The organism is Flagellimonas sp. HMM57 (assembly GCF_021390175.1).
Lineage (GTDB): Bacteria > Bacteroidota > Bacteroidia > Flavobacteriales > Flavobacteriaceae > Flagellimonas.
In genome coordinates this window covers 2825064-2940406 of record NZ_CP090004.1, presented here as the reverse complement: position 1 = coordinate 2940406, position 115343 = coordinate 2825064, and the positions used below count along the sequence as shown (strand labels likewise).

Genomic DNA, 115343 nt, shown 5'->3' with positions numbered 1-115343 from the left:
TCATATAAATCTGTTTTACAGCTATTTATTCAAAATTTGAAGAACGTTTCTTTGCAAAGACATGGCAAAATTAAGTTCTATTTTCAGAAAAACTTTACACAAAAATTTGATTTAACCCATGCTTAAATTCAATAACACTTACCTAATATTGGAGCTTTTTTAAGCTAAGAACCGTGTGCTAAGAATCTTTCATGGAAAGCTTCAAAAAGTAGAAAAACCCTCTATGCATCTTAGAAGAATACTGAAGATTTACGAAACCTTAACGCAAACTTTTAGCGATACAAAAAAAGGGCAACGTTAATTAAACGTTGCCCTAAGTATCATTAAGGATTGTTAGGTATCCTAACTAACCCAACACTTCTTTGACTTTATCAGCCGCTTCTTGAAATTGTACTGCCGAATGTACGGCCAATCCAGAATTATCGATAATTTCTTTGGCCAATTCTGCATTGGTACCCTGTAATCTAACTATGATAGGCACTTTTATGGCATCTCCCATATTTTTATAGGCATCCACTACCCCTTGCGCAACTCTATCACAACGAACGATACCACCAAAAATATTGATAAGTATAGCTTTTACATTGGGGTCTTTCAAAATGATTCGGAAAGCTTCCTCTACCCTCTTGGCATCCGCAGTACCACCTACATCCAAAAAGTTGGCCGGTTCACCACCTGCCATCTTGATTAAATCCATGGTCGCCATGGCAAGTCCGGCACCGTTCACCATACAGCCAACGTTACCATCCAAATCCACGTAATTCAATCCTACTTCACGTGCCTCGACTTCAATTGGGTTTTCTTCTCGCAAATCCCTCATTTCTGCGTAAGCCTTTCTTCGGTACAAAGAATTATCATCGATAGAAACCTTGGCATCCACGGCCATTATCTTATCGTCGGATGTCTTTAAGACCGGATTTATCTCGAACATACTGGAATCACTTTCCACATATGCCTTGTAAAGTGATGAAACAAACTTTGTCATTTCTTTGAAAGCAGTTCCTGAAAGTCCAAGATTAAAGGCAATCTTTCTTGCCTGAAATGGAAGTAATCCCGTAGCCGGGTCAATTTCCTCCGTAAATATCAAATGTGGCGTCTTTTCGGCCACTTCTTCAATATCCATACCTCCTTCGGTGGAGTACATTACCATGTTCCTGCCAGTTCCCCTGTTCAATAGAACGGACATATAAAATTCACTGGTCTCACTATCACCCGGGTAGTAAACGTCTTCAGCAATAAGGACTTGGTGCACTTTCTTTCCTTCCGCAGAGGTTTGCGGTGTAATAAGGTTCATACCTATGATGTTTCCCGCAATCTCTTCTACTTCTTTCAAGTTTTTTGCCAACTTAACACCACCGCCTTTACCACGGCCCCCTGCATGAACTTGGGCTTTTATGACATGCCATCCCGTTCCTGTTTCCTGTGTAAGCTGCTTGGCAGCATCTACTGCTTGTTTAGCGTTACGTGCTACTATTCCGCGTTGGATTCTGACTCCAAAACTGGCTAAAATTTCTTTCCCTTGGTATTCGTGAAGATTCATCTATACATTAACTTTTGTTCGACAACAAAAATAGAAAACGACATTGACAAATTGAAGCTAAAAAAGAATAATTGATAGGGAATTTTAGGATATAAAAGTTTTGACCTTCTTAGCGATTATAAGCAGGGTGGCCCGTGGTCGATTAAATCTTAAAATCCGTAAAATCCAAGGGGTCAAAGTTTTTAAAATGCCCATTCATTTCTATAATTCCTTTAGTGCGTTTTACCTCATTCAACACCGAAGTTGTATTCTCTAAATGGGTCTTGATAAAATAAAGCCTATCAGTTTCATTCGAAATCTGCAATAGCTCATATTCCTGTTCAAAAGAAAGTCCCATTTTGTGCGCTAACGAATAACTATTAAACTGTTTTGGGGAGGTTCTGGTAAACGGCACATCCATTAAGTCGTACAATTCCTCCACATGGTCCAATACTTCTTTTCTAAGCTTGTCGCTGGCATCATTTTTCATATCCAAAAATTGTACATCCCCTCCGGCATAGGGCTTGCCTTCCATTTGATTTTCAAACGAAAGTACCTTAAACACTTGCCTGGCAATGCAAACTACATCCATTTCACCATTCTCATAGGTCGTAACCACTTCTACCAATTGTACCTCTGTACCATACGAAATGGTATTATTGATAAAAACGGGAATTCCAAAAGTTACCGCTTCTTGCCTACAATCAAGAATCAATTGCTTGTACCTTTCTTCAAAAATGTGTAGAGGAACGGTTTCACCTGGAAAAAAAACTGATTGTAGTGGGAATAGGGGTAATTTCATCCTAGTAATTTGCCTTAAATTTACAATGACAAGTTTAAAGCGGCAAGCACCACCATACAATAATTGTTATTTTTAAAACAAATTGTTATAAATTTACATTTTCTTAAAATATTCTTGCGCAACTAGTTCGCAACCTTTAGATTTGTCACAAATAATGTTAGCTTATGAACTCCCACGATTTACTTAATATTACAGCGGAATTTGGAGCCCCCATCTATGTTTATGATGCCGAAAAAATAGATTCTCAATTTCAACGTTTGACAAATGCTTTTAAGGGTGTTGGAAGTCTTAGGCTCAATTATGCCGCAAAAGCACTTTCCAATATTTCCATTCTCCGTTTAATGAATCATTTGGGGAGTGGTCTGGACACCGTTTCCATACAAGAGGTAAAACTAGGCTTAATGGCTGGGTTTCAACCTGAATCGATCATTTACACGCCAAACGGCGTTTCCCTGGAAGAAATTGAGGAAGCTGCTGCACTTGGAGTTCAAATCAACATAGATAACTTATCTGTACTGGAACAATTTGGGAGCAAACATCCAAACATACCGGTATGCATCCGTATAAATCCACATGTGATGGCCGGGGGCAACTCCAATATTTCTGTGGGGCATATCGATTCTAAATTCGGAATCAGCATTCATCAGATTCCACATCTATTGCGTATTGTGGACCTAACCCAAATGAACATTAACGGTATCCACATGCATACTGGTAGCGATATTCTGGATATCGATGTTTTTCTCTACGCTTCTGAGATTTTGTTCGAAACGGCCAAAAACTTCAAGGATTTGGATTTTATCGATTTTGGCAGTGGGTTTAAGGTACCGTACAAAACTGGAGATATAGAGACCAATGTTGAGGAATTGGGAAAAAAACTCACCCGCCGCTTCAACAAGTTCTGTAAGGAGTATGGCAAGGAATTGACCCTGGCTTTTGAACCCGGGAAATTCCTGGTAAGCGAAGCAGGATACTTTTTGGCAAAGGTGAATGTGGTCAAACAAACCACTTCAACTGTTTTTGCAAGTATTGATTCTGGATTTAATCATCTTATTCGACCAATGCTCTACGGGTCTGCGCATGAGATTACCAATATATCGAACACCAACGGAAGGGAACGCTACTACTCCGTGGTAGGCTATATTTGCGAAACGGATACTTTTGGCAGCAATCGCAGGATCAACGAAATCTCTGAAGGCGACATTTTGTGTTTTAAGAATGCCGGTGCCTACTGTTTTACCATGGCGAGCAATTACAATTCCAGATTTAGGCCTGCGGAGGTACTTTGGCATAACGGAAAAGCGCATTTGATCAGAAAACAGGAAACATTTGATGATATCCTGAGAAACCAGGTGGACGTAAAGGAGCTGTTCACTTCTCCTGAAAAGGCAATAGCTGAATAAATACGAATATTCGCTTACATACTTTAAAAAAATCCATCTAGGCTATGGAGCTAGCTAATCATCAAAAGGGCTTGCAACGTTCAATAACGAAGGTTGGGAAACTTGGGTATAAACCATAGTTGTCTTAATGGAACTGTGGCCCAAAAGCTTTTGGATAACCCGTATATCGGTACCTTTTTCCAAGAGATGGGTTGCATAACTGTGCCGTAGGGTGTGCGCCGTAATATGTTTGTTGATCTTTGCCCTTTTAGTTGCTTCCCTCAATAGCTTATTAAAACTGGAAGAGGAATATTTTCCGCCTTTTTGCCCTTCAAACAAATAATTGCTTGGTGCATATTCTTTATAATACTCGCGAAGCATATGCAGGACCCTTTCAGATAGCGGAACTATCCGATCCTTACCTCCCTTACCAAGCTTGATATGCAAGACCATCCTGGAGGAGTCTATGTCGTTAATTTTTAGGGCAATAAGCTCACCAACCCTTAAACCCGAACTATAGGCCAGTGCAATCATACTTTTATGCTTGATGTTGTTTGCCTTTTCTATAATCTTTATAACATCTTTTTTGGCGATTATTACCGGAAGCTTACTAGGTTTTCTGCCAGAAATCAATAACTCCAAATTAATTTGCCGCCCAAACAGTTCCCTGTAGTAAAGCTTTAAGGCCATAGCAATCTGTTTTTGATAGGAATGGGATACTTTTTTTGTATGCACCATGTGATAAAAATACCTGTGTAATTCTGTTTCATTTACCTTGTTCAAAGGTGTTTTAAAGAAATGCTCAGCCATTTTTATTACAGATGCATAGCTATCAATGGTATTATTACTATACCTTTTAACTTCCATTATTTTCACAAAATCGAGAACTGGTGCCATACTACGAATATATAGATTTATAGTAAAAAAGTATTACATTTAACCATAAATGGAAGGTTATGCGGTATGTTCCGTATATCTACATAGTTGTACAGCATTTGACGAATGATAACAAATAAAGAAATACAAGCTGATTACAAGATTCGAATTAATCGAGTTTTTGAATTCATTGACCAAAACTTGGAATCTGATTTATCGTTGAATAAAGTGTCTGAAATTGCTTTTTTCTCACCATTTCATTTTCATCGAGTATTTAAATTCATAACAGGCGAAACTCTGAACGGATATGTAACACGAAGAAGAATTGAAAGGTCCGCATCCGACTTATTGCATAAAAATATTACAGCAACGGAAATAGCCCACAAATATGGCTTTAGCGATAATTCGTCTTATTCAAGAACTTTCAAAAAGTATTTTGGAGTAAGCCCAACAGAATTTAAAAAGCAAAACCCAAACAGACATAGTAAGATTCGTCAACTTGAAAGCAAGAACGGACAAGAATATCCTGACTATGAAAAATATATTTGCGTCATTAATAATCTAAAAAATTGGATAAAAATGAATGCAAACATTGAAATTAAAGAAATGCCGAAAATGGACTTGGCTTATGTTTCGAGTATTGGACCTCAAAATCTTGAGACGGCTTACGGAAAACTAATACAGTGGGCAACACCGAAAGGCTTGATGAACAACCAAACTAAAATGATTACGATTTATCACGACAGTTTTAAAGTAACAGAAGCAGGTAAAGTAAGAATGAGTGCTTCACTCTTATTGAATGAATCAATCGAAACAGAAGGAGAAATTGGACTGACAACAATCGAAACTGGAAAATTTATAGTTGGTGGTTTTGAAATTGGGCTAAACGAATTTGAAAAATCGTGGACTGGACTATTCGTCTGGATGAACGAAAATGGATACAAAAAAGCTGACAGAGAACCTTTTGAGATTTACCACAATAATTTCAATGAGCATCCTGAAAGGAAAGCAATTGTTGATTTTTGTATTCCGATAGAATAAAAACGCTGTACAACAATGTATAAACGTAATGCGGGAAAATAGTGCAAAATTGAATGAATAGAATGTTAACAAACATATTACTAAATTGAAAGTAAAGTGCTTTTAAACCCGCACTACGCTTATACGAGACCGTTGTGAGCAATTAGAAGAAAAATATGCTAAAATTAACAGACATCAAAGAAATCTATAAAAGTAGAGATAAGGAAATTAATGGCTATTTTATAGAATTCAACGATGGAAAAAGAATTCATATTACAAAAAGGAGAACGATTATAGCTCTTTTAGTTTTAATAAAAAACGGAGAAGGTTCTGAATCTGATATAGCCCAAGGAAATACAACAATTAATGAAATAAGAGGAATTCTTGGAGAAAAGCTACCTACAAGTTATGTACAAGATTATTATGGAGATGCGAATAAACCATATAGTGAATTATGGAATGAAGAAGGATTTACTTTTATTGATAATTTGAAAGGTGGAAGAATAGGTTCCAGTCAAAAATATACTCTCAGAAAAGAAGACCATCATAAGTTATTTACAGTAGCAAAGAAAGCTTATAGAAAAGCACCAAATGCTGAACAAAAAGCAGAAATTAGAAAAAGGCAAAATGGCAAATGCAACTTTTGTGGTTCTAATATTGTGACTAAAGACAAGTTACTAAAAACCACATATGCCAAAGACAGAAGAAGAGAAGTTTTTGACCATAGGATTCCCGTAGAAAAAGGAGGAGATAGTGAATTAGAAAACTACCAAGGATTATGCTTTTATTGTAATAAGTCTAAATGGCAGATTTGTAATATATGTGCAATCCCAAATTGCGATACAAATTGTGCTCTCTGCTACCCTGAAAAAAGTAAAATTATTAGTCCAACAAAAGAGAATATTGAAGACTTATTAGCCAATCGCTCTGACTTCAAGGACTGAATTAAACTCTACTTGCTTTAAAATATCATTACCAATTGATTCTATGACAGGCGGACAAACGGCATTAGCCAATTGTTTTATTGCATTAGTTCGAGAAACGGGAAACTTAAAATCATCTGGAAAGCCCATTAATCTTCTCATTTCAATTAAATTCAAATGTCTTCTTTCCCCTGTATAAACAGGTATCATTGCACCACCACCACTTACACTAACTGCAAATGTTGGTAATGGCTTGTCAATTGACAGCGCCCTAATTCCACTTGAACGAATTTGTAATACACAATCAAATAAATCTGCTTGATTATCTGCCCTTTCAAGTCTTTTTCTTGTCTTTGGGACTTCAAAATCAATTTCTTCTTCTTTAATTTTTCCTGTATAAAGGTCAATATATGTTTGCCATTTATCAGAAATTGGAATTGAAAAATCACCCTTCTCAATAATAGTTTTGAAACCAATTTTTGCAGATGTTTTTCGAGTAAATAAAAATGGAGTACTTCCTAAATCTTTTCTTTTCCCAATAATATAAACTCTCTTCCTAGCTTGTGCTACACCAAAGTCAGAACTGTCTAAAATACCAAACGAAACATTATATCCTATCTCATCTAAAATTGACAGAATATCTCGCATTACTCTTCCTTTTTCTATCTTAACTAGATTAACTACGTTTTCTAGAAAAACAACTTTAGGTTGGCTAATTTGAATGAGTTCCGCTAGTTTAAAGAAAATTTCACCTCTAGAGTCATTAAAGCCCTTTCTATTCCCTGCAATCGAAAAAGGTTGACAAGGAAATCCTGCACAAAAGACATCAACATAAGGGAATGTTTGTGCGTCTATTTTAGTTACATCCTTAAAGTCAAAACTGTGACCATAATTTGCAAAATATGTCTTTTCACAGTCATCATTGAATTCAGCAGAGTAAACACATTCGCCACCAATAGACTCTAAACCAAGCCTAAAACCGCCAATACCAGCACACAAATCTGAAAAAGTGAAAAGATTATTCATTTTATTGTTTAACAACACAAATATATATTGTTTTTTGATATAATCAAATATTTAAAGAATTTTTTATTAACATATTGTTTATTAATACATTTGTATATTAAAAAACGCAATTAAATTATAGTGAATAAAATTAAAGAGATTTTAGAATCACAAGGTAGAACACAAACTTGGTTAGCTAAACAGATTGATAAAAGTTATGTTGTGGTAACAAACTATTGTAACAACAATAAACAACCAAGTATTCCTCTACTCTACAAAATTGCGGAAATTCTTGATGTTGATATCCGTGAATTATTGGAAAAAAGTAAAAAATAACTGCTCACAACAATGTGTCCTATGAAAAGCACCAAGGGAGTGTCCCAAAGATAGCGAATATGTTCTTTTTGTCTTAAACCACCTTTTTTCTTTTATAAATAACTTGCTCGGCATCCTATATGTGATACGCCTATCTTCAGGTGTTCACCGGCATCTGTGTGATCGTAAGTCATTAAGTCCGGCCACTTGCTATAAATATGTGATCCACGCCCTTGGCGTGGCCACCCACATTGTTTTGTAGTCCGGGTTTTGTTCGTATTTGAGCTTTGTTATCATGATTTTTACTGAACGACCCCTATCTGATACGGGGTCTCCGTTTTGATTACCGCCAAGGCCCTTGAAAGCAGCTTCCGCGCCACTTTTATGATGATCTTCTTGGTGTCCTTGCCCAAGTGTTTACGGTAATAGGCCTGCATGACCGGATCCGCACGGATGGCCTGCCAAGCAGCCTCTACAAAATAGGAGCGGATCAATCGATGGGCCCGCATGCTCATTCCCATGGCCTTGTGGGTGTCCCCGCTCTGGTATACCCCTGGGGCCAGCCCCACATAGCCGGCCAAATGTTTCACATTGTTAAACCGTCTAAGGTCGCCCAATTCACAGAGAATACCACAGGCCACGATACCACCGATGCCCGGAACGCTCCGAAGCAGATAATAATCCTTCTTGTACCGTTTTCTGCAATAGGCCCGCAAAGCATTGGAAACATCCCGAAGCTCCCGGTCCAAAAACCGAAAGGAACGCATCCGGCTCTCCAGGGTCGCCTTGGCTGTCGGGTATTCGAACACCAGAGCGTCCAACCACTGACGAAAGGCATGGCTCCAATGGTCGTTGTCAAACTCCTCGGGAACCTTGATGCCAAAATACAATAGTTGCATCTTCAGATATGACTTTATACGTCTATAGTCCTTCACCAGGTCGTTACGCCTTCTGAAGAGGCTGCGGAGCTGCTCCCGCTCCTTACAAGGTACGGTGATACTTTCCAATCGGCCATCTTTTAACTCTCGGCTTATCAACTGGGCATCTATACGGTCCGTCTTGGTATGGCGCTCTTTTCCCTTGCGGTGGATATCCGCCGGATTCACTACCAGAGACCTCCAACCATAGGACCTAAAACATCGGTGGGGAAAGTAGCCACAGCAACCAGCCTCATAGGCGACGCTTACCCGGTGGCCCGGGAAATGTCTCCCCACATAGTTCCGTAATTGTTCGGGTTCCGGGGCCATACTGAAGGACTTGCCCGAGAACAGATCTGTGGAGCAATGTACCTTCCAGCTACGTTTGTGAATGTCGATGCCAATGTATAACTTCGGAACAGCAGTAATTTGAGTTTTCATATCTTAAGTTTTTTGTCAACCTTTAAGATACTCGACTTACTGCTTTTTCATAGATGCTATAAGTAATAGCGGTTTAAGTGATAAAACGAAAGTGTGAACCAAAAACAAAGGTCAGTCCAAAACTGAAAAATTAGCGAGTAGAAATCCGCTACTACTCATACACATGACCGTTATCTGCAAGCTGAAAAGACCACTCGAATACGAATTGAATAATGAAAAATATAATTGGAATTTGTGGAAGTGCTAGTCGAAATTCTGCAAATCTTTCAATTCTCAAGTGGATATCGGAATGGGATAAATCTGATTTCAATATGGAAATTATAGATGATTTAAGCGAATTACCACATTTTAAAACGGAACTGACTGACAAAAATGTACCTGAACAAATTGTGCACTTTCGGGATAAAATTGAAAATGCAGACGGAATTATAATTTGTACACCTGAATATGTTTTCAGTATTCCGAGTGGTTTAAAAAATATGATTGAATGGTGCGTATCGACAACTGTTTTCTCTGACAAACCAATTGGACTTATAACTGCTTCGGCAAGTGGAGAAAAGGGACACGAGGAACTGAAATTGATTATGGAAACTATCCAAGCGAAATTTACGGACGAAACAACTCTTTTAATACAAGGAGTAAAAGGAAAAGTCGAGAAAGACGGAAAAATATCGGATAAGAACACAGAAACTGAATTAACAAGATTTGTTCAGAATTTAAACAAGTGGACGGAAAAGCCAGCAGATAACAAAACCTAAACGTAATGCAGACTTTAGGGCTAAATCTAAAGGTCTGTGTATATTTACTAAGTCGCAATCCCGATAGCTATCGGGAATGGATTTAGCTTTGGACAAAAAAAGAAAAAGCAAAACAATAAGCTTTAGCTTCGTGCTAAGACGGAAACGAAAAGTTTCCTTACTTCCGAACTACGCTTAGCCAAACCGTTACCTGCAAGCTGAATAAAAAAACCCAAAACGACAATTTATGAATGCTGAAAAATTTGCTCAAGAATGGATAAAATCTTGGAATTCACACAATCTTCAAGATATATTAAGTCATTATTCCGAAGATATAGAAATAACGACACCAATGATAAAATTGGCTGGAGGAATTGATAGTGGAACTTTGAAAGGAAAAGATGCAGTAGGTGATTATTGGAAAAAAGCATTAACCAAAATTCCTGACTTAAAATTTGAATTAATTGACGTTACAGAAAGCGTAAACTCAATAGCTCTTTACTATAAATCCGTAATGGATAAAAAAGCGATTGAAGTAATGTATTTTAATGAAAATGGGAAAGTAAACAAAATGATTGCCCACTACACAAATTAAAAACGGATACAATATGATCTATGTAACACAGTTAATTTACATCATAGATGGACAAGAAGATGTTTTTGACCAATTTGAAGATATTGCGATTCCTACTATTTTAAAATATAATGGTCGTCTAACTTTAAGAATTCGACCAGAAGAAAATTCTATAATTGAAAGGAACATTGAAAAGCCGTATGAAATTCATTTGGCAGAATTTGGGACTCAACAAGATTTTGATAATTTCAAAAATGATGAAGAGCGAAAAAAATTCTTGCTCTTAAAAAAACAGTCTATCAAATCAGCAATTTTAATTCAAGGAGTGAAATTGTAACTAAAAAAAGCCAGCAGGTAACAATGCTATAAAAAATAGGCGAATTAGTAGTAGAATCAAGGCTTTTGGCTCATATTAAACCTTGAGCTTAACTGAAAGTTTGGTGCACTAAGCCGCCTAATTTTCATATACTAACCGTTGTGCAACATTATAACCAACCAAGAGATTATGGCACTAAAAAAACATATACTTCATCTTCTTTATTTCATTTTTATGTTTTCCTATGGACAAGAGACGGAATCAGACGAATATTTTTCAAAAATTGAAATGAATAAAAGATTCGTAGAGCTACTATATTGTGGAAATAAGAGTCACTTCACTGTTAGAATTGATGGCAAGAAAATCGAAGAAGTAGAAATAGAGGGAGACACTGATATTGAGAATAATAAGCATTTTATAGCTGTAGATAATACGATAATACAATCAATGATTATTCCAATCCCCAACTATCTAAAGAAATTTAATTCAACAGATGAAGAAAAAGTTCTAGACGGGTATTTAACCTATGAATTGAAATTTATAAAAAATGAATTGAACGCGAACATTTCGGATGCCCTAATGATGCCCGGGAATTTTCAATCAAGAAAATATATTTTATGGAAATATAAGCTTACCGACAATATTAATATTAACGACGGAGAAACTGTAAAAGGACAAATTCATATTTCTACAGTTTGTTTTGACCAAATATTGACACTAAGCATTCCTATTATGGATTTGTCAATGGAAAATAAATACAAAAGGAAACTTGTAAAAATCGCACGTCAGATAACAATGAATGAAAAGCGGTGCGAAAAATAACGTTGCACAACAAAACCTATAAACAATACGGGCTTAGCGCTTAATCGCAGGGTTTGTGTATTTTTATGAAGTCCGCAAAATCTTTGGGATTTTGCTTTTAAGTTGGACAAAGAAAAAACAAAACAAAAAGATTTCGCTATGTGCGTGGCGGAAAGCAAACGCTAGTTTACTCCCGTACTGTTCATAGCTCAACCGTTAGCAACAAGCTGAATCACTCAGATGGAAATAAAAACTGAATTTACTATTGAACCTTGTGAAAAGGAAAATATAAAGAAAATCGTCGACGGAATTAACAAATACAATTTGAGTAAAGTTCCTGCACTTGCTGACATCTGGACTCGCTTAGAGTTTGTGGCCAAAGATGAAAACGGAATCGAAATTGGCGGAATATTAGCTGGACTTGGATATTGGAATGGTCTTGAAATTAAAATTCTGTGGGTGAAAGAAGAATACAGAAAAAAAGGTGTTGGAACTAGAATTTTAAAACACGTCGAAAAAATAGCTATTGAAAAAGGAGCGGAAATTTCTATGGTTGACACATTTGACTTTCAAGCGGAGGGATTTTACTTGAAAAATAAATATAAACCAATTGGAGAAATGAAAGGTTTTCCAAAAGGACATAGACGGATATATTTCTCGAAACAGTTAACTGAATAAATAAAAGCCAGTTGCTAACAATGTATAACCGCAATTACGGCGGATTCGACTACGTCCGAATCCACTCGGAATTGCTAAAGTCAGTGCCAAACCAAAAATTAGCGAATATTAATCCGTAACTGACGGTTATACGAGACCGTTGGCAATAATTTAAATAACACTAATTGAAAGGATATAAACAATTGAATTACTTCACAGCGTTATGGGTTTTCATAATTCTCTTGCTCAATTCTTGTGTAGAAGAACAATACGATAAAACAAAGGCACTTGAACAAGCTCATACCTCGCTAAATATTGGATATGAAACTTATTTAGCCTCCGAAGATATTAATTCACTATTGTATAAAGTCCGCGACCTCAATTTTGAAATGGAGGACATCGAAGGGATTTATAGCTTATCGCAACAGTTGGTTAAGAGAACGGAAGAAAATATCGATTTACTATCAGCTGAAAAAAAAGACCATAATGTGACATCATTATTTGAATCGACTATTACTTATCTAGAATCGGTTAGATTATTGGAAGAAAACATTCCTGCTTTCGTTGAAAGTATTGTTGACTCAACGCTAGTTGATAAACCGGAATTGAATCAAAGGATTGCAGAGTTAGCGATGGATGTTCAGAAAAAAGGACAGGATTGGCAAAATTCTAAAACTGAATTTTACACCGCTCAAAATATTGGTCAAAAAGCAATTGACTCGATTGAAAAATTGATAACAAAAAAGTAAAAACTACAGCTAACATTGCCTATAGCAAATAGGGCATAAAGTGTTATATTTAAAGGCTTGGGCTTGTTTACTTAGTCCGCCAAATCTTTTGGATTTGGCAATTAAAAAAGAAAAGATAATTACAAAACAAAAAGCTCTGGCTCGCAGACCAGACGGAAACGAAAAGTTTCCTTGCCTGCCCTACTTGCCATAGCCGAACCGTTATCGGCAATTAAACTCAATGTGAAACCAAGCGAACTTTTAAAAGAGAAAATAGATGAAGAATCTAAAACCCTCAAAGACAATTTTGGAGGTCCAAGTTATTGGGCCATACAAAATATAGTTCGCAGAATTGACTTCATATTTCCTTTGTTCCATAGAAGAGATGGATGGACCGAACAACAAGTTGATGAGTTTCGAGAGTTCTTTAATTATGGTTGGGCTCCAATTCTTAAACAGTACTATGATGACATAAACTTAGATGTTCACCAACCATTTCCTTTAATGAATGATGAACTAATTTCTTGGACAGATTCTAATATTTCATTTAGTGGAAGAATAGAGTTTTGCAAACAACTTCTGTCGTACGAAAAGGCGGGTTTAATTAAAATTACCTCTCCAAAAGAAAATGAATTCACATTTTCATACTTACATGACGTCACGGGAATTGAACAGTATGACCAAATGAGTCTGGATTTCTTTAAGGAACAAATAGTCGAAAGAATAATTGAACGAAAGAAAAAAGAAAAACCTTTTGACGAAGAAAAAATAAAGAACGAATTAAGGAAAATCATCAAGAATCCTGACGGAAAGATGATCCGTTATGATACAACTCCTGAAATTGATGAGTACTACAACCAAAGAGGACACTATCATGTTTTACGCCTTCAAGGATATGATGACTTTGATACGATTGACAAATTTGGCGGAATAGAATATTGGAAGTATGTAGATATGATCGAGTTAATAACGGGTGTTGCGATTATGCATATGGAAGCTTGTTTAGAACTTGTCAAAATGAACCCAAAAGTTGATTTGTTAAACATATTATCATACACCTATTTTAAGGACAAAACGATAAAGTTGTATTCAAACTACCTTGGAGTGGATGAAGAGGAAATTGAGCAAATTTTCTCTTGTATGACATTGTCAAAAGAAAATTTCGATTACTATTTAGAGTATCCTGCTACTCCACCTCCGATGTATTTTCAAGTATCTGACAATCTAACTATAAGATCCATAGCAGGATGTTTGAGTAATCCATTTTCATTGCTAAACCGAGAACTTAAAAGAAAATACAGGAGTGATTACGATAAAGCTGTCAACAAAAGAGAAGACAGATTCAGAAAGGAATTATTCATGTTCTTTCCTGATGATCGCATTATCAAAATACCAAGAGGAGTGAATATCTCTTGTAACGGTATAAAAACAGATATAGATGCTGTTGCCTTTGACAGTAAGACAGGTACTTTAGGAATATTTCAATTGAAATGGCAAGACCCATTTGCAAAAGATATGACTGAGAGATACAGTAGAATGAGCAATCTATTTCCGAAAGCAAATGAGTGGGTTGATAAAATGAAAAAATGGGCTACAAATAATACCAGTAAAACAATTATTAACTCCCTTCAAATCAATAAGTATTTAAAAGAAAAACAAGAAGTTAAAGAAATATGCTGTTTCGTAATTTCTAGAAATCAAATGAACTTCACAGGAATGGAAATTACCGATGAAACAGTTGCTTGGAGTTCTTGGCATCAATTAATTGAATCACAAGCAAGATTTAAAACCGATATTGATGATCCAATTAGGGAAATGTTTGTAAAGATTAAGTCCTTTAGCCCAGAAAGAAGAATTAACATGGAGGAACTACCTCAACCCGAAGACATTGAAGTCCAGATTGGAAAAATTAAAGTGTATTATAAAAACCAGAAAGAGGAAAATTAGAGATTACTCTTTAGATGGGACAAACAACTCTCTCACTTCTACATCCAAAATCTTAGCAATTTCATAAAACGTTTCAATTGGTGGTTGCATATCGTTTGTACACCATCGAGAAACTGTGGATTTATCTTTGCCTAACTGATCTGCTAACCACTTGGCAGATTGCTCTTTTTCAGCAAGAACTATTTTAATTCTATTGTACCGTTGTTTTGACATTTAGCCAATTAGATTTCGTCTCACGCAAATATAATTGAACCAAAATCAACTCAATTTCAAAATAGTTTTTTATATTCGCCTATATGTTTTCGTTATACGAAACTTTAATTTCCTGAATCGAAAATAATCGAGTGATTTATAAAAAATGAAAAAAATTAAAATCCAGCCTAAACACCGTAGGAGAACCTATGATGAAATATGGATTCCTGAAATCAAGATGGAGGGGAAATGGTTGGAAAAGTTGGGTTTTAAGCAAGGGGAGCATGTGAAGGTGGAATGGAAGCGAAAGAAACTAATAATTACTCTGATTGAAGATGAAGAAAAAGTCGATAACAAAAGCTATACGTAATGCGGGGTATAGTAGTACAGGAAAGGCAGGTGTTTCATAGCCCGCCAAAGCTCTGCTTTGCCTTTCTTTCAGTAAATTTAAAGCCAAAGACACAGCTTTGGCTACCGTTTGTGCAACTCGAAAGGTTATTGCCTTGAAATCCCGCACTACGCATAGCCAAACCGTTGTAAATATTTTGACTGAAATGAATAAACTTACGTTTACGATATTATTCTATTTTTTTAGTATCATTATTTCTTGTTGTTCTGGTGACGGTACTATAATAAGGTCGAATCAGCAAACGCATTACTTTTTCCTTTGATGAAAATGAAATTCTTTGACAATTGAAAAAGTCTATCCCAGTGATGACCCAAACGAAGTGATTTACACGAACACGTTTGATGCTCTTAATATCTTTACAAAATTAAGAAGCTAATGCTGAGATTTCTCAATCGATTTTTCAAACAGTACTCCTCCTTTGTACATACTTTTTAAGACGGGATAGATTTCTTTGCTAAGTTCTGTCAGACTATATTCAACCCGTGGAGGAACTTCGGGAAAAACTGTTCGATGTATTAGGCCATCAGATTCTAGCTCTTTGAGTTGTTTGGTGAGCATCCTTTCACTGATATCGGTCAACAGTTTAACCAATTCGCTATATCTCTTTTTTCCCTGAAAAAGGTGGAGAATGATGGTTCCTTTTCGTTTCCCTTTGACTGCATTTATAAAAGTATCTATCGGACAATAACTTTTTTTCATTTTTTTCTCTTCTCCAAAGTATTGAAAATAGTAAAAACAGAAATAAATGTTCGTATGAATACAAATTGTACGCTCTTGATAAGCAAATCATTTATCCTGATTTTTGAGTAAAAATAAGCAAAATAAAGTACAGCATATGAATACAAACAACGTTACATTCAAGGCTTTTCGGGTTGAAGAGCAAGATGGCAATTATACAAGCTCCATTAAAAAAATGGAGCTTGGCAGGTTAAGTGAAAATGAAGTCTTGGTGAAGGTTCATTACAGCTCATTGAACTATAAAGATGCATTATCCGCTTCTGGCAATAAGGGTGTAACCAGAAATTACCCTCACACACCAGGTATTGATGCAGTAGGAAAAATCAAAGAATCGAACAGTGATTTATTTAAAACTGGAGAAGAGGTTATTGTAACCAGTTATGACCTAGGAATGAATACCGATGGTGGATTTGCGGAATACATTAAAGTTCCCGCTAGTTGGGTCGTGAAATTGCCCAACAATATGACCATGAAAGAGGCAATGATATTTGGAACTGCGGGATTAACAGCGGGAATGTCCGTTTTAAGACTTACGGAACATATTAAGCCCACGGATGGAAAAATAGCAGTTTCTGGTGCAACAGGTGGAGTTGGTGCGCTAAGTGTTTCCATATTAAATAAACTAGGTTACTCGGTAGTTGCAATAACAGGTAAAGAAAAAGAACGGGACTATTTATTTACGCTTGGGGCAAAAGAAGTGCTATTGCGCAATGAGATCGAAAGTTTTGATAAAAAACCATTGCTAAAACCATTATATGCAGGGGCAATTGATACTGTGGGAGGTGTGATTCTTGAAAACATCATTAAAACAACCTATTCGATGGGTACCGTAACATGTTGTGGCAATGTTGCATCTCCCAAAATTGATTTAACGGTTTTTCCATTTATCTTGAGAGGTGTGTCATTAATTGGAATAGATTCGCAAAACTACCCAATGAAATACAGGGAAATAGTTTGGAATAAATTAGCCCAAGAATGGAAACCAACACAATTGGACTATACTTGTAATGAAATTGGGCTAGAAGAGGTTCAACATCATATTGAGTTAATGCTACGAGGAAAATTAAAAGGAAGAACTATTTTAACTTTGGTTAAATAAATACACAACTCTTCAGAATTAGCCAAGCCTTGGAGGTTCCTTTGACTGAAATTTGCAATCTGGGCAAATAAAAAAACGTTTGCCAACACGGTGCATAATTCATTGGTAGCGATTTCTCAAAAGGAAATCCTTGTAATCAATTATCTTTACGTTGGGGTGGATATTTTCCTTTAAAAATATCCGCAACTAATCATACACGATACCGTTAGGCACAAGCAAAAACAGCACAAACTGAAATGACACCGAAAGAACTGATAGAGAAATGGGTTAAACTATTCAATGAAGGAAACGCTGAAAAAATAACCGAATTATATCATCCAGACGCAATAAATCATCAGGTAGCAAATGAACCTGTTGAAGGGAAAAGCTCAATTGGAAAAATGTTTGCGGATGAATTTAATACCGCAGATATGACTTGTATTCCTGAAAATATATTTGAGGATGGTGAATGGGCTATTTTGGAATGGAAAGACCCTTTGGGGTTAAGAGGTTGTGGATTTTTTAAAGTCACTAATGGAAAAATTAAATTTCAGCGCGGATATTGGGATAAATTATCATTTTTAAAAATGCATAATCTACCCATACCGACTGAATAAAAATACGAACGCAAAACCAAAGGCTATAAGTAATCGCTTGTTCTCACCCACTTCTGAAAATCACCTCGCATATTCAATTTAGTGTCTACTTGCAAAATTAATTGCTAAACCACACAACTACTCATAGCCGCGACCGTTGTAGCCAATTATGGCTCAGAATGTCGGTGAACTTATAAAATTCTAAACGCGAGCAACCATTAGTATACTATTTACGTCTTATAGAAAGACAACAAGACCAATGCTAAAAATAGTATTCATAATTACCCCTTTGATTTCCATAAGTTTAAACTATGGTCAATCGCCCAAAGAACAGTTAAGGCTTATAAATTCTGTAACAGGCTTAGGATATAATCGTCCTCGGTTAAAGAACCAAAGAAGATGATCAATGAAAAAATTACTAGCTATTCTACATGCTACAATTTTATTTTCTTGTCAGGACAATAAAGAACAACTGAATCTTACGGAAGGTGTATACATATCGAATGTTACCATAATCTCAACAGAAGATGGCACTTACAGCCCTTATATAGGCCATTTAGTGGTTGAAAAAGATGGAATCGTTTATGTGGGCAAAAACAAGCCAAGTATAAGCGGAACATTTGAACAGATCGATGGAACTGGAAAATTCGTAATTCCAGGGTTGATCGATAGTCATGTTCATATTCCAGGAGTACAAGGAATGCTTCCTCATCACATAGAAAAATATCCTGAACTAGCCAATGCTTTTTATGACCAAATGCCTAGAAGCTATTTGTATTATGGTTTTACCTCAATCATTGATCTTGGGGGCATATCCGAAGATCTCATCACTTCTTTTAACATGCACGAAGTAAAACCCGATCTATTACATGTTGGATATTCAGGAGCTACGGTCGCAAATGGCTACCCAATGAATTTTACACCTAAAGAATATCGATTTGATGCTGTGCCAAATTTCATATACATGGAAAGTGAGGCAGAAAATATACCAGATAAATATGATCCTACCGATCATACTCCCAAAGCAGTTGTCAAGCGCATTAAAAATTCTGGCGCCATTGCTGTAAAATCATATTATGAATCAGGTTTTGGGCGCATTATGGGGTTACCTGTTCCAACTAAGGGCATTATGGAAAATTTGCTTACAGAAGCACATTCAAATGGGCTTGTCCTGACTGTTCACGCCAATTCATTGGAAGCACATTCGTTTTTGGTGAACATAGGAGTGGACATTATAGCTCATGGAATATGGAACTGGGGAAAGTACAAAGATGTACCAAGGGACTCCCTTCCATCAGAAATAAAAAACATATTGGATATACAAATTCAAAAACAAATAGGCTATACCCCCACCTTAACGGTTATTGAAGGTGAGGAAGCATTGGCCGATAATGAATTTCTTGATCAGCCAGGCATAAAAAAGATAGTCCCCAAAAATTTAATCGAATGGTATAAAACAGAGGAAGCACAATGGTTCGCCAAAGAAATTTTTGATGAACTCAGTGTAGAAGAGATCCATACCATCTATGACAAGGTACAGGCTCATGCAATGCTGGTCTTAAAATACCTTTCTGACAATAATGGTCTAATTCTATTTGGCTCAGATACGCCATCTGGCCCAATTTATAGCAACCAACCTGGTCATAATGGAAATTGGGAGCTTAAATTAATGAAGGAAGCTGGAGTTCCTTTAGATAAAATATTGGCCTCTGCTACATTTAATAATGCCAAATCTTTTCATTTAGATTCTTTATCTGGTTCATTGGCTGTTGGGAAAAAAGCTAACATACTTATGACGACTAAAAACCCTTTACTGGATATTGAAGCATATGATGCTATAGAGAAAGTTGTTATTGGAGGTAAAGTTATCGAAAGAGAAGATTTAGAGGTCAAAGAATAACTGGCTATAACATTGTTATTAACAATTGCTTGTTATCGTCTATTTCTAAAAATCCTCTCTAATTCTCAGTCTGGTGCGTACTTGCCAAATTTCGTGCTAATGCGGGCTGCCACCACCGGTCATAAGCTACAACTCTGAAAATCAATAAAAATCTTAGTAAAATCGAAATTTATTAATTTAGTCAAGACCATATAGATTGTGACTATAATCACAGAAATCAAAGTTAAAATTGAATAGTATTACAGCGAACCAAAGCGGAAAGGAATTGTACTCAGCGAATGAAACCATACTTCGAAAAACATTGGACAAATTTAATGTCCTAAACGATACGGAGTTTTCAGATTTTTTGAATGTCTGCGAGTACAAGGAGTTTGCTAAAAAACAATACCTCTTAAAATCTGGCAATTACAATAACGGGATTTACTTTCTAATTTCAGGGGCGGTTGGACTTTTCGAGCCAATTGAAGGGAAGGAGATGTATCAAAATTTCTTTTTGGAAAGGGAATTTGCCCATGAACTAAAAAGCCTGACAACCCAAACGCCTTCTACAAAAAATCTTATTGCATTAAGTGACACTACCTTATTCCATTTAAGCAGAAAGAAACTTCTCGAACTCTATGAAAAATCTATTTCATTTGAGCGATTAGGTCGCAAACTTTTGGAACATTTATTGAACGGTCAAAATGAAATATCATATGTTCTTCAATCTTTAAAGCCCGAAGAACGGTACGCATATTTAGAGAACAAAAGACCAAATCTCTTACATACCATACCCCTGACCTATTTGGCATCCTATTTAGGTCTGGCAAGAGAAACACTAAGCCGAATAAGGGCAAAAAGATAACTTTTTCAACCGATTGTGATTTTGGTCACAGAGTTTCCTCATATCTAAAGATAACTTTGGTTCATAATTTAAACTCAAAAGAATATGAAAAGATTATCAATGGTACTTCTTACAATGATTTGCTTTAGCTCAACAAGTTGTAAATCCCAAATACAAAACAATTCAATAAAAATGGAAAAAGAGATAAAAAGCGTGATAGAAACTTTTGTCAAAGCTGGCGAAGAGCGAAATGTGGCGATGTACAACGATATTTTGCACGAAAATTTTCGAGTGATTGCCAACAAATATCCAACGTCCGATAAAATATCGATAATTCCGGCGGAAGGCTACAAAGCCCTAATTACCAAAGAAGTCATTGGTGGAACTAAATACGAGGTAGTTTTTAAGAGTATTGATATTGCAGAACATTCCGCCACGGTCATAGCGGAACTGAAAGCGGAAAAAGGTGGGCAGTCAGTTACATTTCTCTTGGTGCAAAACACGGAAAACGAATGGCAAATCATTACCGATATGGCTACGCAGAAGAAATGATTATTGCAATGTTCAACAGTGGAAAAGGACAGTAGATAACAATGGCTATAAGCAATACGGGGATTTAGTGCTTGCCGAAAAGTAGCTGCATAGATCGAAGACCGCAAAGCTTTATTTTTTGTTTTAAAATTTAACGATAAAAACTCAATATAAGGCTTTGCTATGCGGCAGACGAAAAGTCCGTGCTTAAAATTCCCCGTACTACTCTTAGCACACTTCCACCCAACAAAGATATTCCATATCTTGTTGCTGGAAAGTGGACCATAGCCTTCCGCATCATGAGCATCAATAAAAATGGGAATTGAATTAGAAATATTCTATTTGTATAAAATCATATCTGATGAGAATAAAGAGACAAATGTTCTTATTAGATGCACTCGTAATGAATTCCCTAATTATAACCAGACTAAGGAAGACCAAGCCAATAAAGATGTTGAATCCAAGAAGGAGGTTTTGTTAGAGAGCTTCATAATTCAAAATTTAGGGACTAATAAAGAAAATACAAAAGTGGAATTTTTGGGTGAAATGCAAGTAAACACATTTGGAGACGAACTATATGAAATTGAAAATAAAGAATTGGTCATATATGTTGCCGATACAGAGTATGGATTTCCTTGGATTGCAATTGGGCAAGCAGACTCAAAAATGGATTTCATCAAAAAAATGAAAGATGATGAAATCTATGATTTCGAAATAGGGATATTAAGCCTTAATCCCAAAGTTGAAACAATTAGAAAGCTGAAAGTAGAATTAATAACAGATGCTAACACTGTGTAGAAATACACTAAAACGCGTTTTGCTCAAACTGTTCGAGTTAATGCTCCGCCGCACTGCGCATCAATTCGAATAACACGGGCGGCCAACGCCACAAGTTGGATGAATAAACTAATTGAAAAACCACATCTGATTTTTTTACTTGCTATTCCAATAATACTATTGACTGGAATTTTGAGTGGAGATGCTATATTGGACATCAATGTTCACGATACTTATTATGTAATTACTTATTTGCATTTTGCAATATTGATTTCCACATTCTTCGGAATAATCGGAATTGGATATTGGATTATACAAAAAGTGGGAAGAAAATTATCAAAGTGGTTAAATTGGATTCACATTGGACTGACTTTTGGCGGAACTATAGTTGTCTGGATTTTAGCCAAGTTTTATCGGACTGAAATTATGGAATATGAATTCAATAATAATCTGACTTTAATTATCACTTCGATTGTTTTGCTAATGACCGTAGGGCAATTGATTTTCCCGATTAACATTATTTATGGACTGACAAAAAAGAAGAATGAATGACTGAATTTTACCCCGTTCCTAAAAACAGGGAAGGCTGCAAAAAAAGGTAAGGGGCCTCACAAAAAACCACTTAAAGCCAAAATTATTGTTAAACACATAAAATTGGCAAAATAAAATTACAATTTGCGAACATTTATTTTTGAAAAAAGAAAGTACGGATTCGAATTACTGATGGATCTTCACAGATTTGAAGGAAACCCAAACGTTTTTTTCGATCCTGAACCTCACACAACCAATTTTTTTGAGATCATGGTTTTCGAAAAGGCCAGTGGAACAATTGAATTGAACGGACATTTATTGGAGGTTGCAGAAAACAGCTTTTTTTTCATCTGCCCCTTCCAAAAGAAAAGCTGTAAAATTTCGCTTTCTGGAGTTAAAGGTTTTCATCTTGTTTTTCAAAATGACTTTTTATCTGATTTTTTTGATGACAAACTGTTCGCTTATCGGTTGCAGTATTTTTATAATTACCAATACCCTCAATACTTGCAATTGGTTAGTGAAGATTACAATGTTATACGATTTGCTTTAGATGAAATCATTGCGGAGATAAAAAATTATCAAAATGATAGCTCTCATATATTACGCTCACTTTTATATTTCTCCTTGTCAAAGTTAAATCGGCTGTATTCAAAATGTTACAATATTTCACCCAACATCCAATCAAATTCAATAATTTATAAGTTTAAAGAACTGCTCGAACTGAATATTCGCACATTACATTCTGTTGCAGATTATTGTAATCTATTACATATAACACGCCATCAAATGAATGCCATGGTAAAAGAACATACCGGGCATACATCAAAAGAAATAATCAATAACAGACTATTGCAAGAGGTAAAAACAGAACTTCGATACTCCGATAAAACAATTGCCGAAATAGCACATTCCTTAAAATTTAGCGAACCCAACAATTTGACACGGTTTTTTAGAAAGATGGAAGGTGTTAGTCCTTCCACATACAAGGATAATTACCAAAATGATAGAAATTAGCAATCAACTGATAAGGTAAGTGAAGATAAACAAACAGAATTTTGTAAAAAAAAGTCATGCAAAAATTTCTTTGCCCATTAATCACATTATTGAGTTTTCAACTGGCCATCGCCCAAAATTCCACCACAAAAATTGATATGGTCGCTTCTAACTGGGACATTCCAAAAGAAGCTTCATTTGAAAGATTTGACAACAGGGAATCACTAATTTTAAATGGTGGAAGAGCCACCGTTAAAAATAAAACCTTCACAAACGGAACTATTGAAGTAGATGTGTACGCCAACTCGATCAGAAGTTTTGCAGGCATCACCTTTAGGAAGCAAGACGACACTATGGAAGAAGTATATATGAGAATGCACAAATCCAATCAGGTAGATGCTGTTCAGTATACGCCCATCTTTAATAATGAGTCCAATTGGCAGCTATATAGAGAATACCAAGCTCAGGTTACCTTCAAGAACACAGGTTGGAATAACTTGCGCATTGAGGTCAATAATCAAAGTGCAGAGGTTTTCGTAAACGACAAAAAAGTAATGACAGTAGATAACCTTAGAACAGACCAAAATAGTGGGGAAATTGGGCTTTTTGCATTGTTCACGAATAGGTTTTCCAACTTTAGGGTCACTCACAAGGATGCCATAGCGAAAACTGAAACAGGAAGCACTCCACCTATTGATTCATCAATCGTTACAAAATGGGAAATCACTAAAGCAAAAACCTATAAAAAAGCAGAATTGGATTTTGAGAAATTTTCAAAAGAGAAATACATTACAGTTGAAACGGAATCGTCAGGACTTTTACCAATTTCCAAATACATAAAAAAAACCTCTTCTGGTAATTTTGAACAAAATGTAGAGGACTACATCGTGGCATCTACAACCGTACGTGCTGAAAATGACGAAACAAAACTGCTTTCGTTTGATTATAGTGACAAAATAATCGTGTATTTAAATGGCGAGATTCTTTTTGAGGGCAATAACGCTTTTAGAGCCAAAGGGATACAATACATGGGACATATGGACATTGACACCAACACATTATACTTACCACTTAAAAAAGGGAGCAATAAAATACATTGCGTTGTCATAGATAAAGCCAACGGTTGGGGATTAATGGCTAAACTGGAGTAATACGCACAACAATATAGGGGTTAACAGTTTGAGCGATAATACAACAAGCAGTACATGATGATAGTAAAAATTAAAATTATTCTTTTGGTAGTTGTATTCCTCCCAACAGTTTGCATTGCTCAACTACTATTTGAAGACGATTTTGAAGGAAATCTTTCAGGTTGGGAAATAAACAATGTTACCTCGGTAGAAATAATTGATTCTCAAGATTCTAAACAAGGAAAGGTTCTTACATTGAAGCCTAATGGTAATGTTTCGGCTTTAATCAAGGATTCCGATCAATGGGGTTCAGTAAAAGTGGAAGGGCAACTATTATTTCCTAAAAATGAGCATAATTATTTGGGCTTTATCTATAATTATAAAAAAACGACCAAAAGGGAGGACTTTGGTCTTTTGTACGTTAAAGGCAATGGGAGTTACATAAGGGCAAACCCATGGAGAGATGGCAATGTTTCCCGACTTTTATACGAAGAGTATAAAACAAATCTAGAAGGAGATCAGGCCATTAAAATTGGACAATGGCATACGTTTAAAATGGAAGTCATCAACGAAACCTGCCATTTGTATATTAATGATATGAAAAGGCCTAAAATAACCTTTGGGCTCTTTGAACTAAAATCAGGAAAAATAGGATTTCAACCCAGAGTTACTGGTGGAGATGTATGGATTGACAACATTAAAGTGACCTCTATCGAACAATTTAATTACAAGGGAGAAAATATTCCACCCCTAACGTACGAACCAGATTCGTTGTTAACTAAATGGGAAGTATTTGGCCCTGTAACAAAACCCAATTTAGCCATTGAACAAGTTGTAGGTTATGATGACACCCCAATAGATACAAATAAGGAAGGCCCTACTTGGGAAAATTTTAAAACAGATGCAAGAGGTGCTTTAATTACGGGCAGGATAACTGAATATGAAGGAGAAAACACTGTTGCATATTTTCGTACATCGTTGGTTGCCAAAAAAGATAAAACTGCGACATTGCACTTTACGACCACAGATGAACTGACACTCTATTTGAACGGAAAAGATGTTGGAAGAGTTTACAGGGATGGCTATATTTCGAAAGACAATGATTGGAATGCTTGGTACGATTTCTGGAAAAATCCCCAACATAAAGGCAGGAAAAAGAAAATTTCTCTTAAAAAAGGGAAGAATCAATTGGTAATAAAGGTTAGAAATGGCCAATTTGCCTCTGGGGGTTTCTTCGCTTATATGGAGAAGTAAAGGTTTTTTTTTAGAATTACCTATCTCTAAATAGTAAAGGCCAGAAAGAAAAGAAAATAGTTAGAGCTTAACCATTGGGGTATGAAAAAGATATACTACCTATTTTCAGTTGTCATTGTGTTCATGTAACGGTTGAGAATATAATTATCTATTCGATACCGGTAAGCTACTGAAGCATATGAACCCATCATATTTTTGTTGAAAACCTCATAAATTTTCTGCCTAAATGAAGGATAGTCCACTTTAATATCAACCTAACATGCTTGTGAGCATTACATGCTCTAAATACTATTTTGGCACAATTTTCGTTAGTTTTGTACTGGTCGATGGACTAAACCTCAAAAAATAAAGAACTATGCGCTCAATTTTTACCTACTTTACCCAAATTGGCTTACTTTTTTTTCTTTTAACAGGATTCCAATCCCAAGCACAAGACGTACAATGGGTATCTTGGGATGAGGCCGTAGCACTTACCAAAAACGAAGGAAATACCAAAAAGATTTTTATAGATGTTTACACGGATTGGTGCGGATGGTGCAAAAAAATGGATAAAGATACTTTTCAAAATCCAGAAGTAGCTGCCTACATGCAGGACAATTTTTATATGGTCAAGCTTGATGCAGAAGGCAAAGACCCAATTGAATATGAGGGTAAGACCTTTAAATATGTACCTTCTGGAAGAAGGGGCTATCATGAATTCGCCGCTGCACTTCTACAAGGCAAAATGAGTTATCCCACGGTTGTATTCTTGGACGAAAATCTAAAAATGCTTTCCCCTGTACCAGGCTATCAAAAAGTCAAGCCCTTTTTACAGATTGCCCGTTACTTTGGGGATAATATCTACAAGGACCAAGATTGGCAAACATATGCCGGAAAATAGAATACTGAAATTCTATAAGACTAATACCACCATAAATCCTAAGTAAGTCCCTAGGGCATTTCCCAACGTACCTACCAATATTGCAGGTAAGACAAGTTCTTTACGATTAAAGCTTTCAGCCAAAGCAATAGCAGAGGTACTTCCTCCCACATTAGCCTGACTCGCTATTGCAATCATATCCCAATCCTTAAATACCATAAATCCAAAAAGGATAATGAACAATCCATGAACTACCACAGCCAATAAGGTAAATCCGAATAGGGTAAGCCCGATTTCCTTGAGTGCTATGACCGCTCCAATTTCACAGTAAGCGCCAATAACCGCCAGAAATAAATAAACCAAATATAAACCCAGGGTTCGACTCCCCTTAAGCTTAGTAATGAATGAAAACTGTGCCAGAATAATTCCTATTGTGGAAATGGTGATAATTGATGGTATCTTAGGAAATACATGGGCTATAAGTTCAGATACCAGGAATGCCGTTAAACCTAAGACCAAAAGAATTCCCAAAGAATATAAATCCAGCGTATCCGAAGCAGTTTCATCTTTAGCGGAAGTAGGGGCTCCAATTTTTTTGTCCTTAAAAAAACGTCGAAACACTACGGGTATGGCTATTGTCACTACCACCCAAATAGCAGTAACCACATTATCTACGGCAATAGTACCCGCATATAAACTCCCTTTTTCCTGAAAATTATACGCCAAAGCAACTGCATTAAAATTTATGCTACCCCCGGTATACGTTCCAGTAAGCATTCCCGCCAATACTTTTGCATCATCGCCTAAAATATCTTGTGGCGAAACTAAATACCAAGAACAAACAATTCCAAGCACTGTGGCCAATGAGCCAATCAAAAACAGAACTATCATCGGTGCCCCTGCTTTCTTTATGGCTGTTAAATTAGCTCCAAGCAGCAAAAAAAATATCGAGATCGGAGCCAAATAACCAAATATGGCGTCATATAACGGAATGGAATTCGAGGCGGAGGGTATTAGCTTCAGGTTAGCAACAATGGCTGTAAAAACAATAACCAACAGTGCCGCACCCATGGGTTTACCCCATTTGGTCCTGCCAGCATAAAATGATAAAATCACCATGAGGCATAAAACGGTCAATACATAAACTGGGTTGGCTAAACTCATCTTTAATCCCTAAAAGATAAGCAAAGTGAATTGATTTGTCCAGCTATAAAACCAACATTTATAAATAGTCAATTATTAGTTGCTATCTACTGTAATTAGGACTCTCTTTGGTAATGGTTACATCATGTGGGTGGCTTTCGTTAATACCACTAAATGTTATTTTCACAAAACGCCCTGAATCTTTAAGCGTTTCAATATCCTTGGCACCGCAATAACCCATACCGGCACGCAGGCCACCGATAAATTGGTGCATACTTTCGTACAGATCTCCTTTATAGGGTACACGGCCAACGATACCTTCGGGAACCAACTTTTTGATATCATCTTCAACATCTTGAAAATAGCGGTCCTTACTCCCTTCTTTCATAGCCTCAACAGAGCCCATTCCACGATACGATTTAAACTTACGTCCTTCGTAGATTATCGTTTCGCCCGGAGATTCTTTTGTACCTGCCAATAGTGATCCCAACATAACCGTATCCGCACCCGCAGCAATGGCTTTTGGAATATCCCCCGTATAGCGTATACCACCATCTGCAATTACAGGAACACCGGAACCTTTTATGGCAGCTGCAACTTCCAATACCGCAGAAAACTGTGGAAATCCTACGCCGGCTACAACCCTAGTAGTACAAATAGAACCAGGACCAATACCAACTTTGACTGCGTCTGCTCCTGCTTCTACAAGATATTTAGCAGCTTCACCTGTAGCTATATTTCCTACGATTACTTCCAATTCAGGAAAAGATTTTTTTACCTCTTTTAGAATATTTACCACTCCTTTGGTATGACCGTGTGCGGTATCAATAACTATAGCGTCAACACCGGCATTCACCAATGCCCCTGCCCTATCAACGGCATCTGGCGTAACTCCAATGGCAGCAGCTACACGCAAGCGGCCGTATTGGTCTTTGTTTGCCATAGGTTTTTGGGTCAATTTGGTAATATCCCTAAACGTAATGAGTCCTACCAGCACGTACTTATCATTAACAACCGGGAGTTTCTCGATTTTATTTTCTTGTAAAATTACTTCAGCATCAGAAAGTGAAGTACCCTCACCAACAGTTACCAGATTTTCTGAAGTCATCACTTCGGCAATGGGCCTATCATCATTCTTTTCAAATCGTAAATCCCTGTTGGTCACAATACCGATCAACTTTTTGTCTTCATCAACTATAGGGATTCCGCCAATGCTATGTTCTTTCATATTGGCCTTTGCATCACGAACAACAGAATCTAGCGGAAGTGTAACAGGGTCGATGATCATACCGCTTTCGGCCCTTTTTACCTTTCTGACCTTAATTGCCTGATGTTCAATGGTCATATTTTTATGCAAGACGCCAATACCTCCTTCTTGAGCCATGGCAATTGCCATTTGCGACTCGGTCACCGTATCCATTGCAGCAGAAACAATAGGCACATTTATGGTAATGTTACGAGTGAATTTTGTTTGAATGTTGACTTCTCTTGGCAGTACTTCAGAATATCCAGGTACAAGCAGTACATCGTCGTACGTTAGACCTTCGCCAATAATCTTTTTTAGGTGGGCTTCCATTGCAATTACGAATTAATTGCGTGCAAAGATACCATATTTTAATACAAATAAGATGTTTAGGAAATCACATTGGTTTTTAATGTCATTTTATTTAGATTCATTATAAATAATAATTATATTTATGACATAATACTCCCATTATGTATCAATCTTTAGAAGTTTTAAGCCAAACTAAGAACGGATTATTTACTTTTTGTAATCACAGTAAACTTTTCCAGTTGGTCTTCAATAATTTATGTTTTGAATTTTATGAATGGGAACTTGAAAATTTTAAAAAATACATTTTCCAGTTAGATGTAACATATTGGGAAAAAAATTACATTCAATCCCTGAATCAACGAAAAATACCAATTTCGGTAGGAAACAAGTTTTTCACGATATTGGTAAACAAACAAGAACTGGACGAAATTAAGAACTTGTTGCATATTGAGTTTTCACCCATCAAGTTATTAAAGCACAAAGACATAAACTATCAATTCATAGAAAACTAATTCCTAAGTGTTCTCAGGAGTTAGTAGGTTTGGAAAGCGGCTATTGGATTCAGCCGCTTTCTTTTTTACTATAGTTTAATCTGAAGTGTTGTATAGAACGTTCTTGGATCTGCCGGAATAATTCCCGGACCCGGGTATCCTGTAGCTCTTCGCGTAAAATAGGATTCGTCAAGAAGGTTGTTAATACCTGTTTCTAACCTGAACTGTTTATAGGAATAAGAAAAAGATAGATCCATAATGCCATAAGCCGGTAATTCACCAATAATACCGGCACTTGGCGCAGTTGATTCAGTGAGCGGTGGTGAATTTTGCGGATCATTGAATTGTTTCGATAAATATGTGTACTGTAAAGAACCAAGAAAATTTTTATACCCAAATCGTACTCCAGAACGAAAATTTATCTCTGGTATATGTTCAACCTTTTTCCCTTCCACATTATTGATTCCCTCTGCTTGTTCTATATACTCTGAAGAAGTCAAGGCCAGGTTACCAAAAAGGTTCAATTGTATATCTGGCGAAACATCCAACAGTGTTTCTTTTACGTTCCAATCACCAAGTAGTTCCAAACCATAGATAACGGCTGTACCAGCATTATCCGTGAGGTTCCTAACTCTATTTTGGTCGTCCACCAATGGAATGGTTCTAGAAATACGATTATCATAATACAACAAAAAACTACTAATATCATAAGACAAGAATTCCTTAAACCTACCTCTTGCTCCAATATCGGCTGTAAAGCCCTCTTCATCTTCTAAATCTTCACTAATCACCTGCGATGGATTTATCACCCTTAAATCATTAAAGGTCACTGAACGATAATTTTGGGATATGTTACCGTAAAACTCAACACTCTTATTTAATTTATAGGAGGCACCTAGACCCAATAAGACAAAAGAACGTTCTAAGTCACGATCTTCTTCGGTTACGCGAGTTTCTAGAACATTATCGGCCAAATCGGTAAATATTGTAGTAAAATTGCCAATGGCAGACGTCTTTATGTATTCAAAACGAAAACCGGGAGTAATAGAAAAACGGTCGCTTAAATTAATGATATTCTCCCCAAAAACGGCCAAGTTCAAATTAGGGAAACTATAGGTGGATCTTCTTGGGAAGGCAGGGAACTCTTCATCCACAAAATTGAAATCCGGGCCTGTAGTTGCAGGGCCAGCTCCTTGACGTTGTTTGTTAAACGCCTGATAATACTTTGACCCTATCAAAAAAATAGCATCTTTTTGACCAATTTTATAACGTGAAAGTAAACGGGCCTCAGCACCCCAATTCTGAAAATCATCTACCAACAATTCTCGTACACCCCCATCATCAATAATATCTACCCTATTTTCACGAAATCCCAAGGCTTTCCGCGAAGCATCCAATGCAAATAGATTAAGGCTAAAATCTGTTGCAGGTGAGAAGCTGTGGTCTAAACGCAAAGAACCTAACTTCCAATCAATATCGAACCAATTGCGTTCCCGGTTGCTAAAAGTAGGGTCTTCTTCAAATTGCATGTCGGTCAATCCTCCTGGTTGTTGCGCCAAATAGTCCAAGATTGTAGCCTCAAATGTAAGCTTCGTTCTCTCAGATATTTGATACCCAAAATGACCGTGGTAGTTTCTAGCATTAAAATTAGAATTAGGTCGAAAACCATCACCTTGCTTGTAATTAAAATAGTTATAATAGCTAAACTTCCCCGAAGTACCGCTCAAACTATTAAAACTGGTGAACAAACCATTTGAACCAATAGTTTGTCTAGATATGAGCTCTACTTTTTTATTTGGATTGGGTTGCTTAAACTTAAAGTTGATCAACCCCCCAAATTGTGTTCCATACTGTAAAGATGCTGCTCCACGTACTACCTGTATTTCGCTTAAAGCTTCTACGGGTGGTGTATAATAACTTTCGGGATACCCAAGTACATCGGCACTGATATCATAACCATTTTGACGCACATTAAAATTTGCGGTTCGGTTGGGGTCCAAACCCCTCCCACCAATATTTAATTGGAGACCTGCATCACCATTGTCATAAATATTAAGACCTACGACTTGACCATAAATCTGACGTGCATTGTTTGCTGCTAAATTGCCTGTGATCAGATCAATTGCCACTACTTCTGTTTTCTTACCTGCGTAAATGGCGGTACCTTCAACTTTTCTAAGGTTTCGTAATGCAAATACTTTTTCCCGTTCTCTGGTCAAGATCACTTCGGATAGTTTTTCCCCTATCGATTCAAGAGAAATGACCAAATCTTGATTTGATGTATTTATAGTTTGTTCATAAACCTTGAAACCATAGGCAAAGACAACCAAGCTATAGCTACCTTCAGAAATGTTATCGAAATAAAAATTTCCCGTTGCCGATGTGGTCGTTAACAATTCCAGTTCCTTCAAATAAACTTCCGCTTCAGATATAGGCTGATTGTTCGCATCCATTACCAAACCAGAAAAACTCGTTTGGGCCTGTACCAAAACAGAAAACAGCAATAAAAAAACCGTACTCTTAAATACCTTTGATCTCATCCTTAAATGGAAGTATCCATGTTTTATGTTTAAATGAATCATGTTGTTTGGTCAAATCTGTTTCCGGGTCTATGAATGGCTGGCTCAACCTGCCGTTAAGTGCCACATAACTCTCCACATAAACTCCAATATTTTTATGTCCTTGTGCTTCAAAATGATTTTTTAAGTAGTGGGCATATTCAACAATAAAGTCTGGTTGAAAAGCCATTTGTTTTTCTTGAAAAGGGGTTAAGAAGTCAGTATTATCAACATAAAACCATTTCCCGTTTTCCTGGTCAACTATCTTAAACTGGGCATAGCCCGATTTCTCCATCAACATTACCCGCCATGAAAAACGATATCCTTCTTCCGTCCAAAACAATTCTCCGGGATATAGAAGATACCTCCAGGGAAAAGCAAGTTGGATTACAAAAAACATACTTATTACCATATACCGTAGCTGGTTTGAAAGACTGGTAGCGTATACTAAGGCTTTATTATTATCAAACTGGTTCTTAGCAATTTTCAACAATCGCGAAATATAGTTCAATACGTTAGTATGAAACTTGCTATCAAAAAAAATGAGTGCGGAAACAATCATGATATAAGGGAACATTCCAATGGGGAACAGTACCCGCGTTAATACGTGAAATACGACCACCAAGAAGAAAGCAAAATACCGTGTCTTGGAATACAGAAGAAGAAAGGGAATAACAAGATCATATGCGGCACCGCCCCAACTAAAGGCATAATGCACCCACTCTTTACCCATAAGTTCCCCGATCAACGGAACATCAAATTTAGAGGGAAGCCAAATTTTTAACGGCATTGCTTTTACCAACCAATCAGAATTCAGTTTTGCCAATCCTGCATAAAAGTAAACGATACCCAATACCAACTTTAAAGCATCCACAGTCCACTTGGGTATATACTGAAAAGCGTTTTTAGGATTTTTTTTTGCATCCAGGGCATAATACACGTTTGCCGGCAAAAAAATCATTAGAAAAGATAGTGCACTAATGAAGTAATAATGATTGAGATACGTGGTCTTATCCATTAACTCGATATACGTAAAAGATAAGAAGAAAGTCAAAATGGACAGTCGATACTTATATCCCAACGCTACTCCGATTGATGCAAGAGCGCAAATAACAAAAATCAAATACGTTAAATTGCCTATTGGCTTTACCCACTCAAAACCATAATAGGAAAAGTGAAATTTAGGTTCCAAGTACAATTTTTCAATCCAGCCATTAGCCCAAAAACGAATGATGCTAATCAGCATCATAACACCAAAAAAAATACGAAAGACCGCCAAAGGGGCGGCCTCTACATTTATTTGTCTGTATTTGGAAAAGGAAATGGACATCTAATCGCCATCAGCATCAACAAAATCTATACTGATACTCATAGCCGATACCATATCTACCTTTAATAACGGAACAGCCCTTTGGACCTCATCGTAAGCCATATTCATATTGGTAGGAATATCGTTGTTCTCAATTTCATTTCTAAAAGTATCCAAACCTGAAACGGCGGTACGCGCAGTATTCAATTGATTATTGATAAGTTCCGATAAATCATCGCCATCTTTTATAGAATTTAAGTCTTCAAGATACGAGGCCAGACTTTCACCAGTTGCCGATGAATTAAAATGCTTTCCATTAAAGAAATCCTGCACCGCTGATAAACCCTCTAAAAAAAGTGTATTGCTTATATCAGCTTTGTAGAAGGCTTCTATGGTATTAGGAGCGGTTTCTCCTGTGAAAACCCCCAACGGAATTCCCATTTTTCCAGCTCTGAGAAATTTTTCGTAGTAAAAGATATAATCGTTCACAAAACGATCTACAGATGCAGTTGATGAAGAGCCATCATTTTCTACAAAAGTATCGCGGTAATCACCTTCCCATTGTCCGACAACATCATCTGTTAGGGATTTCATATCTGAAATCACATCATCCATGTACGACAAGGTACCATCTGCTTCTGTACCACTGGCCAATCTGTTGACCAGAGCAACATCATCAGTTTCCAATCCATTTAAAAGATAATCCAGAGCGGGAAAACCTTTTGCATCTCTATTTGATGGCAAGGAAAGGTCATAAGCACCATTAGCGATATGAGATTCTATCAAATCGGCATCCGCAGGATAAGTATTCATATTCAAACGATATCCAACAGATTCTGCAGGACCAGTTTCAAATAAAGAGACTTGTTGCCATGCAGTGTAAGCATCCAACCATGCTTCCCTAAAAGCGGTTAAGTTATCAACACTTCTATCTGAAACGAAACTATCGTACGATTCTTCCAGAACAATGAGTTTGGCAGAAAAAGATTGGTATGCCGGCACAATAATATTATCGGCCCAATTTACCAACATAGCACTTCTATCGAATGTAACGGGGACCTCATCGTCCACTGCAGTACCGTCATCATTATTGGAATCTGAAGAACATGCCCAAATAAGAAATGGAACTGCAAAAAGAAAATACCAATACTTTTTCATTTTTTGTTTTTATTTATTCTAAGTAAAAGGTTTCAAAAGTAGTAAAAGGAATGGATTTTACCTTTGTAAAACCCATTCCTTTTACTTAAAAAAGTAAGATTACTACTTAAAAACAAATCTTACTCTGCTGCTTGTTCCAATGTGAAGTCAAATTCTGATGCAATAGCTTCAGAAATTTCGTCTAGAGTCGTAGTGGATACATCCCATAAACCATTGACTCCGTCGTCTAACAAATCAACAAGAAATGCATCTACTTCAGCTTTGGTAAAATAAGGTCCGTCAGTATTTGGTTTTCTTGTAAACTGCAGGCTATAGATAAACCCGTATCCTTCGGATAAATCGTGAAAAGCACTACCAAAATCAGGGTTTTCTTGATCAAGTAGATTTTTTGCTTGTTGCAAATAGTAAACCGCTCTGATCCCAATAACTTCTGAAATCAATCCTTTAATAATTTCGGCTTGCTCATCACGGGTTGTGTAATCTTTCGCAACAATAGCCGCCCTACCCAGTTTAAATGCCTGGTAAATATCGTCTGCAATTCCGGCAAAATCTGGGTCTCCTTCCACTCTACCAATATACTTGTTCAAGAAATCATCTGCTCCCAGATCATCGTTTGGATTGGCTGGGTCAGCATTCAATCCATAAGCATAACCATAAGCTTCATCCCATTTGTGCTCCATGGTCGTATAGTTTTCTCCTTCTGCAACAGTACCTGCGTCATTTTGGGCAATATTCTCACCAGCATCTAAAACTCCTTTCCCTAAATAATTGTTCAATGCTTGATCAACCATAAGAGCGCCTATCAGGCCTTTGTTGACCAATTGATTATACTCCAATCCTTTGGCACTGACATACCGTGTTGATGAGCCATCGGCAATTTGGCCTGCCTCACCTTCGGCAGCGGCATCGTTCCATCTGGGGAAAACATCATCGACTTGTTTTTTGATCCAATCTTCAAAATCAGCCCTGATTAACCCCTGATCTGCCGTGTTATCCGAAAAGAAATCGTTTGAAGCTGCCGTTTTACTACGAATGCTTTTATCAGATGCGTTTAAATCTGGGTCTGAAAAATTATTTTCCCCTTCTTCATGAGCAAACATGGCATCCAACATAGCTTCGGTAGTGTTCTCATCTTTAAGCTTATCGTTAAGCTCTTCACCCATTTTAATTCTAGTGGTTTGACCTCCAAAACTGACCGTGGATTCACCGTTTCTTGTAAACACATATGTTGCAGGGTTATCAATTGTGATTTCATCTGGATTCGAATCATCTGAATCATCATCAGAACATGAAACAAGCAATAGGCCGGTAAAAGAAAAAAAGAAAAATCTTTTTAGAAACATTGTATCGTTTATTTAGATTACTTAAAAATAATTTCGATGACAAATATATTCTTAGAAAACCAATACAACAAATTTATTTAGACTTGATTTAAATAAATTTACTGTTGCTTTCTTTGAAGATAAGAAAGGACAAAATTAGTTTTAATGATAAGCGGAGAACAACTTCGTAGCCTTGTTATAGGCAGCTTCAAAAACCATCCAGTTTACACCAGAGTCTACTTTTTCCGTAGTAAAATAGGACAACATTTTTTCGGTTGGCATATTCCCAGTGAGTTCATCTTTTGCCATAGGACATCCCCCAAAGCCTTGGATTGCACCATCAAAACGCCTACAGCCGGCCTTATACGCCGCATCTACCTTTTCGTGCCATTTTGTAGGTGTTGTGTGCAGATGTGCCCCAAATTCAATATGCGGATATTTTGGAATTAGATTGGAAAACAAATATTGAATGACTTCTGGAGTAGAGCTTCCTATAGTATCGGAAAGTGATAAAATCTTTACACCCATGTCCGCTAACTTCTCTGTCCACTCCCCTACAATCTCAACATTCCAGGGATCACCATACGGGTTTCCAAAACCCATAGAGATGTATGTTACCACTTGTTTGTTATGAGTATGGGCCAACTCTAGAATGCCTTTTAAAGTTTCTACGGACTGTGCTATGGTCTTATGCGTGTTACGCATCTGAAAGTTTTCCGAAATTGAAAAAGGGTAGCCTAAATAATCAATTTGGGGATGTTGGCATGCGTCACTTGCCCCCCTTACATTGGCAACAATGGCCAAAAGTTTACTTTTTGTTTTGGTAAGGTCTAATTTCTCAAGTACTCCCGCAGTATCAACCATCTGGGGGATTGCCTTTGGCGAAACAAAACTTCCAAAATCCAACGTATCAAAACCACAGCCCAATAAGGATTGAATGTACGTTACTTTTTCATTGGTAGGAATGAAAGTTTTTATGCCCTGCATGGCATCTCTTGGACATTCTATAAGTTTGATTTTCGACATATATTGAATGTAAAATTACCATTATTTATCCGATAGGAATATGAAAATGGCAATTCCCACAAAGACAGCAATCTGCAACCATCTTAAGTAAACTCCCGCTCTAGGGCTTTTTGAAAGATAGGTTGCTATTGTTCCCCCTAAAACAGCGATAGTACTAAAAACAATAAATGCTGAAAGCATAAATAGTAATCCGAGCACGTAGAACTGAATCACGGTATGCATATTCTCACTGAATAGAAAACCTGGAAAAAATGCCAAAAAAAAGATGGTCACCTTTGGATTGAGGACATTCATTGTAAAACCTTTCTTGAATAACTTGAACAAGTCTGTTTTTGGAGTCCCCTTTTTGTTCAACAAAATAGATGAATCACTTTTATAAACGCTAACAGCTAAATACAATAGGTATATAGCTCCAAATAGCTTTATACCAAAAAAAAGTGCATCACTTCTTTTAATTATTTCGGAAACACCAAATGCCAGCAAGGTGGTATGTACCAAACACCCACTCACTAGCCCTGCAACCGTAACCAGTCCAGATTTTACACCATTTGATACACTTTGGGTCAGCACAAATATGTTATCCGGTCCCGGCGAAATGGCCAAAGCAAAAGATGCGGTCGTGAAAAGTATCAGCGTATCAAAACTCAAACGTACAGGGTTTATCCTAGAAAAATACAAAATAATGATAGTGCAAAAGAAGAAAACTACTATTCAAAAATCACATATTCCCTTAGCTTACCAAGTGTATTCGGGTGGTTTTATGTGATTCATTCGCAGGTAAAGGTTGGCTTTGGACCTATGGTTGGTCAAATGGTCTTGCACATAAAAAAATGCAAATGCCCTGCTTACCGTATTACCACTATGATACATGACACAAGTCTCATCCAATTTAGATTGTTCAATGTTGTAAATGACTTCAGTGGTATATGAAAATCCTTTTTCCAACAGGCCTATAATTTCTTTCTTGCTCATTACAGTAGCATCTGGGGCATTTGGCTTTACTTCCATGCCTTGAACGTATCGTTTGGTCAATAGCTCGATGGTATAACCAATATGTACCATTTGCTCCGCAAAAGATTTGCTCTGTTCGGTTGGCCGGTAACCGTAAAGTTCATCGGGCATAGCTTTTGCAACTTCGAGACAGTGTTCTTTCGCCTCTAACCATACCGGAAGATACATTTTGGTAAAGTTGGTTTTAGGTGTCTTATCGTTTTGTGCGAACACTATGGCTGTCACCAATAAAAGAAGGAACATACTAAAAATTTTTCTGCTCATTGGACAACTAAGATTTTAAGTTCTTGCCAAAAGGGCTTGATTAATTTTTTTGACAATTGCAGGGCCTTCATAAATGAACCCTGTATACAACTGAATCAAATCTGCACCCGCATCCAGTTTTTCCAGAGCGTCTTCAGGAGAGTGAATCCCCCCTACTCCAATTATGGGAAATGCTTTGTTACTTTTTTCTGCTAAGAATCGAATCACTTCAGTGCTTCTTTTGGCCAAAGGTTTTCCACTTAGCCCCCCTTTTTCTTCAACAATGGTCAAATGCGATTTAAGATTTTTCCTAGAAATAGTTGTATTGGTGGCTATAACCCCATCAATAGCGGTATCCTTCATTATACCAACAATATCCAGCAATTGCTCATCGGTCAAGTCAGGTGCGATTTTTAATAAAATCGGTTTTTCCTTCACACTGTTTTTCTTGGCAAGTTTAGCGTTTTGTCGCTTTAATTTCTTGAGCAGCTCCGTGAGGGGCTTTCTGTCTTGCAACTCCCTTAGGCCAGGGGTATTTGGAGAACTTACGTTCACCACAAAATAATCTACATGTTCAAAAAGTGCGTCAAAACAAATGAGATAATCCTTAATGGCACTTGCATTAGGTGTTACTTTGTTTTTCCCAATATTTCCACCAATAATAACCCTGTGCTTCTTTTTTAGCTGCTCAACAGCCTCGAACACCCCTTTATTATTAAATCCCATTCGGTTGATAATCGCCTCATCATCCAACAAGCGAAAAAGGCGTTTTTTTGGGTTCCCATCTTGTGGTTTAGGCGTTAAAGTGCCTATTTCTATGAAACCAAAACCCAAATCGGACAGTTCATTATACAATTTGGCATCTTTGTCAAAGCCAGCTGCGAGACCGACCGGGTTTTTAAATTTTAACCCAAAAACCTCTCGTTCCAGTTTAGCATCATTAATGACATAAGATTTTCTGAACAAATGCCCCAATCCCAACCTTGAGAAAAACTTTATGGCTCCAAAAGAAAAATGATGTACAGCTTCAGCATCGAACAAAAAAAGTATAGGGCGGATGAGGATTTTGTACATCTTACATATTTTAGACAAAAATATAAACTCTATATGCAGAATATGCTGAATTTATCATTTTTCGTTAATCGGTATCGGTGTATAGAACAAGTCTAACGTATGTACACCTTTTTATCAAAATGGTACGGTAACCGTAACGAAGAATTTGTTATGGGCATATTGCTTTTTCAAATCTTTGGAAGTTACCGTTTCACCAACTTTTTTTCATAAAATCACGATTGAATAAACGTTATTTTTGATGAAACGCACATTATGGAAAAATTACTACCCCGATTTCTAGAATATGTGTCCATCGACACACAAAGCGACCCCTACTCTCAAACCACACCGAGTACGGAAAAACAATGGGATTTGGCTAAAAAACTAGTGGTAGAGCTTCATCAAATAGGAATGCAAGAAGTCTCTATAGATGAGAATGCCTATATCATGGCCACACTGCCCAGTAATATCGAAAAAAAGGTACCCACTATTGGTTTTATCTCACATTTTGATACTACCCCAGATTTCACGGGGAAAAATGTACAACCCCAGCTGATAAGGGATTATGATGGAAAAGATATTGTACTCAATTCAGTTAAAAATATTGTGCTGTCACCTGAATATTTTGAAGACCTACTGCTGTACCAAGGACAGACCTTAATAACGACCGACGGCACAACATTACTAGGCGCAGATGATAAAGCTGGCATAGCCGAGATTATTACCGCTATGGAATATTTGGTTAAAAATCCAGATATAAAACACGGAGAAATTAGGATAGCTTTTACGCCCGATGAGGAAATAGGTAGGGGAGCACACAAGTTCGATGTGGAAAAGTTTGGTGCAGCTTGGGCCTATACTATGGACGGAAGCCAGGTTGGCGAACTTGAATTTGAAAACTTTAATGCGGCAAGTGCAAAAATTAAGATTGAAGGTAAAAGCATACACCCTGGTTATGCCAAAAACAAAATGGTAAATGCCATTGGAATTGCCAATGAGTTCTTAAGTCTTCTCCCACCTCATGAAGTCCCGGAACACACTACGGGCCATGAAGGTTTTTTTCATGTGCACAAGATTAAGGGCGAGATTGAAAAAGTAGAAATAGAACTTATCATAAGAGATCATGATGATGAACACTTTGAGGCAAGAAAAGAATTATTGAACGATATCTCCCAAAAACTGACAAAGAAATATGGAGACTTTATTTCACTTAAAATAGAAGACCAATACAAAAACATGCGTGAAAAAGTGGAGCCTGTATTCCATATCGTAGAAATTGCAAAAGATGCAATGGAATCGTTGGGAATAGAACCCATTATTAAACCAATACGTGGGGGTACCGATGGTTCGCAACTAAGTTTTATGGGATTACCGTGTCCCAATATTTTTGCGGGTGGGCATAATTTTCATGGAAAATACGAATATGTACCTTTGGAAAGCATGGAAAAAGCAACACAGGTAATCGTGAAGATTTGTGAGCTTACTGCCGTTCAAATAAAGTAATCATGGAAAAAACCGATAAGCTCAATGCATATTATAACCAAGAACACCCATTCAAAGATGGTATTGCCAAACTTAGAAAACTGGCTTTACAAACAGACTGTACTGAAGATTTTAAATGGAGTATTCCAGTTTATACTGTAAATGGCAAAAATATCTTTGGAATATGTAGGTTTAAACATCATTTTGGAATATGGTTTTTCAATGGAGTTTTTCTAAGTGACCCAAAAAAGATGCTACGCAATGCCCAAGAAGGAAAAACAAAGGGAATGCGCCATTGGAACTTTCACTCCGCTAATGAAATAGATTCAGAAAGTGTACTGCTTTATATGATTGAATCTATTGAAAATCAAAAACAAGGAAAAGAAATTACAATTGAAAAGACCAAAAAAGAAATAAAAGTTCCTGAACTATTGGCCAATAGATTATCGCAAAGTGATTCGCTAAAATCCTCCTTTGAAAAATTGTCCCTTTCTAAACAAAGGGAGTTCTGCGTCTATATTGCAGAAGCTAAACAAGAGAAAACAAAAATCCGAAGGTTGGACAAAATTGTTCCTATGATACAAAAAGGTGTTGGATTAAACGACGCTTACAAATAACAAAAAAGCACCTGAATTCAGGTGCTTTTCATTTTTAAAATTTAGTATAAACTACTTCTTCTTTTCAGGAGTGTTCAGTTTCTTGCTCATTTCCAACGAAATGGCAGAACGATCAAACTTTAAGCGACCTGCCATAGTTTCAATAACACAGGAATAATCTTTGTCATTCAACTCAACAACTTTTCCATGAAGCCCGCTTTTGGTGATAATACGGTCTCCTTTCTTTAACTCCGAAGCAAATTTTTTCTCATCCTTCTGACGTTTGATCTGTGGGCGAATCATAAAAAAATACGCTACTATAAAAATCAATATCAGTGGTAAAAACTGTCCAATGTTTTCCATTCAGGTGGTATCTCTATTTAACAGGACCTACTGCTTGCGCAGCATCCTTAGGATTAACAAAAGCCTTGATTCTCAAAAGTTCAGAACCTTTTTCAGTGTTTGCTGTGACAGTCACTGTTTTGGTCACTTGATTTTGACCTGAACCATTGAATTTAACCAATAGCTCACCTGTTCCTCCCGGTGCAATGGGCGTATTTTTTGGATACTCGGGAATGGTACAACCACAGCTACTTTTAGCATCGGTAATGATTAATGGTGCGTTTCCTGTATTGGTAAATTTAAAGATGGTCTCTTGCGGAGTTCCTTGGGCTATGGTTCCAAAATCGTGTTCAGATTTTTCAAAACTCATTACTGGAAGTTGCTTCTGTGCTTCATCCCTACTGGTGGCACTTTCTACATTATCTGCAACTATTTTACTGGTAGCTTTATCCTTGCACGAAATAAAAACGAGGGATACAGCCAAAATCAAACTTAAAAAAGATGTTATTTGTTTCATGTTAAGTAATTATTTTTTCAAAATTAATCAAATATTGTTTATTGTAGTCCTCTTCCCATTTTTTGTAGCTGCCCAGTGGACTTATACTCCTTTGCCAGTTTATCCAATACGCCATTGATGAAGATACTGCTCTTTGGTGTTGAGTACTCTTTTGCAATTTCCAAATACTCGTTCAGCGTAACTTTTTCGGGTATAGATGAAAAATTCAGTAATTCGCATATGGCCATTTTCAAGATTATGGAGTCAATCTCGGCAATACGGTCATTGTCCCAATTGGGTGTTTTACCTTCTATTTCTTTCTCCCATTTCGCGTCGTTCAACAATGTTTTGGTCAACAGCTGATTTGCATATTGCATGTCTTGCTGATCCTTTAAGAGTTCGGGCAAAAAGAACGTTTCATTCACAGAAGCATTGGCTTTTCGCAACCGCTTTACCAAATAGGTGTTTACTATAGGAATATCATCGACCCAGGTGAGTTTATCATCCTCAAAGTATTCATATATCTTTTCGTTAGGAGCTATTACGTTCTTAAAAAGTTCGATGACCATGATTTTATCCGCATCGTAAGAACTTTTTTCGCTCAACATATATTCTTTGTAGATATCGCTGGCCACAACTTCTTTGTAGATAATTTTTACATACTCTTCGTTAAGGTACCAATTATTAAGTTTTCTTCCTGTGAGCTCTTTTTTTAACGATTCGTTATTGGAGATTTGGAGCAAGAGTTTGTTTTCTACAAACTTTTTTCTGTTTGGATATGTATCTTCTTCAGTGGCGAGATACTTTGTTGAAGCATGCTTTGCATGTTTTTCCGCTAGCCGATGAAGTTCGGCCAACAAGCTTAGCATGAGCAAATAAAGCACATACATATTCTCGATACTTACTTTCAGGAATTTTTCCTGCTTCTCTAAAGAATCGTCCTTAGATTGAATCAATGCATAAATGCATTGCATTACTTTTACTCTGATATGCCTTCTGGTAAGCATTTTTAAAGAACTTTTAAAGTCGTTATTTGGCTTTCTCAGCGCAAAAGTAATCTTATATTTCCATCCAACCTACCAAAGTTGTTTTCTTATTGGTTTTATAACATTTACTTTGTGGGTAAACCTATATATTTGCCGTGCTATCAAACTATCTTCAAAATCTAAATCGATTTTTTCCCTTTTATGAAGGAACTAAAACACCTGAACAAATACTTTAAAAAGTACTGGTTAAAACTATTGTTGGGTATTCTTATTACCATAGTGGCCCGTGTTTTTTCCCTTATAATGCCTTCCTATGTGAACAAATCCATTCAGGCGGTCGAAGATTTTGTATCAAACACTATTCCTGTATCAGAAGCCAAAGGACTCCTATTCGAGTATATTTTGATTATTGTAGGCGCCGCCCTTCTCTCCGGTCTCTTTACTTTTTTGATGCGGCAGACCATTATAAATGTTTCCCGCTATATTGAATACGATTTAAAAAATGAGGTTTTTGATCATTATCAATTCTTAAACCTTAACTTCTATAAAAAGAATCGTATTGGGGATTTAATGAACCGAATCAGTGAGGATGTCAATCAAGTTCGCATGTACGGTGGACCGGCCATTATGTATGGGATACAGACCATTACACTTTTTGTATGCTTAATTCCATTGATGTTCATAAAAGCACCGACTCTCGCAACTTATACCTTGCTCCCATTGCCATTTTTATCGGTTCTCATATACCAAATCAGTAAAATCATTCACAAGAGAAGTACTAAAGTCCAAGAATACCTATCTACACTTTCTACGTTTACGCAAGAGTCTTTCTCTGGGGTCGCGGTCATAAAAGCATATGGGTTAGAGCCAAAAATCAATGCAGAGCTTGGTGATTTGGCTTTGGAAGGAAAAAATACCAGTATGGATCTGGCTAAAGTTAATGCATGGTTTTTTCCATTGATGATCTTACTTATTGGAATCAGTAATATTTTTGTGATTTATATAGGCGGAAAGCAATATATCAATGGTGAAATTGCAACTATTGGTATTATAGCCGAGTTTATACTATATGTAAACATGCTTACTTGGCCTGTTGCCATCGTGGGGTGGCTTACCTCAATTATACAAAGAGCAGAAGCTTCACAAAAAAGAATCAACCAGTTTTTAAAGATAAAGCCAACCATAAAAAATGAGGTTCAGAAAGCTACTCCAATTAAGGGAAGCATAGAATTTAAAAACGTGACCTTCACTTATGAAGACACAGACATCACCGCTCTAGAAAATATCTCTTTTCAAGTAAAAGCTGGTGAAACCGTTGCGTTTTTAGGAAAGACCGGTTCAGGAAAATCTACTATTTTGGATTTGGTAGCCCGATTGCACGATGTATCCTCAGGCGAAATATTGATTGATGACACTCCAATTCAACAATTAAATTTAAATAGTCTGCGAAGTGCTATCGGAGCTGTACCACAAGATGCCTTTCTTTTCTCAGACACCATTGCCAACAATATCCGTTTTGGTAATGAAGAAGCTTCTTTTGACGAGATAGTTAAGGTTGCAAAAAAAGCTGTAGTACACGAAAATATAGAAGGTTTCGCCAAAAAATACGACACCATTCTAGGTGAAAGGGGCATCACCCTAAGTGGAGGGCAAAAACAGCGTGTTTCCATAGCCCGAGCGTTGTTGAAAGACCCAAGAATATATCTTTTTGATGATTGTCTCTCGGCAGTGGATACCGAAACTGAAGAGGAAATACTTAATAACTTAAAACAGCTTTCACAAGAAAAAACCACCTTATTGGTTAGCCATAGAGTATCTTCTGCTAAAAATGCCGACAAGATCATTGTACTTGAAAATGGTAAAATATTACAAGAAGGGACACATGAGCAATTGAATAGCGTAGAAGGATACTATAAAGAATTGTATCTTAATCAACTCTCTGAGAAAGAATAATAAAAAAGTTGCTGATTTAGCTTTTTTTTTACATTTTTGGTAGAATTATTCATCATTGCACTAAATTATACTAGACCATATGGGAGATAAAGATATTATGGACCAAGAGGAAATTTACTCCAAAGTCTTAAGGGCCGGGAGAAGAACTTACTTTTTTGATGTAAGAAGTACTAAAGCCGGTGACTATTATCTAACCATCACAGAAAGCAAAAAATTCACCCATGATGATGGTTCTTTTCATTACAAAAAACACAAAATCTACTTGTACAAGGAAGATTTTACAGCTTTCAAGGATATCATGGAAGAGATGATGGATTACATCATAGATGAAAAGGGACAAGAAGTAATCTCAGAACGCCATCAAAAAGACTTTAAGAAGGAAGAAGAGACTAGCTCGAACGAAAGTGAAACCAAGAGCAGTTTTACCGATGTCGATTTTGATGATATCTAAACTGAACCTTTAAAAAAACCTTAAAACGACCTGTATTACGCAGGTCGTTTTTTATTTTTAGCACTAACTAACTTAAACACAATTTCATGAGGTTGACCAGCATCCTGCTTTTTGCACTCTTTAGCTTTACCCTTACCGCACAAAATGTAACATTGGAGTATTATTTACCCGATAATGTGACTTATGACCAAAATATTCCAAAACCATCAGAAATCATTGGGCATGAAGTTGGGGAGTGGCATGTAACGCATGACAAGCTTATGTTCTACATGCAACAATTGGCTTCATCCAGCGATAGGATAACCATCGAAAATCGCGGAGAAACATTTGAGGGCAGACCTATACTTTTACTTACGATTACCACACCTGAAAATCATCAGAATATTGAAAATATACAGCAACAACATATTGGGCTGTCCGAGGGAAATACTGGTCTGAATACATCTGAAATGCCCATCATAGTGTATCAAGGATTTTCCATTCACGGAAATGAACCAAGTGGGTCTAACGCTTCTTTGGCCTATGCTTATTATTTGGCTGCGGCACAGGGTCCAGAAATTGAAGCTATGTTGGACAATATGGTCGTTCTATTGGACCCCTGTTTTAATCCTGATGGGCTCCAGCGCTTCGCATATTGGGCCAATGTAAATAAGAGCAAGAACCTGAATCCCGATAACAATGAAAGAGAGTATCATGAAGTATGGCCAGGGGGAAGAACAAATCATTACTGGTTCGACATGAACCGTGATTGGCTACCCGTTCAATTGCCCGAAAGTAGGGCACGTATTGAAACCTTCCATAAATGGTTGCCCAATATTCTTACCGACCATCACGAAATGGGAACAAACTCAACATTTTTCTTTCAACCAGGAGAACCTAGCAGGGTAAATCCGTTGACGCCAAAAATCAATCAAGAGCTCACAAAGGAAATTGGAACCTATCATGCCAAGGCATTGGATAAAATAGGCTCGTTGTATTATTCAGAGGAAAACTATGACGATTATTATTACGGAAAAGGCTCTACTTTTCCAGATGTAAATGGTAGTATAGGTATTCTTTTTGAACAAGGAAGCTCAAGAGGGCATATTCAAGAAAGTGAAAACGGTATCTTAACGTTTCCGTTCACTATTCGGAATCAATTCACAACTGCCATGTCAACCATAGAGGCCGCCAAAAATATGCGTACCAAAATACTGGACTATCAACAAAAGTTTTATGGCGATATGCGCAATGAAGCGACCAAGAGCAAAACAAAAGCAATTGTCTTTGGTGATAGTAAGGATGCCTACAAAACATGGCATTTAGCCGAAATATTGAACAGGCACAAGATAAAATTTCACGAGTTGGCCTCTGACACCAAAATTGGAGGGAAAATGTATAAAAAAGGATATAGCTATGTGGTTCCCATGAATCAAAAAAATCCGAGACTTATCAATGCTATGTTCGAGAAAAGAACAACCTTCCAAGACAGTCTTTTTTATGACATATCCGCTTGGACTTTTCCTTTGGCATTCAATTTAGATTATGCAAACCTTACTTCACTTTCCAATGCAGGTGATGAAGTAATAGATTTTAATCCTCCCAGTGGCAGAGTCGATAAGCAAAGTAATTATGCTTACCTATTTGAATGGAATGAATACTATTCCCCAAAAATGCTGAACAAAATTTTAGAAAAAGGGCTAAGGGCAAAAACAGCAAAATCTCCATTTACTTTGGAAGGGAAAGATTATGATTATGGCACTATTATGATACCAGTGCATAATCAGGAAATGAATCCCAAGGAACTGTATGATTTTTTAAATGAAATCGCTAAAGAAAGTGGTATTGAAATCACAGCTGTTTCCACTGGCCTTACGCAAGGAATCGACTTGGGAAGTAATGATTTTGACCCTATCAAAAAACAAAAAGTGGCAATTTTAGTGGGCGATGGTATACGCCCTTACGACGCAGGCGAAATCTGGCATCTTTTCGATACGCGTTACGACATAAAAATCACAAAAATAGATACCCGTTACTTTAATACAGTGGATTTAGCAGAATACTCAGATTTAATCATTCCCAGTGGTTGGAGGAGTAGCATTTTGGATAAAAAAGGAGCGGAAAAAATTAAAAGTTGGGTAAAGAGCGGCGGTACCATCATTGGATATAGAAACACCGCCAATTGGTTTAAAAAACATGAGTTCTTAAAACTACAAATGAAGGAAGATACATTGGTCGCCAAAAATATTCCATTTGATCGTAAACGCGATTTTAGTGGTGCACAAGTCACCGGTGGTGCAATCTTTGAAGCTAAGCTGGACCGCTCCCACCCCATCAACTATGGTTATAAAAATGATAAATTGGCATTGTTCCGAAATACCAATATTTATTTAAAGCCAGAAAAAAACAGCTACGACAATCCAATCCAATATACCAACGACCCATTGTTGAGCGGTTACATTTCCGAAGAGAATGAAGAACTTATCAAAAATAGTGTGCCCTTTAAAGTAAAAAGAATGGGCAAAGGAAGCGTTATTCTATTTACGGACAACACCAATTTTAGGGCATTTTGGTATGGAACCAATAAGTTGTTGATGAACGCTATTTTCTTTGGACAAATGATGTAATCAAACCCTTCTACAATGGCTCGTACACCAAGTAATATGTTGCCCTTGGGCACAAAAGCACCTTCGTTTAACCTACTTGATACGGTAACCGATAAATTTCGTTCCCTTGAAGAATTGAAGGGAGGAAACGGTACGCTCATCATGTTTATTTGTAACCATTGTCCATTTGTCATCCATGTTAGCCCAGAGATTTCCAAAATGGGAAAAGAGTACCAGGACAAGGGCATACATTTTATAGCTATTTCTAGTAACGACGTGGTCAACTATCCCCAAGATGCACCACATTTAATGAAACTGAAAGCAAAAGAAGAAGAGTATTCGTTTCCATACTTATATGATGAATCACAAGAAGTAGCCAAAGCATACGATGCGGCATGCACACCTGATTTTTATCTTTTTAATGCACAGTCGGAACTAGTGTACCGAGGACAGTTGGACGATTCCAGACCGGGGAATGGTATCCCTGTAACGGGTTCGGATTTACGCAACGCCATGGATTCTTTATTAAATAGAAAAGCTATAAGTGCCCATCAAAAACCAAGCATAGGTTGCAACATAAAATGGAAGGATAATCGTTAACAGTCATTTCCATGAAAATAAATCCAAAAGAAGCTATAAAAAAGTTATCGGAACAAAACTCTCCGTTTATCCGTTTGTTTGAGCATGGTACTTTGCAGGTAGAAATCTATAAACCCGAACAATTGGATTTGCAGCAACCACATGCCCAAGATGAAATCTATGTCATAATCTCAGGAACGGGAGAGTTTTTGAATGGTACCGAGCGAACTACCTATGGTCCTGGGGATTTTTTATTCGTTCCCTCAGGAGTTGTGCATCGGTTCGAAAATTTTACGGAAGATTTTTCAACATGGGTATTTTTCTATGGTCCCGAAGGCGGTGAAGGAAATCAACAAAAGGTATGAGAATTGTCTTGGAACCTCTTTCGCCCAAAACTATAGATAACTATATTTCTATTGGCACAAAATCGTATAAAGAACATTATTTACATTTATGGGAAAATGAAAATCCCACTCCATATATCGAAAAAAGTTTCACCAAAGACGTAGTCAAAACTGAATTGGCAAATACGAATATGGTCCACTTTTTAGTGAAAGCTGAACATACAACTATAGGAATTGTTAAGCTTGTGATAGATTGCCCATTAGATGAACTCCCAGCAAACGATTTGGTATTGATTGAAAAAATCTACTTGCTACGAGAATTTTCTGGTAAAGGAAACGGAAAAAAAGCATTGCAATTAATTGAAGCTTATGCAAAAGGGCTCAAGAAAAAGATGATATGGTTGGACACCATGAAAAAAGCAAACGCCATCAACTTTTATATAAAGAATGGTTTTCAGATAAAAAGGGAAAGTGAACTTACACTTAAAGGGGTAAAACCGTCAGAAAAAGCGATGTGGATTTTAACCAAATCTGTCTAAACTACCAGCCTTCTCTTTCGATTAAATTTTTAATATGTGCAAAATGGTGGCTGCCATGCCAAGCATAGCGACCCACATTTTCCAACAAAGTCGTTTCCTCATTCCCCACCGGATGTATAAATTTTCGCTGGAGTTGCTCACTGGAAAGCCCTTTTAGCAGGTAAACCAATTTGGCATGGACAGCTTTAAGATGGTCCAGTGACATTTGAATGGGTGCAGTCTTTGCATCGAATAATTTGGACCACTCTTTCTCAAAATAAGGTTTTATAACGGGTGTATCTTCCGTTAGAGCCCATTTAAATCGTATGTAACTGTGGTGGTGGCTGTCAGAAATATGATGTATCAACTGTCTAACGGTCCATCCTCCTGGCCTATATGGGGTTTCCAATTGTTGAGCCGTAAGTGAAATCACCATATCGTTCAATCGCTGGGGTAAATGCTCCAGTATGGCAATCCATTCTTTTAAATGATTTTCAGTAATCTTCTCAGGAATCTCATATTTACCAATGGGATATCGTAGTTTTTCCAATGTATCATTTTCCATAGGCTAAAAATAACAAACTTTCATGTTTATCGTCCTGGTTACTTTGCTTCTCCCGTTCAAAGCTTAAAACTTTAATACACTTTTAACGAGAACTAAAACATTAAGAAAAACAATCTACTAATTTTGTAGGGTAATTTATTATTCAATTTTAACAAAATATATATGGCTACAATTAGATTAGGCGATACAGCTCCCGATTTTACTGCTGAAACTTCACAGGGAACACTAAATTTTTATGATTATCTAGGTGACGGTTGGGGAATATTATTTTCTCATCCTGCTGATTTTACACCAGTTTGTACTACAGAATTAGGAACAGCAGCCAAGTTCAAGGATGAGTTTGAAAAGCGCAATGTAAAAATGATGGCCTTAAGTGTAGACGGTGCCGAATCGCACGCTGAATGGATTAAAGACATTAATGAAACTCAAGATACCATTGTCAATTTTCCGATTATAGCGGACGAAGACAGAAAGGTGTCCGATTTGTACGATATGATTCACCCTAACGCGGACGATACTCTAACAGTTCGTTCGGTTTTCATCGTAGGCCCCGACAAAAAAGTTAAGCTGATTTTAACTTATCCTGCTTCGACCGGACGTAATTTTTATGAGTTATTGCGCGTAATTGATTCACTACAGTTGACTGCACATCATAAAGTTGCAACACCGGCAAACTGGGAACATGGAGAAAAAGTGGTTGTAAGTCCATCAATACCAACCCAAGAGGCGAAGGAGATTTTTTCCAAAGGAGTTGAAGAAGTCAAGCCTTACCTGCGTTTAACACCGGACCCTACAGCGTAGAAAACTTTTCAAAAAAAAATAAAAAATCCTAGTTTCCAATAAATTAACTGTACATTTGCAGCTCAAATTAATTTTTAGTTTTTATTATGAGTAAAGGAACAGTAAAATTCTTCAATGATTCAAAAGGCTATGGCTTTATTACTGAAGAAGGTTCAAACACAGATCACTTCGTACACGTTTCAGGCTTAATTGACGAAATTAGAGAAGGTGACGCCGTAGAATTCGAACTACAGCAAGGTAAAAAAGGATTGAACGCCGTAAATGTACAAGTTATAGATTAAGGTAACAGCACACTTTTTTATAAGACAAACCCAAGCTAATGCTTGGGTTTTTTATTTACTTTTTGTTTGATCTAAACGCAACCTCTTCACTTTTTTTCATCTAAACATTAAACAAACCGAGCTTTCCCACATTTTAAATAGACAACACTATGGGAACCTTTTTTGCAATTCTATCAGTGTTACTGGTTATTAACCTAGTGCTGCTTTTGCTAAGCTTGACCAGTTCAAAAAAGTAGATTTTGATAATATCTTTATCAAATAGAAGGCTTGAAAAGAGCTATTATACAATATAGTAGGGTTTTTTTCCGTTGGGTTGTTGTAATGATAAGACAGTTATCTACAAAAAAATAGAGATGGGCACTTTTTTTACAGTATTGCTTTTATTACTTGCGCTTAACCTTTGTCTGTTATTGGTAAGTGTTAATAAATCAAAATAAAAGCTCCCAATATTTGAGAGCTTTTCGTTTACCTTGAAGTTAAATTATTTTATTTAACGTTCATCAATTCCACATCGAATATCAAAGTTGCATCTGGAGGGATAACGCCACCAGCACCAGCACTGCCATAAGCTAAATGCGATGGTATTACAAAACGTGCCTTATCGCCAACTTTTAATAGCGCAATACCTTCGTCCCAACCAGAAATTACCTGACCTACACCCAAAGTAAAATCTATAGGTTGGTTTCTACTATAGGAGGAATCAAAAACCTGTCCGTTTGTCAAACTACCTTCATAGTGTACGGAAACTGTTTTACCTTTTTCCGCTTTTGCACCACTTCCTTCTTGAATCATTTTATAACGCAGACCAGATTCCGTTGTATCAAAACCAGCTGCTAATTTTTCCATTTCTGCTTCTGCCTGTGCCTTTTGTTCTGCAATACGTTTCTCCCGTGCTCCTTCAAAAGTTCTAAATGCTTCAATGGCATTCCAACTTTCCGCCTCTTCACCTACTCGAACAATTTCCAGTTTTTCAATCGCATCATCTTGGACAATGGCATCAACAACTTCTTGTCCATGTTCCACAAAACCAAAAACAGTGTGTTTATTGTCCAACCAAGGTGTAGCCACATGTGTTATAAAAAACTGACTTCCATTGGTTCCGGGACCTGCATTGGCCATGGAAAGTACACCTGGTCCTTCATGGGTAAGCTCTGGATGAAACTCATCATCGAACTTGTATCCAGGGTCGCCTGTACCCGTTCCTTGGGGACATCCTCCCTGAATCATAAAATCCTGTATGACACGGTGAAACTTAAGTCCATCATAGTAAGGTTTTCCTTGTGGCTTGCTACCATTTTCCATATCACCTTCTGCCAAAGCAACAAAGTTGCCTACAGTGCCAGGGGTTTTGTCATGGGTCAATTTTACTAAAATCTCCCCTTTTGTAGTATTAAATTTTGCGTAGATTCCGTCTTGCATCTTTTTTCTATTATTTATTACCTGAAATTTTCAAGAATGCAAAGGTAGCGGTTTTATTGGTTGTCCACAGTATCAAAAAAGATATCAATTTGAAACCAAGAAAAATAGAAATTGTTTAAAATCTGTTGTTCTGCAGCTATTTTTAGCCCTTTATCTTTTTAGAAGTAATTGTTCCATACTTGTCAAAAAGATAGACCAAACTTGCCATGGTAGCAGCTCCTAGCTCCAGTTCACGCTTATTTACATGCTCGAATGTATCATTTTCCGCATGGTGATGATCAAAATATCGTTGGGAATCTGGACGCAATCCTGCAAGTACTAAATCTTCCGTTTTTAAAGGACCAATATCTGCTCCACTTCCACCTTTTACGAACATATGTATCAAATAGGGCTCAAATAACTTTTTCCAACCTAGTACTTGATCAAAATTCTCTTCGGTACAATCAAAGGAGAAGCCCCGTGGTGTAAATCCCCCAGCATCACTTTCCAAAGCAAAAACATGGTTCTCATTTTTGCTTTTGGCCACCTCAGCATATTTATTTCCCCCTCGTAAACCATTTTCCTCGTTCATGAATAAGACAACACGTAAGGTTCTTTTGGGTTTGTATCCGTTGGCCTTTATTAATCGTAACACATCCATACTCTGTACTACACCAGCGCCATCATCGTGAGAACCATCGCCTAAATCCCAAGAATCCAGATGTCCGCCAACGATCATTATCTCATTAGGATGTGTAGAACCCTTAATTTCTCCGATTACATTATAAGATTGCACATCATCGAACTGCTTACAATTTTGTTTGAAATAGAACTTGATATCCGGATTCAATGTAAGGGTGGTACTCAACAATTCTGCCCCTTTTGTACTGATTGCCGCTGCTGGAATTCTATCGGAGACAGGAGTATCACCATAACTCATTGAGCCAGTATGTGGATAATCATCCAAACGCAAGTTAACAGAACGTACAATTACCCCAGCAGCACCATACTTGCCCGCTTCGGCTGCTCCGGAATAACGTTGGTCCACACAACCGGAGTATGCAGTAAAGGTACTAATCTGAGTAGGGTCCATGGGGCGGTTGTAAAAAACAATCTTGCCCGCTATTTTATCTTTCCCCAATTTTTCCAAATCCTCTATACCCTGCACCTCAACAATATTGGCCTTTAAACCTCCATCTGGTGTAGCCACCGAACCTCCAAGTGCACAAATAGGCACATTAGTGGTAAGTCCGGGTTTTGTTTCCATATATGCAAATTCTGGAGTTCCCCTAACCCATTTTGGAACCATTACAGGTTGTAGCCATACTCTATCCAATCCAATGGAATCCAATTGTTTTTTTGTGTAATCAATTGCTTGTTGAGCCTGTATAGATCCAGATAGACGTCCACCAATCTGGTTGGAAAGGTGGTTCAGCCAATCATAAGCTTTTCCATTGGTCAGGGCCTTATCATATATTGCCCTGAGTTGTTTTTCATCATCTGACTGTGAAAAAAATGGGGTGCTGACCAAAAAAATGGCCATTAGTACGATTGTTCTCATTAGGATTCTTTTTCCAATTCTTGCTTAAAGCTTTCTAAATTAACTCTTATTTTCTCTTCTAACTCAGGTTCTTTGACATCTTTATACTTTTTTAACTCTTTCAATAAGATAGAAGCAACGATGACCCGCGCTGCTTTTTTATTGTCAGCAGGAATCACATACCATGGAGCATGGGGTTTTGATGTTTTATTAATGGCTTCTTCATAGCAGTTTTGATAGTCATCCCATAACTTTCGCTCTTTAAGGTCACTAGGAGAAAATTTCCAATTCTTTTCTCTTAGCCTTAGTCTACGTAACAAACGTTGCCGTTGTTCTTCTTTGGAAAGATGAAGAAAAAATTTAAAGATTATAGTACCGTTTTCAGTGATATGCTTTTCAAAATCGTTGATTTGCCTATACCGGTTTTCCCAAAACGTTTCATCTATATCGGATACCGATTCAATTCCTGGAATATTTTCTCCTAAAATATACTCGGGATGTACTTTAGTTACCAATACATTTTCATAATGGGTTCTGTTAAAAATACTGAACTTACCCCGTGCGGGCAATGCAATATAATGGCGCCAGAGGTAGTCATGTTTTAGTTCCAATTCAGTAGGCACCTTAAAACTATGTACCACCACACCGCGTACATTGAAGTCTTTAAAGACCTCTCGTACCAAACTGTCCTTACCGGAAGTATCCATTCCCTGAAGGCAAATGAGTACACTATACTTTCCGTGGGCGTAGAGCGTATTCTGGAATTCTCCCAAATCCTTTCTGATATCCTTAAGTTCGTCTTTGAGTTTCTCTTCCCCTGTACCAAAATCTTCTAGAGTGGCATATTTTGAAAGTATTATCTCTTTTTTCACCAAGTATTCTCCTGTATCAACTTTTTTCATGGTAATGAATATACTTTTTTTTAACCAATACTCCATTCACCGCCTCAAAACAACTATTCACCGATCTTAAATGCAACTCATAGTGATAGATTGCTTTTTAAACGATTTTTTTGGATTTCATATGATTCTTGAGCTAATTTAGTAGGAATAATAAGACGCAAAGTCCCAAATCTAGCGTTATGAGAACTAAAAAGATTATTCTTTTCATCATTTTTGTTATAGGCGTTATCAGTCTATTTCTATTATCTTCTTTTAGCATACGAAATGCATGTGAGTATGCCAATTCCAACTTAGAGTATATAAAAAGTCAGACGCAACGAGCTATTGTGGCGAATGATTTTAACAAGTCTAAATATCATGCTTATAAAGCACTCAACGGAATCGAAAAAACCAAATACAATTTTATAGACTGTGGTTGTGAAGGCACTATTGAAAGCCTTGATAAAACTCTTGACCACCTAAAAACCGCTACAAGAGCAACTTCCTTTGAGGAGTCTAAAAAATCGTTGCACAGCGCATTGAAAAGTACTGAAATTGGGATGAATGTCCTTAAGAACTATGATCAAGATTTTTCCAGTGTTTACGGTAATAACATGTTGGTTTTAAATACGAAAGATGCGCTTCGCACTCAAAATGGTGTCATTGAACCAAGGATAAAGCCTTCAAAACAACAAATACACAATTGTTTATTGGGCTTCGAAAATTCTTTGGATAAAATAGTAAAAGAGGTGAATTGCAAAGAGGCCTTTGAATTTATTTCAAAAACAAGTGAGGAAGCACGATTGACTCTTTTGAATACGGAGTTATCCGAGCCTAAAAAACAATACTATCAACGCGTAAAGACCCTTTCTGATGCGGCACTCTCGCGTTTGGGAGATTGCTCCAAATAAGAACCATCTTTGCTACTTACTGGCAAATAGCTTTACATCATCTTCGGAGACTTCCTTGCCTCCAAGTATAATTAATCGTTCCACCACATTACGTAACTCACGTACATTTCCTGTCCAGTCGTATCCTTTTAGAAGTGCAATGGCCTTTTTTGAAAAACTTTTTTGGGCAGTGCCCTGTTCCGAAGCTATTTTTTCTGAAAAGAATTCGATCAGCATAGGAATATCTTCTCGCCTATCGTTCAATGCCGGTACTTTTATTAAAATGACCGCCAAACGATGATACAGGTCTTCCCTAAATTTACCCTCTTCTATTTCTTTCTTTAGATTTTTGTTGGTGGCCGCCAAAACACGAACATCTACTTTTATGTCTTTATCCGTACCAACCCTAGAAATCTTATTTTCTTGCAGCGCCCTAAGCACCTTGGCTTGAGCGGATAGGCTCATATCCCCTATTTCATCCAAAAAAATAGTTCCCTTGTTGGCTGCCTCAAATTTACCGGCCCTGTCCTTTACCGCAGATGTAAATGCACCTTTAACATGACCAAAAAGCTCACTTTCTATCAATTCTGATGGAATAGCTGCACAGTTGACCTCGATAAAAGGCGCAGAAGACCTAGGACTTTTCTCATGTAGCCAGTGGGCAACAAGTTCTTTTCCCGTTCCATTGGGGCCAGTAATCAAAACACGGGCGTCTGTTGGAGCTACCTTCTCGATCATATCTTTTATAACGCCTATTTCCTGGCTCTCACCTACCATTTCGTAGTTCTTGGAAACTTTCTTTTTAAGAATCTTGTTTTCCACGACCAATTCTTTACGATCAAGCGCATTTCTGACCGTAGTCAACAACCGGTTTAAATCTGGGGGTTTGGAAATGTAATCAAATGCTCCAAGGCGCATGGTATTTACGGCAGTATCCAAATCCCCATGGCCCGAAATCATAATAAACGGTATCTCTGGCTTAATCTTTTTGGCAGCTTCAAGCACTTCAACACCATCCATCTTTGGCATTTTAATATCGCAAAGCACCAAATCAAAATCCTCCTTTTTTATGGCTTCAATACCTCTTAAGCCATCTTCGGCCTCTTGTACATTATAGGTATCACTTTCTTCACCCAAAATCTTCACCAAAACTCTCCGTATGGCTGATTCGTCTTCTATTACCAATATTTTTGACATAATGTGCTATTTAAAAAATTCCAATCTTGAACCCAGTTCTAATATAAAGATTTGATTCATCATTCAATAAAAAAACGTCTTGCCTATTGTCGTTTCGTAAATTGCCCCCTTGTTCAAAAGAGCGTCCAACCAAGGCGTAAAGCGACATCCTTTTTGACATATTACATTGATAACCAATCGCTCCCACTAATGCGGAAAGTGTTATTCTTGACCCAACTTGATTATCTGGCAAAAGAATATCGTTTTGCAAATTGATAAAATAACCATCCAATAACAATGTGGTTTCCAACGTATGCTTTTTAGTGATATGGTATTTAAAATTTGTACGGGGTATGCCCAAGGTATACGACCAATTTGGATGAAATCTTTTATAGTAACTTACAATAGGTAACGGAATGGGAAGACCGGCAGTACTGTTATAGGAAAGTCCCAAAACAATTCGAAACGGTTTGTCCGCTTTTGAGTTTTCTTTCCATAATGTTGCCGTTGCGTTCATAAAAAAATCATCTGTCATTGCTCCGTTTATAAAATTGGAAGCCAATCTTGGCGTAAGTATTGTTACCAGATTCCAATTTTCATTCCATTTTGTAATGTAGCCCAAATTAAAGTCCACCACATGAAACCTATTCAACTCACTGCTATCAAAGGGAAAATCCTGAGAGTAACCAATATCCAGTTTGTTGTACTCAACACCAGTGATTAGGTAGTCTTTCTTTTCATTCAGTTTTATAGGAAGGTTAAAGAGAAATCTATAGCGCTGTGTTTTAATCCCTGTATCGTTTTCTGGTATGTTCAGATACTCCAATCTAAAGATATCCGAACTCTGGCCTAAAGCTATTTCACTGTATAATATGCCCAAGAAAATAAAGATTAGCCTTGTTACTGTATGATATGTTGGTGTTTTTATATGTTCTAGGGGTTTTATTGTTTTAAATGAACATCTCGTTGAGGGAATGGGATACTGATTTCGTTTTCTTTGAACTTGGCATTAATATGATAGCGAATATCACTTTTGATTTTTGGGTCGCCAAAACTATCATTAGTAAAAAAATGCAGTGAAAAAAGGAGCGCCGAATCTCCAAAATCATCGAAAAGAACAAATGGTTTTGGATTTTTAAGTACCTGTTTCTGCTCAGCGGCAACTTCTTCCAAAATTTTGGTGACCAAGGAAACATCGCTTCCATAAGCTACCCCAATATTCACTTTTTCACGTGTAGTTCTATGGTTCTGCGTGTAATTGTATACAATATCACTAACAAACTTATGATTGGGAATGATAATGACTTTATCATCACGGGTCAATGCCCTGGTTGTGCGTAACTTTATTTCAAATACTTTGCCAACTTTTCCATCTACCTCAACAATATCCCCAACTTGTAGAGATTTATCTATGATAATGAAAATACCTCCCAAGATATCTTGAAACAGTTCTTGTAACGCCAGCCCCAATCCTACAAACAAAGCTGCAGAGGCAGTAATGACAAGTGTAATGTCGATTCCGGCAGCACTCAGTGTCACCAACACGACCACCAGATAAATCACATAATTGATAAACTTAAAAACACTGGCAAATTTTCGTTTGTCCTCCAGATCCATTTTTCTGGTGAACAAATGCTTTAGCCATTTCATTACAAACTTGGTAAAAACAAAGGCTACAGTGACAAGCAGTAACAGGCCAACGGTCAGGTTGATGGATTTATCGCCTTCGCCAAGATGAAATCCAAAGTCCAGAAATTCTTTAATGGTACCCCAGATATCCTCTTCAATAATTTCTTTTATCTCACTGGTTTCTTCCTGCATTTCAAATTAATATCTCAACCATTTAAATAATTCTTTATAAGTAGGTCTTTTTCCATACATTAAAATACCCACCCGGTAAATTTTAGCCGCCAACGATACTATGCCCAAAAAAGTAGCAATCAGCAAACCAATGGACAACAACAATTGCCACAAAGGTACTCCACCTTCACCAATACCCCCAGGAAGCCGCATCAACATTACTATAGGTGAAGTTAACGGAAATAAGGAAAACCCTACCGCAATAGGCCCATTAGGGTTACTGAATACAGAAAAGAAACCAACATAAATCCCTAACATAAGCGGTAATATAATCGGAAAAATAAACTGCTGGGTATCCGTTTCATTATCCACGGCAGCTCCAATGGCCGCATAAATTGAACTGTAAATCAAATACCCCAAAACAAAGTAAACCAAAAATGAGCTTATCAAAAGCATCCAGGGAATATTTAGGATTTCATTGGCATAAAGCATGGTATCGCTATCTATCGAATTAGAAAATTGAGATACCCCACCAATAGGTCCTGGTGGCAGCGGAGCATTTGAATCCATCGCACCAAAATCAATTCCGAAGAAAAGCGCAATCAAAAACAGCAAAAGAGATGCAGATAGTATCCATATGGTGAATTGGGTTATTCCCGCCAAAGAAGTTCCTATAATTTTCCCCAGCATAAGTTGGAACGGTTTTACCGAAGAAATGATAACCTCTATAATTCTACTGGTTTTTTCCTCGATGACACTACGCATAACAAAACCGCCATAAATGATAATGAACATCATAATGGCATAACCAAATCCACCCCCAATAAAAGCCTTGATCTCGTTAATACCTTTTATACTTTTCTCTCCACTGAATGCAGCTAAATTTATTTCAAACTGCGCTTCGATATCAGAGAACTGTTCTGGGGAAACTCCCAACTTTCTTAATCTTTTTTGAAGTAATTGCTTTTGAAAAATAGCCTCTATACGTTGGGTCACATTTGTATTGGGGTTATCCTTGGTAAATAGATAGGAAGACTCGGCAACACTTTCTAAATCAGCACCTGTTGGAAGATAGAGCAGACCATAATAGCCCAACGAAACTGTTGAATCTTTAGCTTCTTGTAGTGTAAGGTCCTGAAAAAGAACGTAGGACATGCTAGATGTAGGTTCAAATTCTTTTGAAAGAAATTCACTTTCATTAAGAACCGAAATAATCCGCTTTTCACTATCGTTAATTTCAGTTAGGTAAGCTATCAAAACAATCATTCCCACTATGAGAATAGGACTGAGAAACGTCATGATAATAAATGACTTGTTTCGGACCTTTGCCAGATATTCCCGTTTTATAATCAATCCCAGCTTACCCATTATCCTCCTTGTTGTTTACGGTCTGAATAAATATATCGTTTGCCGAAGGAACGGTCTCCTCAAATCGATTGACATTTGCCCGTTTGGCTATTTCTGAAAGTACTCCTGACGTATTATTGGAAGGTAACTGCAATGTAAAATCCAGTTGCTTTTCCCGAATATTGAAATTTGAGGACAGGATATGGAATTTTTCTTTCAATTGTTCTATCAAGGCATCCCCATCTCTTTCTATTTCCAAACCAACCTTGAAAATATTGTTTTTATATTCCTTTTTTATTTCTGATAGTTTACCGTCCAATATTTTTTCAGACTTATGAATCAATGCAATATATTCACATAATTCTTCTACAGATTCCATACGATGGGTAGAAAAGATGATAGAAGTACCCTTGTCCCTCAACTGTAAAATTTCATCTTTGATAATATTTGCGTTGATAGGATCAAACCCACTAAAAGGCTCATCAAAAATCAATAGTTTAGGTTCATGGAGCACAGTAACTATGAATTGGATTTTTTGGGCCATTCCTTTGGAGAGTTCCTGAATTTTTTTGTTCCACCAGTCTCCTATGTTCAATCGCTCGAACCAAAACTTCAACCTTTTTTTTGCGTCTTGTTTGGACAATCCTTTTAGTTGTGCAAGGTACAGTGCCTGTTCCCCTACCTTCATGCTTTTGTACAACCCCCTTTCTTCTGGCAAATATCCTATATGGGCAATATGTTCGGGTGCTAGTGGTTTACCGTTGAACAAAACCTCTCCCTTATCTTGATACGTTATCTGATTTATAATTCTGATGAACGTAGTTTTCCCTGCCCCATTGGGTCCTAAAAGGCCATAAATACAGTTTTTGGGTATTTCTAAAGATATGTTGCTCAATGCGGTATAGTCTCCATAAGACTTGGAAACATTTTTGGCAACAAGGATGTTATCCATGTAAACAATTTTTTCAAAGATATGTATTTGGACAAAAAGACAGGGTGGTTTAAAAAACAAAACCCACCCTTAAAAAATTCAAGGATGGGAAAAAAATTGCTATGAAAAAGAAAATTTGATATTGGTTTCCCAACATCAGTTTCAAATATACGTTTTTTATTTAAACAGAAACCTAATATTCGTTAGGAGAACATATCTTTAACTTTTTCAAAAAACGACTTATCCGATTTTTCGGGTTTTGGCACAAAATTTTCGTCATTTTGCATGCGTTCAAAAAACTCTTTTTGTTCTCTGTTCAACTCTTTTGGGGTCCAAACATTAACGTGAACCAACAAATCACCACTACCATATCCGTTTATACTGGAAATTCCTTTTCCTCGTAATCGTAAAATTTTTCCTGATTGAATTCCAGGCTCCAACTTTATACGAACTTTTCCAGTTACGGCATCTATTTCTTTGGAACTCCCCAAGACAGCTTCGGAAAAACTAATGTAAAGGTCGTAGTGCAAATTATCCCCTTCTCTCTTTAATGTAGCGTGCTCAATAGTTTCAATAGCGACCAGTAAATCACCCGGTATACCATCGCCGGGCGCACCATTACCTTTACCAGTGACCTTCAACTGCATCCCTTCTTCCACTCCTGGTGGGATTTTAATGGAAACAGTCTCTTCTTCTACTTTTAGTCCTTGGGCATCGGCACCACTTGGTCTTTTATCAATGGTCTGACCAGCTCCTCCACAAGTATTACAAGTAGTTGCCGTCTGCATTCTTCCTAAGATGGTATTGGTTATCTTGGTCACCTGTCCACTCCCATTGCACGTAGGACATGTTTTGTAGGTTACGCCAGCCGCTTGAATTTTCCTCCTGACCTTTACCTTCTTCTCTACACCGTTCGCGACTTCTTCAAGAGTCAATTTCACCCGTATGCGCAGATTACTTCCTTTGACCCTTCGTTGTCCACCTCCGCCAAAGCCACCAAAGCCACTAAATCCACCTCCAAAAGCACTTCCGAAAATATCTCCAAATTGACTGAAAATATCGTCCATGTTCATACCGCCTCCGCCAAATCCTGCGCCACCCTCAAAAGCGGCATGGCCAAATTGATCGTACTTGGCACGTTTGTCGGGGTCGCTCAACACTTCGTAAGCTTCCGCAGCTTTTTTGAACATTTCCTCGGCCTTTGCATCACCAGGGTTTTTATCAGGATGAAATTCTATGGCTTTTTTCCTGTATGCCTTTTTAATTTCAGCAGCCGATGCGCCCTTGGAAATACCCAATATTTCGTAAAAGTCCTCCTTCATATATTCTTAGTTACCGACCACCACTTTTGGGTGTCTTATGATACGGTCTCCCAGTTTAAATCCTTTTTCGACCACATCTATTATTTTACCTTTCATTTTTTTGCTAGGAGCCGGAATTTGGGTAATTGCATCATGTACTTCTGCATCAAAAACATCTCCTGCACCAACCTCAACCTGCTCCAATCCTTTCCCTTTGAGCGTTTCCTTAAATTTATTGCTGATGAGTTCCACTCCTTTGAACATTTCTTTATCCTCAGATTTTGAAATCTCTTTGAGCGCTCTGTCAAAATCATCCATAACAGGTAAAAGTGATACGATTACTTCTTGGCCTGCAGTTTTAAAAAGTTCAACGCGTTCTTTTGAAGTGCGTCTTTTAAAGTTTTCAAATTCAGCAAAAAGTCTGAGAAATTTATCTTTTTCCTTTGCCAAATCCTCACGTAATCGTTCTTCTTCGGAAACTTCCCCTACCTCTCCATTTTCGTTTTCAGCATCTGCATTTGCATCGTCCAGTTCAGGAGTCTCCAGCGTTTGGGAATCGTTAAGCTCGCTGTCTATTTCCTCAACTTTACTTTTCTTGCTCATATACTTTAATTTTATTTTCAATTTCTGAAGTGGCAAAAGTACTGCCAATTGTCCAAAAATGTCAAAATGTCACAAGAAATCACAAAAAAATCCGCCTTATAGGCGGATTGAATTTTATGAATAAGGAAACTATTATTAAGCAACCTCTTTATTTAAACTTGCAGTTTTGGTTTTACAGACTTCAACATTTTGCTTGCTCGTATATAAATCTTCGATAGCACAGCATATATTGGAAAACTCAAAATTGTATCCTTTCTTTTCAATACGCTTGCTACTTACCCTGTGGCTTGCAAATAGTAGGTACGACATCTCTCCTAAAATCAGTTCCATTATTGGTTTTGGAACATTGGGCAAAACCAATGGCTTCTTAAGAATTTTTGCCAATTCCTTGGTCATTTTGCTATTGGTCACAGGATTGGGGGCAACTGCATTAAAAATGCCTTTCAACCTCTTCTCCAGAACATAAACAAATATATTGGCCAAATCGTTGATATGAATCCAAGATTGCCATTGTTTACCATTTCCAAAAGCAGCTCCCACATAATTTTTAACAGGTGAGGCCATTTTTGGCAAAGCTCCTCCTTCGGTAGATAAAACAATTCCTATTCTTATTTTGGCTACATTAAAATCGAAAACTTTTAACGTGTCTATTTTTTTCTCCCACTCTTCTACCACCTCACCTAAAAAACTATCATCCACCGCAGTTTCCGTCTCATCATAATATGTGTAAAGAGAAGAAGGGTAAATACCAATAGCCGATGCCGAAACAAATGATTTGATTTGGGATGCATCTACTTTTTTAAGCCCTTCGTGTAATGTTTGAATACTATCTATTCTGCTTGAAAGCACCTTTTTCTTGTAAGCAGTCGTCCATTTATTGGCAATGCTTGCACCTGCAAGATTAATGATTGCCGAAACTTCCTCAAAACAAGCTATATCGATTTCACCATCTGTAGGATTCCAATAGAAACCATTATAGTTTTCTGTTGAAACTATTTTATCCTTACTGGTGGTCAGGTAATTAACGGCGATACCTTTAGTATGCAAAACCTTTGTAATGGCTTTACCCACTAAACCCGTAGCACCCGTAATTAACACTTTCATAAAATCGTTTTAAAACAAATGTAATAGTTTAACCTGCTGTTTTTGAGCTATTAATTAAGGTTTAACATAAATGTTTAAACTTTAATTGTTTTTAAGACAACCCGAATACATTACTTAACAGAATATTATGAAAATATTTAAATCTTTGTTGCCCTTAACATTTCACGTTTGCCCGGCGGTCCGGGCAGTCGCTCAACGGAGAAACCAACCGCCTCCAAGGCCCTACGAACACTACCTTTGGCAGAATATGTTACCAAAACACCATCTTTTTTCAATGCGCTGTACATTTTCAGAAACAATTCTTCTGTCCACAAATCGGGTTGGACTCTTGCTCCAAAAGCATCATAATAAACGAGATTGAACAAATTAGCGTCGTTTATGGATTTAAAATCCTTCAGCTGCTTAAGCAATTCAAAGTTCTGGGCAATTTTTGTTTTAGTTTCCCATGATGAGCTATGCATCTTTTCAAAAAGCTCCTGATGTTCATGGGCATTTAAGTTCTCTATATAGTTTAACGCCGCTATTTCTTCAGATTTTACCGGAAATGCCTCCACACCTATATATTCCACAGATAGCTTTAAACGCACACTTTCCAAGTAAGTTATAAATGCATTAAGACCTGTACCAAATCCTACTTCTAAAATACTGATACATCTATCTTGAAATAGGCGTAGACCGTTCTGAATGAAAACGTGATAGGCCTCTTGGACTGCACCATGCTTTGAATGGTATTGCTCGTCCCAATCTTCAATTTGGATGGTTTTTGAACCGTCGGCAGTAGTTATGATTTTGCGCTTCAAACTATTTTTCTATCTGTACTCCAGAAGCTTCAAACCTTAAGGTTCTTTTAGGTTTGGTTATTTTGGCAACTTCTTCCTTGGATTTTCCCGCATCTTCTGCATAATGCCTTTGTTCATCTACCGAAACTTCTTCGACAAATGCAACTCCGTTCATAACGACCTTTCCATTTTCCGAATCCGTGGGAACAAAAAAGCCATAATCCTTGAACTTTACAAAAACCTGTTCTTTGTTGCCGGTATCCACTTTCATCCAACATCCTTTGGATTTACATACTTCAACGATAGTTCCTGATATTTGGGTCGCGATAGTGTCTTTTACGCCTATTTTTTCAAAAACTCCATTTTTATGGTCAGAAGTAGTATTTGCATTAAATGATGCTCCATAAGCTTCAAAATCTGTATTTTGGGCATGAGCAACCATCTGAAACAGTAAGAATATGGCAGTTAAAATGTTAAATACTTTCATAATCAAAAAAAATAAATAATGTGTAAAGGAATAACTGAATTTTAAATTAATAAAGCACTGAAAAATAGGGATAATTAGCTAATTTTATCTGTTAATATTTTTTTCGATATGGAAACAACGACTAAAGCTATCAGGGTAGAAAAATCTAAAACTTCTAAAATCAATGATGTTGATTTTGACAATCTTTCGTTTGGAAGTGTTTACACAGATCACATGCTGGTCTGCGATTTTGTCAACGGTTCATGGCAAACTCCAAAGGTTGTCCCCTATCAGCCTATAACTTTGGAACCTTCGGCAAAAATATTCCATTATGGACAATCTATTTTTGAGGGAATGAAAGCGTACAAAGATGAAGCAGGAGATACTTGGCTTTTCAGACCTTTGGAAAACCATAAGCGCTTAAATAAATCTGCCAAAAGGCTAGCAATCCCAGAACTTCCTGAATCTTATTTTATTGATGGCCTGACCACCTTGCTTCAAATAGAATCAGATTGGATTCCGCAAGCATCTGGTAGTTCATTATATATTCGTCCTTTTATATTGGCTTCTGGCACTGGGTTTCATGCTTCGCCGGCAGATGAGTATAAATTTATCATAGCTTGTGCGCCATCCGGTTCTTACTTCTCTGGTAAGGTCAAAGTTTTGATCGAAGAGAAATATTCCCGTTCAGCTAACGGCGGGGTGGGCTATGCAAAAGCCGGAGGAAACTATGCCGGTCAGTTTTACCCAACGCAGCTTGCCATTGAAAAAGGATACAACCAAGTTATCTGGACAGACGACAATAATCATGAATTCATAGAGGAGGCGGGTGCTATGAATATCTTTATTCGTATCAACGATACCTTAATAACAGGACCCACCAGTGATCGTATTTTAGATGGTATTACCCGTAAAAGCATTTTAGACATTGCCAAAGACGAAGGTATTGCGACCGAAGTGAGAAAGATTACCGTAAATGAAGTTGTAGATGCGGCAAAAGATGGAACACTTAAAGAAATGTTTGGTGCAGGAACAGCTGCGGTAATTTCTCCAATTTCTTCTTTTGGACATAAAGAAACAGATTATGATTTACCTGAGTTATCGGAAAGTTATGCGGCACTTCTAAAAAAACGAATTACCGATATTCAATACAACCGCGCTGAAGATAAATTTGGATGGCGCTTTAAAGTATAACAAAAAGAAAAAGCACCTTAAAGGTGCTTTTTTATTTTTCGAGAACGCCTTCTATATTGGGTTTAAAATAATTTGGCCCTTTCAGTACTTTTCCATCTTCACGATAAATAGGTTTGCCGTCCAATCCTAATTTACTCATATTGCTACGCTGAATTTCTTCGAAGACCTCTTCTATCTTGTATTGCATCCCATGTTCCAAAATTGTCCCACAAAGAATATAGAGCATATCTCCCAGTGCATCGGCAACTTCAACTAAATCCCCCTCATTGGCAGCCTCTAAATACTCTTTGTTTTCTTCGTCCATAAGATTAAATCGCAACTTGTTTTTTGCCGCTCCCAAGTCTGCTTGCGGTTCTTGTAGCACCCCAAGACCAAAAGAGTTATGAAACAGTTCTACTGCCTTTATTTTACTTTCCATTATTACTGTTTTGATTTAGCTTTGCGTAAAAATAGAAAATATGTTCAGCACAGGACAATTAATTTTTGCCGCCCTATTCGTTGTAGTTTTTATTGCCATAATCTCAATATCGTATCGAAAGGATAAATCCTTGCACAAAAAAAACTATAAAGGGGTAAAATGGATTATGGTCTCCTTTGTCACATTCATAATAATTTTATTCCTGATCAAACATTTCCTTAAAAATTAACAACAAGCTTGATTACACCACAAAAATTAACCGTTTTACAACTTTATTCATAAGGCAATACGTACAACGTAGTAAAAGACGTACTTTTGTTTAACGTTAGTTTTGTACAAGATGACAACATTTTTCGGCCTCCTTTTAGTTTTACTTATTGTTAATGCATTGCTCTTATTTCTTAGCGTTAATGGTTCTAACAGCAAGTTAAACAAGACAGCTTTAAAGAAACCTGAGCCTTCTGTAACAAAAATTTTCCCTAAAGAAGCTTCTAAAAGTCAATACAAGAAAGCGGTTTAGTTTGTACTTTTAATGAATGAAGCAAGCTTTTCTTGTTTTTCTCGGTGGCGGTCTTGGTAGTGTGCTCCGCTATGTTATTACCAAACCTCTAAACAATATCTTTCCAAATTTCTTCTTGGGAACTTTTTTAGCCAATGTTGTAGGTGCGCTGCTCATTGGTTTCATTCTGGGAATAGCTTCAAGAAGCAGTCTAATATCAAACAACAGCACATTATTTCTTGCCACGGGGTTTTGTGGAGGCTTCACTACATTTTCCGCATTTGCTTTGGAAAAGCACAGTCTTTTAAAAAGCGGTGAGATTTTTCATTTTTCTTTCTACATGGCATCAAGCATTATTCTAGGCATTTTGGCCGTTGCAGTTGGCCTATGGCTCTCTCGATTGGGCAATTAGTTATAAAATCAACTTTTCTCAATATTTTTTGTTGATTATTAAACATTTTTCACAAAAATGAACATTTGCTATTAATAATATCTGATTTTTAATTCTAATGTTAAGAAAAAATCATCAAATGCTTAATAAAAACGTCTTCAAAATAACTTACCCCTAAAATACTGGGGGTATTTTTTTCATAAGCATAAAAATTTACCCAACTACCTGATATTTATCATAGTCTTTTTTGATTTAACATATATTTGGGAAATCAATTAACTATTTAATTATGAAAAAAGTCGAGGCAATTATTAGAAAATCCAAATTCGATGAGGTGAAAAAAGCACTTCATGGAATTGAGGTCAACTTCTTTAGTTACTGGGATGTAACTGGAGTTGGAAATGAAAAACAGGGGCACGTTTATCGTGGTATCTCCTACAGTACTTCAGACATACAGAGAAGGTATTTGGTCATTGTTGTATCAGATGATTTTCTGGAGCGGACGGTAAATACATTGATAGATGCTGCGGCAACTGGAAATGTGGGAGACGGCAAAGTATTCGTTTCAGATGTCATTGAAGCCTACCGAATAAGAACCAAGGAAAGCGGTAGTGCCGGAATTAACTAAACAACTCAACTAACACTAACAATATTTAAAGATTATGGACGCAGGATTATTTACAGCGAATAACGTATGGATGATGATCTGTACAGGACTAGTGTTTTTTATGCACTTGGGTTTCTCTTTTTTAGAAATCGGTCTTACCAGACAAAAAAATACCGTAAACATATTATTTAAGAACGTATTTATAATATGTGTTGGATTACTACTTTATTATATAGGAGGATTTAATTTAATGTACCCAGGTTTTGAGGATGGAGATTTAGGGTTTCTAAAATTTGCGGGCTTCGGTATTGCAGCTCCAGAAAATGGCATGACACCAGAATATGCAGATGGAGGCTATACTTGGTGGACAGACTTCCTCTTCCAAGGAATGTTTGCCGCGACCGCCGCAACAATAGTTTCTGGAGCTGTTGCAGAACGGGTAAAACTTGGAGCATTTATGCTATTTACAATCATATACGTAGGGCTTATTTACCCTATTGTAGGTTCATGGCAATGGGGAGGTGGTTTCCTTTCTACGCTTTCTTATGGGACGGCAGAAGGATTCTATGACTTTGCAGGTTCCACACTGGTACATTCCGTAGGTGGATGGGGCGCATTGATTGCTATTTTCTTACTTGGCGCCAGAATAGGGAAGTTTGGCGAAGATGGTAAACCCAAGGCAATTCCAGGGCACAGTTTACCTTTTGCAGCCGCTGGGGTCCTTATCCTATGGTTAGGGTGGTTTGGTTTTAACGGAGGCTCTGTACTTTCGGCCGACCCAGAACTGACCTCATTGGTATTGGTCACAACTTCATTGGCAGCCGCTGCTGGAGGCGTATCCGCATTTTTAACTTCATTAATCGCCTACAAAAACTACGATTTAACCATGTTCTTGAACGGTATCTTGGGTGGTTTAGTAGGAATTACTGCAGGTGCTGACCAAATGTCTCCCAACGAGGCAGTAATCATAGGCTTGATTGCTGGTGTTGTCATCGTATTTGGTGTAGCACTTATCGATAAACTAAAACTAGATGACCCCGTAGGTGCGGTTGCCGTTCACTTAATATGTGGTATCTGGGGTACGCTTGCCGTTGGAATCTTTGGAAGTTTAGCCAGTTTTGACCAATTCTTGGTACAACTTGCAGGTGTTGGAGCAGCAGCTGCGTTCTGTTCGGTCTCGGCATTCATCATCCTATTTGCCATTAAGAAAATCTCTGGCCTTCGGGTTTCGGAAGAGGAAGAAGTGGAAGGTTTGGACATTCACGAACATGGAATGGATGCCTATGCGGATTTTAGAATGAATCAGCATTAAAAAAGGAAACGGAGCGTTTGGCAGAACGCTCCGTTAAATAACCTTTTTCAATTACAAAAACTCAATAACAATATTAAATGGTCCTCTTTATGTGGACCCCTAAACTGATTATGATTATGAAAACGATTATAACAACAAAGTTCGTAAAAAATTTAGCTTTCGCCATATTGGCACTAGTATCTTTAAGCACATTTGCGCAAGAGGAAGAAGAAAAAAAATCAGTATCCATCAGCGGTAGTGTTGATGCTTATTACAAAACCAATCTTAGCGCTACGGATAGGGCACTGGGCGAAGAAGACCCAACCTTTATTACCCCAGGAACTTCATTTGCAACCGAAACAGGATTTGCTTTGGGTATGGCAAATATTATTGCTGCCTATGAAGGAGATAAAGTTGGAGCTGTTGCTGATTTGGTTTTTGGACCACGGGGAGATGATGCCACTGGAGGGTTTAACATAAACCAATTATACGCATACTGGAACGTATCCGAAGGAACTACATTCACTGTTGGACGTTTTAATACTTATTTAGGATATGAGGTTATTGCACCTGCGGCCAATTTCAACTATAGTACTTCCTATATGTTCTCTTATGGCCCATTTTCGCATGTTGGCCTAAAGGCAGATTTTTCTTTATCCGATGATTTTAGCTTAATGTTAGCTGTAATGAACCTGACGGACGAAAACAGCAATCTAACTGGAGAATATTCTGTTGGAGCGCAATTAGGCTACGCTGGGCAGTTTTTGAATTTCTACTATGATGGAGAAGCTAAATTAGGTTTTGAAATTGATTATACCGGTGGTTTTGATTTATCCGAAGACTTCTTTTTAGGAATAAATGCTGCCTACCAAGATAATGATGGCCTTGGTTTTTATGGTGCTGCACTATATCCCCAATATGCAACGTCCGAAAGTTTCACCCTTGGTTTAAGAGGAGAATATTTTGCAGAAATGGGGAACTATGATGCCATAGGAACAGGAGTTGAGGATTCCAGCGTTTTTGCAGTCACCCTAACAGGTAGCTATACCATTGAAAATTTAATCATTAAACCAGAAGTACGATTGGATAGTGCATCTGATGATGCGTTTCTTGACAATGATTTGGCGGGCACTAAAAGCCTCTCATCATTTTTAGTAGCTGCTATCTACTCTTTCTAGGACAAAGAATTATTTTAATGCTAGAAAGCCTTACATCAATTTGGTGTTAAGGCTTTTCTATTCTTTTACAAAAGCTTTCACTCCTGCTCTCACACTAGTTCTCAAATAATTTTGCCTTGGCACTAGAGGGCAGGAGTACTTTTTATTATAAACACAATATGGATTGTACGCCTTATTAAAATCTATTAAGATTGTTTCTCCTTCCGGTATCTTTAAATCAATGTAACGACCACCGCCGTAGGTTTCAGTGCCATTCGTTTCATCCATAAATGGCAAGAACAAATAGTCTCTGTACCGCTTTTGGGAAATTAAATCGAGACTTTGATAAATCTCTAATTGATGTTCAATTCCGTTTAATTGAAAATGTGCAATGCCATAAACAACTTCTCTTGTTTTTTCATCGGTTGTGCTGGCCATTAAAAAAGGAACCGCATCCGGAGTTCTTTCAAATCTGGCTTTGATAACGTATGTAGTATCTGGGGCAAAAAAATCAAGCCCTTCAAAATCTTTTCTGAACCTATCTGGCAATGGTGAAGTTTCCGGATTTTTAAATGTTGCATTCTGCTTTTTTTGAAACGCAACGATATCTTTTATCACGGCCGACCCAGATTGGGGTTCCTTAGAGGTATGGTACTTCTTGTCAGGTTTACAGGCAATCATCAAAAGTACTAGTATTGATAAAGCATACTTCATTTACACAAAATCTTTTCCGTAAAAGTAGTAGAAATCATTCTTAATATTACCTTAGCTCATCACTCTAAGCAAAAATTCATCATGATTAAAAATCTAATGCCCTTACTACTCTTGATTTTGATTGTTTCCTGTGTTGGTAAAGAACAAACAAATGCTTCAAACAAAATAAAAAGAGAACTTCCCAAGTTAGAGCCTGGAAGATATAATGTAGCATTTTTAATAATGGATGGCGTTTACAACACGGAGTTTACGGCACCTTACGATATTTTCCAGCATACACAATTCCGCAAGAATATCAAATCCATGAACACGTTCTCTGTTGCCAATACCCTAGAGCCCATTACTTCTTTTGAAGGAGTTCGGATTTTACCTGATTTTGATTACACAAAGGATTCCATTCCCAAAATTGATATTTTGGTCGTACCTAGTGCAGAACACCATTTGGATACCGACCTAAAGGATTCCATAATGCTGAATTTTGTACAAAAGGTGGATAAAGAAGCCATGTTCGTCACCTCGCATTGCGATGGCGCTTTTGTGTTGGCCAAGGCTGGGCTTTTAAACGATGTTGTCTCTACTACATTTCCCAGTGATATTGAAAAGTATAGAACCATGTTTCCAAAATTAAAAGTAAAGGATAGTGTACTTTTTGTGCATGACGGAAAATATATCACCTCTGCTGGTGGTGCCAAAAGCTTTGAGGCGGCACTTTACCTATGCGAACACTTATACGGAAAAGAGATTGCCGAGTCTCTTGCAGGCGGTCTAGTCATTGATTGGAATTTAGACGAGGTTCCAAGTTTTATTCGTCAGTGATTTGATACCTTGAATCCTTCAAATATTTGGCCACCAATTCGTTGAATTTTGGTGTTATTCTAAACAACGCGGTATCTGGTAAATCATATAATCTTTCTCTGTCCTCGAACCCCTTTTTAAACGCTTCTTCAAGATAAAACAAGGCAGTTCCAAAGTCTTCGTTCTTTGCACTTAGTGATATGACGCTCATATAGTAGTCAAAGTTTTCAGGCTCCAAAATAGTCTTTAACATATATAAAAATGCAAGTGCATCCTCGTCTATCAACGCTTCGGATTTCACCATATCAATATTATCCTCCGCCAGTGCATTTACATAACCCAGCAAACGATTTCCCATTTGTTTTTCATAGATGTTGCTTGCGGAAATGAACTTATTGATTTCAGTCATTTGGTAATTCCACCAACCCAGATTGTTAAAATTATGGGTGATCACATCCTCTTCTATATAATATTGATAATCTTCTTTTAAAAGTGATTCTTTAAAGAACGTTGCATTTTCTGCTCTTTTCATCCCTTTGAACACACGATCTCTTCTCAAGTTTTTTTGTACTTGCCGCAAAGAATCCAAGTTTTTGTGAACACCATAAATAGACATCATCTCACCCATATATTGTTCTGCAAAGAGCAACTTGTTCGAATTCTTCAGTCTATTTACTTTGGCTATATCCTCTTTAAACGCTTGTTCAACGTAACTGGAATCCATGGCCACCAATTTTCTCCCCATCGCTGAAAGTGTAAAGAGTTGCATGGCCTTTTGAAAATATTTTAAATCGGGCCATTTTTGTTGTTCATCGTACAACAAAATCTGGTTTGGAAACTTAAACCGATCTAAAACCTTTTCCACACCCAGCATTTGAGTGTAGTTGAAATCATTTTTTCCGATTATTCCAATAAAATGAAATGACCGTTTAGGGTTCAACAAGTCTGAATTGGCAATAGAAGCACCTATAGAAACTGTGCCAGCCACGTCTTTTATAAAAATTGGAACCAGATTGGCGAAACGACCTCCAGAAGAAATCCCCGCAGTATAAACCCTAGATTTATTAACGGGCAGAATGGCCAACAATTTATTCAAGACTTTGCTCGTACTTATCATATTATTGGAAATGGGATCAGTGTTGGAAATCTTAGGTGCTGCCAATAGATACCCCTCTTCTTCTGCCGCTTCCAAGAACATGGACATCGATTGCTTTTCCTTTCCATCCAAATCAAATACCATGAGCAAGGGCCACTTTTTGGTAGTGGTAAAGTTGGTGGGTAAATAAAGGGAAAATGTTTCTGAGATGGAATCGTTAACGACCAGCGAATCTATAATCTTCCCCTTTTTGAGTACTAATTCTTGCGTAAACGCACTTTGAAACAAAAATGTGGCAAAAAAAAGTATAGCATATTTTTTTTTCATAACGCTGTAACAACAAAAATCTAGCCAAAACGAAAAGGCTCTTTATCCTTTATAAAAATAAACGAAATTTATCACTAATTCTTACTTTGCTTAATCGGTGCATTTGCGACAATATTGGACAATACAATATGTGTTCTACATTCTCCGTACACTATTAGCTCATCAATAAACTTTTCCAAATGGGATTGATCCTTTAGGACTACTTCCATGATAATATTCTCGTTTCCCGTAATACGATAGCAATTGACAACTTCTTGAAACGATTTTACCTTGTTCAAAAATGGTTTGAGTTTCCCCATAAAAGCACGAAGCATGATGATTGCTTTTAACTGGTGTCCTGCCAAAGCATAAGAAACGGTTGTCCCGTATCCCTCTATCAATCCTAGATCTTCCATTTTTTTTACACGTTCAGCTACGGCTGGTGGTGTAAGCCCAACTTTACGCCCAATATTTGCAAAAGATTCCCTAGCATCTTGTTGTAGATAGCCCAGAATTTTCCAGTTTAAATCGTCTATTTTCATATTTAAAGCAATTTACCGATAAAACTTAATATTCAATAGTAAATGGTTATCTTCTATTTTAAAAGCAAAGTTACATTATCTATTTCATATGTAATTTTAACTTTCAAAATTGTATCGAAAAAGAAATGGAAAGGAGCGGCTTAAACTCTCTTATTGTATATCGAAAATCACTAGCCCTTAGAGATTTGAGTGAAGCTGTGGCATCTTATTTTTCCCGAAATAAAGAGGCATTATCCTTACGGAATTATCAAAGCTTTCGGGATGATATTTCCAAGTCCCTCCGTACCGATGCAATTTTAATCACCAAAGAGGTGGAGCAAGCTGCTTTGAGCAATTCGTATTCCGTGAAAATGGAAAGCCTTACCTTTATCAACATCATGACACGTAATATTTTAGCATATTGCAATGGTCTTGAAAGAGATGGTGTAAAAGAAAAAGAATACCTCAATCTTTTACGAAAGGAAATCAAACTGTTTAGGTCTTCTTTCAAAAAATGGAGAAAGTCCTTTAAAAACGGAAACGACTAACTTTTTTCGTATCTAAATCCTACATGTTACGCCTATACTGCCCACCCACCTGAAACAGTGCATTGGTAATTTGCCCTAACGAAGCGTACTTGGTTACCTCCATAAGTTTTTCAAATAGGTTTTCATTGTTTACGGCCGCTTCTTGGAGTTCCTTTAGCTGAAGTTCGACTTCCATTATATTTCTAGAATGTAAATTTTCTAAAATAGCTATCTGATTTTTCTTTTCTTCTTCGGTCGCCCGTATGACTTCCGCAGGAAGTACTGTTGGGGATCCTTTAGAACTTAAAAAGGTGTTTACTCCAATAATAGGATACTCCCCAGTATGCTTCAAGGTTTCATAATGCAAACTTTCTTCCTGAATTTTGGAACGTTGGTACATGGTTTCCATTGCTCCCAAAACTCCACCACGTTCCGTGATTCTATCAAACTCCACCAATACGGCTTCCTCGACCAAATCCGTAAGCTCTTCAATAATAAAAGAGCCTTGAATAGGGTTTTCATTTTTGGCCAACCCAAGTTCTTTGTTGATAATCAATTGAATGGCCATAGCCCTTCTAACTGACTCTTCCGTTGGGGTCGTAATAGCTTCATCGTAGGCATTGGTATGCAGTGAATTGCAATTATCGTAAATGGCATATAAAGCTTGCAACGTGGTCCGTATATCGTTGAAATCAATTTCTTGCGCATGCAGGCTTCTACCGGAAGTTTGTATATGGTATTTTAACATCTGTGCACGTGAATCGGCACCATATTTTTCTTTCATTGCCTTTGCCCATAAACGTCTTGCTACTCTTCCTATTACCGCATATTCTGGATCTACTCCATTGGAGAAAAAGAACGAAAGGTTTGGACCAAATTTATTAATGTCCATTCCCCTACTCAAATAATACTCCACATACGTAAATCCGTTTGAAAGCGTAAAAGCGAGCTGGGTAATAGGATTTGCCCCTGCTTCGGCAATATGGTATCCTGAAATTGAAACGGAATAAAAGTTGCGTACAAGATTGTCGATAAAATATTCTTGTACATCACCCATTAATCGCAATGCAAATTCCGTAGAAAAAATACAGGTGTTCTGTGCTTGATCTTCTTTTAAAATATCTGCCTGTACCGTTCCTCTAACTTGATTTAGCGTATCTTTTTTAATCTGGTCGTAGATATTTTTAGGTAGAACCTGATCTCCCGTTACTCCCAAAAGCATAAGTCCCAATCCATTATTTCCATTGGGGAGATCTCCAGAATATGAAGGTCTACTACTATTTTTCTTTTTGAAAATTGAAGTTATCTTTTTCTCGACTTCTTTTTCCAATCCATTTTCCCTGATATATTTTTCACAGTTTTGGTCAATGGCGGCATTCATAAAAAACGCCAACAACATAGGTGCAGGACCATTAATGGTCATACTTACCGAGGTCATTGGGTCACTCAAATCAAACCCGGAATATAGTTTTTTAGCATCATCCAAACAGCAAATAGAAACTCCTGCATTCCCAATTTTCCCATAAATATCGGGTCTGTGGTCTGGGTCATTCCCGTATAGGGTCACCGAGTCAAATGCTGTAGATAGGCGTTTTGCCGGCATATCCAAACTCACGTAATGGAAACGCCTATTGGTCCGTTCTGGCCCACCTTCACCAGCAAACATTCTGGTAGGGTCTTCCCCTACTCTTTTGAACGGATACAATCCAGAAGTATACGGAAATTCACCAGGAACATTTTCCTGTAAGCTCCATCTAAGAATATCTCCCCAAGCTTGGTACTTAGGCAATGCCACCTTGGGGATTTTACTGTGCGAAAGTGAAGTTGTATGAGTTTCGATATTCACTTCCTTGCCCCTAACCTTAAAAGTGTACTGCTCAGACTTGTATTGACCTACCTTGTTTCGCCATTTTAAAATAGTTTCCCAGTAGTGGGGGTCAAGATTCATTTTTACTTTATCAAATTGTGCCAACAACAATTTCACAAATTCGATTTCATCATTTTGAACGTGCTTCAAGATTACATCTGCATTAAGTCCTGACTTTATCAAATAAGAATGCTCATTTTTGTTTGGGACAATAGATAAAATTGTTTGATGGATACCAAACAATTTTTGTGCTACAATAACTTGTTCGTCAACCTTTTTGTCATACGCCCTATTACTTTCCGATATTTCAGAAAGGTATCTTGTTCTTGCGGGTGGAATGACAAAAACCTTTTCCGTAAGTTCATTGGAAACTTGAAAACTGGATTCTAATTTCGCTCCTGCCTTTTCGGTAAGGGTTTCCATAACAATTTGATAGAGTCTGTTCATTCCAGGATCGTTAAATTGCGAAGCAATGGTCCCAAAAACAGGTAAATCGTCTTGATCAACATCCCATAACCCTTGATTGCGCATATACTGTTTTTTCACATCGCGCAACGCATCCAAAGCACCTCTTTTGTCAAACTTATTGATAGCTACGACGTCTGCAAAATCCAGCATGTCTATCTTTTCCAGCTGGGTTGCCGCTCCAAATTCTGGAGTCATCACATATAATGAAACGTCACTATGTTCCAAAATTTCGGTATCTGATTGACCTATACCAGAGGTTTCCAGTATAATCAAATCAAAATTAGCAGCTTTAAGTACCTGCACCGCCTCCGCTACATGTTTGGAAAGTGCTAAATTTGAGCGTCTGGTGGCCAGTGAACGCATGTAAACACGTGTATTGTTAATTGTGTTCATGCGGATTCTATCTCCCAACAAGGCACCTCCCGTTTTTCTCTTGGAAGGGTCTACGGAAATAATGCCAATATGCTTATCTGAAAAGTCGCTTAGAAACCTACGCACAAGTTCATCCACCAAACTAGATTTTCCTGCACCACCAGTTCCCGTTATTCCCAGCACAGGAATTGCTTTGGAATTCTTCTCAATTATAGATTGATGGTTCTCATAAAGCTCATGCTTGTTTTCTGCCAAGGATATTAATCGCGCAATGGTATTTACATCTTTCGCTCTGAGCAGTTCTTCTAAATTCTTATCTTTTGAAAGTTTTAAATCTGGTACATCGGTATCGCAGCGCATTACCAAATCATTAATCATCCCTTGCAAGCCCAATTCACGGCCATCATCTGGAGAATAAATCCGTTCAACCCCGTAATCCATCAAAGCTTTGATTTCCTCTGGAAGGATTACTCCACCGCCACCGCCAAAAATCTTGATATGCCCTGCATCCCTTTCTTTAAGCAGGTCAAACATATACCTAAAATATTCATTGTGCCCTCCTTGATATGAGGTCATCGCAATTGCGTTAGCATCTTCTTGCACTGCGCAATCGACAACTTCGGCGACACTTCGGTCATGTCCTAAATGAATCACCTCAACCCCGGTCGATTGAATAATTCGACGCATAATATTAATTGCGGCATCATGTCCATCAAACAAAGAAGCTGCGGTAACGATTCTAATCTTATTTTTGGGCTCATAGGGCTTTATTTGTTCCATTGGCAATAAAGGGTCTTATTTTTCACTGCAATTTACAGAAAATGCAACTTAAAATTGATTTTGATTAGAATTTTATAAAAACCAAAGGTGCTTTGGGTTACTTTTTTTGAATATCATAATTTTATCGTGCTCAAACCAACTATATGAAACTAAAAATACTTATACACTGTCCAGACCAATCGGGAATTATAAGTGCAGTAACACACTTCATTCACGAAAAAAACGGAAATATCATTTACTTGGATCAGCATGTAGACAAGGAAGCTGGAGTATTCTTTATGCGGTTGGAAAGTGAATTTAGCACTGATTTCAGTTTACCAAATTTTGAAAGTGGGTTTGAAGAACAATTGGCAAAAAAATACCATATGCATTGGAACATCCATTTGGAAGCCTCAAAACCCAAAATGGCGATTTTTGTCTCTAAATACAATCATTGCTTATATGACCTTTTAAGCCGTTACAATTCAGGGGAACTTCTAGTTGATATTCCATTCATTTTAAGCAATCATCCAGACCTTGAGTATGTAGCCAATCAGTTTAATATTCCTTATTATCACATTCCTGTAAGTAAGGAAAATAAGGCATCCGCAGAAGACCAACAATTGAAACTTTTAAAAGAACACAACGTTGATTTTATTGTGTTGGCTAGATACATGCAAATCCTTTCACCAAAGGTAATCGACGAGTTCCCACAGCAAGTCATTAATATACACCATTCTTTTTTGCCTGCATTTGCCGGAGCCAAACCGTACCACGCTGCTTTTGAAAGAGGGGTTAAGATTATTGGCGCAACAAGTCACTATGTTACAGAGGCATTGGATGCAGGTCCTATCATAGCACAAGATGTTGTCACGGTATCCCATTCCCATGCGATTAAAGACTTTATTGCCAAAGGAAGGGATTTAGAAAAAATTGTACTTTCCAGGGCGGTACAGCTTCATGTGGATAGAAAGACCATGGTCTACAATAATAAAACGGTTATATTTTCTTAAATATATTCTGACAACATTCCGTTTTCTAAGCTTATGTAGTAATTTCACCCCAACTATAAAAACAACACTATGAAACGAATACTATTAGTGCTTTTAATTTTTCAGCTTGTAGGCTGTACAGAGTTACAACAGGTCGTAAACCAATTACCTCAAGGAACAACCGGTATTGGAAATGCAGAAATAGCACAAGGTCTACGAGATGCCCTTAATCTGGGGATAGATAAGCAAGTGAACAAATTGGCCCTTGAAGATGGTTTCTTTAAAAATGAGCTTGTTAAAATTTTGCTTCCAGACGAACTAAAAAAAGTTGATAAAACGCTTCGGGATGTCGGCTTGGGCAGTTTAGCTGATAAAGGACTACAAATACTGAACCGAGCTGCAGAAGATGCCGTTAGTGAGGCTACGCCAATTTTTGTGGATGCAGTAAAAGGAATCACTTTTAATGACGCCAAACAAATTTTATTGGGAAATGATAATGCCGCCACCAACTATTTAGAGCAATCCACAAAATCCAAGCTTTACGATAAATTCAATCCCATTATCAAAGAGTCTTTTAAGAAAGTAGGTGCAGATCAAATTTGGAGCAATATTATTACGAAGTACAATAACTTACCTCTTACTAATAACGTGAATCCAGATTTAACAGATTATACCACACAAGAGGCATTGGAAGGAGTTTATACAATGATTGCGGTTGAAGAAAAAGAAATTAGAACGAAAATTTCTTCAAGAACTACAGATTTACTGAGAAAAGTTTTTGCATTGCAAGATTAGTCATAGATTTTTCCTACGCACAATATTCGTTAATTTTATGCGTTCTAAACTCAAGAAAACAAGACAATTATAACAAAATCCTAAAGTTTAGTTAACCTTACTAAAGCGGTTAAAATAGAATTTTGCGAAAGATTATCTGAGTTAGCATTTTTTTGAGTTAGTTAGTTTAAAACCGGTGTTCGCACCGGTTTTTTCGTTCAATACCTTTTTACCTTCCGATACTTTTTTATTAAGAAAACAGCTTTTATCCGTTACAAAAAAGGTAAGTTCTTATCGGATTTTACTTTTTTTAAGATTTCATTAACAAATGGTTTTTTGTAATTCACTAATTTGAAGGGAGTTAATTCATCAATCAAAATGAGATGGTCAAAATTCTTTTTTTTCCTGTCTTTTATATGCTGTACATTCAATTCTGTTGAAGTATATAGTTGTTACAAATCTGTTGAGCCCAATACTATTTCTGTGTATGATTCACTGAAATGGGCAGACTATTACTATAATATACAGCGATACAATAAGGCGATACCTATCTATGAGAAAAATCTGGTCAATCCCGATGCAAAGAAAACGCATATTCTAAAAAGACTCGCGCTTAGCGAAGCTGCATTGAACCATGTAGATAAGTCCACTACCAATCTGACCAAGTACTTGCAACTGGAATTCGAACCAAATTTTTTGCTTAACGAAGGTTTTGACCCTATACGCAAGGAACAAGGATTTAAAAAGATATCGGATAAGGTGATACCCAAAGTGACCTCTTGGTCATTATTTTATCTCTTTGTTGCCACCATAGGTTTTTATGTGGTACTCATTCTATGCTTAAATAAACAGATATACCGCACATCCCGTTTTTTGATAGCCTCGTTTATCTTTATACATTCTTTTTTCATTCTACATCTTAGTATCAATTCCGCAAATTATTTCTTTCAATATCCCCATACCTATTTAATGTCCACATGGGCCATATTTTTATACGGTCCATTGTTATACTTTTATTTTAAGAAAACTACAACTGATTATACCTTCAGGCCTATCGATATATTACATCTATTACCGAGCGCAGTCCTTCTAGCCTATCTTATTTTAAATGTATACACACTCACTGAGGAAAGTAAAATAACCTTGATGCTTTCCAGAATGCAAAATGGCTTGGGTCCGCAAGACTCCAACAGACTGGTCGTACTGGTCATCTTTAAGATTATTTCCCTAAGCGTGTATGGCTATTTTATAGGTAAAGTGTATAACGAGGGTAAAAACAACAAACTGTTAGACCTAAAAAGTCTTACTTGGCAAAAAAATGTATATCACATACACATATTATACGTATTTACCTATGCTGCATATGGTATTGTTATCATCAATGGTTACTCAAATGGTGTCCTTTTTGACATATCTGCCGCCACTATGGCTTTTATGGTCCTTTATGTTGGTTATTCCGCCAATATACAACCAGACGTATTCAGTGGTATTTACGCCTATAAAAATAGATTGTTTCCAAAGTATGAGAAATCCGGTCTAACCCCAAGCCTGTCAGATGAACTAAAAGAAAACCTACTGCATCTTTTTGCCATTGAAAAAATCTACAAGGAAAACAACATAAGCTTGGACATGGTTGCAAAACGCTTAAATACTACAAGACACAATGCATCTCAAATCATCAATGAGCATTTTAATGTTAGTTTTCATGAATTTGTCAATATATATAGGATAAGGGAAGCAAAACAATTGTTAATGGACAACGAATCCCATAAGTTAAATATTATCCATGTAGCCTATGAGGTAGGTTACAACAATAAAGTAACTTTTAATAAGGCTTTTAAGAAAGATACCGAACTTACTCCTTCAGAATTTCAAAAAGCAGTTGCAAAGACATCTTAAATGAATATGAACGTACCAAAAAAAGAGTAAAGGTTTATCAGAAGTTGCTCTTTTCGTTTTTCGTACATCTATTTTTAAGGCAGAAAACAGCTCTCTGGGAAACAGTAAGACATTTATGGTCTCAACTTTTAAGGAATGATTGAATTAGTCAGCAATACTAACCTTTACCTAAGAGCTGTTTCTTTTTTAAAGAGAAGGTAACCTATCCAGTTTATAGCTATTCTACATTCTTAAGGTAAGTGATTACCTTTTCGTTAAAAACCGATGGCTTTTCGACATTGACCACATGACCACAATTCTCTATAACGAACAAAGTTGATTCAACATGCGAATCAACAACTTTCTTTATCGTTGGAAGAAATAGGTAATCCTCACCTCCCATGATATAAAATGTTGGTATTTTGATATCGACCGCTCTAAAAAAACGTAATAATGGATTAATCTCCGAAGTCAACTTAAACCATCTGATAAATTCCTTTTGATATAGTTTTTTGGCTTCTCTCACAAACAAAGAGCGGGACTCCCTATGATTCTTATTTGGCATGATTACAAAAGCAAAAAACTTGTACAACCATAGATAGGGTACTATTGATTTAAAAATAACCCCCAAACGCATTAGGACTTGGGACCTTAAGTTAAGCTTCATTATAGCACCGCCCATGACCATACTAACTACCCTGTTGGAATAATTCTCTGCTAAGTTTCGAATTAAAATGGTCCCTAACGATATCCCAATAAAATGGGATTTCTCAATCTTTTCATGGTCCAATACCTCGATGATGTCCGCTGTAATGGAATCAAAGGTATACTTATCGTTAAAAGCATCTTTTATGTTCGGCTTGGAGTTACCATGTCCTCTCAAATCCAATAATAGTATATTAAAATGCTTTTTAAAATCCCTTAATTGTTTGTACCAAATCGTAGAACTACCCCCTGCACCGTGTACGAAGGTTACCCAATCTTTTGATGTTTCATGTCTGTATGCCGTGTAGTGTAGCAAAGATTGTTTTTTTATAAAAGTACGTTAATTTTTCACTTACAAAAGGTTAGATCAAAATGATGGCAATCTCGATATTGTTAAATTTTAGATAAAGTACCTGATTTCTAGGTGTGTAACCCTTCATTCTATAGTCCATAGCTGGGTTTTCAACGTATCTTTGTTATAACAAATCTTGTAATGATGAGTGAGCAATATTGTAAAGTTGGAGCAGTGACTCCAATAACCAGCGGAAGTCAAGCGATATCAGTTTTAGAGTTTATGTATCAGAATTTTATGGAAAAAGCATCTGATGCAACGCATATGGACACTAATTTGAGAGAATTCTTTACTAAAAAAGCCCAGGGAATAAAAAAGACATTGGAGGGTTTGGTGTAAGTCTCAATTCAACTTACCCAATTCAATTTCCATTTCCTTTTGTATACCTTTCGCTTTTTCTGCAGCAGCATGGGCAAAATTATGGTCATGTGAGGCGTATAGAATTCCTCTAGAAGAATTTACCAACAACCCCACGCTTTTTGTAATACCGTGTTTACAGACTTCCTGTAAGCTTCCCCCTTGTGCACCAACGCCAGGAACCAACAAAAAGCTTTCTGGAATGATTTTTCGTATTTCACCAAGGTAAGATGCTTTGGTTGCACCCACCACATACATTAACCTATCGGCATTCTCATAATTTCTAGAGGTTTCCAAAACCTCTTTGTACAACTCATGTTTTCCCACATTCTTAGTTTGAAAATCAAAAGCACCTTGATTGGATGTTAATGCCAACAAGATGGTATGTTTATCTTCAAACACCAAAAATGGTTCTACGGAATCCTTCCCCATGTAGGGCGCTATGGTAATTGAATCAAAATTCAATGTTTCAAAAAATGCTTTTGCATATCTTGTGGACGTATTCCCAATATCCCCCCGTTTTGCATCTGCAATTGTAAAAATATCAGGATGATTCTCGTTTAAATACTCTATGGTGCGTTCGAGCGATTTCCATCCTTTAAGACCATACGCTTCATAAAATGCGATATTAGGTTTATAAGCAACACAGTATTGATGTGTAGCATCAATAATCGCTTTGTTGAATGAAAAAATTGGATCTTCTTCTTTAAGAAGATGTTGGGGTATTTTATCAAGGTCCGTATCCAGACCAACACATAAAAAGGATTTTTTTTGTTGAATCTGTGATATTAAATGGTCTATTTTCATTCGATGAAATTAGGTGTTAGGTTTAGGGTATTAGGTTGTTGAGTCGACATATTTTTTAAGTGAATTTATGCTTCTTTGAAGATTACGGAGCTTTTTGATAATTGTATCATAATCAACTTCCATTTATAAGTTCCAATTCTTTAGAAATAAGTAATTGAGTTTCTAATTCGTATGAAGAACCTAATGTTATTTGCAAAAATCTTGAAAAATCCTTTTGGGATTCTCTTGAACATCCTTCAGCAATATTTGACGGTACAGAAACAGCACATCGTGAGATTTGAGATGATAATCCGTACTTCTCTGTATTTGGAAAACCTTCAATTAGTTGGTAGACATCTTTAACCAATTCAACTCCATTTTTCCAAATGTCTAAATCTCTAAAATTTCTCAACAACTATTTCTTAAGCTAACCTAACACCAAAAACCAAACATCCAAGTTAGTTCTTGACTGCGTTCGAACTGACAATCAATTCATAACCACTAACTACTAAAGCTAAAAAATCTCCGATGCCTCTTTCAATTTCTCCGTGTTCTCTACTAGCATTAATTCATCAATGATTTTCTGGATGTCTCCATTGATTATATTCTGTAAATCATAAAGGGTAAGACCAATTCTATGGTCTGTAACCCTGCCTTGGGGATAATTATAGGTTCTAATCTTTGCGGAGCGGTCTCCACTGCTAACCTGTGAGTTTCGTTTAGCAGCATCTTCTTCCTGCTTTTTGGCCAACTCCAAATCGTACAGTCTTGAACGCAACACCTTAAAAGCTTTTTCTTTGTTCTTATGCTGAGATTTCTGGTCTTGGCATTGTGCAACCAAACCTGTGGGAACGTGTGTTAATCTAACTGCAGAATAGGTAGTGTTTACAGATTGTCCACCGGGACCTGAAGAACAGAAAAAATCGATACGAACATCTTTTGGGTCTATTTGGACATCAAAATCCTCTGCTTCTGGAATTACCATTACCGTTGCGGCACTGGTATGCACTCTGCCTTGAGTCTCCGTTTGTGGCACACGTTGCACACGATGTACACCAGCTTCAAACTTTAGTGTGCCGTATACATCTTCACCGGTTACTTCAAAATGGATTTCCTTGTAACCACCACTAGTTCCTTCGCTTAAATCCATAATATTGGTTTTCCACCCTTTAGATTCACAATACTTTGCATACATACGATATAAATCCCCGGCAAAAATACTTGCCTCGTCACCACCGGTTCCTGCGCGAACTTCCATCACCACATTCTTTTCATCCTCTGGGTCCTTGGGTATCAAAAGCAACTTTATTTCTTCCTCCAATTTTGGAAGCAAGCTCTTGGCCTCATCCAATTGCATTTTAGCCATTTCCAACATCTCGGCATCACTACCATCAGAAATAATTTCTTCTGCCTCGCTCATATTATTGTTGAGCGTTATGTATTCTTCACGTTTGTCAACAAGCACTTTTAAGTCTTTATATTCCTTATTGAGCTTTACATATCGTTTCTGGTCAGAAATGATATCTGGTTGAATGATAAGGTCGGAAACCTCATCAAAACGCTGTTTTACTATATTGAGTTTGTCAAGCATAAATCAATCTACGTTAAGAATACGAATTTACAATTAATTTGTACATTTAATTCCAGTTATGGGCGCACTGTTCCGTCTTACCACCTATTCTTTGGCTTTTTTGTTCAGCAGATGGATTTTGGCTATTTCTATTGGAGTTACAGCATTCCTATGCTATGCGAACCTTCCCTTTTTGCCAATATTCCTTTGTAAAGCAGTGTTAGTTGGTTTGGTATTTTTTCTTTTCGAAGAAGAAAAATTAAAGCAAAAGCTTGTTTTTTATCAGAATTTTGGACTTTCCAAAACTTTACTTTTTTTGATTTCGTTTGCTTACGACACTTTAGTCTCAGCACTCATTCATTCAATATTTTTGTAAAGTGGTTCTTGAGATAGACAACATAGAACTGAATTTTGGTTCCAAAAGAATATTATCGGGCATCTACCTTAAAGCAATTGAAGGCCAAGTAACAGGAATTTTAGGAAGAAATGGGTGCGGAAAAACATCACTGCTTAAAATACTGTTCGGGAGCTTGCAACCAAAATACAAGACCATAAGAATCAATGGTAGAAATCATAAGGGCAAGTTATACTTGTCAAACAACATAGCATATCTTCCCCAGCATCAGTTGCTACCCAACGGTATCAAGGTCAAGAAAATATTCAGTCTATATAGGGAAGACTGGAATAGATTCACTGATTACTTTGATAGCTTCAAAATTTATAAGAACCATAGCGTTTCAGAACTTTCAAGCGGAGAAATAAGAATACTGGAAACCTACCTTATCCTGAATCGGGACTCTAAAATAATCATGTTAGACGAACCTTTTTCTTTTATCGCACCTATTTATGTGGACATATTCAAAACAATGATTCAATCAAAAAAGAAGGAAAAAATACTTATTGTGACCGATCATTTTTATAATGATATTATGGATATTGGAGATACCATTTATCTTATGAAAGGTGGACAATCCAAACTCATAAGTAGTAAAGATGACTTGGTCAGAGACGGATATTTATCCTCTAATTCCCAATAAATGTTGTACCCAAAGTAACAATGTAAGCATTAAGCCCATCGCTCCTGTCGTATTGACTTAGTTGTAAATCGATTGTTTTAAGACCAAAGGACAAAATCTTGGAATTAGCGAAGATATCCTTGTACTGAATTCCCAACCCGTATTGATGTGCATCATACTGGGACAAATCATAATCCGAAGTATAAAACTCGAAGGTAGAAAACGCACCTTCTTTGGCATAAAAATAGTCTGCAGCGGATTGGGTGTAATAGCGATACGTAGGATATAACGTAAACTTGTCCGTTACTTTGACCGGTGCTTCCAAACTTGCGGTATGCGAGGTTATGCCCCAGTCATCCCAATAAAAACGGTAGTACGAACGCAATATTAAAAAATCGTTCACATAATAATTTAACCTACCACCAATGGGAACTTTAAATCTGCTTTCCGGTAATCGTTCCACATCATCGGCCAATTGAAAATCGTCAATAAAGAAAGCTTCCGTATCTCCAAAATATACCCGCTGAAAAGGAGTGCTGAGCAATCCATTTTGAGAAACCAAGTCCATGAAAAGTGCACCTTGCAATTTCTTGCTCAAGATTTGAGAGAAACCTAAGGATAAAGAATAGGAATTCCTGTTTTCATTTTCAAACTCTAAAAAATTTGGGTTATAGGTACCGTTTCCAGTAATACGATCATCAAAAAAACCTTGTCGTAGTTCAATGGGGTAAATTGCATTCCATTTGTCCAAAAATACCCGACCACTAATAGATAATTCCGTGTTTTTTTCATTGAACAATCTGGTGTAACCACCTCCAAAACCAATGGAAACATAGTCGTACTCGTTCGAAAAATAAGCATTAGCGTTCCAAACTATATTTCTATCTTCTGAACTATGCTGATAACTGGGGTTTATATATGCCAGTAAATCTTGTCTTGATTCACCAGAGGATGCATCAAAAGGGGAAGTATTGAGATTGGTTCCATCCAGAGGGTTCACATTACTTGATGATGCAGAGGTATATGCCGATATTCCTACATCTACCGTCAACACATCATCCTCGTTCATGGGCATACGCAGAACAACAGTTGATGTTGCATCGGTGAGCTCTTCGGTACCTTCACCTCCCGTAACTGCGGCATTTTGACCATCTTGTTCATAATAACTGAACAAAAGGTCTATCTCACTGGTTTCCAATACTCTCTTAGTGTAAGAATTGTTTTGTTGTGCAAACCCATTATAGCCAATGAGTAAAAAACCTATAAGAAGTAATGTATAAAATGGTTTATCCGAAAATTGAACCGTAAAAAAAGTGATTTGTGTCCTTTCGACCATAGCTTTAGTTGCACCCACAGCCACCTCCTGTTTTTCCACCATTGGCACCTGCCGAAGCTTCCCTATAGATTTGAAAATTGGTCTCAAAACGTTCAGAAGCACGCGCGCCCAATTGCATTTCAGCATCATTGATATAAACCTTGTCATATTCCCTGACCACTACACAAGAACTGGTGACTATCAACAAAACAAAGAGATACAGAAGTTTTTGCATATGTTAAAATTACAGCTTTTTGTCAAAAACGATTCCAGAACTCTTGTGAATCTTATTATCAGAATCAACCAGAACGACCTCTACCCCATCAATCTGATTTATCATATGTATTCCGCTGTCCTTCCCCATTATAAAAACAGCCGTTGCCAAGGCATCACACAATTCCGCAGTCTTTGCAAAAATAGATACACTGTTAATTCCCTCTGTTGGATAGCCGGTTCGTGGATCAATGATGTGAGAATATTTTTTGCCGTCGAGCGTTACATACTTTTCATAATTACCAGACGTAGCTACTGAAGATTCCACTATGGGCAACCAACTAAAAACTTTATCCTTGTCCAGAGGATTGGATATTCCTATAACCCATTTTTCTCCAGAGGCTTTTGTGCCCCATGTGGTCAAATCACCAGAAGCATTGATAATCCCTCCTTTTACCTGTTTCGAGACCATAAGTTCTTTAGCCTTGTCGGCAGCATACCCCTTTCCAATAGCCCCAAAGCCGATACGCATTCCAGGCTCTGTCAAATAAACCGTTCGTTCCATGGAGTTCAATACTATTTTTCCGTATCCAATCTTAGCAATGGACTGTTGTATGTGTCCTTTTTCAGGTACTTTTTTCATGGTACCATCAAATCTCCAAACTTTATCTATGGATGCATACGTAATATCGAAAGCCCCATCAGTGATTTCGGATATTTTTTTTGAACGCTCAATCAATCGGAATAATTCGGGTGATACTTTTACCGGTTTAATACCGGCATTTTTATTGATCAATGATGTCTCTGATGCTTCATCCCAAGAAGATATCATTTTTTCGATTCGCTCTATTTCTGATACAGCTTCATCAATATCAAGGTAGCCAATGTCCTCGTTAGGCGCAACCACAATTATTTCGAACGTAGTTCCCATTAGCTTCAACGTACGCTTTACGGTAACATCTTCTTGCCGCTGCCCTTGGGAAAGCATACAGCATAAGCTACAAAAAATGATCAGTACTGTTCTCATTCTAGAAACCCGTTCAGTACCGAAACATATTCTTCCGGCGAATTCTTTTTAGAGAAACCTGTTTTTCCCAACACCACTTGCTGCTTGTCCATGAGCACAACTAGTGGAAAGTATCCCTTTGGATTATATTTTTCTGCCAAGGATTTATTGGTGTTCAACTTATCTAAGGGAAGTTGATTTTTTTTTCTTTCTTGGGAAATCGGCATTGTACAAAATGTAGTTGGCAGACGCATACGTTTTAAAATAATCCGATTCAAGAATACTTCGTTTTAAACGAATGCAGGGCGCACACCAGTCCGACCCCGAAAAAACCAAAACAATGGGTTTGTTCTCTTCATTTGCTTGATCAATAGCACCATCAAAGGTTTCTTGCCACAATTGCGCTTGCAACGTGGCAACAAAAAAATAAAATGCCATAAGCATAACATTTTTCATAAACCTAGATTAAGTGTACCTCTATTCAAAAACACGAAGGGTAGAATCCGTAAGTTCTGTATTAAAGACCCGTAAAGGGTTGCTTGTTATCGAATTTAAAGGTGTACCGTCCTGATCGAACCTTGAACCATGGGTAGAACATCTGAAAATCCCACCATCTTCAGAAATAAAACGCACCTCCTCAGTTTGCTGATGACTACAAATCTGACTTGCAGCAATTAAATCGCCCTCAAGATTTCTGGCGACGACGATGTCTGTGTACCCTAAACTTTGACTTGATTTCACGAGGATGAATCCCCCGTTGTCAGCTAATGGAGTAGCTTCAGCAGATGTCAAATCTATTGTAAAGTCAACTCCGTCCGGTTCTGGGAATTGCTCCAAATCTTCTGAATCATTAGAACAACCATGTAAACAAGGAAAAGTAAGGGCAAAAGCAGCGCCTGCACCCAAACTCCTTAAAAAAGCTTTTCTTTCCATAGCGTGGGGTTATGTAGAAATAACGTTAATTTACCCTAAATCGTATGTCAATATTCAAACTTGCCAAACTCACTTTTGATGGTCAGTTTTTTGGAACGGACACTTTCTACATGACCTATAATTTGGGCATCCACATTAAAGCTTTGCGAAATTTCAATAATATCCGATGCAACCGCCTCATTCACATAAAGTTCCATACGATGGCCACAGTTAAAAACCTGATACATTTCTTTCCAGTCGGTCCCTGATTGCTCTTGGATCAACTTAAAAAGCGGAGGAATGGAAAACATATTGTCTTTGATAATATGAAGATTTTCGACAAAGTGAAGGATTTTTGTCTGAGCTCCCCCACTGCAATGTACCATGCCGTGGATGTCTTTGGCTGTATAATTTTCCAATACTTCTTTAATGATAGGGGCATATGTTCTAGTAGGTGAAAGCACCAGCTTACCCGCATCCAATGTAGAATTAGGTACATCTGCCGTAAGCTCTGTAGTACCAGAGTAGACCAGTTCATCGGGAACAGATGGATCAAAACTTTCTGGATATTTTTCAGCCAGATACTTCCCAAAGACATCATGGCGTGCAGAGGTAAGGCCGTTACTGCCCATACCACCATTATATTCATTTTCATAGGTTGCCTGACCAAAAGATGCCAAACCTATGATAACATCTCCCGCTTTTATATTGGCATTATCAATGATATTTTTTCGTTCAACGCGGGCCGTAACCGTTGAATCTACGATGATGGTGCGTACCAAATCCCCAACATCGGCAGTTTCCCCGCCAGTGGAATGAATGGTTATTCCGTGATTTTTCAAATCGGCAATTAACTCCTCGGTGCCATTGATGATAGCAGAAATAACTTCCCCTGGTATTACATTTTTATTTCGTCCTATGGTAGAGGATAACATGATGTTGTCCGTGGCCCCAACACAGATTAAATCGTCCACGTTCATGATGAGTGCGTCTTGGGCTATTCCTTTCCAAACCGAAATGTCCCCTGTTTCCTTCCAATACATGTATGCCAACGAAGACTTTGTCCCAGCACCATCTGCATGCATCACCAAACAATGCTCGTTACTACCTGTGAGGTAATCTGGTACTACTTTACAAAAAGCCTTGGGAAAAAGCCCTTTATCAATATTTTTTATGGCGTTGTGCACATCTTCCTTTGAAGCCGAAACTCCACGTTGGGCATATCTTTTACTAGTGTCTGAAGACATAAATTTGCTTTGCGCAAAAATAGCGGAAAGCTGTTAATTAACCCGAAATATGATTTTATTCTTTTAAGTTCTGCTAACGTCGGCTTTCATCTTTTCTTGATCACCTCGCAAATAGCAACTCCCTATATTTGGTGAATGGCCATAAATCGTCTGAAATCAATTTTTCCAACTTGTCAGATTGCTCCCGTATGGTTTCAAAATAGGGTTTTACGTTATTACAATACGCTTGAGCTTTTTTATTGATTGTAGAGAGTCCATTGGCACGTCTACGAGCAGCAGTCATATCATCCGTTTGTTTTTTGATTTCCGATATGTGCTCCCCGATCTGTTCCAGAATATTCAATTGCCCCTCAGCAACTTTTTTGTGAGCTGCTCCATAGACTTCTTTAAGGCCCTTTACATTTTCCAAAAGCAAATTCTGATAACGCAATGCAGCAGGTATGATGTGATTGTACACCATTTCTCCCAGCACTCTCCCCTCGATCTGAAGATGAAAAATATAGGCTTCCAACTCTACTTCTTGATGCGCGTTTAGCTCCACTTCGCTCATAACGTCCATATCCTTAAAAAGTGCTACACTTTCTTTAGACGTTAGCACCTGAAGTGCTTCTGGTGTATTTTTATTATTGCTCAGTTTTCTTCTTCTGGCTTCTTCCTGCCATTCCATTCCGTAGCCATCACCATCAAACCGGATTCGCTTGGAGGTTTTAATATATTCCCGCAACACATTAAAGACTGCCTCATCTTTTTTAAGATTCTTTTTGTCTATTAAGGTATCGACCTCTTTCTTAAAATCCTTCAGCTGCTTGGCAACAATAGTATTCAAAATGGTCATGGGTTTTGCGCAATTGGTCTTTGCACCAACACCTCTAATTTCGAACTTGTTTCCTGTAAAAGCAAAAGGTGAGGTTCTGTTTCTGTCGGTATTGTCCAATAGGATTTCAGGAATTTTACCGACTACATTCAGTTTAAGTTCCGTTTTCTCTTGAGGTGATAATTTTCCTTTGGAAACGCCTTCCAGTTCATCAAGAACATCACTCAATTGTTTTCCAATAAAAATGGAAATAATGGAAGGTGGTGCTTCATTGGCACCCAATCTATGGTCATTACTGGCAGATGCAATAGAAGAGCGCAACAACTCCTCATAAATATCAACAGCTTTTATAGTATTAATAAAAAAGGTCAAAAATTGAAGGTTCTTCATTGGTGTAGAGCCCGGGCTCAGAAGATTGACCCCAGTATTTGTTGCCAAAGACCAATTATTATGCTTTCCCGAGCCATTTACACCAGCGAAGGGCTTTTCATGAAAAAGGACGGTAAAATTATGTTTATCAGCAATTTCTTCCATGACATCCATCAACAACAAATTGTGATCTACGGAAAGGTTAGCTTCTTCGAAAACGGGCGCAAGTTCAAACTGATTTGGGGCCACTTCATTATGGCGGGTCTTGACCGGAATACCCAACTTGGTACACTGTTTTTCCAAATCACTCATAAAATTGAGTGCCCTGGCAGGAATCACTCCAAAATAATGGTCGTCCAATTGTTGGCCTTTTGCGGCAGGGTTGCCCACCAAGGTACGTCCTGTCATTACAATATCCAACCTAGACTGTGCAAGTGCCTTATCCACTAGAAAGTATTCTTGTTCCCAGCCTAAAGTTGCATAGACCTTACGCACATTTTTATCAAAATATTGAGCCACTGCCGTTGCAGCTTCATCCACGGCATGCAAAGCTCTTAATAATGGAGCCTTATTATCCAATGCCTCACCTGTATATGCAACAAAAATTGTTGGGATGCAAAGTGTTGTTTTATAGATAAAAGCTGGTGATGTGGGATCCCAAGCGGTATACCCTCTTGCTTCGAAAGTATTACGTATTCCACCACTTGGAAAGCTAGAAGCATCTGGTTCTTGTTGTACCAGTTGGGCACCTTCAAATTTTTCCATCGCTCTTCCATCCGATAGTATGTCAAAAAATGCATCGTGCTTTTCCGCCGTGGAACCTGTTAAGGGTTGAAACCAGTGTGTGTAATGCGTAGCACCCATAGACAGTGCCCATGCTTTCATACCTTCCGCAACTTGGTCCGCAATCTTTCTATCTATTTTATTTCCTTGAAAAATGGCGGATTTGACCTTATCAAAGGCTTCCCTGGTCAAAAACTGAAGCATTCGTTCTTCATTAAAGACGTTTTTTCCGAACAATTCAGAACGTTTGCCTGTTTCCCCTGTAGCGTGAACCCTTTTACGACTCTTTGTCAGTGCTTCAAATCTTGTATTTGACATTACTTAAAATTTAAATCACAAAGCTACAATTAACAATTTAATAATATATCCTTCAAAATTTACTTTTTTTTCATTCAGCCCTACACAAAATAGGGGTAATTTAAAATATATCCATTAGTTTGTGATTTTAACCCTCATAAACCTATATTATTGAATGAAAAACATATTTTTGTCAATCGTAAACTTGAGAACAAATAACTGCCGGAATTATGAGCAAATCTAAATTAGAGTACATTTGGTTGGATGGTTACAAACCAACTGCCAACTTAAGAAGTAAAACAAAAATCGAAGATGATTTTAGTGGTAAACTAGAAGACTGCCCAATGTGGTCTTTTGATGGGAGTTCTACAAAACAAGCCGAAGGAGGTTCTTCTGACTGTTTGTTAAAACCAGTAGCAATTTACCCAGACCCAGCACGCATTAACGGATACTTGGTTATGACCGAGGTATTGAATGCCGATGGTACACCGCATGAATCAAATTCAAGGGCAACCATTGATGACCCTGACGCTGATTTCTGGTTTGGTTTTGAGCAAGAGTATTTTATTATGGATACTGAGACACAGTTGCCACTTGGTTTCCCTATTGGTGGATATCCTGGGCCGCAGGGACTATACTACTGCTCTGTAGGAGGAAAAAATACTTGGGGACGTGATTTAGTCGAAGAACACGCTAATCAATGCATTGATGCCGGATTAAACTTTGAAGGTATCAACCAAGAAGTTGCTGCTGGCCAGTGGGAATTTCAATTATTCGCCAAAGGTGCACAGAAAGCAGGTGATGAAATCTGGGTCGCCAGATATCTACTTGACCGTTTGACAGAGTCTTATGGTTACTACATTGAATATCACCCAAAACCTGTAAAAGGAGACTGGAACGGTTCTGGTATGCACGCAAACTTCTCGAACACAACATTGAGAACTGCTGGTTCTAAAGATGTTTACGAAAAGATATGCGAGGCATTTAGGCCAGTTACAAAAGAGCATATTGAAGTTTATGGTGAATTTAATGATCAACGCTTAACAGGTGACCATGAAACTGCATCTATAAAAGATTTTAGTTATGGTGTTTCTGATAGAGGGGCTTCTATCCGTATTCCTATCATGACTGTTGAGAAAGGCTGGAAAGGTTGGTTGGAAGATAGAAGACCAGCCTCCAATGGAGATCCATATAAAATTGCGGCACGAATTATTAAGACCGTTAAGTCTGCCGATGTCTAGTATATAAATTAATTGTTGAATACATTTTTAGAAAACCGTCTCAACTTGGGACGGTTTTTTAGTTTCTACTACTTCATTGGGCATATATATTTTACGTCCACACAAAACTTATTTACTCATTTTTAATAAAATATTGAAGTCTGGGCAGTAGGAAAAAAAGAATTTAGCTAATCGTAAAATAGACAAATGTTGCATAATAGGCCACAAGAATTATACCATCACGCCATCCTAATCGTAACCCTTTTGGGATAAACACCAAAGGGAGTATCAAGAAGGAAATTCCAAGCATCCAGAAGATGTCGCTAGAGAGCAACCCTTGGTCAACAACGGTTATTGGTGTAATTATAGAAGTTATTCCCAAAACAGCGAGAAGGTTAAAAATATTGGAGCCAATCAGGTTGCCCAGAGAGATAGCCTTCTCTTTTTTGATAATAGCGATAATGGATGCTGCCAATTCCGGGATACTTGTGCCGACAGAGACAATGGTAATACCAATGACCCTATCGCTCACTCCAAATGCTGATGCCAGACCCACAGCGCCATCTATCAATAACTCCGAACCGCCCCAAAGAGCAGTTCCTCCTATCCCTAGAAACAGGGCGATTTTATGTAAAGGTAACGGAACATCATCTCCGGGCATTTCGTCTATAACCGCAGTCTTTTGAAAACGCAATAAGTAAATAAGAAATAAGAACAAAAAAACGACCATGATAATGCCTTCATACTGTTCCAAGACCCCATCAAAATAGATAAAGCCAACAAACAATAAAGATGCTACCATCATTACCGGCCAATCCGTGGTGTAAAAACTCTTGCGTACATCTATGTTCCCCAACAACACCGTAATGCCGAGCACTAGACCCAAATTAGCAATGTTAGACCCTACAACATTGCCCAGAGACAAATCGGGAAATCCATCTAAAGCGGCTTTGATACTAACTATGAGCTCGGGAGCAGAGGTAGCGAAAGAAACCACTGTCATGCCTATCACTATTTTCGGAATTTCAAGCCTTAAGGACAGAGCAACAGCAGCTTTCAACAACCAATTTCCTCCCAAAATCAGCAGTACCAGACCAAGAACAATAAAAAGTAGATTTCCCAAAAATAATATTTGGTGTAAATATAGAAGAAGATTTATTCGTCAATAGCTTAGTGACAAAAAATGTTTCATAAAAACATGTAAACCACAAAACAAATTAAAAAACTAAGGTGATAAAATATTCAAAAAGCACAAAAAACCTGTTACCAAATGAACTGTCCAAAGAATCAATAATCTATTTGTCCAAGAGAACGGAATGGCAAAAAAAAGTGGTTTTCCAAATGAAAACCCCCTTAGGTTTTGAAATTTACATAAAAAGACCACTTCATTTGTTATCATTTATTATCTAAATATGCATATTATATTATAAATTAAATTTTTTTTTAAGGAAGTCACATAATTCTTAAAGTTGATTTCATTTTTTAAGCTACAATCTTGTATTCAATTTAATTAATTTTTAGCTAAGTATTTGGAAACCTGATAATTCTCATTTTATATTCAAAAAACATAACCGGTTTACCACAAATATTCACCCTTTAAATTAATCAATACAATGATAACCATAGTTAAGTTTTTAGTGATGTTGCTCATACAGCTCATTACATCCATTTTAGTCTAACCGAGAAACCCAATACATTAGATTGCCTTATTTTAAGTATTTTGCATCTGAAATGTTTAGCTACTTGAAATGACAAAAAAAATCACTCTTTTATGCGCCATACTTGTTTCACTTTTTTCGTGCAAACAAGAACCAAAGCAAGAGAACACTCCAGACCTCAGCGCGAATTTTTCCAAAATTCTGGACAATTATTATGAAGATGGTCTAAAATTGAACCCAATCAATGCTACAATGGCGGGAGACCATCGTTACGATGATGTTTTTGTCAATTTACTTTCAGATGAGTATTTGGAAAGAATCAAAACGCATTACAGTACCTATAAAAATGAATTGGGTACTTTTTCAGATGAAGACCTCTCGGACAGTGAAAAAATGAGCAAGGCAATTTTGACCTGGGAATGTAATATCCATTTGGAAGAGCTCAAATTCAACGCAAATCTAACTCCAATAGACCAAATGTGGTCTCCCAATCTATTCATGGGGCAATTGGCAAGCGGTTCTAGCGCGCAGCCCTTTAATACTGTGGAGGATTATGAAAAATGGATGAAAAGGGTAGACGGGTATTTAGAGTGGATGAATTCAGCAGAAGAAAGAATGCGTGAAGGAATGGAAAAAGGTCATGTACTACCAACATCCTTGATTAAAAAAGTTTTACCGCAATTGCAGTCACTTACCGATAGGAATTTGGATGAGCACCTATTTTATGGACCAATCAAAAACTTTCCGGACGACTTTACAGAAGAGGAAAAATCAACTTTAGAAGAAGCCTTTACAAGAATGATACTCGATAAAATAGTTCCTTCTTATGAGCGTCTGTATACGTTTATGAGTGAAGAGTATATCAAAAGAGGACGTGAATCTAGCGGTATACAAGGTGAACCAGATGGCGATGCTTACTATGCGCACCAAATAAAAAAGTATACAACAACAAACATGACAGCCACCGAAATCCACGAATTAGGGCTTAGTGAAGTTGCTAGAATTCGCGCTGAAATGGAAAAGATAAAAACAACGGTCGGTTTTGAAGGAGACTTAAAAGCTTTTTTTGATTTTGTAAGAAGCAACGAAGAGCTTATGCCCTTCAAAGAACCGAATGAGGTAATCGACAACTTTAATGCTATCCATAATCGTATGAAACCACAGATAGAAAAATTGTTCGACGTAAAACCTAAAACTGCTTTTGCGGTAAAACGTACTGAAGCTTTTAGGGAAAAATCCGCAAGCGCCGAATACAATCCAGGTTCATTGGATGGAACAAGGCCCGGTATTTTTTATGTACCCATTCCAGATGTTACGGCATACAACACATACTCGGACGAATCACTTTTCTTGCACGAGGCAATTCCCGGACACCATTACCAAATATCCCTGACCCAAGAAAGTGAAGTCCTGCCCAAGTTTAGGAAAACCCTTTGGTATAGTGGTTATGGGGAAGGTTGGGCTTTGTACAGCGAATCATTGGGTACTGAGTTAGGACTTTATACTGATCCCTATCAGCTTTTTGGTATGCTAGGAGCCGAAATGCACCGTGCAGTGCGTTTAGTGGTGGATACCGGATTACATTCCAAAGGATGGACAAGGGAAGAGGCCATTCAGTACTCTTTGGATAATGAAGCAGAATCTGAAGCGAGCATTACATCAGAAATAGAACGCTATATGGCCAATCCCGGACAAGCGCTTTCCTATAAAATTGGACAATTGAAAATTAGGGAATTGCGAGAAAAAGCAGAAAAAGCCTTGGGAGAGAATTTTGATATTCGAAAATTTCATAATCAGGTCTTGGAAACCGGCTGCGTTCCCCTAGCGTTATTGGAGGAAAAAATAAACAATTGGATAAAAGCCAATAGTTAACACTTTCTTTGGTAATTGGCAGACAATTATATCTGCTTCTTGGTTATATTTGCTGTTCTCAACAGACGAACGATGTTTTACAGATTGCTGGCTAGAATGAACAAAGCGTTCCTTCCCTCCTACTCAAAAAGAGGATTGGATTTATCAAAAGCTTCCAAACTACAAATGGCCATAATAGGCTGGCGCTACTTCATAACAACAAAGGCTTTGCGCTAATAGTTCAAAAGTGCTGTTATCTCGTGATCTTTGAGTTTGATCGCTCCGTTTAAAAAGGAAAGCTGAATTAAAAAGTTGCATTGTACTACCTTGCCTCCGAGTTTTTCAATCAACTTACATACAGCTTCTGCCGTACCACCAGTCGCCAATACATCGTCATGCACCAATACTCGCTCTCCTTTTTGTATGGCATCTGTATGAATTTCCAAACTGCCATTGCCATATTCCAAGGCGTACGATTCAGAAACTGTTGTGTACGGTAATTTTCCCGATTTACGAACGGGAACAAAACCTGCATTTAGTTTTGATGCCAAAATAGGCGCAAAAATAAACCCCCTACTATCTACGCCAACTACCTTGTCCACTTCATATTGTTTTACCATTCCAAAGAGCACATCAGCGGCATTGTTGAGGGCATTTTTATCCTTTAAAAGTGGAGTAATATCCTTAAAAAGGACTCCTGGTTCAGGAAAGTCCTTGATATCGCGAATATAAGAGTGAAAATCCATGGAATTATGTTGTTAGGGTTTTGTCGTAAATTTAAAAAGAAATATATTTGCACCCCATAAAAAAGGCCTCGTGGCGCAACTGAATAGCGCATCTGATTACGGCTCAGAAGGTTGCAGGTTTGAATCCTGCCGAGGTCACTTAAGGTTCAAGGCTTGAATCCAGCAAGATTTAGGTCAAGAACACCAAATAAAACTAAAACCTTTCAAATACTCCTATTTGAAGGGTTTTTGATTTTTAATACGACACTAATCGCAATCAAAATTTATTAGAAAAAGGTCAACAAATCGGTCAACAGATTTTTAATCGTCAACAGTGTTGACGATTAGTCAAAATATGGCGTTATAGAGAATTATACACGAAAATTGGCTAGCACTTCCTTTTTTAAGCGTACACTTATAGGAATTTCGTAATCACCAATGATAATTTCATTTTCCACAATTGTATCCACTTTATATTTACATACTATATACGATTTGTGCGTTTGAATAAAATCATTTTCAGGCAATTGATCTTTAAAATTCTTTAAAGCTATTTGTGTAACTATTGTCTCGTTTGTTGTTACCACTTTGATATAATTTTGCATTGCTTTTGCAAATAGAATATCCTTTATGTATATCTTTTTAAGCTGTCTCTCATTTTTTAAAAAAAGTATGTTTTTTTCATCATTATGTTCATAGTAACTGTTAACCTTATTAACTGCCTGTAAAAAACGCTTATAAGAAATGGGTTTTACTAAATAATCTAAAACGTTGTACCCAAAGCTTTGTAACGCATATTCCTCATATGCAGTTGTCATTATAATTGAAGGTGATTTTTTTAAGCCTTTTAGCCAATCTACACCGGATAGTATGGGCATATTGATATCTAAAAAAATTAAATCAATTTCATTGCTTTCGAGATAATGATTTGCTTGCAATACATTCTTACATAGCGCAACCACATTTAAGAACGAAATCTCTTTACAATAATCGCTAATGCCTTCTCTAGCGACAGGTTCATCATCTATGATTAAACAATTTAGTCGTTTCATTCTTTTACTTTTTATAATTCTATAATCAAGTCAACCATAAACATCTGTTTTTTCTTATGTATGATTAATTCATGCTTATCTGGATATACTATCGATAAGCGTTTTTTTACATTTGTTAAGCCAATTCCGCCAACAGCATTCTTACCAGTTGCACCATCAAAAGTATTTGCACAATGTAGCGAGAGCTTACCTCCTACTTCTTTAATGTTTATGTCTATACTATTGTCATTATTATTAGTGTGATTACTACAATGTTTAAATGCATTTTCTATAATAGGAATTAATAATAATGGAACTATTTTTTTTGTGGCATTCTCAAATTCTATAATGTAGGCTAGCTGAATATCTGAACCCTTACGGGTTTTTTCCATTTTAATATACTGTAATACAAAGTCTAGTTCTTTTTTTAATATAATTTCAGTGCCACTTTCATACAATTGATAGCGTAATAGCTCCGAAAACTGAAGTAATGTATCTTTAGCCAAGGCATTATTTTTACCTATTAAGTGGTACACATTATTAATTCCATTAAATAAAAAGTGAGGATTTAACTGGGCTTTTAGATATTTTAGTTCAGCCTTAAATGATTCTTGTATTAGTTGTTGTTTTTCCTTTTCAGATTTTTTGTGGGCGTGTCTCAAAATATAATAAAAGCCCGCAACGCCGTAAAAGACATTGACAAAAACGGTAATACTGAAGTTATCCTCAAATTCATCTGTATCATATATTTCAAATATATCATACAGCATATAGTCAAAATAGGTTTCAACTAGAGAAACTGCTATGCATATAGAAAAAGAAAGCACATAGAACATTGCTTTTTTATTATGCATATACATTTTTGGCACTAACCAAAACACTTGTATATAAAACAAAAAGACATTGGTAAAAAGCCCATACGTATAGGCATAGGCTAAACTATTAGGATCAGAAACATTATTAAACCCATTCCAATCTGAATGGACAACAAAAGCAAACAACCAATAATTTAACACCCAGAACAGGAGATGCAATGCTATTTTCCTTATTGATTTGGTTTTGTTCATTGGTGTATTTTGTACAAAGGAACCTATTATTTATTTGTGATTAAGTAATTCCTACGTTCGTCAACAACTACGCAACGTTCGTCAAATTATTCTACCCCAAAGCGTTTTCACCTATTCCTTTGCAAGGAAATCATAAAGAAATCATCATGAAAAAAATGTTTTTTAAAATAGAAAAATCAAATAACTTATCTACTCTTGCCAATAAATTTCTAGTTGTACTATTATCAATCATTACACTCTCCTGTTCTAATGATGATAATGGAATACCTCCTGCAGATATTACCGAGATATCCCAAGACATTAAAAATTTAATTTATTTCAGAGGGGATGAAAAAGCTCCTACAGTATTGATAGCTGTACCAGGTGGTCCTAGTCCCGAATTGGCTACAGATATAATAGATGACCTTGCACAAGATATTAGTCGCCCACAAGACATTTTAACTATAACCGTACATCAGGCCCAAACGTTAAATTCCAACATATTGGAAGGCAATGATATAACATTGGACCAAGCCATTAATTTTAATGCTGAAAGTATAGAGATGCTTTCTGAAGTGATTACCTATTTTAAAAATCAAGGTAGAACGGTTTATGTTGCTGGAATATCATTTGGCGCATTTGTAACGCAAGAGTTTATTGCGCAACAAGGAATAGATGCGGCCGATGATTATTTAATTATAACAGGTAGGCTAGACATTAACGATGCTATATGGCAGGGTCTAGCTGAAGGAAAGAATGCGTTTTTTGAAAACGGAGTTACTCCCATAGTAGATGATCAACCATTTGTAGATGCATTCAATAGAAATGAAGCTAGAATGTTTGCTGGGTTAGCAATGAATAGATATACAGAGCAATTTAATACTATTGAAAGCCTATCTAACATAACATACATTTATGGAGAAACAGACATGGCCGTTGGTAGCCTTACGGTCGAAGAAGTTGCATTTTTACAATCGAAAAATGCAAATATACTTTCCGGAAATGGCGGTCATGATTTGCCTTTTGAGGATTTTCTTAAACAGGGTTTTAGTGAAGCATTTGGAATAGTATTGCCATAATAGATAGTGACACCATAATTAAAAAAAGATGAAAAAAATAACAGTAGTAGCAGTATTCATGGTACTTATAACTAATGCTTTTGCACAAGGAACAGTACAACAAAAATTTGAAGTAAAAGTAATTACAAGCGTAGAGTCTATTATACCAGATGGATTGGGTAGGTCGCGTTTAATTTCAGCAAATGATAAAAGAGACTATAAAGAATTTACTTCTACGCAAACAAAAGATGATAATACAAGAAATAAGTCGAAAAGGAAAGACATTAGAGTAAAGGATTTTGAGGAAACAAAACTATTAAACTTTTATAATGTCGCAGGAATACGCTTTCAAAATATAGCAGCAAATGATGCTGTAATCTCATCAAAACTAACTGCAATGATTTCTGAAGGTTGGGATTTGGCATTCGTAACAAGTGCTGTGGAAAGTGATGCCGGCGAGAATGATGGAAATGGCATTTTTATTACACGCTACATCTTTAAAAGAAAATTGAATTAAAAAATATAAACAATTAAATAAAAACATCAATCATGAAGAAAATAATATTAATAACGGTTATTACAGTTTTAGGATTAAATACTATCAATGCTCAAAAAGTAAAATTCGGAGCTAAAGCAGGTTTAAACCTTGCATTTGTTACAGGAGACGATACCGAAGATTTTACTCCCAATACAGATTTCCATTTTGGTGTTATGGTTGAATGGAAAATTTCAGACAAATTCGCTTTGCAACCCGAAGTCATGTATTCCGGACAAGGGGCAGATACAAACATTGATTCTGAAGGTGTAATTTCATTAAACTATCTAAATGTCCCGGTAATGGGAAAATACTATGTTACCAGGGGATTGAGCTTGGAAGCAGGGCCACAAATTGGTTTTTTGCTTTACACTGAAGGAGGCTCCATAAACTTTGAAGACGCTTTAAAATCGACAGATTTCGGAGTGAATTTTGGCGTTGGTTATAAACTTGATAACGGACTCAATTTTAGCGCAAGATATAATCTTGGGCTGTCTAATATTATTGACTTTGATGGGGTCTTGGATAAAAATAGAAATGGAGTATTTCAACTATCTGTTGGTTATTTCTTCTAAAATCAAATTTGTAACTACCCAGGTGAATTCACTTTGGTTTTTATTTTTTAAACATTGAAATTTTTATTTCAATCAAGTAAACAATATAAAATCATGAAAAAAACAAATACAATCTTATTACTTCTAATAATTTCATTTTCATTACTGAATTTTAGTTGTTCCAATAGTGATGAGGAGTTAATAGTTGATGATTTTTCTTCCCTTGATAAAGAACTTATGGCCAGAGATTTTTCAGGTGTTGTTCTAGTCGCTCAAAATGACGAAATCATATTTAACCAGGCATATGGAAGAAAAAATAGTCAAGAAAATGGATTGAATGATATCAATACCGTTTTTGATATGTGCTCCATTTCAAAACAGTTGACTGCCGCTGGAATCCTAAAATTGTCAATGCAAAATAAGATTTCAGTTGATGATAATTTATCAAAATACTTTGACGCTGTTCCTAATGACAAAAAAAATATAACCATTCATCAGTTACTCACACATTCTTCTGGTTTAAGAGCTGGAATAGGTGGAGATTATGAAACCATTACTGAGGAAGAGTTTTTAAGGCAAGTTTTTAATAGCGAATTAATTAGTCCCGTTGGAGAAAGATTTAATTATTCTAACGTAGGCTATAGCTTACTTGGTTTAATAATTGAAAAAGCTAGTGGAATGGATTATGAAAGCTTTTTAAGTTTAGAGATTTTTGAACCTTCAAACATGTACCATACTGGTTATATAATTCCAGATTGGCAACAAAATGAAGTGGCCAACGGTTATTTGAATGGAGTTGAAAATAATAAGCCAAATGAAGAGAATTGGAGTGACAATGGTCCGTATCTCAATCTTAAAGGAAATGGAGGTCTTCTAACACGAGCAAGTGACATGTTACTTTGGAGCCAATCTATAATGAACAATACAGTACTAGATGAAGCAACTACATCTGCATATCTTTTTCCGCATTTCCAACCCACAAATCTATATGATAGCTATGGATATGGCTGGGGAATTGAAAATAATGATTCAGAGAATAAATTAGTGGTTCATGGAGGTGCGAGTAATTTGTTTACATCTGATATGTGGATCTACCCAAACAAAGGAATTACAATAATTGTACTCAGTAATGAATTTGACGCATCTGTATACACAATTGCAAGAGGGATATCAAATTTTTTACTAGCAGAGTAATAGTATTACCTGCAGCAATGTTCATGTTGTAAGAATTATAGATTTTTATCTTTGTTCTGAAAGTCAAATGAAACCATTTGGTATCAAATTGACCGTCAACAATTCGGTCAACAGATTTTGTAAAGTTTAAGAACCGTTTAAAATATTGAGCTTCGGAGAATAGGACTTAATCCTGCCGAGGTCACGAATAAATCGAAAGCAAGCTAAAACAAATAGCTTGCTTTTTTGTTTTAGTGAGGTTTTGATGCCTCAAGGCGGAGCTTTGTTAGAATATGTATTAGCAAATCCTACCGAGGTCACTAGAAGGAAACTCCAAACGAATAAAAAACCTTGAAAATCCAGGGTTCTGCAAAGTTTCGTTGTTTTTGGACAATAATAAGATTTGAATTGATATGATTCCAAACGCCAATAATTTGGTGAACAGATTTTAAAAAGAGTTTGTTGAGACTTAGTCTGGCCCATACTCTTTATGGAGTCACTCCATATGTTGCAAATACGACTAGAAATGTATCATCAAAAATTGTTTTCAGAATGTTTAAATCAAAGACTTTTTAATTTTCTTATCTTACCTAGACAACAATCATAACACGTATCTAAATGAAAAGGATAGTTTTCCTTATACTGTTTTCTACCATTTTGTTGTGCTGCAAAAATGAAAACAACCAAAGAAGAGAGGGCTCTATTGATATGATAGAACCCAAAGGAATAGATAATGTCGCTTATAGATGGGGCGAAATGGCCCTCGTAGCAACTGCTTTGGACACTGAACGGTTTAACCCTAGACCAACCATTACTTCTAGGTATTTAGGACTCATATTTACCGCAATTTTTGATGCTTGGTCCAGGTACGATGCAAATGCAATGCCTGTTTACCTCAATAACGTGGAAAGGCAGCCTACAGGAAAGCGCACCTTAAAAAACAAAGAGATTGCCATAAGCTATGCAGCCTTGAGAACCTTGAGCGAATACTATTATTCGGACAGGGCATTGTTCGATAAGTTTATGGAAGAGGAATTGAAACTGGACCCCAAGGATACTTCGGTTGACCCCAATACACCAGTAGGTATCGGCAATCTTGCTGCCAAGGCAATCATAGAGGCCCGAAAAAACGACGGCTCCAACCAATATGGCGAGGAAGAAGGCTCCAATGGTAAACCTTATTTTGATTATACGGGCTATAAACCAGTAAATACGGTTGATAAAAATGTGAGCATCGACCGTTGGCAGCCCAAGTACTTCTCCGATGGAAAGGGAGGTCAATTTGCTCCAGGGTGCCTAACCCCTTTTTGGGATAAAGTAAAGCCAATAGCACTAAAGTCGGGTAATCAATTCAGGCCCGGACCACCACCTTTGGTAGGCTCCGAACAGTTAAAAAAAGAGATAGCTGAAGTTGTAAATTTACAGGCCAATCTTTCCGATGAAGAAAAAGCATTGGTCGAATTTATGCGTGATGGACCTGAGTCTGTGCAACAAGCAGGGCATTGGCTAAAATTTGCCCAAGACGTTTCAAGAAGGGACAGCCATACTTTGGACGAAGATGTAAAGATGTACTTCTACAACCAAGTGGTAGCAATGGATGCTTTTATTGCCTCATGGGATTCCAAAATGTTTTATGACTACGCTCGACCTTACGCGTTGGTACATGAATATTACGATGGCATAAAAATCAGGGCGTGGGCCGGACCCGGGAAGGGAATGGTAGACATGGACGGTAGTCAGTGGCGTCCTTATTCCCCGGACACCTTTCTATGCCCGCCATTCCCAAGTTATACTTCGGGGCACAGCACCATAAGTGGAGGCTGTGCAGAAGCATTGAAGCTTTGGACGGGAAGTGATGAATTCGGGGAAAGTGTTGAATTACTTGCTGGTGCGCTTACCGAACCCAATAATCCAGGTGCCATGGTAACCTTGCATTTTCCCACGTTTACGAAAACTGCAGATATGGCCGGTATGTCCCGAGTATTGGGCGGCTATCATATCCAGGCCGATAATGTCGCTGGATTGGAACTGGGAAGGAATGTTGCCAAGGAAGTATGGGAATTCTACAAAAAGCATATTGGGGAAAACTAGCACTATTTCTTTTTCGTTGCGTTTTAAGTATTTGAATTTCTTTATTGATTCTCTAAAATTCTTGCATGTCCAGTTTATCCAAAATAATTGAATCGACTTTGCGCTATCAAATCAATTTAGTATTCATCTAAAATTTTTCTTCTTTTCTAAAATCTTTGAAGATTCTGAATAAGGATACAGAGAAATGTAAGAGTTAATATGTGACAATACTTTCAAGTATAGACTTACAAAAAGGACATCTTTTTTAATACCCCAATCCTTTCTATCAACTCATATATTATCAAATTTTAAAGTTAAGGTTAATACGGATGTCCATGTTAAAACTTAACATGCACTACCATACATGTAGGTCTAGTTTTGCACTTCAACTAAAAAATATGAAGATGAAAACCTACCTATTTCACAAACTAAAAAAACTTAGAAAAACACAGAAACTACTTTCGCTTTTATTCATTTGGTTATCGTGTTCCATATCGTTCGGGCAAGCTACCAATGCATCCATACGAGGTAGTGTATCAGATATCAATGGAGAGCCATTGATGGGTGCTACCGTAATCGTTAAAAATAATTCTACAGGATTTACTTCGGGTACCGTAACCAATGAAAATGGAAGTTTTAGAGTACAACAGCTACCTCTTGGAGGACCATATACCGTTACCGCTCAATATTTGGGGTACAGCGATATGGTTAAAGAGGGATTTAATTTAAACTTGAGCGATGCACTTGTGCTGAACTTTACCATGCAAGAAGCATCAACTGCTTTGGACGAAGTAGTGGTCACCACTAATAGCATAACCAAAAGAATAGAGCAGCTTGGTGCATCGACCAAAATTGGTGCAGGTCAAATAAAAAACCTCCCTCTTGAAGGACGGAATTTTACAGGGCTTACAAGCCTTTCCCCCTTACAAGGTGGTGGAAGTATAAATCTGGCTGGACAAAGACGTACCTCTACCAATGTTACGATCGATGGGGTAAATGCACGAAATCAATTAACTGCTGGTGAGATCGGTAGGGGGCCCTATACAATATCACAGGAAGCCATTCGTGAGTTTGAAGTAGCGACCAACGATTATGCGGTATTACAGGGTAGACAAGGTGGTGGCGCCATTAATGCCGTAACTAAATCTGGAACAAATACCTTAAGTGGCAGTGCCTTCTTTTACCATAGGGCAGATGCTCTTCAAAGCCAATTTAATATTAGGGGCGAAGACCGGGACGCCAATTTCTTTACGTCACAATATGGATTCAGTCTTTCAGGACCTATTATAAAGGATAAACTGCATTTTTTTATGGTCTATGAACGTCAGGATGAGGGGGACCCGGTTAGTATAGCTGATATTCAAAGTGATAATGACCAAAATCTATTGGGAATTTCCCAAGAAAATCTAGACCGATTTTTACAAATAGGCAGGGACGTTTATGGGCTGAGCAATTCTCAGCAAACAGGTCAATTTGACCGTGAAACCGAAGCCAATAACCTATTTGTTCGATTGGATTGGCAAATAAACGATAAGCACAGACTTACATTTAGAAACCTTTACAATAAATGGGATCAGCCACTTCGCACTAGCGACAACTCCAATATTGAAGTATTGGAATCCTTTTCAGATTTTGAATCCCAAGAGAATAGCACCCTTTTATCGCTGCGCTCTATATTTTCTCCAACTGTAACCAATGAATTCAAGTTACAGTACCAACATGCTGAGCGTTCATTTAATACCAATTCTGAACTACCGTCATCCAATATTCCCAGGGCCATTGTAGAAGTTTCTTCAGAATTGCCAAATGGTAATAGTAGAAATCGAAGTGTGCAATTGGGCGGACAGCGATTTACCCCGGAAACCAATCTGGAGCGACAACTACAGATTGCCAATACAACTTATATCAATTCTGGCAAATATAATTTCACTTTTGGTACGGATAACTTAATCACCTATCTAGAGACCCTATTGTCCAACGAGCAAAATGGTCGGTTCTTTTTTGATTCTTTGGACGATTTTGAAAACCAGAACCCTTCTAGATATGCACGCGAGGTACCACTTCAAGGTTTACCCCTTGTAGAGCAGACCGTTCTTGATCTATCTTTATTTGGACAAGTGGAATTTGACCTTGCGCCCAATCTAAATCTAATGGCGGGTCTGCGTTGGGATGCTACCCTATTTATGGATGAGGCAGAATTTAATCCCGTAGTATTTGAAGAATTAGGCATTAGAACAGATGAAAAAATTGAGGATTTTGACAATATCCAACCACGATTCCAACTAACATGGAACGTTAAAGGAAAGAATACGGATATTGTAAAAATAGGTGGTGGCGCCTTTAGTGCCCAACCACATTACTATGCGCAAGTAAATAATATTCAGAACAGTGGTACTTTGCTCGGTGCCATAGATGTTACTGGTGATGCAGTGCCTACACCAAATTTTCCCGGATATCGCAACGACCCAAGTACCGTTCCAGGAGTTCCAGCTGGCGTTACTCCTTTTTCGACCATAAATGCAGTTAGTCCAGATTTTGAAGTACCTACCATCTATAAAGGAAACATAAGTTATACAAAATTGTTTGGAGATCGTTATTCCTTGGGAGTAAATGCAATTTTTAGTCACACTACCAATAATTATGTGTATCAGGAAGCCAATCTAGTCACCGAGCCTTTTTTTACGACACCGCAAGGACGTGAAGTATTCGTACCTGCCAATACCATTACTGAAAATGGATTGGTGGATTGGACAAATTCCAGAATTTCGGATCGGGTCGGAAGGACCTTGGTATTGACATCAGATGGTGTTCTGGACAATGTCTCGCTAATTGTTGAGGGATCTGCCCGTATTGGAGAGGACGGTTATGTGAACGGAAGCTTTACATGGAATAGGACAAAAGACAATTCTTCATATAACTGTTGTGTTGCCAATACTTCAACATTCATACCCGTTGAAGGCGATCCAAGGGATTTAAATTATGGATTCGCCGATAGCCATTTTGATACCAAAGTGGTACTCAACGGAGCTACCCCAACATGGAAAGGGTTCAATTTTGGTGCAACGATTATTGGAACAGGTGGTACACGTTACTCATTGCATGTTGATGACAATACCAGTGCAAACGGAGATTTTAATTTAAGAAATGATATTGCCTATATTTTTGACCCCAATGACCCAAATACCCCACAGGCCATTATAGATGGTTATAATGAAGTACTTAACGACCCTGAGACCCCAGAAGGTTTTAAAGAATATCTGCGCGAAAGTTTTGGAAGTTTTGCAGAACGTAACGGCGGTAAAAATCCGTTTAGGGCCATTATAGACCTCCGGTTACAAAAACGGTTCAGTTTTAACAATAACAAGCACGGATTAGAACTAACGGCAGACGCATTCAACTTTGCAAATTTGTTGAACAAAGAATGGGGGCGTACCAATAACTTTGGTAGAAGACGGGATTTTATGCGTATCAATGGTTTTGATACGACCACAAACTCCTATAACTACGGTGTTCAAACGGGAGCTGGAACAGAACCAATCAACGGCACACCTTGGCGCCTACAATTAGGAGTACGATATACGTTCAATTAAGTGTTTAATTAGCAACCTGAAAGGACTTGACCATAGTGTTAGGTCCTTTCTTTTATACAAGAGGCAACCTAAAAATGAAAAAAATCTTTACTTTAACCATTGTACTACTGATTTCTTTAGCTGTACAATCACAAGAAACACTTTACAGTGACCATGTAGTTCTAATTTCAATAGACGGTTTTAGACCAGATTTTTATTTGGAAGAACAATGGCCAGCCCCAAACCTAAAAACAATGACCTCTGAGGGAGTCTCGGCAAAAGGGGTGCGTGGTATTTTCCCTTCAGTTACTTACCCTTCGCACACCACTATTATAACTGGTGCATTACCTGTAGAGCACGGTGTTTTTTACAATAGCCCTTTTGAACCAAATGGTCAAACTGGCCGCTGGTATTGGCAAAGTAACCTTATACAAACCGAAACACTATGGGATGCGGTACGAAAAGCGGAAAAAACAAGTGCTAGCTTTATTTGGCCGGTTTCCGTTGATGCTCCAATAGACTATAATATTCCAGAAGTTTGGAAATTGGACCGTTCTTATAGTAGAATTGAGTCTATGAGAGATCACGAAAATCCAAAAGGACTACTTAAAGAAATGGAAAAAGCTGTTTTGGGTAAAATGGACTCCACCACTTTTAATGGGGATTACCTGAACAGGGAAGACAGAACAGGTGAAATGGCAGCCTATGTACTTTCAAAGTATAAACCCAATTTAATGACCATACATTTAATAGCTACCGACCATTTTCAGCACGAACAAGGCAGAAACGGTAAAAAAGTAAAAACTGCAATTGCTGCCGTTGACCGTGCCATTGGTAAAATAATTGAAGCTGCTGAACGGTCCAACATTTTAGAAAGGACCACTTTTATAATAACAGGCGACCATGGTTTTGTTGATATACATTCGGCTTTAAGTCCAAATGTCTGGTTGGTCGAAGAAGGATTGATGGAAGCAAAAAAAGACAGAGGGGATTGGAAGGCAACTTTTCATACTTCAGGAGCTTCCGCCTTTTTAATGCTAAAGGATAAGAATGATAAGGGTACACTAAAAAAAGTTAAGGAGAAACTCAACAACCTACCCTATGCTTATAAAAAATTGTTCCGCATTGTAGAACGGAAAGAACTTAATGAAATTGGAGCTGACCCCAATGCGATTCTTGCACTTGCACCTATTCCCGGAGTTACTATGTCAGCGTCGGCCAGCGGTAAAATCCTAAAACCCAGAAGTGGAGGTACGCATGGTTATTTTCCTGATTTTCCACAGATAGAAACTGGATTTATAGCGTGGGGTGCAGGAGTTTCCTCTGGAAAAGTTTTGGAAAAAATAGGATTGGAAGATATTGCCCCTTTGATCAGTGAACTATTGGGGCTGGAGTTTGAATCTAAACATGGAATGCTTTATCCCGGTATATTAGCTCATGATGATTGAGCTTTTTTTAAAGCACTTGCAATAGTTTGTCGGGTGGCCCCTACCAGGTCACCCAAATCTTTTTGAGTGAGCAAATCATAAAGAATATGGTCATTTCCATCAATATCACTGATTCTCTTATTGAAATACGTTCTTAAAAACCTTAGTTTCTCTATGCTGTTTCTTTCATTTACCTTACGCATTTTTTTTTCGGAAGCGCACCATCTTTTAACAAGATAAGAGATAAACCATTCAGCGATAGTTGGCTCATTAATAATGATTTGCTTAAAAAATGAACGATCATAAACCCTAAGTCTTGTACTTGTTATGGTTTTAGAAAATTCAAAAAACTGATTATTTAGATACTTAAGGTTGCCAAAAAAATCTTTCTGACTAACTACGTCATGGACATACTCATCCCCCTGGTCTGTATAGCTTCCTAGTTTTATGGCACCGTTCAATATTTCATAAATGAATTTATGCTCAAATGGTGGTTTGTATAAATACTCATTTTTCTGAATGACGATTTCTTCAGTAAAGTCCTTCAATTTGTATTTTGTACTGTGTCTAAGATAATTATATAAGCAAAAAGTCTGGTGCTCCAAATTAATCGGTGGAATGATTTCAGTAAGCATAACAAAGGGGTATTTTGCTTATTAAATATCTAAAGTAATACTCCTTAATTACCAAAAGGTTAGGTAACCATTAAATAGATACTTATAGACTAAAGATTTTTTCCTCGTAGTGAATCCATTGTAGCTTGTGCTCGTTGCAATTCTTTTTCCAAGCTTTGGTTTTCTTCAATGTACTTTGAACGCAATTGTCTCATTTCTCTCTCAAATTCTTCTTTTTGAACATAGTCAGTCTCTATAAGTACCCCTTTTATCACACTGAAGAGTGTGAACAAAAAACTGATTACAACTGCAGATACCAGTACAATAAGTAATGTTTTTTCTCTTTTAAAGGTTTTCGAATTCTTCTCAAGAAGTAATTTTTCGTCTTTTGATAATTTGCGATCTCCCGAAAGTTGGTTTAAAAAAACATCCCATTTTTCTTCCTCTTTAATGTGCATGTCCATAAACCCGCCTTCATTTAAAAAGTCTTTGGTTTTTGGTGTTGAGGCAAGAATAAAGACTTCGACCCCATTACCACTCATCACGTCCAATAAAGCAGCATCATGATCTCGAATATCCTTTATTAGTTTTTCAACAAAATCCAAGCTATAATTTGGATGCAGGAATTCATCATAGAGTACTTTTACTTCAAAATAATCCCTACGACTTATTGCATACTTTAAAAAACGGTCTTTGAGTTCAGCTTTAAAAAATTCGCCCATTTTTCAAGTGAAAAAATTAAAGGTTTGGTTTACTGGTCTAAAACAAAGTTAGTGTAATCGAAGATGTCAAAACCTACTATCTATGCAAAGAATTTTTAATTTTTACAATCATTAAACGCAACACAATTATAATTGATACTGCTTTTTAGGACATTGCATTGAAAAACAAAGTACCATTACACAATTATGTCCTTAAACTATTTCTGCGTTGAGTCCAGCCTGAAGTAACTTGGAGCATCTTGGTTTCAAATAAGTGTACTCACCGGTTTTTACGGTACATTTTCCATTGTAATGTACAATCAAGGAACATTGTTCGGCCTGTTCAGGAGTATGTTCACAAACGTTTATTAGGGTCTCGATAACATAATCAAAAGTGTTTACATCATCATTGAACAGCACAATCTCATTCTGATTTACCGTTTCTTCTTCTAAAAGCAGTTCTTCCGATACTTTTTCCTTGACTCCCATGATATAACTATTAACCAAACCTAATTTACATATTTTACTGAAATCCAATTATTCTTTTCGAATTTTTTTTCAAATTCCAAACCATAGGCGTCACATTTTGAGGAAATTGCATCTAAATCGCTCAAATAAAAGCCACTTAGAAAAAGTGTTCCTTCAGCATTTAGACAATTGGTGTACACAGGTATGTCCTCAAGTAAAATATTCCTATTGATGTTGGCAAGGATCACATCATACTTTCTAGTTGTCAACAAACTGCTATCTCCTTGGTAAACATTAATTTGATCACAGTGGTTTCGCGCTACATTTTCTTTGGAATTCAAGAAACACCATTCATCAATATCAATAGCATCTACTGTATCCGCTCCTTTCATTTTGGCAAGGATTGCCAAAACCCCGGTACCGCAGCCCATATCCAGTACGGATTTTCCTTTAAAATCCATATCCAAAATATGTTGCAACATCATATGCGTAGTTTCGTGATGTCCTGTTCCAAAGCTCATTTTGGGCTCAATAATAATATCATATTCAACAGCTACGGCATCGTGGAACGGTGCTCTTACCATGCAGCTATCCCCTACTTTAATTGGATGAAAATTATTTTCCCATGCTGCATTCCAATTTTGCTGCTCAATTTCGGTTTGCGTCCATTTTATGTTGAATTTGGGGTTTTTAAGGATAAAGACATCGTCCAAAATAGTCTCTTCCCATTCAGATCTTAAAATATAGGCCAAAAGCCCAGAATCGTTTTCTACAAAACTCTCAAATCCCACTTCACCCAATTCTGCAATGAGGATATCGGTAGCAGGTTCTTTGGGAGTTACTATAAAACTGTATTCGATATAGACCAAACCTTTTTTGGAAATTTAGATAGCCTTGATAATATCCACAAAATCATCCGCTTTTAACGAAGCTCCTCCTATTAGACCACCATCAACATCTGGCTTTGAAAAAATTTCTGAGGCGTTTGAAGGTTTTACACTTCCGCCATATAGAATAGAAACCCCATCTGCAATGGAATTGGTAAAAGCTCCTGAAATTGTTTTTCGTATAAAAGCATGCATTTCCTGGGCCTGCTCCGGGCTTGCCGTTTCACCGGTACCAATTGCCCAAACAGGTTCGTAGGCCAATACAATACTACTCCATGCCTTGCCATCCAAATCGAAAAGGGCATTTTTTAGCTGGCTTTCCACAACGGCAAAATGATTATCAGATTTTCTATCTTCAAGCTCTTCTCCAAAGCAGAAAATGATTTTCATGCCTTTTTCCAGTGCAGTTTTTACTTTTTTGTTCAATAAATCGTCTGTCTCTCCAAAGAGTGAGCGTCTTTCGGAATGGCCAAGAATTACGATATCTACTTCAATATTAAGTAACATATCGGCAGAAATCTCTCCCGTATACGCACCATTTTCAGCATAATGC

At 37.2% G+C, this 115343-nt stretch carries 117 protein-coding genes and 1 tRNA gene (1 of these 118 only partly in view); 58 read left to right on the top strand and 60 right to left on the bottom strand.

The genetic code is table 11. The features are described from left to right. Window positions 1–346: 346 nt before the first annotated feature. Both sucC and LV716_RS13050 read right to left on the bottom strand, forming a co-directional pair. Window positions 347–1540 (bottom strand): ADP-forming succinate--CoA ligase subunit beta, encoded by a 1194-nt coding sequence (sucC, locus tag LV716_RS13055; RefSeq protein ID WP_163418233.1) that lies wholly within the window; start codon window positions 1538–1540, stop codon window positions 347–349. A gap of 142 nt (window positions 1541–1682) precedes the next feature. Further along, window positions 1683–2321 (bottom strand): LON peptidase substrate-binding domain-containing protein, encoded by a 639-nt coding sequence (locus tag LV716_RS13050; protein ID WP_163418232.1) that lies wholly within the window; start codon window positions 2319–2321, stop codon window positions 1683–1685. 164 nt (window positions 2322–2485) lie between these two features. Between LV716_RS13050 and lysA the strand changes: the two genes are divergently transcribed. Beyond that, a complete protein-coding gene (lysA, locus tag LV716_RS13045; protein WP_163418231.1) occupies window positions 2486–3724 on the top strand; it encodes a diaminopimelate decarboxylase in 1239 nt (412 codons plus the stop codon). 54 nt (window positions 3725–3778) lie between these two features. On the opposite strand, the gene xerA is transcribed toward lysA, so the two are convergent. Continuing rightward, on the bottom strand, window positions 3779–4600 hold the full coding sequence (gene xerA, locus LV716_RS13040; RefSeq protein ID WP_163418230.1) for a site-specific tyrosine recombinase/integron integrase: 822 nt from the start codon (window positions 4598–4600) through the stop codon (window positions 3779–3781). A 180-nt stretch (window positions 4601–4780) separates the two neighbouring features. Here xerA and LV716_RS13035 point away from each other — a divergent pair, with 180 nt between their 5' ends. Next, window positions 4781–5620: a GyrI-like domain-containing protein gene (locus LV716_RS13035; protein WP_233759136.1), complete on the top strand. Its 840-nt coding sequence runs from the start codon at window positions 4781–4783 to the stop codon at window positions 5618–5620. 155 nt (window positions 5621–5775) lie between these two features. Continuing rightward, window positions 5776–6543: an HNH endonuclease gene (locus tag LV716_RS13030; protein WP_163418229.1), complete on the top strand. Its 768-nt coding sequence runs from the start codon at window positions 5776–5778 to the stop codon at window positions 6541–6543. Here LV716_RS13030 and LV716_RS13025 read toward each other — a convergent pair. Next, window positions 6514–7548 (bottom strand): DNA cytosine methyltransferase, encoded by a 1035-nt coding sequence (locus LV716_RS13025; protein WP_163418228.1) that lies wholly within the window; start codon window positions 7546–7548, stop codon window positions 6514–6516. The two genes, LV716_RS13030 and LV716_RS13025, sit on opposite strands and share 30 nt — an antisense overlap. A gap of 120 nt (window positions 7549–7668) precedes the next feature. On the opposite strand from LV716_RS13025, the gene LV716_RS13020 reads away from it, so the two are divergent. Beyond that, window positions 7669–7863, top strand: coding sequence for a helix-turn-helix transcriptional regulator (locus tag LV716_RS13020; RefSeq protein WP_163418227.1), 195 nt, complete (start codon window positions 7669–7671; stop codon window positions 7861–7863). A gap of 281 nt (window positions 7864–8144) precedes the next feature. On the opposite strand, the gene LV716_RS13015 is transcribed toward LV716_RS13020, so the two are convergent. Continuing rightward, window positions 8145–9200: an IS110 family transposase gene (locus tag LV716_RS13015; protein WP_163418226.1), complete on the bottom strand. Its 1056-nt coding sequence runs from the start codon at window positions 9198–9200 to the stop codon at window positions 8145–8147. Between the two features lie 212 nt (window positions 9201–9412). Here LV716_RS13015 and LV716_RS13010 point away from each other — a divergent pair, with 212 nt between their 5' ends. The 7 genes from LV716_RS13010 to LV716_RS12980 all read left to right on the top strand — a co-directional run bounded on the left by LV716_RS13010 (window position 9413) and on the right by LV716_RS12980 (window position 14960). After that, a complete protein-coding gene (locus LV716_RS13010; protein WP_163418225.1) occupies window positions 9413–9958 on the top strand; it encodes an NADPH-dependent FMN reductase in 546 nt (181 codons plus the stop codon). A gap of 226 nt (window positions 9959–10184) precedes the next feature. Beyond that, window positions 10185–10532 (top strand): nuclear transport factor 2 family protein, encoded by a 348-nt coding sequence (locus LV716_RS13005; RefSeq protein WP_163418224.1) that lies wholly within the window; start codon window positions 10185–10187, stop codon window positions 10530–10532. Window positions 10533–10545: 13 nt separating this feature from the next. Continuing rightward, a complete protein-coding gene (locus LV716_RS13000) occupies window positions 10546–10848 on the top strand; it encodes a DUF1330 domain-containing protein (RefSeq protein WP_163418223.1) in 303 nt (100 codons plus the stop codon). A gap of 168 nt (window positions 10849–11016) precedes the next feature. Beyond that, window positions 11017–11649: a hypothetical protein gene (locus LV716_RS12995; protein ID WP_163418222.1), complete on the top strand. Its 633-nt coding sequence runs from the start codon at window positions 11017–11019 to the stop codon at window positions 11647–11649. Between the two features lie 219 nt (window positions 11650–11868). After that, the gene (locus tag LV716_RS12990) at window positions 11869–12306 is read left to right on the top strand and encodes a GNAT family N-acetyltransferase (RefSeq protein ID WP_163418221.1); all 438 of its coding nucleotides are present in this window, start codon (window positions 11869–11871) and stop codon (window positions 12304–12306) included. Between the two features lie 164 nt (window positions 12307–12470). Further along, complete coding sequence (locus LV716_RS12985; protein WP_163418220.1) at window positions 12471–13034, top strand: hypothetical protein; 564 nt, start codon at window positions 12471–12473, stop codon at window positions 13032–13034. A gap of 171 nt (window positions 13035–13205) precedes the next feature. Beyond that, window positions 13206–14960, top strand: coding sequence for a hypothetical protein (locus LV716_RS12980; protein ID WP_233759135.1), 1755 nt, complete (start codon window positions 13206–13208; stop codon window positions 14958–14960). 3 nt (window positions 14961–14963) lie between these two features. Here the strand turns inward: LV716_RS12980 and LV716_RS12975 are convergent, their stop codons facing one another. After that, window positions 14964–15173, bottom strand: coding sequence for a helix-turn-helix transcriptional regulator (locus LV716_RS12975; protein WP_163418219.1), 210 nt, complete (start codon window positions 15171–15173; stop codon window positions 14964–14966). A gap of 145 nt (window positions 15174–15318) precedes the next feature. Between LV716_RS12975 and LV716_RS12970 the strand changes: the two genes are divergently transcribed. Then, window positions 15319–15522, top strand: a complete 204-nt coding sequence (locus LV716_RS12970) for a SymE family type I addiction module toxin (RefSeq protein ID WP_163418218.1) — start codon at window positions 15319–15321, stop codon at window positions 15520–15522. Window positions 15523–15933: 411 nt separating this feature from the next. On the opposite strand, the gene LV716_RS12965 is transcribed toward LV716_RS12970, so the two are convergent. Beyond that, a complete protein-coding gene (locus LV716_RS12965) occupies window positions 15934–16260 on the bottom strand; it encodes a helix-turn-helix domain-containing protein (RefSeq protein ID WP_163418217.1) in 327 nt (108 codons plus the stop codon). 136 nt (window positions 16261–16396) lie between these two features. Between LV716_RS12965 and LV716_RS12960 the strand changes: the two genes are divergently transcribed. From LV716_RS12960 to LV716_RS12910, 11 genes are all read left to right on the top strand, one after another. Next, on the top strand, window positions 16397–17398 hold the full coding sequence (locus LV716_RS12960) for a YhdH/YhfP family quinone oxidoreductase (RefSeq protein ID WP_163418216.1): 1002 nt from the start codon (window positions 16397–16399) through the stop codon (window positions 17396–17398). Between the two features lie 236 nt (window positions 17399–17634). Then, window positions 17635–17994: a nuclear transport factor 2 family protein gene (locus LV716_RS12955; RefSeq protein ID WP_163418215.1), complete on the top strand. Its 360-nt coding sequence runs from the start codon at window positions 17635–17637 to the stop codon at window positions 17992–17994. Window positions 17995–18379: 385 nt separating this feature from the next. Further along, window positions 18380–19873, top strand: a complete 1494-nt coding sequence (locus LV716_RS12950) for an amidohydrolase family protein (protein WP_163418214.1) — start codon at window positions 18380–18382, stop codon at window positions 19871–19873. Between the two features lie 229 nt (window positions 19874–20102). Further along, window positions 20103–20717 carry a Crp/Fnr family transcriptional regulator gene (locus tag LV716_RS12945; protein ID WP_163418213.1) on the top strand — a complete coding sequence of 205 codons (615 nt, stop codon included), beginning with the start codon at window positions 20103–20105 and terminating at the stop codon, window positions 20715–20717. Between the two features lie 84 nt (window positions 20718–20801). After that, window positions 20802–21248, top strand: coding sequence for a nuclear transport factor 2 family protein (locus tag LV716_RS12940; protein ID WP_233759134.1), 447 nt, complete (start codon window positions 20802–20804; stop codon window positions 21246–21248). Between the two features lie 294 nt (window positions 21249–21542). Next, the gene (locus LV716_RS12935; RefSeq protein ID WP_163418211.1) at window positions 21543–22025 is read left to right on the top strand and encodes a hypothetical protein; all 483 of its coding nucleotides are present in this window, start codon (window positions 21543–21545) and stop codon (window positions 22023–22025) included. 99 nt (window positions 22026–22124) lie between these two features. Further along, the gene (locus LV716_RS12930) at window positions 22125–22556 is read left to right on the top strand and encodes a cbb3-type cytochrome c oxidase subunit I (RefSeq protein WP_163418210.1); all 432 of its coding nucleotides are present in this window, start codon (window positions 22125–22127) and stop codon (window positions 22554–22556) included. Between the two features lie 249 nt (window positions 22557–22805). Beyond that, the gene (locus LV716_RS12925) at window positions 22806–23549 is read left to right on the top strand and encodes an AraC family transcriptional regulator (protein WP_233759133.1); all 744 of its coding nucleotides are present in this window, start codon (window positions 22806–22808) and stop codon (window positions 23547–23549) included. Between the two features lie 56 nt (window positions 23550–23605). Continuing rightward, window positions 23606–24679, top strand: coding sequence for a family 16 glycoside hydrolase (locus LV716_RS12920; RefSeq protein WP_163418209.1), 1074 nt, complete (start codon window positions 23606–23608; stop codon window positions 24677–24679). Between the two features lie 54 nt (window positions 24680–24733). After that, a complete protein-coding gene (locus tag LV716_RS12915; protein ID WP_163418208.1) occupies window positions 24734–25912 on the top strand; it encodes a hypothetical protein in 1179 nt (392 codons plus the stop codon). Window positions 25913–26267: 355 nt separating this feature from the next. Continuing rightward, window positions 26268–26792 (top strand): DUF255 domain-containing protein, encoded by a 525-nt coding sequence (locus LV716_RS12910; protein WP_163418207.1) that lies wholly within the window; start codon window positions 26268–26270, stop codon window positions 26790–26792. Window positions 26793–26804: 12 nt separating this feature from the next. On the opposite strand, the gene LV716_RS12905 is transcribed toward LV716_RS12910, so the two are convergent. Together LV716_RS12905 and guaB are read right to left on the bottom strand one after the other, a co-directional pair. Next, window positions 26805–27935 (bottom strand): DUF819 domain-containing protein, encoded by a 1131-nt coding sequence (locus LV716_RS12905; RefSeq protein ID WP_233759132.1) that lies wholly within the window; start codon window positions 27933–27935, stop codon window positions 26805–26807. Window positions 27936–28017: 82 nt separating this feature from the next. Continuing rightward, window positions 28018–29490 carry an IMP dehydrogenase gene (gene guaB / locus LV716_RS12900; protein ID WP_163418206.1) on the bottom strand — a complete coding sequence of 491 codons (1473 nt, stop codon included), beginning with the start codon at window positions 29488–29490 and terminating at the stop codon, window positions 28018–28020. Window positions 29491–29630: 140 nt separating this feature from the next. On the opposite strand from guaB, the gene LV716_RS18550 reads away from it, so the two are divergent. After that, complete coding sequence (locus LV716_RS18550; RefSeq protein ID WP_317167643.1) at window positions 29631–29981, top strand: DUF6686 family protein; 351 nt, start codon at window positions 29631–29633, stop codon at window positions 29979–29981. 68 nt (window positions 29982–30049) lie between these two features. On the opposite strand, the gene LV716_RS12895 is transcribed toward LV716_RS18550, so the two are convergent. The 8 genes from LV716_RS12895 to LV716_RS12860 all read right to left on the bottom strand — a co-directional run bounded on the left by LV716_RS12895 (window position 30050) and on the right by LV716_RS12860 (window position 39661). Beyond that, complete coding sequence (locus tag LV716_RS12895; RefSeq protein ID WP_163418205.1) at window positions 30050–32500, bottom strand: TonB-dependent receptor; 2451 nt, start codon at window positions 32498–32500, stop codon at window positions 30050–30052. After that, window positions 32481–33848 carry an HTTM domain-containing protein gene (locus tag LV716_RS12890; protein ID WP_163418204.1) on the bottom strand — a complete coding sequence of 456 codons (1368 nt, stop codon included), beginning with the start codon at window positions 33846–33848 and terminating at the stop codon, window positions 32481–32483. The genes LV716_RS12895 and LV716_RS12890 overlap by 20 nt, the downstream gene beginning before the upstream one ends. Further along, entirely contained in the window at window positions 33849–34985 is a 1137-nt protein-coding gene (locus LV716_RS12885; protein ID WP_163418203.1) for an imelysin family protein, read from the bottom strand. It abuts the gene before it with no gap. Window positions 34986–35104: 119 nt separating this feature from the next. Further along, entirely contained in the window at window positions 35105–36328 is a 1224-nt protein-coding gene (locus LV716_RS12880) for a DUF4856 domain-containing protein (protein WP_163418202.1), read from the bottom strand. A gap of 141 nt (window positions 36329–36469) precedes the next feature. Further along, complete coding sequence (locus LV716_RS12875; RefSeq protein ID WP_163418201.1) at window positions 36470–37333, bottom strand: hydroxymethylglutaryl-CoA lyase; 864 nt, start codon at window positions 37331–37333, stop codon at window positions 36470–36472. A gap of 21 nt (window positions 37334–37354) precedes the next feature. Beyond that, window positions 37355–37981, bottom strand: a complete 627-nt coding sequence (locus LV716_RS12870; protein WP_163418200.1) for a LysE family translocator — start codon at window positions 37979–37981, stop codon at window positions 37355–37357. An 87-nt stretch (window positions 37982–38068) separates the two neighbouring features. Next, window positions 38069–38608 (bottom strand): DinB family protein, encoded by a 540-nt coding sequence (locus LV716_RS12865; RefSeq protein WP_163418199.1) that lies wholly within the window; start codon window positions 38606–38608, stop codon window positions 38069–38071. A gap of 15 nt (window positions 38609–38623) precedes the next feature. Continuing rightward, window positions 38624–39661, bottom strand: coding sequence for a quinone-dependent dihydroorotate dehydrogenase (locus tag LV716_RS12860; protein WP_163418198.1), 1038 nt, complete (start codon window positions 39659–39661; stop codon window positions 38624–38626). 252 nt (window positions 39662–39913) lie between these two features. Between LV716_RS12860 and pepT the strand changes: the two genes are divergently transcribed. Then, window positions 39914–41143, top strand: coding sequence for a peptidase T (pepT, locus tag LV716_RS12855; RefSeq protein WP_163418197.1), 1230 nt, complete (start codon window positions 39914–39916; stop codon window positions 41141–41143). A gap of 2 nt (window positions 41144–41145) precedes the next feature. Further along, a complete protein-coding gene (locus LV716_RS12850) occupies window positions 41146–41739 on the top strand; it encodes a YdeI family protein (RefSeq protein WP_163418196.1) in 594 nt (197 codons plus the stop codon). A gap of 51 nt (window positions 41740–41790) precedes the next feature. On the opposite strand, the gene yajC is transcribed toward LV716_RS12850, so the two are convergent. The 3 genes from yajC to nusB are packed head-to-tail and all read right to left on the bottom strand — an operon-like array spanning window position 41791 to window position 43563. Continuing rightward, complete coding sequence (gene yajC, locus LV716_RS12845; RefSeq protein WP_163418195.1) at window positions 41791–42081, bottom strand: preprotein translocase subunit YajC; 291 nt, start codon at window positions 42079–42081, stop codon at window positions 41791–41793. A gap of 13 nt (window positions 42082–42094) precedes the next feature. Next, entirely contained in the window at window positions 42095–42577 is a 483-nt protein-coding gene (locus LV716_RS12840; RefSeq protein WP_163418194.1) for a DUF1573 domain-containing protein, read from the bottom strand. Window positions 42578–42615: 38 nt separating this feature from the next. After that, window positions 42616–43563 (bottom strand): transcription antitermination factor NusB, encoded by a 948-nt coding sequence (gene nusB, locus LV716_RS12835; RefSeq protein ID WP_163418193.1) that lies wholly within the window; start codon window positions 43561–43563, stop codon window positions 42616–42618. A gap of 180 nt (window positions 43564–43743) precedes the next feature. Between nusB and LV716_RS12830 the strand changes: the two genes are divergently transcribed. The 6 genes from LV716_RS12830 (at window position 43744) to LV716_RS12805 (ending at window position 49993) form a co-directional block, all read left to right on the top strand. Next, window positions 43744–45495, top strand: a complete 1752-nt coding sequence (locus LV716_RS12830) for an ABC transporter ATP-binding protein (protein WP_163418192.1) — start codon at window positions 43744–43746, stop codon at window positions 45493–45495. Window positions 45496–45574: 79 nt separating this feature from the next. Then, window positions 45575–45946: a PUR family DNA/RNA-binding protein gene (locus LV716_RS12825; RefSeq protein ID WP_163418191.1), complete on the top strand. Its 372-nt coding sequence runs from the start codon at window positions 45575–45577 to the stop codon at window positions 45944–45946. Between the two features lie 86 nt (window positions 45947–46032). Next, window positions 46033–48552, top strand: a complete 2520-nt coding sequence (locus tag LV716_RS12820; RefSeq protein ID WP_163418190.1) for a M14 family zinc carboxypeptidase — start codon at window positions 46033–46035, stop codon at window positions 48550–48552. A 15-nt stretch (window positions 48553–48567) separates the two neighbouring features. Then, window positions 48568–49131 (top strand): thioredoxin family protein, encoded by a 564-nt coding sequence (locus LV716_RS12815; protein WP_163418189.1) that lies wholly within the window; start codon window positions 48568–48570, stop codon window positions 49129–49131. Between the two features lie 11 nt (window positions 49132–49142). Continuing rightward, window positions 49143–49475 carry a cupin domain-containing protein gene (locus LV716_RS12810; RefSeq protein ID WP_163418188.1) on the top strand — a complete coding sequence of 111 codons (333 nt, stop codon included), beginning with the start codon at window positions 49143–49145 and terminating at the stop codon, window positions 49473–49475. Continuing rightward, entirely contained in the window at window positions 49472–49993 is a 522-nt protein-coding gene (locus LV716_RS12805) for an N-acetyltransferase (RefSeq protein WP_163418187.1), read from the top strand. The genes LV716_RS12810 and LV716_RS12805 overlap by 4 nt, the downstream gene beginning before the upstream one ends. A gap of 1 nt (window position 49994) precedes the next feature. Here the strand turns inward: LV716_RS12805 and LV716_RS12800 are convergent, their stop codons facing one another. Further along, entirely contained in the window at window positions 49995–50537 is a 543-nt protein-coding gene (locus tag LV716_RS12800) for a YfiT family bacillithiol transferase (protein WP_163418186.1), read from the bottom strand. A gap of 162 nt (window positions 50538–50699) precedes the next feature. On the opposite strand from LV716_RS12800, the gene LV716_RS12795 reads away from it, so the two are divergent. Continuing rightward, window positions 50700–51338, top strand: a complete 639-nt coding sequence (locus LV716_RS12795) for a peroxiredoxin (protein ID WP_163418185.1) — start codon at window positions 50700–50702, stop codon at window positions 51336–51338. A gap of 86 nt (window positions 51339–51424) precedes the next feature. Beyond that, on the top strand, window positions 51425–51619 hold the full coding sequence (locus LV716_RS12790) for a cold-shock protein (RefSeq protein WP_055397609.1): 195 nt from the start codon (window positions 51425–51427) through the stop codon (window positions 51617–51619). Window positions 51620–52105: 486 nt separating this feature from the next. On the opposite strand, the gene LV716_RS12785 is transcribed toward LV716_RS12790, so the two are convergent. From LV716_RS12785 to LV716_RS12775, 3 genes are all read right to left on the bottom strand, one after another. Beyond that, window positions 52106–53038: a peptidylprolyl isomerase gene (locus LV716_RS12785; protein WP_163418184.1), complete on the bottom strand. Its 933-nt coding sequence runs from the start codon at window positions 53036–53038 to the stop codon at window positions 52106–52108. Between the two features lie 142 nt (window positions 53039–53180). Further along, window positions 53181–54578: a M20/M25/M40 family metallo-hydrolase gene (locus tag LV716_RS12780; protein WP_163418183.1), complete on the bottom strand. Its 1398-nt coding sequence runs from the start codon at window positions 54576–54578 to the stop codon at window positions 53181–53183. Further along, entirely contained in the window at window positions 54578–55459 is an 882-nt protein-coding gene (locus LV716_RS12775; RefSeq protein ID WP_163418182.1) for a PPK2 family polyphosphate kinase, read from the bottom strand. The genes LV716_RS12780 and LV716_RS12775 overlap by 1 nt, the downstream gene beginning before the upstream one ends. 179 nt (window positions 55460–55638) lie before the next feature. On the opposite strand from LV716_RS12775, the gene LV716_RS12770 reads away from it, so the two are divergent. Next, on the top strand, window positions 55639–56349 hold the full coding sequence (locus LV716_RS12770; protein ID WP_163418181.1) for a hypothetical protein: 711 nt from the start codon (window positions 55639–55641) through the stop codon (window positions 56347–56349). Between the two features lie 12 nt (window positions 56350–56361). Here LV716_RS12770 and LV716_RS12765 read toward each other — a convergent pair whose 3' ends face one another. The 10 genes from LV716_RS12765 to LV716_RS12720 all read right to left on the bottom strand — a co-directional run bounded on the left by LV716_RS12765 (window position 56362) and on the right by LV716_RS12720 (window position 65856). After that, on the bottom strand, window positions 56362–57525 hold the full coding sequence (locus LV716_RS12765; protein ID WP_163418180.1) for a sigma-54 dependent transcriptional regulator: 1164 nt from the start codon (window positions 57523–57525) through the stop codon (window positions 56362–56364). A 10-nt stretch (window positions 57526–57535) separates the two neighbouring features. Then, window positions 57536–58384: a DUF6268 family outer membrane beta-barrel protein gene (locus LV716_RS12760; RefSeq protein WP_233759131.1), complete on the bottom strand. Its 849-nt coding sequence runs from the start codon at window positions 58382–58384 to the stop codon at window positions 57536–57538. 62 nt (window positions 58385–58446) lie between these two features. After that, window positions 58447–59325: a mechanosensitive ion channel family protein gene (locus tag LV716_RS12755; RefSeq protein WP_163418179.1), complete on the bottom strand. Its 879-nt coding sequence runs from the start codon at window positions 59323–59325 to the stop codon at window positions 58447–58449. 6 nt (window positions 59326–59331) lie between these two features. Beyond that, the gene (locus tag LV716_RS12750; RefSeq protein WP_163418178.1) at window positions 59332–60672 is read right to left on the bottom strand and encodes an ABC transporter permease; all 1341 of its coding nucleotides are present in this window, start codon (window positions 60670–60672) and stop codon (window positions 59332–59334) included. Continuing rightward, on the bottom strand, window positions 60665–61603 hold the full coding sequence (locus LV716_RS12745; RefSeq protein WP_163418177.1) for an ABC transporter ATP-binding protein: 939 nt from the start codon (window positions 61601–61603) through the stop codon (window positions 60665–60667). Before LV716_RS12745 ends, LV716_RS12750 begins: the two co-directional genes overlap by 8 nt. Before the next feature lie 182 nt (window positions 61604–61785). Then, window positions 61786–62904, bottom strand: a complete 1119-nt coding sequence (gene dnaJ, locus LV716_RS12740) for a molecular chaperone DnaJ (protein ID WP_163418176.1) — start codon at window positions 62902–62904, stop codon at window positions 61786–61788. A gap of 6 nt (window positions 62905–62910) precedes the next feature. Further along, window positions 62911–63486, bottom strand: coding sequence for a nucleotide exchange factor GrpE (locus LV716_RS12735; protein WP_163418175.1), 576 nt, complete (start codon window positions 63484–63486; stop codon window positions 62911–62913). A gap of 135 nt (window positions 63487–63621) precedes the next feature. Further along, on the bottom strand, window positions 63622–64590 hold the full coding sequence (locus LV716_RS12730) for a TIGR01777 family oxidoreductase (RefSeq protein WP_163418174.1): 969 nt from the start codon (window positions 64588–64590) through the stop codon (window positions 63622–63624). A gap of 137 nt (window positions 64591–64727) precedes the next feature. After that, the gene (gene mnmD, locus LV716_RS12725; protein ID WP_163418173.1) at window positions 64728–65390 is read right to left on the bottom strand and encodes a tRNA (5-methylaminomethyl-2-thiouridine)(34)-methyltransferase MnmD; all 663 of its coding nucleotides are present in this window, start codon (window positions 65388–65390) and stop codon (window positions 64728–64730) included. Window position 65391: 1 nt separating this feature from the next. After that, on the bottom strand, window positions 65392–65856 hold the full coding sequence (locus LV716_RS12720) for a DUF4920 domain-containing protein (RefSeq protein WP_163418172.1): 465 nt from the start codon (window positions 65854–65856) through the stop codon (window positions 65392–65394). A 108-nt stretch (window positions 65857–65964) separates the two neighbouring features. Between LV716_RS12720 and LV716_RS12715 the strand changes: the two genes are divergently transcribed. Continuing rightward, a complete protein-coding gene (locus tag LV716_RS12715) occupies window positions 65965–67029 on the top strand; it encodes a branched-chain amino acid aminotransferase (protein WP_163418171.1) in 1065 nt (354 codons plus the stop codon). A 31-nt stretch (window positions 67030–67060) separates the two neighbouring features. Here the strand turns inward: LV716_RS12715 and LV716_RS12710 are convergent, their stop codons facing one another. Continuing rightward, window positions 67061–67447, bottom strand: a complete 387-nt coding sequence (locus tag LV716_RS12710; RefSeq protein WP_163418170.1) for a nucleoside triphosphate pyrophosphohydrolase family protein — start codon at window positions 67445–67447, stop codon at window positions 67061–67063. A 536-nt stretch (window positions 67448–67983) separates the two neighbouring features. Here LV716_RS12710 and crcB point away from each other — a divergent pair. The 4 genes from crcB to LV716_RS12685 all read left to right on the top strand — a co-directional run bounded on the left by crcB (window position 67984) and on the right by LV716_RS12685 (window position 71413). Continuing rightward, entirely contained in the window at window positions 67984–68358 is a 375-nt protein-coding gene (gene crcB / locus LV716_RS12700) for a fluoride efflux transporter CrcB (protein ID WP_163418169.1), read from the top strand. A 268-nt stretch (window positions 68359–68626) separates the two neighbouring features. After that, the gene (locus tag LV716_RS12695) at window positions 68627–68965 is read left to right on the top strand and encodes a P-II family nitrogen regulator (RefSeq protein WP_163418168.1); all 339 of its coding nucleotides are present in this window, start codon (window positions 68627–68629) and stop codon (window positions 68963–68965) included. A 34-nt stretch (window positions 68966–68999) separates the two neighbouring features. Continuing rightward, the gene (locus LV716_RS12690) at window positions 69000–70256 is read left to right on the top strand and encodes an ammonium transporter (protein WP_163418167.1); all 1257 of its coding nucleotides are present in this window, start codon (window positions 69000–69002) and stop codon (window positions 70254–70256) included. A gap of 116 nt (window positions 70257–70372) precedes the next feature. Further along, window positions 70373–71413 (top strand): outer membrane beta-barrel protein, encoded by a 1041-nt coding sequence (locus LV716_RS12685; protein WP_163418166.1) that lies wholly within the window; start codon window positions 70373–70375, stop codon window positions 71411–71413. A gap of 57 nt (window positions 71414–71470) precedes the next feature. Here the strand turns inward: LV716_RS12685 and LV716_RS12680 are convergent, their stop codons facing one another. Further along, the gene (locus LV716_RS12680) at window positions 71471–72106 is read right to left on the bottom strand and encodes a DUF1684 domain-containing protein (protein WP_163418165.1); all 636 of its coding nucleotides are present in this window, start codon (window positions 72104–72106) and stop codon (window positions 71471–71473) included. 81 nt (window positions 72107–72187) lie between these two features. Between LV716_RS12680 and LV716_RS12675 the strand changes: the two genes are divergently transcribed. Continuing rightward, window positions 72188–72922 (top strand): DJ-1/PfpI family protein, encoded by a 735-nt coding sequence (locus LV716_RS12675; RefSeq protein ID WP_163418164.1) that lies wholly within the window; start codon window positions 72188–72190, stop codon window positions 72920–72922. Here the strand turns inward: LV716_RS12675 and LV716_RS12670 are convergent. Together LV716_RS12670 and LV716_RS12665 are read right to left on the bottom strand one after the other, a co-directional pair. Next, window positions 72909–74324 (bottom strand): alpha/beta hydrolase, encoded by a 1416-nt coding sequence (locus tag LV716_RS12670; RefSeq protein ID WP_163418163.1) that lies wholly within the window; start codon window positions 74322–74324, stop codon window positions 72909–72911. The genes LV716_RS12675 and LV716_RS12670 overlap by 14 nt on opposite strands. Window positions 74325–74398: 74 nt before the next feature. Beyond that, a complete protein-coding gene (locus LV716_RS12665) occupies window positions 74399–74845 on the bottom strand; it encodes an Lrp/AsnC family transcriptional regulator (protein ID WP_163418162.1) in 447 nt (148 codons plus the stop codon). A 185-nt stretch (window positions 74846–75030) separates the two neighbouring features. Here LV716_RS12665 and LV716_RS12660 point away from each other — a divergent pair, with 185 nt between their 5' ends. Beyond that, window positions 75031–75372 carry a hypothetical protein gene (locus LV716_RS12660; RefSeq protein ID WP_370637401.1) on the top strand — a complete coding sequence of 114 codons (342 nt, stop codon included), beginning with the start codon at window positions 75031–75033 and terminating at the stop codon, window positions 75370–75372. Between the two features lie 19 nt (window positions 75373–75391). Here the strand turns inward: LV716_RS12660 and LV716_RS12655 are convergent, their stop codons facing one another. Next, window positions 75392–78838: a methylmalonyl-CoA mutase family protein gene (locus LV716_RS12655; protein ID WP_163418160.1), complete on the bottom strand. Its 3447-nt coding sequence runs from the start codon at window positions 78836–78838 to the stop codon at window positions 75392–75394. 143 nt (window positions 78839–78981) lie between these two features. Between LV716_RS12655 and purU the strand changes: the two genes are divergently transcribed. The 3 genes from purU to LV716_RS12640 all read left to right on the top strand — a co-directional run bounded on the left by purU (window position 78982) and on the right by LV716_RS12640 (window position 82482). After that, window positions 78982–79830, top strand: a complete 849-nt coding sequence (gene purU, locus LV716_RS12650) for a formyltetrahydrofolate deformylase (RefSeq protein ID WP_163418159.1) — start codon at window positions 78982–78984, stop codon at window positions 79828–79830. Window positions 79831–79899: 69 nt separating this feature from the next. Continuing rightward, on the top strand, window positions 79900–80604 hold the full coding sequence (locus tag LV716_RS12645) for a DUF4197 domain-containing protein (protein ID WP_163418158.1): 705 nt from the start codon (window positions 79900–79902) through the stop codon (window positions 80602–80604). Window positions 80605–80961: 357 nt separating this feature from the next. Further along, window positions 80962–82482: an AraC family transcriptional regulator gene (locus tag LV716_RS12640; protein WP_163418157.1), complete on the top strand. Its 1521-nt coding sequence runs from the start codon at window positions 80962–80964 to the stop codon at window positions 82480–82482. A 217-nt stretch (window positions 82483–82699) separates the two neighbouring features. On the opposite strand, the gene LV716_RS12635 is transcribed toward LV716_RS12640, so the two are convergent. Further along, window positions 82700–83482 carry an alpha/beta fold hydrolase gene (locus tag LV716_RS12635; RefSeq protein WP_163418156.1) on the bottom strand — a complete coding sequence of 261 codons (783 nt, stop codon included), beginning with the start codon at window positions 83480–83482 and terminating at the stop codon, window positions 82700–82702. Window positions 83483–83662: 180 nt separating this feature from the next. On the opposite strand from LV716_RS12635, the gene LV716_RS12630 reads away from it, so the two are divergent. After that, a complete protein-coding gene (locus LV716_RS12630; protein ID WP_163418155.1) occupies window positions 83663–83857 on the top strand; it encodes a hypothetical protein in 195 nt (64 codons plus the stop codon). A 3-nt stretch (window positions 83858–83860) separates the two neighbouring features. On the opposite strand, the gene pyrF is transcribed toward LV716_RS12630, so the two are convergent. From pyrF to prfA, 3 genes are all read right to left on the bottom strand, one after another. After that, window positions 83861–84682 carry an orotidine-5'-phosphate decarboxylase gene (gene pyrF, locus LV716_RS12625; protein WP_163418154.1) on the bottom strand — a complete coding sequence of 274 codons (822 nt, stop codon included), beginning with the start codon at window positions 84680–84682 and terminating at the stop codon, window positions 83861–83863. Between the two features lie 112 nt (window positions 84683–84794). Then, window positions 84795–85073: a four helix bundle protein gene (locus tag LV716_RS12620; protein ID WP_233759129.1), complete on the bottom strand. Its 279-nt coding sequence runs from the start codon at window positions 85071–85073 to the stop codon at window positions 84795–84797. Window positions 85074–85175: 102 nt separating this feature from the next. Next, a complete protein-coding gene (gene prfA, locus LV716_RS12615; protein ID WP_163418153.1) occupies window positions 85176–86252 on the bottom strand; it encodes a peptide chain release factor 1 in 1077 nt (358 codons plus the stop codon). A 356-nt stretch (window positions 86253–86608) separates the two neighbouring features. On the opposite strand from prfA, the gene LV716_RS12610 reads away from it, so the two are divergent. Then, entirely contained in the window at window positions 86609–87268 is a 660-nt protein-coding gene (locus LV716_RS12610; RefSeq protein ID WP_163418152.1) for an ABC transporter ATP-binding protein, read from the top strand. On the opposite strand, the gene LV716_RS12605 is transcribed toward LV716_RS12610, so the two are convergent. The 8 genes from LV716_RS12605 to LV716_RS12570 all read right to left on the bottom strand — a co-directional run bounded on the left by LV716_RS12605 (window position 87255) and on the right by LV716_RS12570 (window position 94224). Then, a complete protein-coding gene (locus tag LV716_RS12605; RefSeq protein WP_233759128.1) occupies window positions 87255–88601 on the bottom strand; it encodes a DUF3570 domain-containing protein in 1347 nt (448 codons plus the stop codon). The two genes, LV716_RS12610 and LV716_RS12605, sit on opposite strands and share 14 nt — an antisense overlap. After that, window positions 88588–88797 (bottom strand): DUF4266 domain-containing protein, encoded by a 210-nt coding sequence (locus LV716_RS12600; protein ID WP_163418151.1) that lies wholly within the window; start codon window positions 88795–88797, stop codon window positions 88588–88590. Before LV716_RS12600 ends, LV716_RS12605 begins: the two co-directional genes overlap by 14 nt. 9 nt (window positions 88798–88806) lie before the next feature. After that, complete coding sequence (locus tag LV716_RS12595; protein WP_163418150.1) at window positions 88807–89802, bottom strand: FAD:protein FMN transferase; 996 nt, start codon at window positions 89800–89802, stop codon at window positions 88807–88809. Next, a complete protein-coding gene (locus LV716_RS12590) occupies window positions 89799–89942 on the bottom strand; it encodes a hypothetical protein (protein ID WP_233759127.1) in 144 nt (47 codons plus the stop codon). The genes LV716_RS12595 and LV716_RS12590 overlap by 4 nt, the downstream gene beginning before the upstream one ends. Window positions 89943–89961: 19 nt before the next feature. Beyond that, complete coding sequence (locus LV716_RS12585; RefSeq protein ID WP_233759126.1) at window positions 89962–90219, bottom strand: thioredoxin family protein; 258 nt, start codon at window positions 90217–90219, stop codon at window positions 89962–89964. Between the two features lie 39 nt (window positions 90220–90258). Beyond that, the gene (locus LV716_RS12580; protein WP_163418148.1) at window positions 90259–90714 is read right to left on the bottom strand and encodes a ubiquinol-cytochrome c reductase iron-sulfur subunit; all 456 of its coding nucleotides are present in this window, start codon (window positions 90712–90714) and stop codon (window positions 90259–90261) included. Window positions 90715–90761: 47 nt separating this feature from the next. Further along, on the bottom strand, window positions 90762–91940 hold the full coding sequence (locus LV716_RS12575) for an AIR synthase related protein (protein WP_163418147.1): 1179 nt from the start codon (window positions 91938–91940) through the stop codon (window positions 90762–90764). Between the two features lie 100 nt (window positions 91941–92040). After that, window positions 92041–94224, bottom strand: coding sequence for a glutamine synthetase III (locus tag LV716_RS12570; RefSeq protein WP_163418146.1), 2184 nt, complete (start codon window positions 94222–94224; stop codon window positions 92041–92043). A 209-nt stretch (window positions 94225–94433) separates the two neighbouring features. Between LV716_RS12570 and LV716_RS12565 the strand changes: the two genes are divergently transcribed. Beyond that, a complete protein-coding gene (locus tag LV716_RS12565) occupies window positions 94434–95444 on the top strand; it encodes a glutamine synthetase beta-grasp domain-containing protein (protein ID WP_163418145.1) in 1011 nt (336 codons plus the stop codon). A 163-nt stretch (window positions 95445–95607) separates the two neighbouring features. Here LV716_RS12565 and LV716_RS12560 read toward each other — a convergent pair whose 3' ends face one another. After that, a complete protein-coding gene (locus LV716_RS12560) occupies window positions 95608–96546 on the bottom strand; it encodes a calcium/sodium antiporter (RefSeq protein ID WP_163418144.1) in 939 nt (312 codons plus the stop codon). A gap of 625 nt (window positions 96547–97171) precedes the next feature. Between LV716_RS12560 and LV716_RS12555 the strand changes: the two genes are divergently transcribed. Together LV716_RS12555 and LV716_RS12550 are read left to right on the top strand one after the other, a co-directional pair. Then, complete coding sequence (locus tag LV716_RS12555; RefSeq protein ID WP_163418143.1) at window positions 97172–98953, top strand: DUF885 family protein; 1782 nt, start codon at window positions 97172–97174, stop codon at window positions 98951–98953. 96 nt (window positions 98954–99049) lie between these two features. Further along, window positions 99050–99169 (top strand): SsrA-binding protein, encoded by a 120-nt coding sequence (locus LV716_RS12550; protein ID WP_370637400.1) that lies wholly within the window; start codon window positions 99050–99052, stop codon window positions 99167–99169. On the opposite strand, the gene LV716_RS12545 is transcribed toward LV716_RS12550, so the two are convergent. Beyond that, window positions 99166–99678, bottom strand: a complete 513-nt coding sequence (locus tag LV716_RS12545) for an adenine phosphoribosyltransferase (RefSeq protein ID WP_163418141.1) — start codon at window positions 99676–99678, stop codon at window positions 99166–99168. The two genes, LV716_RS12550 and LV716_RS12545, sit on opposite strands and share 4 nt — an antisense overlap. Window positions 99679–99742: 64 nt before the next feature. On the opposite strand from LV716_RS12545, the gene LV716_RS12540 reads away from it, so the two are divergent. Continuing rightward, window positions 99743–99816 (top strand) — tRNA-Arg (locus tag LV716_RS12540). A 212-nt stretch (window positions 99817–100028) separates the two neighbouring features. Here LV716_RS12540 and LV716_RS12535 read toward each other — a convergent pair. Together LV716_RS12535 and LV716_RS12530 are read right to left on the bottom strand one after the other, a co-directional pair. Next, entirely contained in the window at window positions 100029–100709 is a 681-nt protein-coding gene (locus tag LV716_RS12535; protein WP_163418140.1) for a LytTR family DNA-binding domain-containing protein, read from the bottom strand. 11 nt (window positions 100710–100720) lie between these two features. Beyond that, the gene (locus LV716_RS12530; RefSeq protein WP_163418139.1) at window positions 100721–101755 is read right to left on the bottom strand and encodes a sensor histidine kinase; all 1035 of its coding nucleotides are present in this window, start codon (window positions 101753–101755) and stop codon (window positions 100721–100723) included. Between the two features lie 146 nt (window positions 101756–101901). On the opposite strand from LV716_RS12530, the gene LV716_RS12525 reads away from it, so the two are divergent. From LV716_RS12525 to LV716_RS12495, 7 genes are all read left to right on the top strand, one after another. Beyond that, window positions 101902–102813, top strand: coding sequence for a hypothetical protein (locus tag LV716_RS12525; protein ID WP_163418138.1), 912 nt, complete (start codon window positions 101902–101904; stop codon window positions 102811–102813). Window positions 102814–102871: 58 nt separating this feature from the next. Continuing rightward, complete coding sequence (locus tag LV716_RS12520) at window positions 102872–103309, top strand: hypothetical protein (RefSeq protein ID WP_163419441.1); 438 nt, start codon at window positions 102872–102874, stop codon at window positions 103307–103309. Window positions 103310–103341: 32 nt separating this feature from the next. Continuing rightward, window positions 103342–103902 (top strand): porin family protein, encoded by a 561-nt coding sequence (locus LV716_RS12515; RefSeq protein ID WP_163418137.1) that lies wholly within the window; start codon window positions 103342–103344, stop codon window positions 103900–103902. Window positions 103903–103995: 93 nt separating this feature from the next. Then, entirely contained in the window at window positions 103996–105075 is a 1080-nt protein-coding gene (locus LV716_RS12510) for a serine hydrolase (protein ID WP_163418136.1), read from the top strand. Between the two features lie 597 nt (window positions 105076–105672). Further along, entirely contained in the window at window positions 105673–107145 is a 1473-nt protein-coding gene (locus LV716_RS12505) for a vanadium-dependent haloperoxidase (protein WP_163418135.1), read from the top strand. 383 nt (window positions 107146–107528) lie between these two features. After that, the gene (locus LV716_RS12500; protein ID WP_163418134.1) at window positions 107529–110714 is read left to right on the top strand and encodes a TonB-dependent receptor; all 3186 of its coding nucleotides are present in this window, start codon (window positions 107529–107531) and stop codon (window positions 110712–110714) included. Between the two features lie 74 nt (window positions 110715–110788). Beyond that, window positions 110789–112141, top strand: a complete 1353-nt coding sequence (locus LV716_RS12495; RefSeq protein ID WP_163418133.1) for an alkaline phosphatase family protein — start codon at window positions 110789–110791, stop codon at window positions 112139–112141. Here the strand turns inward: LV716_RS12495 and LV716_RS12490 are convergent. The 5 genes from LV716_RS12490 to tpiA form a co-directional block, all read right to left on the bottom strand. Then, the gene (locus LV716_RS12490) at window positions 112129–112755 is read right to left on the bottom strand and encodes a Crp/Fnr family transcriptional regulator (RefSeq protein ID WP_163418132.1); all 627 of its coding nucleotides are present in this window, start codon (window positions 112753–112755) and stop codon (window positions 112129–112131) included. The genes LV716_RS12495 and LV716_RS12490 overlap by 13 nt on opposite strands. Window positions 112756–112844: 89 nt before the next feature. Continuing rightward, entirely contained in the window at window positions 112845–113456 is a 612-nt protein-coding gene (locus LV716_RS12485; protein WP_163418131.1) for a hypothetical protein, read from the bottom strand. Between the two features lie 192 nt (window positions 113457–113648). Next, window positions 113649–113924, bottom strand: a complete 276-nt coding sequence (locus tag LV716_RS12480; RefSeq protein ID WP_163418130.1) for an ATP-dependent Clp protease adaptor ClpS — start codon at window positions 113922–113924, stop codon at window positions 113649–113651. Between the two features lie 20 nt (window positions 113925–113944). Then, window positions 113945–114772 (bottom strand): 50S ribosomal protein L11 methyltransferase, encoded by an 828-nt coding sequence (gene prmA, locus LV716_RS12475; protein ID WP_163418129.1) that lies wholly within the window; start codon window positions 114770–114772, stop codon window positions 113945–113947. 15 nt (window positions 114773–114787) lie between these two features. After that, on the bottom strand, window positions 114788–115343 hold the 3' portion of the coding sequence (gene tpiA / locus LV716_RS12470) for a triose-phosphate isomerase (protein WP_163418128.1). The gene runs 194 nt beyond the window's last position; the window shows 556 of its 750 coding nt (coding positions 195–750); its start codon lies off the right edge, out of view — the gene reads right to left on this strand; it ends in the stop codon at window positions 114788–114790.

What these genes read in the sequence shown, in the direction of transcription:
- sucC (WP_163418233.1), bottom strand. Translation starts at nt 1,540, where the DNA reads ATGAATCTTCACGAATACCAAGGGAAAGAAATTTTAGCCAGTTTTGGA.
- LV716_RS13050 (WP_163418232.1), bottom strand. Translation starts at nt 2,321, where the DNA reads ATGAAATTACCCCTATTCCCACTACAATCAGTTTTTTTTCCAGGTGAA.
- lysA (WP_163418231.1), top strand. Translation starts at nt 2,486, where the DNA reads ATGAACTCCCACGATTTACTTAATATTACAGCGGAATTTGGAGCCCCC.
- xerA (WP_163418230.1), bottom strand. Translation starts at nt 4,600, where the DNA reads ATGGCACCAGTTCTCGATTTTGTGAAAATAATGGAAGTTAAAAGGTAT.
- LV716_RS13030 (WP_163418229.1), top strand. Translation starts at nt 5,776, where the DNA reads ATGCTAAAATTAACAGACATCAAAGAAATCTATAAAAGTAGAGATAAG.
- LV716_RS13025 (WP_163418228.1), bottom strand. Translation starts at nt 7,548, where the DNA reads ATGAATAATCTTTTCACTTTTTCAGATTTGTGTGCTGGTATTGGCGGT.
- LV716_RS13015 (WP_163418226.1), bottom strand. Translation starts at nt 9,200, where the DNA reads ATGAAAACTCAAATTACTGCTGTTCCGAAGTTATACATTGGCATCGAC.
- LV716_RS13010 (WP_163418225.1), top strand. Translation starts at nt 9,413, where the DNA reads ATGAAAAATATAATTGGAATTTGTGGAAGTGCTAGTCGAAATTCTGCA.
- LV716_RS13005 (WP_163418224.1), top strand. Translation starts at nt 10,185, where the DNA reads ATGAATGCTGAAAAATTTGCTCAAGAATGGATAAAATCTTGGAATTCA.
- LV716_RS13000 (WP_163418223.1), top strand. Translation starts at nt 10,546, where the DNA reads ATGATCTATGTAACACAGTTAATTTACATCATAGATGGACAAGAAGAT.
- LV716_RS12995 (WP_163418222.1), top strand. Translation starts at nt 11,017, where the DNA reads ATGGCACTAAAAAAACATATACTTCATCTTCTTTATTTCATTTTTATG.
- LV716_RS12990 (WP_163418221.1), top strand. Translation starts at nt 11,869, where the DNA reads ATGGAAATAAAAACTGAATTTACTATTGAACCTTGTGAAAAGGAAAAT.
- LV716_RS12975 (WP_163418219.1), bottom strand. Translation starts at nt 15,173, where the DNA reads ATGTCAAAACAACGGTACAATAGAATTAAAATAGTTCTTGCTGAAAAA.
- LV716_RS12970 (WP_163418218.1), top strand. Translation starts at nt 15,319, where the DNA reads ATGAAAAAAATTAAAATCCAGCCTAAACACCGTAGGAGAACCTATGAT.
- LV716_RS12965 (WP_163418217.1), bottom strand. Translation starts at nt 16,260, where the DNA reads ATGAAAAAAAGTTATTGTCCGATAGATACTTTTATAAATGCAGTCAAA.
- LV716_RS12960 (WP_163418216.1), top strand. Translation starts at nt 16,397, where the DNA reads ATGAATACAAACAACGTTACATTCAAGGCTTTTCGGGTTGAAGAGCAA.
- LV716_RS12955 (WP_163418215.1), top strand. Translation starts at nt 17,635, where the DNA reads ATGACACCGAAAGAACTGATAGAGAAATGGGTTAAACTATTCAATGAA.
- LV716_RS12950 (WP_163418214.1), top strand. Translation starts at nt 18,380, where the DNA reads ATGAAAAAATTACTAGCTATTCTACATGCTACAATTTTATTTTCTTGT.
- LV716_RS12940 (WP_233759134.1), top strand. Translation starts at nt 20,802, where the DNA reads ATGAAAAGATTATCAATGGTACTTCTTACAATGATTTGCTTTAGCTCA.
- LV716_RS12935 (WP_163418211.1), top strand. Translation starts at nt 21,543, where the DNA reads ATGGGAATTGAATTAGAAATATTCTATTTGTATAAAATCATATCTGAT.
- LV716_RS12930 (WP_163418210.1), top strand. Translation starts at nt 22,125, where the DNA reads ATGAATAAACTAATTGAAAAACCACATCTGATTTTTTTACTTGCTATT.
- LV716_RS12925 (WP_233759133.1), top strand. Translation starts at nt 22,806, where the DNA reads ATGGTTTTCGAAAAGGCCAGTGGAACAATTGAATTGAACGGACATTTA.
- LV716_RS12920 (WP_163418209.1), top strand. Translation starts at nt 23,606, where the DNA reads ATGCAAAAATTTCTTTGCCCATTAATCACATTATTGAGTTTTCAACTG.
- LV716_RS12915 (WP_163418208.1), top strand. Translation starts at nt 24,734, where the DNA reads ATGATGATAGTAAAAATTAAAATTATTCTTTTGGTAGTTGTATTCCTC.
- LV716_RS12910 (WP_163418207.1), top strand. Translation starts at nt 26,268, where the DNA reads ATGCGCTCAATTTTTACCTACTTTACCCAAATTGGCTTACTTTTTTTT.
- LV716_RS12905 (WP_233759132.1), bottom strand. Translation starts at nt 27,935, where the DNA reads ATGAGTTTAGCCAACCCAGTTTATGTATTGACCGTTTTATGCCTCATG.
- guaB (WP_163418206.1), bottom strand. Translation starts at nt 29,490, where the DNA reads ATGGAAGCCCACCTAAAAAAGATTATTGGCGAAGGTCTAACGTACGAC.
- LV716_RS18550 (WP_317167643.1), top strand. Translation starts at nt 29,631, where the DNA reads ATGTATCAATCTTTAGAAGTTTTAAGCCAAACTAAGAACGGATTATTT.
- LV716_RS12895 (WP_163418205.1), bottom strand. Translation starts at nt 32,500, where the DNA reads ATGAGATCAAAGGTATTTAAGAGTACGGTTTTTTTATTGCTGTTTTCT.
- LV716_RS12890 (WP_163418204.1), bottom strand. Translation starts at nt 33,848, where the DNA reads ATGTCCATTTCCTTTTCCAAATACAGACAAATAAATGTAGAGGCCGCC.
- LV716_RS12885 (WP_163418203.1), bottom strand. Translation starts at nt 34,985, where the DNA reads ATGAAAAAGTATTGGTATTTTCTTTTTGCAGTTCCATTTCTTATTTGG.
- LV716_RS12880 (WP_163418202.1), bottom strand. Translation starts at nt 36,328, where the DNA reads ATGTTTCTAAAAAGATTTTTCTTTTTTTCTTTTACCGGCCTATTGCTT.
- LV716_RS12875 (WP_163418201.1), bottom strand. Translation starts at nt 37,333, where the DNA reads ATGTCGAAAATCAAACTTATAGAATGTCCAAGAGATGCCATGCAGGGC.
- LV716_RS12865 (WP_163418199.1), bottom strand. Translation starts at nt 38,608, where the DNA reads ATGAGCAGAAAAATTTTTAGTATGTTCCTTCTTTTATTGGTGACAGCC.
- LV716_RS12860 (WP_163418198.1), bottom strand. Translation starts at nt 39,661, where the DNA reads ATGTACAAAATCCTCATCCGCCCTATACTTTTTTTGTTCGATGCTGAA.
- pepT (WP_163418197.1), top strand. Translation starts at nt 39,914, where the DNA reads ATGGAAAAATTACTACCCCGATTTCTAGAATATGTGTCCATCGACACA.
- LV716_RS12850 (WP_163418196.1), top strand. Translation starts at nt 41,146, where the DNA reads ATGGAAAAAACCGATAAGCTCAATGCATATTATAACCAAGAACACCCA.
- yajC (WP_163418195.1), bottom strand. Translation starts at nt 42,081, where the DNA reads ATGGAAAACATTGGACAGTTTTTACCACTGATATTGATTTTTATAGTA.
- LV716_RS12840 (WP_163418194.1), bottom strand. Translation starts at nt 42,577, where the DNA reads ATGAAACAAATAACATCTTTTTTAAGTTTGATTTTGGCTGTATCCCTC.
- nusB (WP_163418193.1), bottom strand. Translation starts at nt 43,563, where the DNA reads ATGCTTACCAGAAGGCATATCAGAGTAAAAGTAATGCAATGCATTTAT.
- LV716_RS12830 (WP_163418192.1), top strand. Translation starts at nt 43,744, where the DNA reads ATGAAGGAACTAAAACACCTGAACAAATACTTTAAAAAGTACTGGTTA.
- LV716_RS12825 (WP_163418191.1), top strand. Translation starts at nt 45,575, where the DNA reads ATGGGAGATAAAGATATTATGGACCAAGAGGAAATTTACTCCAAAGTC.
- LV716_RS12820 (WP_163418190.1), top strand. Translation starts at nt 46,033, where the DNA reads ATGAGGTTGACCAGCATCCTGCTTTTTGCACTCTTTAGCTTTACCCTT.
- LV716_RS12815 (WP_163418189.1), top strand. Translation starts at nt 48,568, where the DNA reads ATGGCTCGTACACCAAGTAATATGTTGCCCTTGGGCACAAAAGCACCT.
- LV716_RS12810 (WP_163418188.1), top strand. Translation starts at nt 49,143, where the DNA reads ATGAAAATAAATCCAAAAGAAGCTATAAAAAAGTTATCGGAACAAAAC.
- LV716_RS12805 (WP_163418187.1), top strand. Translation starts at nt 49,472, where the DNA reads ATGAGAATTGTCTTGGAACCTCTTTCGCCCAAAACTATAGATAACTAT.
- LV716_RS12800 (WP_163418186.1), bottom strand. Translation starts at nt 50,537, where the DNA reads ATGGAAAATGATACATTGGAAAAACTACGATATCCCATTGGTAAATAT.
- LV716_RS12795 (WP_163418185.1), top strand. Translation starts at nt 50,700, where the DNA reads ATGGCTACAATTAGATTAGGCGATACAGCTCCCGATTTTACTGCTGAA.
- LV716_RS12790 (WP_055397609.1), top strand. Translation starts at nt 51,425, where the DNA reads ATGAGTAAAGGAACAGTAAAATTCTTCAATGATTCAAAAGGCTATGGC.
- LV716_RS12785 (WP_163418184.1), bottom strand. Translation starts at nt 53,038, where the DNA reads ATGCAAGACGGAATCTACGCAAAATTTAATACTACAAAAGGGGAGATT.
- LV716_RS12780 (WP_163418183.1), bottom strand. Translation starts at nt 54,578, where the DNA reads ATGAGAACAATCGTACTAATGGCCATTTTTTTGGTCAGCACCCCATTT.
- LV716_RS12775 (WP_163418182.1), bottom strand. Translation starts at nt 55,459, where the DNA reads ATGAAAAAAGTTGATACAGGAGAATACTTGGTGAAAAAAGAGATAATA.
- LV716_RS12770 (WP_163418181.1), top strand. Translation starts at nt 55,639, where the DNA reads ATGAGAACTAAAAAGATTATTCTTTTCATCATTTTTGTTATAGGCGTT.
- LV716_RS12765 (WP_163418180.1), bottom strand. Translation starts at nt 57,525, where the DNA reads ATGTCAAAAATATTGGTAATAGAAGACGAATCAGCCATACGGAGAGTT.
- LV716_RS12755 (WP_163418179.1), bottom strand. Translation starts at nt 59,325, where the DNA reads ATGCAGGAAGAAACCAGTGAGATAAAAGAAATTATTGAAGAGGATATC.
- LV716_RS12750 (WP_163418178.1), bottom strand. Translation starts at nt 60,672, where the DNA reads ATGGGTAAGCTGGGATTGATTATAAAACGGGAATATCTGGCAAAGGTC.
- LV716_RS12745 (WP_163418177.1), bottom strand. Translation starts at nt 61,603, where the DNA reads ATGGATAACATCCTTGTTGCCAAAAATGTTTCCAAGTCTTATGGAGAC.
- dnaJ (WP_163418176.1), bottom strand. Translation starts at nt 62,904, where the DNA reads ATGAAGGAGGACTTTTACGAAATATTGGGTATTTCCAAGGGCGCATCG.
- LV716_RS12735 (WP_163418175.1), bottom strand. Translation starts at nt 63,486, where the DNA reads ATGAGCAAGAAAAGTAAAGTTGAGGAAATAGACAGCGAGCTTAACGAT.
- LV716_RS12730 (WP_163418174.1), bottom strand. Translation starts at nt 64,590, where the DNA reads ATGAAAGTGTTAATTACGGGTGCTACGGGTTTAGTGGGTAAAGCCATT.
- LV716_RS12720 (WP_163418172.1), bottom strand. Translation starts at nt 65,856, where the DNA reads ATGAAAGTATTTAACATTTTAACTGCCATATTCTTACTGTTTCAGATG.
- LV716_RS12715 (WP_163418171.1), top strand. Translation starts at nt 65,965, where the DNA reads ATGGAAACAACGACTAAAGCTATCAGGGTAGAAAAATCTAAAACTTCT.
- LV716_RS12710 (WP_163418170.1), bottom strand. Translation starts at nt 67,447, where the DNA reads ATGGAAAGTAAAATAAAGGCAGTAGAACTGTTTCATAACTCTTTTGGT.
- crcB (WP_163418169.1), top strand. Translation starts at nt 67,984, where the DNA reads ATGAAGCAAGCTTTTCTTGTTTTTCTCGGTGGCGGTCTTGGTAGTGTG.
- LV716_RS12695 (WP_163418168.1), top strand. Translation starts at nt 68,627, where the DNA reads ATGAAAAAAGTCGAGGCAATTATTAGAAAATCCAAATTCGATGAGGTG.
- LV716_RS12690 (WP_163418167.1), top strand. Translation starts at nt 69,000, where the DNA reads ATGGACGCAGGATTATTTACAGCGAATAACGTATGGATGATGATCTGT.
- LV716_RS12685 (WP_163418166.1), top strand. Translation starts at nt 70,373, where the DNA reads ATGAAAACGATTATAACAACAAAGTTCGTAAAAAATTTAGCTTTCGCC.
- LV716_RS12680 (WP_163418165.1), bottom strand. Translation starts at nt 72,106, where the DNA reads ATGAAGTATGCTTTATCAATACTAGTACTTTTGATGATTGCCTGTAAA.
- LV716_RS12675 (WP_163418164.1), top strand. Translation starts at nt 72,188, where the DNA reads ATGATTAAAAATCTAATGCCCTTACTACTCTTGATTTTGATTGTTTCC.
- LV716_RS12670 (WP_163418163.1), bottom strand. Translation starts at nt 74,324, where the DNA reads ATGAAAAAAAAATATGCTATACTTTTTTTTGCCACATTTTTGTTTCAA.
- LV716_RS12665 (WP_163418162.1), bottom strand. Translation starts at nt 74,845, where the DNA reads ATGAAAATAGACGATTTAAACTGGAAAATTCTGGGCTATCTACAACAA.
- LV716_RS12655 (WP_163418160.1), bottom strand. Translation starts at nt 78,838, where the DNA reads ATGGAACAAATAAAGCCCTATGAGCCCAAAAATAAGATTAGAATCGTT.
- purU (WP_163418159.1), top strand. Translation starts at nt 78,982, where the DNA reads ATGAAACTAAAAATACTTATACACTGTCCAGACCAATCGGGAATTATA.
- LV716_RS12645 (WP_163418158.1), top strand. Translation starts at nt 79,900, where the DNA reads ATGAAACGAATACTATTAGTGCTTTTAATTTTTCAGCTTGTAGGCTGT.
- LV716_RS12640 (WP_163418157.1), top strand. Translation starts at nt 80,962, where the DNA reads ATGAGATGGTCAAAATTCTTTTTTTTCCTGTCTTTTATATGCTGTACA.
- LV716_RS12630 (WP_163418155.1), top strand. Translation starts at nt 83,663, where the DNA reads ATGAGTGAGCAATATTGTAAAGTTGGAGCAGTGACTCCAATAACCAGC.
- pyrF (WP_163418154.1), bottom strand. Translation starts at nt 84,682, where the DNA reads ATGAAAATAGACCATTTAATATCACAGATTCAACAAAAAAAATCCTTT.
- prfA (WP_163418153.1), bottom strand. Translation starts at nt 86,252, where the DNA reads ATGCTTGACAAACTCAATATAGTAAAACAGCGTTTTGATGAGGTTTCC.
- LV716_RS12600 (WP_163418151.1), bottom strand. Translation starts at nt 88,797, where the DNA reads ATGCAAAAACTTCTGTATCTCTTTGTTTTGTTGATAGTCACCAGTTCT.
- LV716_RS12595 (WP_163418150.1), bottom strand. Translation starts at nt 89,802, where the DNA reads ATGAGAACAGTACTGATCATTTTTTGTAGCTTATGCTGTATGCTTTCC.
- LV716_RS12585 (WP_233759126.1), bottom strand. Translation starts at nt 90,219, where the DNA reads ATGGCATTTTATTTTTTTGTTGCCACGTTGCAAGCGCAATTGTGGCAA.
- LV716_RS12580 (WP_163418148.1), bottom strand. Translation starts at nt 90,714, where the DNA reads ATGGAAAGAAAAGCTTTTTTAAGGAGTTTGGGTGCAGGCGCTGCTTTT.
- LV716_RS12575 (WP_163418147.1), bottom strand. Translation starts at nt 91,940, where the DNA reads ATGTCTTCAGACACTAGTAAAAGATATGCCCAACGTGGAGTTTCGGCT.
- LV716_RS12570 (WP_163418146.1), bottom strand. Translation starts at nt 94,224, where the DNA reads ATGTCAAATACAAGATTTGAAGCACTGACAAAGAGTCGTAAAAGGGTT.
- LV716_RS12565 (WP_163418145.1), top strand. Translation starts at nt 94,434, where the DNA reads ATGAGCAAATCTAAATTAGAGTACATTTGGTTGGATGGTTACAAACCA.
- LV716_RS12555 (WP_163418143.1), top strand. Translation starts at nt 97,172, where the DNA reads ATGACAAAAAAAATCACTCTTTTATGCGCCATACTTGTTTCACTTTTT.
- LV716_RS12550 (WP_370637400.1), top strand. Translation starts at nt 99,050, where the DNA reads ATGAACAAAGCGTTCCTTCCCTCCTACTCAAAAAGAGGATTGGATTTA.
- LV716_RS12545 (WP_163418141.1), bottom strand. Translation starts at nt 99,678, where the DNA reads ATGGATTTTCACTCTTATATTCGCGATATCAAGGACTTTCCTGAACCA.
- LV716_RS12535 (WP_163418140.1), bottom strand. Translation starts at nt 100,709, where the DNA reads ATGAAACGACTAAATTGTTTAATCATAGATGATGAACCTGTCGCTAGA.
- LV716_RS12530 (WP_163418139.1), bottom strand. Translation starts at nt 101,755, where the DNA reads ATGAACAAAACCAAATCAATAAGGAAAATAGCATTGCATCTCCTGTTC.
- LV716_RS12525 (WP_163418138.1), top strand. Translation starts at nt 101,902, where the DNA reads ATGAAAAAAATGTTTTTTAAAATAGAAAAATCAAATAACTTATCTACT.
- LV716_RS12520 (WP_163419441.1), top strand. Translation starts at nt 102,872, where the DNA reads ATGGTACTTATAACTAATGCTTTTGCACAAGGAACAGTACAACAAAAA.
- LV716_RS12515 (WP_163418137.1), top strand. Translation starts at nt 103,342, where the DNA reads ATGAAGAAAATAATATTAATAACGGTTATTACAGTTTTAGGATTAAAT.
- LV716_RS12510 (WP_163418136.1), top strand. Translation starts at nt 103,996, where the DNA reads ATGAAAAAAACAAATACAATCTTATTACTTCTAATAATTTCATTTTCA.
- LV716_RS12505 (WP_163418135.1), top strand. Translation starts at nt 105,673, where the DNA reads ATGAAAAGGATAGTTTTCCTTATACTGTTTTCTACCATTTTGTTGTGC.
- LV716_RS12500 (WP_163418134.1), top strand. Translation starts at nt 107,529, where the DNA reads ATGAAAACCTACCTATTTCACAAACTAAAAAAACTTAGAAAAACACAG.
- LV716_RS12495 (WP_163418133.1), top strand. Translation starts at nt 110,789, where the DNA reads ATGAAAAAAATCTTTACTTTAACCATTGTACTACTGATTTCTTTAGCT.
- LV716_RS12490 (WP_163418132.1), bottom strand. Translation starts at nt 112,755, where the DNA reads ATGCTTACTGAAATCATTCCACCGATTAATTTGGAGCACCAGACTTTT.
- LV716_RS12485 (WP_163418131.1), bottom strand. Translation starts at nt 113,456, where the DNA reads ATGGGCGAATTTTTTAAAGCTGAACTCAAAGACCGTTTTTTAAAGTAT.
- LV716_RS12480 (WP_163418130.1), bottom strand. Translation starts at nt 113,924, where the DNA reads ATGGGAGTCAAGGAAAAAGTATCGGAAGAACTGCTTTTAGAAGAAGAA.